The organism is Micromonospora sp. LOL_023 (assembly GCF_048060115.1).
In the GTDB taxonomy this organism is placed as follows: domain Bacteria; phylum Actinomycetota; class Actinomycetes; order Mycobacteriales; family Micromonosporaceae; genus Micromonospora_E.
Map to the genome: position 1 here is coordinate 1 of NZ_JBHMIM010000027.1, position 89,365 is coordinate 89,365.

The 89,365-nt window shown below is 70.7% G+C and carries 89 protein-coding genes; 59 read left to right on the forward strand and 30 right to left on the reverse strand.

Going from position 1 to position 89,365, the window contains the following annotated elements; genetic code table 11:
• Positions 1-438: 438 nt before the first annotated feature.
• Together ACFHVL_RS16125 and ACFHVL_RS16130 are read right to left on the reverse strand one after the other, a co-directional pair.
• Complete coding sequence (locus ACFHVL_RS16125; protein WP_416628726.1) at positions 439-627, reverse strand: DUF397 domain-containing protein; 189 nt, start codon at positions 625-627, stop codon at positions 439-441.
• Positions 618-1,430 (reverse strand): helix-turn-helix domain-containing protein, encoded by an 813-nt coding sequence (locus ACFHVL_RS16130; protein WP_416628728.1) that lies wholly within the window; start codon positions 1,428-1,430, stop codon positions 618-620. Before ACFHVL_RS16130 ends, ACFHVL_RS16125 begins: the two co-directional genes overlap by 10 nt.
• Positions 1,431-1,553: 123 nt before the next feature.
• On the opposite strand from ACFHVL_RS16130, the gene ACFHVL_RS16135 reads away from it, so the two are divergent.
• Positions 1,554-2,081 (forward strand): hypothetical protein, encoded by a 528-nt coding sequence (locus ACFHVL_RS16135; protein WP_416628729.1) that lies wholly within the window; start codon positions 1,554-1,556, stop codon positions 2,079-2,081.
• Entirely contained in the window at positions 2,074-2,433 is a 360-nt protein-coding gene (locus ACFHVL_RS16140) for a hypothetical protein (RefSeq protein ID WP_416628730.1), read from the forward strand. The genes ACFHVL_RS16135 and ACFHVL_RS16140 overlap by 8 nt, the downstream gene beginning before the upstream one ends.
• Before the next feature lie 296 nt (positions 2,434-2,729).
• On the opposite strand, the gene ACFHVL_RS16145 is transcribed toward ACFHVL_RS16140, so the two are convergent.
• Positions 2,730-3,488 (reverse strand): hypothetical protein, encoded by a 759-nt coding sequence (locus ACFHVL_RS16145; RefSeq protein WP_416628731.1) that lies wholly within the window; start codon positions 3,486-3,488, stop codon positions 2,730-2,732.
• A gap of 37 nt (positions 3,489-3,525) precedes the next feature.
• Here ACFHVL_RS16145 and ACFHVL_RS16150 point away from each other — a divergent pair, with 37 nt between their 5' ends.
• The 10 genes from ACFHVL_RS16150 to ACFHVL_RS16195 all read left to right on the forward strand — a co-directional run bounded on the left by ACFHVL_RS16150 (position 3,526) and on the right by ACFHVL_RS16195 (position 13,987).
• Positions 3,526-3,708, forward strand: a complete 183-nt coding sequence (locus ACFHVL_RS16150) for a hypothetical protein (protein WP_416628733.1) — start codon at positions 3,526-3,528, stop codon at positions 3,706-3,708.
• A gap of 169 nt (positions 3,709-3,877) precedes the next feature.
• Positions 3,878-4,450: a DUF4352 domain-containing protein gene (locus ACFHVL_RS16155; protein ID WP_416628734.1), complete on the forward strand. Its 573-nt coding sequence runs from the start codon at positions 3,878-3,880 to the stop codon at positions 4,448-4,450.
• Between the two features lie 113 nt (positions 4,451-4,563).
• A complete protein-coding gene (ruvC, locus tag ACFHVL_RS16160) occupies positions 4,564-5,091 on the forward strand; it encodes a crossover junction endodeoxyribonuclease RuvC (protein ID WP_416628735.1) in 528 nt (175 codons plus the stop codon).
• Positions 5,088-5,690 (forward strand): Holliday junction branch migration protein RuvA, encoded by a 603-nt coding sequence (gene ruvA, locus ACFHVL_RS16165; RefSeq protein ID WP_416628737.1) that lies wholly within the window; start codon positions 5,088-5,090, stop codon positions 5,688-5,690. Before ruvC ends, ruvA begins: the two co-directional genes overlap by 4 nt.
• Positions 5,687-6,778 carry a Holliday junction branch migration DNA helicase RuvB gene (gene ruvB / locus ACFHVL_RS16170; RefSeq protein ID WP_416628738.1) on the forward strand — a complete coding sequence of 364 codons (1,092 nt, stop codon included), beginning with the start codon at positions 5,687-5,689 and terminating at the stop codon, positions 6,776-6,778. The genes ruvA and ruvB overlap by 4 nt, the downstream gene beginning before the upstream one ends.
• A 146-nt stretch (positions 6,779-6,924) precedes the next feature.
• Positions 6,925-7,272 carry a preprotein translocase subunit YajC gene (gene yajC, locus ACFHVL_RS16175; protein WP_416628841.1) on the forward strand — a complete coding sequence of 116 codons (348 nt, stop codon included), beginning with the start codon at positions 6,925-6,927 and terminating at the stop codon, positions 7,270-7,272.
• Between the two features lie 182 nt (positions 7,273-7,454).
• A complete protein-coding gene (gene secD / locus ACFHVL_RS16180; RefSeq protein ID WP_416628739.1) occupies positions 7,455-9,329 on the forward strand; it encodes a protein translocase subunit SecD in 1,875 nt (624 codons plus the stop codon).
• A gap of 1 nt (position 9,330) precedes the next feature.
• A complete protein-coding gene (secF, locus tag ACFHVL_RS16185; RefSeq protein WP_416628741.1) occupies positions 9,331-10,533 on the forward strand; it encodes a protein translocase subunit SecF in 1,203 nt (400 codons plus the stop codon).
• A 105-nt stretch (positions 10,534-10,638) separates the two neighbouring features.
• On the forward strand, positions 10,639-11,193 hold the full coding sequence (locus ACFHVL_RS16190) for an adenine phosphoribosyltransferase (RefSeq protein ID WP_416628742.1): 555 nt from the start codon (positions 10,639-10,641) through the stop codon (positions 11,191-11,193).
• 394 nt (positions 11,194-11,587) lie between these two features.
• Positions 11,588-13,987: a RelA/SpoT family protein gene (locus ACFHVL_RS16195; protein ID WP_416628744.1), complete on the forward strand. Its 2,400-nt coding sequence runs from the start codon at positions 11,588-11,590 to the stop codon at positions 13,985-13,987.
• 78 nt (positions 13,988-14,065) lie between these two features.
• On the opposite strand, the gene ACFHVL_RS16200 is transcribed toward ACFHVL_RS16195, so the two are convergent.
• Positions 14,066-14,896 carry a peptidylprolyl isomerase gene (locus tag ACFHVL_RS16200; RefSeq protein ID WP_416628746.1) on the reverse strand — a complete coding sequence of 277 codons (831 nt, stop codon included), beginning with the start codon at positions 14,894-14,896 and terminating at the stop codon, positions 14,066-14,068.
• Between the two features lie 77 nt (positions 14,897-14,973).
• The gene (locus ACFHVL_RS16205; RefSeq protein WP_416628747.1) at positions 14,974-15,915 is read right to left on the reverse strand and encodes a peptidylprolyl isomerase; all 942 of its coding nucleotides are present in this window, start codon (positions 15,913-15,915) and stop codon (positions 14,974-14,976) included.
• A 293-nt stretch (positions 15,916-16,208) separates the two neighbouring features.
• Between ACFHVL_RS16205 and ACFHVL_RS16210 the strand changes: the two genes are divergently transcribed.
• The 8 genes from ACFHVL_RS16210 to urtE all read left to right on the forward strand — a co-directional run bounded on the left by ACFHVL_RS16210 (position 16,209) and on the right by urtE (position 24,364).
• On the forward strand, positions 16,209-16,925 hold the full coding sequence (locus tag ACFHVL_RS16210; protein ID WP_416628749.1) for an MBL fold metallo-hydrolase: 717 nt from the start codon (positions 16,209-16,211) through the stop codon (positions 16,923-16,925).
• A gap of 11 nt (positions 16,926-16,936) precedes the next feature.
• Positions 16,937-18,322: a histidine--tRNA ligase gene (gene hisS, locus ACFHVL_RS16215; protein WP_416628750.1), complete on the forward strand. Its 1,386-nt coding sequence runs from the start codon at positions 16,937-16,939 to the stop codon at positions 18,320-18,322.
• A 122-nt stretch (positions 18,323-18,444) separates the two neighbouring features.
• Positions 18,445-19,362, forward strand: a complete 918-nt coding sequence (locus ACFHVL_RS16220) for an acyl-ACP desaturase (RefSeq protein ID WP_416628843.1) — start codon at positions 18,445-18,447, stop codon at positions 19,360-19,362.
• Positions 19,363-19,573: 211 nt separating this feature from the next.
• Positions 19,574-20,758, forward strand: coding sequence for an urea ABC transporter substrate-binding protein (gene urtA / locus ACFHVL_RS16225; RefSeq protein ID WP_416628751.1), 1,185 nt, complete (start codon positions 19,574-19,576; stop codon positions 20,756-20,758).
• A gap of 33 nt (positions 20,759-20,791) precedes the next feature.
• On the forward strand, positions 20,792-21,667 hold the full coding sequence (urtB, locus tag ACFHVL_RS16230) for an urea ABC transporter permease subunit UrtB (protein ID WP_416628752.1): 876 nt from the start codon (positions 20,792-20,794) through the stop codon (positions 21,665-21,667).
• Positions 21,664-22,863 (forward strand): urea ABC transporter permease subunit UrtC, encoded by a 1,200-nt coding sequence (gene urtC, locus ACFHVL_RS16235; RefSeq protein ID WP_416628753.1) that lies wholly within the window; start codon positions 21,664-21,666, stop codon positions 22,861-22,863. Before urtB ends, urtC begins: the two co-directional genes overlap by 4 nt.
• A complete protein-coding gene (gene urtD, locus ACFHVL_RS16240) occupies positions 22,860-23,666 on the forward strand; it encodes an urea ABC transporter ATP-binding protein UrtD (protein ID WP_416628754.1) in 807 nt (268 codons plus the stop codon). The genes urtC and urtD overlap by 4 nt, the downstream gene beginning before the upstream one ends.
• A 5-nt stretch (positions 23,667-23,671) precedes the next feature.
• Positions 23,672-24,364, forward strand: a complete 693-nt coding sequence (gene urtE / locus ACFHVL_RS16245) for an urea ABC transporter ATP-binding subunit UrtE (protein ID WP_416590095.1) — start codon at positions 23,672-23,674, stop codon at positions 24,362-24,364.
• A gap of 1 nt (position 24,365) precedes the next feature.
• Here the strand turns inward: urtE and ACFHVL_RS16250 are convergent, their stop codons facing one another.
• Positions 24,366-25,634, reverse strand: coding sequence for an MFS transporter (locus tag ACFHVL_RS16250; protein ID WP_416628755.1), 1,269 nt, complete (start codon positions 25,632-25,634; stop codon positions 24,366-24,368).
• Positions 25,635-25,657: 23 nt separating this feature from the next.
• Positions 25,658-26,191, reverse strand: coding sequence for a PaaI family thioesterase (locus ACFHVL_RS16255; protein ID WP_416628757.1), 534 nt, complete (start codon positions 26,189-26,191; stop codon positions 25,658-25,660).
• 56 nt (positions 26,192-26,247) lie between these two features.
• Here ACFHVL_RS16255 and ACFHVL_RS16260 point away from each other — a divergent pair, with 56 nt between their 5' ends.
• Positions 26,248-26,730, forward strand: a complete 483-nt coding sequence (locus ACFHVL_RS16260; protein WP_416628759.1) for a winged helix-turn-helix transcriptional regulator — start codon at positions 26,248-26,250, stop codon at positions 26,728-26,730.
• 17 nt (positions 26,731-26,747) lie between these two features.
• Positions 26,748-27,164 (forward strand): VOC family protein, encoded by a 417-nt coding sequence (locus ACFHVL_RS16265; protein WP_416628761.1) that lies wholly within the window; start codon positions 26,748-26,750, stop codon positions 27,162-27,164.
• On the opposite strand, the gene ACFHVL_RS16270 is transcribed toward ACFHVL_RS16265, so the two are convergent.
• From ACFHVL_RS16270 to ACFHVL_RS16290, 5 genes are all read right to left on the reverse strand, one after another.
• Entirely contained in the window at positions 27,161-27,985 is an 825-nt protein-coding gene (locus ACFHVL_RS16270; RefSeq protein WP_416628763.1) for an ABC transporter ATP-binding protein, read from the reverse strand. The two genes, ACFHVL_RS16265 and ACFHVL_RS16270, sit on opposite strands and share 4 nt — an antisense overlap.
• The gene (locus ACFHVL_RS16275; RefSeq protein ID WP_416628765.1) at positions 27,982-28,887 is read right to left on the reverse strand and encodes an ABC transporter permease; all 906 of its coding nucleotides are present in this window, start codon (positions 28,885-28,887) and stop codon (positions 27,982-27,984) included. The genes ACFHVL_RS16270 and ACFHVL_RS16275 overlap by 4 nt, the downstream gene beginning before the upstream one ends.
• A complete protein-coding gene (locus ACFHVL_RS16280; protein WP_416628767.1) occupies positions 28,884-29,915 on the reverse strand; it encodes an aliphatic sulfonate ABC transporter substrate-binding protein in 1,032 nt (343 codons plus the stop codon). Before ACFHVL_RS16280 ends, ACFHVL_RS16275 begins: the two co-directional genes overlap by 4 nt.
• A 47-nt stretch (positions 29,916-29,962) precedes the next feature.
• Positions 29,963-31,123, reverse strand: a complete 1,161-nt coding sequence (locus ACFHVL_RS16285; protein ID WP_416628768.1) for an agmatinase family protein — start codon at positions 31,121-31,123, stop codon at positions 29,963-29,965.
• Between the two features lie 232 nt (positions 31,124-31,355).
• Entirely contained in the window at positions 31,356-32,333 is a 978-nt protein-coding gene (locus ACFHVL_RS16290) for a helix-turn-helix domain-containing protein (protein WP_416628769.1), read from the reverse strand.
• 67 nt (positions 32,334-32,400) lie between these two features.
• Between ACFHVL_RS16290 and ACFHVL_RS16295 the strand changes: the two genes are divergently transcribed.
• From ACFHVL_RS16295 to ACFHVL_RS16315, 5 genes are all read left to right on the forward strand, one after another.
• Complete coding sequence (locus ACFHVL_RS16295) at positions 32,401-32,598, forward strand: hypothetical protein (RefSeq protein ID WP_278168638.1); 198 nt, start codon at positions 32,401-32,403, stop codon at positions 32,596-32,598.
• A gap of 52 nt (positions 32,599-32,650) precedes the next feature.
• A complete protein-coding gene (locus ACFHVL_RS16300; protein WP_416628771.1) occupies positions 32,651-33,397 on the forward strand; it encodes a hypothetical protein in 747 nt (248 codons plus the stop codon).
• Between the two features lie 254 nt (positions 33,398-33,651).
• Positions 33,652-34,452 carry a class I SAM-dependent methyltransferase gene (locus ACFHVL_RS16305; RefSeq protein ID WP_416628772.1) on the forward strand — a complete coding sequence of 267 codons (801 nt, stop codon included), beginning with the start codon at positions 33,652-33,654 and terminating at the stop codon, positions 34,450-34,452.
• 59 nt (positions 34,453-34,511) lie between these two features.
• Positions 34,512-35,594 (forward strand): enolase C-terminal domain-like protein, encoded by a 1,083-nt coding sequence (locus tag ACFHVL_RS16310; RefSeq protein WP_416628774.1) that lies wholly within the window; start codon positions 34,512-34,514, stop codon positions 35,592-35,594.
• Positions 35,594-36,823: an MFS transporter gene (locus tag ACFHVL_RS16315; RefSeq protein ID WP_416628775.1), complete on the forward strand. Its 1,230-nt coding sequence runs from the start codon at positions 35,594-35,596 to the stop codon at positions 36,821-36,823. Before ACFHVL_RS16310 ends, ACFHVL_RS16315 begins: the two co-directional genes overlap by 1 nt.
• Before the next feature lie 6 nt (positions 36,824-36,829).
• On the opposite strand, the gene ACFHVL_RS16320 is transcribed toward ACFHVL_RS16315, so the two are convergent.
• The gene (locus tag ACFHVL_RS16320) at positions 36,830-37,951 is read right to left on the reverse strand and encodes a pyridoxal-phosphate dependent enzyme (RefSeq protein ID WP_416628776.1); all 1,122 of its coding nucleotides are present in this window, start codon (positions 37,949-37,951) and stop codon (positions 36,830-36,832) included.
• 299 nt (positions 37,952-38,250) lie between these two features.
• On the opposite strand from ACFHVL_RS16320, the gene ACFHVL_RS16325 reads away from it, so the two are divergent.
• The 3 genes from ACFHVL_RS16325 to ACFHVL_RS16335 are packed head-to-tail and all read left to right on the forward strand — an operon-like array spanning position 38,251 to position 41,001.
• The gene (locus ACFHVL_RS16325; protein WP_416628778.1) at positions 38,251-39,012 is read left to right on the forward strand and encodes a class I SAM-dependent methyltransferase; all 762 of its coding nucleotides are present in this window, start codon (positions 38,251-38,253) and stop codon (positions 39,010-39,012) included.
• Positions 39,009-40,283, forward strand: coding sequence for an ATP-grasp domain-containing protein (locus ACFHVL_RS16330; RefSeq protein WP_416628780.1), 1,275 nt, complete (start codon positions 39,009-39,011; stop codon positions 40,281-40,283). The genes ACFHVL_RS16325 and ACFHVL_RS16330 overlap by 4 nt, the downstream gene beginning before the upstream one ends.
• Entirely contained in the window at positions 40,252-41,001 is a 750-nt protein-coding gene (locus ACFHVL_RS16335; RefSeq protein WP_416628781.1) for a class I SAM-dependent DNA methyltransferase, read from the forward strand. The genes ACFHVL_RS16330 and ACFHVL_RS16335 overlap by 32 nt, the downstream gene beginning before the upstream one ends.
• On the opposite strand, the gene ACFHVL_RS16340 is transcribed toward ACFHVL_RS16335, so the two are convergent.
• The 5 genes from ACFHVL_RS16340 to ACFHVL_RS16360 all read right to left on the reverse strand — a co-directional run bounded on the left by ACFHVL_RS16340 (position 40,900) and on the right by ACFHVL_RS16360 (position 47,024).
• Positions 40,900-41,802 (reverse strand): ATP-binding cassette domain-containing protein, encoded by a 903-nt coding sequence (locus ACFHVL_RS16340; RefSeq protein ID WP_416628783.1) that lies wholly within the window; start codon positions 41,800-41,802, stop codon positions 40,900-40,902. The two genes, ACFHVL_RS16335 and ACFHVL_RS16340, sit on opposite strands and share 102 nt — an antisense overlap.
• Positions 41,803-41,805: 3 nt before the next feature.
• Positions 41,806-43,782, reverse strand: a complete 1,977-nt coding sequence (locus ACFHVL_RS16345; protein ID WP_416628784.1) for a dipeptide/oligopeptide/nickel ABC transporter permease/ATP-binding protein — start codon at positions 43,780-43,782, stop codon at positions 41,806-41,808.
• A complete protein-coding gene (locus tag ACFHVL_RS16350) occupies positions 43,779-44,825 on the reverse strand; it encodes an ABC transporter permease (RefSeq protein ID WP_416628786.1) in 1,047 nt (348 codons plus the stop codon). The genes ACFHVL_RS16345 and ACFHVL_RS16350 overlap by 4 nt, the downstream gene beginning before the upstream one ends.
• Positions 44,741-46,297, reverse strand: coding sequence for an ABC transporter substrate-binding protein (locus tag ACFHVL_RS16355; RefSeq protein ID WP_416628787.1), 1,557 nt, complete (start codon positions 46,295-46,297; stop codon positions 44,741-44,743). Before ACFHVL_RS16355 ends, ACFHVL_RS16350 begins: the two co-directional genes overlap by 85 nt.
• 172 nt (positions 46,298-46,469) lie before the next feature.
• Positions 46,470-47,024 carry a TetR/AcrR family transcriptional regulator gene (locus ACFHVL_RS16360; protein WP_416628789.1) on the reverse strand — a complete coding sequence of 185 codons (555 nt, stop codon included), beginning with the start codon at positions 47,022-47,024 and terminating at the stop codon, positions 46,470-46,472.
• 93 nt (positions 47,025-47,117) lie between these two features.
• On the opposite strand from ACFHVL_RS16360, the gene ACFHVL_RS16365 reads away from it, so the two are divergent.
• Positions 47,118-47,996, forward strand: a complete 879-nt coding sequence (locus tag ACFHVL_RS16365) for an oxidoreductase (protein ID WP_416628791.1) — start codon at positions 47,118-47,120, stop codon at positions 47,994-47,996.
• 227 nt (positions 47,997-48,223) lie between these two features.
• Here the strand turns inward: ACFHVL_RS16365 and ACFHVL_RS16370 are convergent, their stop codons facing one another.
• From ACFHVL_RS16370 to ACFHVL_RS16400, 7 genes are all read right to left on the reverse strand, one after another.
• Positions 48,224-49,033, reverse strand: a complete 810-nt coding sequence (locus tag ACFHVL_RS16370) for an urease accessory protein UreD (protein ID WP_416628793.1) — start codon at positions 49,031-49,033, stop codon at positions 48,224-48,226.
• Positions 49,033-49,740 (reverse strand): urease accessory protein UreG, encoded by a 708-nt coding sequence (gene ureG, locus ACFHVL_RS16375; RefSeq protein WP_416628845.1) that lies wholly within the window; start codon positions 49,738-49,740, stop codon positions 49,033-49,035. The genes ACFHVL_RS16370 and ureG overlap by 1 nt, the downstream gene beginning before the upstream one ends.
• A 67-nt stretch (positions 49,741-49,807) precedes the next feature.
• Entirely contained in the window at positions 49,808-50,488 is a 681-nt protein-coding gene (locus tag ACFHVL_RS16380; RefSeq protein ID WP_416628794.1) for an urease accessory protein UreF, read from the reverse strand.
• A 31-nt stretch (positions 50,489-50,519) separates the two neighbouring features.
• Entirely contained in the window at positions 50,520-52,256 is a 1,737-nt protein-coding gene (locus tag ACFHVL_RS16385; protein ID WP_416628796.1) for an urease subunit alpha, read from the reverse strand.
• On the reverse strand, positions 52,253-52,636 hold the full coding sequence (locus tag ACFHVL_RS16390; RefSeq protein ID WP_416628846.1) for an urease subunit beta: 384 nt from the start codon (positions 52,634-52,636) through the stop codon (positions 52,253-52,255). Before ACFHVL_RS16390 ends, ACFHVL_RS16385 begins: the two co-directional genes overlap by 4 nt.
• Before the next feature lie 26 nt (positions 52,637-52,662).
• A complete protein-coding gene (locus ACFHVL_RS16395) occupies positions 52,663-52,965 on the reverse strand; it encodes an urease subunit gamma (protein WP_326554098.1) in 303 nt (100 codons plus the stop codon).
• 132 nt (positions 52,966-53,097) lie between these two features.
• On the reverse strand, positions 53,098-53,727 hold the full coding sequence (locus ACFHVL_RS16400) for a hypothetical protein (RefSeq protein WP_416628797.1): 630 nt from the start codon (positions 53,725-53,727) through the stop codon (positions 53,098-53,100).
• A 323-nt stretch (positions 53,728-54,050) separates the two neighbouring features.
• On the opposite strand from ACFHVL_RS16400, the gene ACFHVL_RS16405 reads away from it, so the two are divergent.
• Positions 54,051-54,710 (forward strand): hypothetical protein, encoded by a 660-nt coding sequence (locus ACFHVL_RS16405; RefSeq protein WP_416628798.1) that lies wholly within the window; start codon positions 54,051-54,053, stop codon positions 54,708-54,710.
• 25 nt (positions 54,711-54,735) lie between these two features.
• Here the strand turns inward: ACFHVL_RS16405 and ACFHVL_RS16410 are convergent, their stop codons facing one another.
• Entirely contained in the window at positions 54,736-55,989 is a 1,254-nt protein-coding gene (locus tag ACFHVL_RS16410; protein WP_416628799.1) for a cation:proton antiporter, read from the reverse strand.
• A 151-nt stretch (positions 55,990-56,140) separates the two neighbouring features.
• Here ACFHVL_RS16410 and aspS point away from each other — a divergent pair, with 151 nt between their 5' ends.
• From aspS to ACFHVL_RS16475, 13 genes are all read left to right on the forward strand, one after another.
• Positions 56,141-57,961 (forward strand): aspartate--tRNA ligase, encoded by a 1,821-nt coding sequence (aspS, locus tag ACFHVL_RS16415; RefSeq protein WP_416628800.1) that lies wholly within the window; start codon positions 56,141-56,143, stop codon positions 57,959-57,961.
• 140 nt (positions 57,962-58,101) lie between these two features.
• Positions 58,102-58,734 carry a helix-turn-helix domain-containing protein gene (locus ACFHVL_RS16420; RefSeq protein WP_416628801.1) on the forward strand — a complete coding sequence of 211 codons (633 nt, stop codon included), beginning with the start codon at positions 58,102-58,104 and terminating at the stop codon, positions 58,732-58,734.
• Entirely contained in the window at positions 58,731-60,071 is a 1,341-nt protein-coding gene (locus ACFHVL_RS16425) for an MFS transporter (protein WP_416628803.1), read from the forward strand. The genes ACFHVL_RS16420 and ACFHVL_RS16425 overlap by 4 nt, the downstream gene beginning before the upstream one ends.
• An 18-nt stretch (positions 60,072-60,089) precedes the next feature.
• Entirely contained in the window at positions 60,090-60,275 is a 186-nt protein-coding gene (locus tag ACFHVL_RS16430) for a hypothetical protein (RefSeq protein ID WP_416628804.1), read from the forward strand.
• A gap of 111 nt (positions 60,276-60,386) precedes the next feature.
• Positions 60,387-61,892, forward strand: a complete 1,506-nt coding sequence (locus tag ACFHVL_RS16435) for a replication-associated recombination protein A (RefSeq protein ID WP_416628805.1) — start codon at positions 60,387-60,389, stop codon at positions 61,890-61,892.
• 1,269 nt (positions 61,893-63,161) lie between these two features.
• Positions 63,162-63,590: a hypothetical protein gene (locus ACFHVL_RS16440; RefSeq protein WP_416628807.1), complete on the forward strand. Its 429-nt coding sequence runs from the start codon at positions 63,162-63,164 to the stop codon at positions 63,588-63,590.
• A gap of 269 nt (positions 63,591-63,859) precedes the next feature.
• Positions 63,860-64,690 carry a hypothetical protein gene (locus ACFHVL_RS16445; RefSeq protein WP_416628847.1) on the forward strand — a complete coding sequence of 277 codons (831 nt, stop codon included), beginning with the start codon at positions 63,860-63,862 and terminating at the stop codon, positions 64,688-64,690.
• A 161-nt stretch (positions 64,691-64,851) separates the two neighbouring features.
• The gene (locus tag ACFHVL_RS16450; protein WP_416628808.1) at positions 64,852-65,313 is read left to right on the forward strand and encodes a DUF948 domain-containing protein; all 462 of its coding nucleotides are present in this window, start codon (positions 64,852-64,854) and stop codon (positions 65,311-65,313) included.
• Positions 65,314-65,329: 16 nt separating this feature from the next.
• Positions 65,330-65,635 (forward strand): hypothetical protein, encoded by a 306-nt coding sequence (locus ACFHVL_RS16455; RefSeq protein ID WP_416628809.1) that lies wholly within the window; start codon positions 65,330-65,332, stop codon positions 65,633-65,635.
• Positions 65,632-68,316 (forward strand): alanine--tRNA ligase, encoded by a 2,685-nt coding sequence (gene alaS / locus ACFHVL_RS16460; RefSeq protein WP_416628811.1) that lies wholly within the window; start codon positions 65,632-65,634, stop codon positions 68,314-68,316. The genes ACFHVL_RS16455 and alaS overlap by 4 nt, the downstream gene beginning before the upstream one ends.
• A 63-nt stretch (positions 68,317-68,379) precedes the next feature.
• Complete coding sequence (gene ruvX / locus ACFHVL_RS16465; RefSeq protein WP_416628849.1) at positions 68,380-68,865, forward strand: Holliday junction resolvase RuvX; 486 nt, start codon at positions 68,380-68,382, stop codon at positions 68,863-68,865.
• Complete coding sequence (mltG, locus tag ACFHVL_RS16470) at positions 68,865-70,061, forward strand: endolytic transglycosylase MltG (RefSeq protein WP_416628812.1); 1,197 nt, start codon at positions 68,865-68,867, stop codon at positions 70,059-70,061. Before ruvX ends, mltG begins: the two co-directional genes overlap by 1 nt.
• 1 nt (position 70,062) lies before the next feature.
• A complete protein-coding gene (locus ACFHVL_RS16475; protein ID WP_416628813.1) occupies positions 70,063-70,971 on the forward strand; it encodes a shikimate dehydrogenase in 909 nt (302 codons plus the stop codon).
• Here ACFHVL_RS16475 and ACFHVL_RS16480 read toward each other — a convergent pair.
• From ACFHVL_RS16480 to ACFHVL_RS16490, 3 genes are read right to left on the reverse strand one after another with little or no spacing between them, the layout of a single operon-like run.
• Complete coding sequence (locus ACFHVL_RS16480) at positions 70,927-72,123, reverse strand: multidrug effflux MFS transporter (protein ID WP_416628815.1); 1,197 nt, start codon at positions 72,121-72,123, stop codon at positions 70,927-70,929. The genes ACFHVL_RS16475 and ACFHVL_RS16480 overlap by 45 nt on opposite strands.
• 11 nt (positions 72,124-72,134) lie before the next feature.
• On the reverse strand, positions 72,135-72,347 hold the full coding sequence (locus ACFHVL_RS16485; protein WP_416628816.1) for a hypothetical protein: 213 nt from the start codon (positions 72,345-72,347) through the stop codon (positions 72,135-72,137).
• A complete protein-coding gene (locus tag ACFHVL_RS16490; RefSeq protein ID WP_416628818.1) occupies positions 72,344-72,922 on the reverse strand; it encodes an IS607 family transposase in 579 nt (192 codons plus the stop codon). The genes ACFHVL_RS16485 and ACFHVL_RS16490 overlap by 4 nt, the downstream gene beginning before the upstream one ends.
• A gap of 203 nt (positions 72,923-73,125) precedes the next feature.
• On the opposite strand from ACFHVL_RS16490, the gene aroC reads away from it, so the two are divergent.
• Genes aroC through nusB form a run of 6 tightly spaced genes read left to right on the forward strand, consistent with a single transcriptional unit; the run spans position 73,126 to position 77,421 of the window.
• On the forward strand, positions 73,126-74,304 hold the full coding sequence (gene aroC / locus ACFHVL_RS16495) for a chorismate synthase (RefSeq protein ID WP_416628819.1): 1,179 nt from the start codon (positions 73,126-73,128) through the stop codon (positions 74,302-74,304).
• The gene (locus ACFHVL_RS16500; RefSeq protein ID WP_416628821.1) at positions 74,304-74,843 is read left to right on the forward strand and encodes a shikimate kinase; all 540 of its coding nucleotides are present in this window, start codon (positions 74,304-74,306) and stop codon (positions 74,841-74,843) included. The genes aroC and ACFHVL_RS16500 overlap by 1 nt, the downstream gene beginning before the upstream one ends.
• 11 nt (positions 74,844-74,854) lie before the next feature.
• Positions 74,855-75,934 (forward strand): 3-dehydroquinate synthase, encoded by a 1,080-nt coding sequence (gene aroB, locus ACFHVL_RS16505; protein ID WP_416628822.1) that lies wholly within the window; start codon positions 74,855-74,857, stop codon positions 75,932-75,934.
• A complete protein-coding gene (gene aroQ, locus ACFHVL_RS16510) occupies positions 75,931-76,374 on the forward strand; it encodes a type II 3-dehydroquinate dehydratase (protein WP_416628824.1) in 444 nt (147 codons plus the stop codon). Before aroB ends, aroQ begins: the two co-directional genes overlap by 4 nt.
• A 58-nt stretch (positions 76,375-76,432) precedes the next feature.
• Positions 76,433-76,990 (forward strand): elongation factor P, encoded by a 558-nt coding sequence (gene efp, locus ACFHVL_RS16515; RefSeq protein ID WP_416628825.1) that lies wholly within the window; start codon positions 76,433-76,435, stop codon positions 76,988-76,990.
• A gap of 23 nt (positions 76,991-77,013) precedes the next feature.
• On the forward strand, positions 77,014-77,421 hold the full coding sequence (nusB, locus tag ACFHVL_RS16520; RefSeq protein ID WP_416628850.1) for a transcription antitermination factor NusB: 408 nt from the start codon (positions 77,014-77,016) through the stop codon (positions 77,419-77,421).
• Between the two features lie 163 nt (positions 77,422-77,584).
• On the opposite strand, the gene ACFHVL_RS16525 is transcribed toward nusB, so the two are convergent.
• On the reverse strand, positions 77,585-78,073 hold the full coding sequence (locus ACFHVL_RS16525; protein WP_326554083.1) for a transcriptional regulator: 489 nt from the start codon (positions 78,071-78,073) through the stop codon (positions 77,585-77,587).
• A 288-nt stretch (positions 78,074-78,361) separates the two neighbouring features.
• On the opposite strand from ACFHVL_RS16525, the gene pyrR reads away from it, so the two are divergent.
• The 8 genes from pyrR to pyrF all read left to right on the forward strand — a co-directional run bounded on the left by pyrR (position 78,362) and on the right by pyrF (position 89,103).
• A complete protein-coding gene (gene pyrR, locus ACFHVL_RS16530) occupies positions 78,362-78,979 on the forward strand; it encodes a bifunctional pyr operon transcriptional regulator/uracil phosphoribosyltransferase PyrR (RefSeq protein WP_416628827.1) in 618 nt (205 codons plus the stop codon).
• A complete protein-coding gene (locus tag ACFHVL_RS16535) occupies positions 78,979-79,905 on the forward strand; it encodes an aspartate carbamoyltransferase catalytic subunit (protein ID WP_416628829.1) in 927 nt (308 codons plus the stop codon). The genes pyrR and ACFHVL_RS16535 overlap by 1 nt, the downstream gene beginning before the upstream one ends.
• Before the next feature lie 77 nt (positions 79,906-79,982).
• Positions 79,983-81,281 (forward strand): dihydroorotase, encoded by a 1,299-nt coding sequence (locus tag ACFHVL_RS16540; RefSeq protein WP_326554081.1) that lies wholly within the window; start codon positions 79,983-79,985, stop codon positions 81,279-81,281.
• A complete protein-coding gene (gene carA, locus ACFHVL_RS16545) occupies positions 81,278-82,441 on the forward strand; it encodes a glutamine-hydrolyzing carbamoyl-phosphate synthase small subunit (protein WP_416628831.1) in 1,164 nt (387 codons plus the stop codon). The genes ACFHVL_RS16540 and carA overlap by 4 nt, the downstream gene beginning before the upstream one ends.
• Positions 82,434-85,775 (forward strand): carbamoyl-phosphate synthase large subunit, encoded by a 3,342-nt coding sequence (gene carB / locus ACFHVL_RS16550; protein WP_416628833.1) that lies wholly within the window; start codon positions 82,434-82,436, stop codon positions 85,773-85,775. Before carA ends, carB begins: the two co-directional genes overlap by 8 nt.
• Positions 85,772-86,842, forward strand: coding sequence for a quinone-dependent dihydroorotate dehydrogenase (locus ACFHVL_RS16555; protein ID WP_416628835.1), 1,071 nt, complete (start codon positions 85,772-85,774; stop codon positions 86,840-86,842). Before carB ends, ACFHVL_RS16555 begins: the two co-directional genes overlap by 4 nt.
• Complete coding sequence (bioA, locus tag ACFHVL_RS16560) at positions 86,839-88,224, forward strand: adenosylmethionine--8-amino-7-oxononanoate transaminase (protein ID WP_416628837.1); 1,386 nt, start codon at positions 86,839-86,841, stop codon at positions 88,222-88,224. Before ACFHVL_RS16555 ends, bioA begins: the two co-directional genes overlap by 4 nt.
• 39 nt (positions 88,225-88,263) lie before the next feature.
• Complete coding sequence (gene pyrF, locus ACFHVL_RS16565) at positions 88,264-89,103, forward strand: orotidine-5'-phosphate decarboxylase (protein ID WP_416628839.1); 840 nt, start codon at positions 88,264-88,266, stop codon at positions 89,101-89,103.
• The last annotated feature ends 262 nt before the right edge of the window (positions 89,104-89,365 follow it).

Below are 89,365 nucleotides of genomic sequence, written 5' to 3' on the forward strand. Positions count from 1 at the left end.
ACCGAGGCAGCAATTTAGCCATCGCAACTCCTTGATCAACTCAGGTGTTGCGACGACCCCCTGAACCCAAGCGCGAAATTACGTACCCCAGCCCTCCCCTCGCTGATTCCGCTGGGCTCAGTTGGGTGCCCTTGGTCAGGCCGGGAAGGTCGTCGGCGACCTCGACACACTCGGTCAACCGCTACTCGTTGATCGATCCGAGTCTGCGCCCTGCCAGGTGTAGCAACACGAGGGTGCAAAAGTGCGTGCCGCGCAAGAATGCGGTTCACGCACTTTTGACTGTTGTGACTCAACAGTGTGGTCCCAGACGCTGGCGGGGTCACCCCGCCCGGTGGTTCTGTCGTTGCTCGGCTGCGCGTTTGTGGTCCGGCCGAGAACGGCGAAGCCCCGGACCCACCCAGGTGGGCCGGGGCTTCCGCCGTACGTGCGTACGCGGGGTCAGCCGTGCGTCCTCGCCATCCCGACGAAGTTCGACCAGGCGGTCGGGGCGAAGGTCAGGGTGCCGCCGTCGCGGTCCTTAGAGTCCCGGACGTGGACGCGGCCGGGAAGGTTGTCGGCGACCTCGACACAGTTGCTCCCGCCGTTGCTGCGGGTCGACTTGCGCCAGCTCGGCGTGGTCACGTCCATGTATCCACTGCTTTCATGATCAGGTCAAGGCTCTGGTCTTGCGGCAGAGCATACTCCCGGATCGCTTCCCACTGATGTTCCAGCAGTTCCACCCTGGCGGGGTCCTCCACCACGTCGCCAGCACCAGGCGCGTCGCGCAGCCCCACAGTGCGCCCATGAGCTGTCGCGAGCGCCACGGGACCGTCCAATCCGGCATACGCCCCGACATGGGCTGGGACGATGAATACGCTGATGTTGGGCCGCTCGATCGCGTCGACCAGTGTGGTCAACTGCTCGTGCATGACTGCCATGCCGCCGACCGGCCTGCGCAGTGCAGAGTCATCCAGGATGGCGACGACTCGGGGCGGGTTGTCGTCGCGGGTGACGACCCTCCCACGAGCCAACCGGGCCGCGACCGCATCGTCTGCTGCGGCACCTGATCGCGTGGTGCCGATGATCGCGCGGGCGTATGCCTCCGTCTGGAGCACGCCGGTGATGACCGCCAGCTCGAAGTAGCGAAGCGTCGTCGCCTCGCGTTCGTGGTCGAGCCATGGCCGCAACCAGATCGGTGAGGATTCCCCCACCACGTACTCCCGGTAGAAGTGAGAGAAGTTCGTCCCGAACGCTCGATCCACGGCTTGTACGTAGTCGGGCAGCACCGCCCTGATCCCGCGCTCGATGGAACTGACGTGCTGCGCGGAGAACCGGATACGCGCGCCCCATGCCTCCTGCGTGAGGCCCAGCATCTCGCGCGTGCGGCGTAAATCCAATATCAGATACTCGCTGGCAAACACAAGCCCCTCACGTTCCTCAATCGTCGCCACGGACTGATCAGGGCCGTCCTGCGCTATGCGGCCCCGGCAACCATCTTCCGCTGGACACCGCCCACAGTCCAGGGTGGAAATCGACGAAGCGCAACCCGGTCGACTCCAATCGAGGGGGTACGGATGCTCAGGAACGACGGAATCGGTGGTGAACCCCGCCTGGCCCGATATCGATCTTTCCAACACGGCCCGGACAACACATCGAGCGAGGAGAGCGGAGACAACCTCCCGCCCGGTCCGACGCCGGGTCGGCCACCGCTGGCGAAGCGGACCCCCGGGGAGACCAACCCGGATGAGGGCTGGCCGTTTCGGCTGGCCGGTGCCCGGGGTGTCACGCCCGCTCCGGCCGAGGCCGGCGACGCACCCGGGGCTGCCCGGTCCCCGGAGCTGTCCCGGGCGATCCACGACGCGAACTCGACGGCCCGCACCCACCTGCCGAACCGGACCACCGGGGAGTGCCACCGCTGCGGAGGCGTCCCCGGCCCCTGCCGTCCACTGCTGCGGGCGATCACCATCCTGGACCGGTGGGAGCCGGGGAGCGCCCGGCGCATCCGGGCCGTGCTCCAGCTCTCCGGGATGATGCCAGCCGGCTACCCGCACGACGACCTTGACGAGTCCGCTGAGTCGTACGGAGCCCTCGACGATGTCTGACACTGAACCTCCGGTGTGTCCCGGCGATCTCGTGGCGCTGCGTCAGTGTGACCACGTGGACGGCGACCGCCCGGTCCGGCTCCGGGTTGAGGAGATTTGGCCATCCCCGGAGTGGCTGTCGTGGGTGACGCTCTACGGCCGGGAGATCAGCGACGACCCGCAGCGGCACGGCAACATCACCAGCGTGCGCGCGTACCGCGACGCGCTGCGCCGACCCGGGATCGTCACCAGGACGACGGCCAACAACCAGGGGTGCCCGGTGCGCCCCGTCGAAAGCTCCCCCGGGGCGGGCAACCCCATCGTCGCCCCCGCCTCGGGGGACCCGACCGGGACCCAGTTGGGTCCCTGCTGAACGGCCCCGGGGCGTCGCGCCTCACCGCTCCCCACGGCTCACCGGTCCGCCGGGTCCCCGGCAAACCTCATTCGGGCGCTTCCCCGTTGCCTGGAAGGGGTCGACCCGGCCCGGTTGAGCTTGCGTGGTCCCGCTGGACCGCATCCCCACTCGGGGAACTGGATGGGAGATCCGGGCGGACGCCCCGGGGTCCAAACCGCGCTCGAACCTCAGCGCACGGTCAACCGAGTCGACATCCCCGGCCACCGGACACAACCGTCACGCTCCTGGTGGGGCGGCACCTGCCGCACCACCAGTCACCGGTGATCCGAGATGGGAGCGGCGACCGATGCCGCACCCAGGCGCGCGTGGTCGAGCCCAACCCGTACCGGTTGCCGGCCGTTGTGCTGAAACCGCAGCAGATCCGCCCGGTCGATCGTGGCCTCGCCCAGCTGCAGCTTCCGTCGCCTGGCGACCCAGTCCACCAACCCCTGACCGTCGCGAACCTCATCGGTGAAGTGCACCAGCGTCGCGTACCAGATGTCACGGTGGTAGCTGTCCTCGAACCAGCCGTCGGACCCCAACTCCGCGCCGAGCCGATCAGCGAACTCGTCGGCAGCGCCGTCAATGGGAAAAGCGCACACCATCACGCCGGACGGCGTCAGCGTCATCCCAGCCAGCCTGAACCGGACTGGCCGACACTCCGTAGCCGCCCGGCCCAGCGCAGCCGCACACCGAGCCGCCAACGGATCACCTGCAGGAACATCGCGGCGATGGTCTTCGACGGCCCGGACCGTGAAGTGCACCGCCTCCGGGGCACCGGTCGGCCAATGGCCCGGCCCGGCGAAGCCCAGTACCTCGGCGGTCACCGCAGCAAGCCTCGACACACTGTCCGGGTCGGGAATGAACACCACCGACATTCCCCACCGGCCACCGTCAACCGGCGGCGTGTCCCGGTAGTGCGTCCCAGACAGGACCGCGTCCCGGCCCTGAACGAACAATCGGTCGAACGCCGCCGCGTAGGCGGCGTCCGCCGCCGTCCGGTCCGAACCCCAGGACCGTTTCGTCCTTGTCACCCGGCGCAGCCTACGCCGGCACCAACGTCATACCCAGATGGATGGGATCTGGGCGGCGGCTGATGGGCTCGATCCGCACCGGGTCGCCACGCTGATCGCGCAGCGGATCGCCGACGAGTGTGTCGTCGCGACCTGGCAGCGGATCTGTCTGCCGCTGCTGGCCGGGCTGCGGGGCGAGTCCGGCGGAAACAGCACAGTCTTGCGCTGCACGCCCTCGTAGCCGGGGTACGCCAACGTGGCCTCGACTGGCTCCTGCTCGGTGCCGCGCGGTTTGACAACCTCCTCTAGCGTCACGGGAGCGCCGAAGATCACCTGAACCAGCGGTTCCTCCGCTGGCGCTGATCCGGGTGCGCAGACCAAGTCGCAACGTATCCGTGAATGAGGACACGATGGCCAACAGGAAACTCGGTACCGTAGTTGCCCAGATCGCCGTGCTCGGCGTACTCGGGCTCATCGCCACAGGCTGTTCGTCGACGGAGGGGACGCCGTCGTCGAGCGTCGAGGAAACAGCGGCGCCATCGCAGGCCGACGAACCGGCCGACGGCGCGGATGCTGGCGGTGACACCAGCACTGCGGCGGACCCACTTCCGTTCACAGAGGAACTCAACGGCCGCAGGCTCACCGTCGAATCGTTCGGCGCGTCGGCCGCCGCCTCCCCACTGTGGGAGGTCGGCGAGGGCAACGAGGTGCTGTACCTCCAGGTGAAGATCGAGAACGTCGACGCCGACCCCTGGGAGTCGAACGTCGTGCAGTTCTTCCTTCTCGACGAGTCGGACGAGACCTACGCACCGTCCTTCTACGACGCCGAGGTCGGGGAAGCCCCGGACGCGGTCACCCTCGCCCCCGGTGACTCGGTCGAGGGGTACGTCCCGTTCGAGGTCCCGGCCGACACCACCGGCCTGCGCCTCGAGTACGCGGTTGACCTGAGTCAGAACGCGGTCATCGACGTACAGCTGAACTGACGTCCCGGCCGGGTGGCTCCGACGCGTGTCGGCTGTCCCGGCCCGCTGTCGGTTGGCTAGGGTGTCGAACACACGTACGTGTGGCTGTGGTGTCGGCTGGGGGAGGAGCGGCGGTGCGGGTGCTCGGGGTCGACCCTGGCCTGACCCGGTGCGGGGTGGGCGTCGTGGAGGGCGTGCCGGGCCGGCCGTGCCGGCTGGTCGCCTACCACGTGGTGCAGACCAATCCGGGTGCCGAACTGCCGGAGCGGCTGCTGCTGCTCGACCAGCGGCTGACCGCGTTGGTCGCCGAGCACCAGCCGGACAGCGTGGCGGTCGAGCGGGTGTTCAGCCAGCACAACGTGCGTACCGTGATGGGCACCGCGCAGGCGAGCGCGGTGGCGATCCTGGCCGGCGCGCGGGCCGGGCTGCCGGTGCGGACCTACACCCCGAGTGAGGTGAAGGCGGCGGTGACCGGGTCTGGCCAGGCGGACAAAGCGCAGATGACGGCGATGGTCACCCGGCTGCTGCGGCTGGACAGCCCGCCTCGCCCGGCCGATGCCGCCGACGCGCTGGCCCTGGCCATCTGCCACGTCTGGCGAGGTGGTACCCAGGACCGGTTGACCGCCGCGCGGCGGGCGGCCTGGACCGGAGGAGAACGATGATCGCGAGTCTGCGCGGAGTGGTGTTGGCGGTCGCGCCGGACAGCACGGTGATTGAGGTCGGCGGGGTGGGGATGGCGGTGCACTGCACGCCCGGCACTCTGGCGAATCTGCGGCTGGGCGAGCAGGCCCGGCTAGCGACCAGCCTGGTGGTGCGGGAGGATTCGCTCACCCTGTACGGCTTCGCCGACGACGCCGAGAAGCAGCTGTTCGAGCTGCTGCAGACCGCCAGTGGGGTCGGTCCCCGGCTGGCGCAGGCGGTGTTGTCGGTGCTCACCCCGGACGCGGTGCGTAAGGCGATCGCGAGCGCCGACACGGCGACGCTGACCCGGGTTCCCGGGGTCGGCAAGAAGGGGGCGGAGCGGCTGGTGCTGGAGCTGCGGGACCGGATCGGGCCGGTGTCGGTCGGTGCCGACGGCGCCGCCGGGGTGACCGGGGGTGCCTGGCCGGAGCAGGTACGTCAGGCGCTGGTCGGGCTGGGTTGGACCGCCGGCCAGGCCGATCAGGCGGTCGCGGCGGTCGCGGAGAGCCTGGACGGTCCGCCGCCGCCGGTGCCGGTGCTGCTCAAGCAGGCGATCCGGCTGCTGGGTAGGACCAGGTGAGCGAGGAGGTCGACGGTCTGGTCTCGGCGTACGCCAGCGACGCCGAACGCGACGTCGAGGTCAGCGTCCGACCGCGCCGGCTGGCCGAGTTCATCGCCCAGCATCGGGTACGCGACCAGTTGGAGCTGCTGCTGCACGGCGCGATGGGCCGGGGCACGCCGCCGGATCACATTCTGCTCAGCGGCCCGCCGGGGCTGGGCAAGACGACCCTGGCGAACATCGTCGCCGCCGAGTTGGGCGCGGGCATCCGGGTGACCAGCGGTCCGGCGATCGAACGCTCCGGTGACCTCGCGGCGATCCTGACCAGTTTGGCCGAGGGCGACGTGCTGTTCATCGACGAAATCCACCGGATCGCCAAGCCGGCCGAGGAGCTGCTGTACAGCGCGATGGAGGACTTCCGGGTCGACGTGATCGTCGGCAAGGGGCCGGGGGCGACCGCGATCCCGCTCGACGTGGAGCCGTTCACCCTGGTCGGGGCGACCACCCGGGCCGGGTTGCTGACCGGCCCGATGCGGGACCGGTTCGGCTTCGTGGCGCATCTGGACTTCTACGAGCCGGCCGAGCTGGAGGTGCTGCTGCGCCGGTCCGCCGGGATTCTGTCGGTGCCGATCACCCCGGACGGCGCAGTGGAGATCGCCGGCCGGTCGCGGGGGACGCCGCGGATCGCGAACCGGCTGCTGCGCCGGGTGCGCGACTACGCAGAGGTGCGGGCGGCCGGGGTGGTCGACCGAGAGACGGCGCGGGCGGCGTTGACCGTGTACGACGTCGACGAGCTGGGCCTGGACCGGCTGGACCGGGCGGTGCTGACCGCGCTGATCTCCTCGTTCGGCGGCGGTCCGGTCGGGCTCTCCACCTTGGCGGTCGCGGTGGGGGAGCAGCCGGACACGGTCGAAGAGGTGTGCGAGCCGTTCCTGGTGCGGGCTGGGCTGCTGGCGCGTACCCCTCGGGGCCGGGTGGCGACGGAGGCGGCCTGGCTTCATCTCGGCCGGGTGCCGCCGCCGGGGGCGCTCGGCGGTGGGTCGTACCGGTCGCCGCAGTCGGGCGGTACGGTGTCCGGACAGTCAGATTTGTTCGGAGATGATACTTAGATTGTCCCGTGATCTGAATGTGATCTGTGCCGCCCGCAGGGTTCTCAGTCACACCGACTAGACTCGCCGCGGTCTGTACGGCATGTGGGATCTTGCCTCCGCAGAGCGTAACGGCCTCGTGGACGGCTTACCGGAAGGTTGTTGTTGTGATTTTGGCGCAAGACGGCGGCGCTGGTGGCGCCAGCTTCATGCCCATCCTGATGATCGGTCTGCTCTTCGGTGTCATGTACTTCATGATGATCCGGCCGCAGCAGAAGCGGCGTAAGGAGGCCGAGCAGATGCAGTCTTCGATCGGCCCGGGCGATGAGGTGGTCACCATCGGCGGCCTGTACGGCACCGTAGCCAGCATCGACGACGAAACCGTCATGCTCGAGGTGTCGCCCGGCGTGCACGAACGCTACGCCCGGCCGGCGATCGCCCGAGTCGTGCCGAAGACCGACGACACCATCGCCGCCGAGTCCACGGTGCCCGACGAGGTGCCGACCAAGGACTGACCCACCCCGGGTCACCACGTTCGTGTTACATCGACGATACTAATCGTCGTGTTGCCGGTCACGATCGTCCGTCCAGGCGGTCGCGGCAGGTAGGACGACCATCCCACTGCCGCTCGCACCGGTGGCATCAACCGCTGCCGCCCCGGTCGCCAGCGGCCGAACCGCAGGGAGACAGGACCGCCGTGGCACCACCTCAGGGACAGATGCGCCCCGGGCGGCAGCTTGCCGCACTCGGGCTCATCTTCGCCGTCCTCTACCTCATGGTGTTCTTCGCCGGAGCGAGCGGCAGTTGGCAGGAACGGCTGGAGCCCAAGCTGGGCCTAGACCTGATCGGCGGCACCCGGGTCACCCTGGAGGCCACCACCGAGGACGGCAGCCCACCGCCGGCCGCCTCGTTGGACCGGGCCCGCGGCATCATCGAGAACCGGGTGAACAGCCTCGGTGTCTCCGAGGCCGAGGTGGTGACCGAGGGCGACCGCAACATCGTCGTGTCGCTGCCCGGGCAGAACCGCGACCTGACCGAGATCGGTAACGCCGCCGAGCTGCGCTTCCGCAAGGTGCTCAAGGCCACCGACGGCGGGGAGCCGATCCAGCCGCAGGCCAGCCCGAGCCCGGATGCCTCACCGGCTCCGGACGCCTCGCCCGACGCGGAGACTTCGCCGGACGCCGAGGTCGATGCCAGCCCGGGCGCCGAGGCGGGCGGCGAGGGCGGCATGGCCCAGCCCGACCCGAGCGACCCGGCCACCGACCCCAGCGCCAGCCCCGAGGCCAGCCCGGCCGCGGCCCCGGACACCGAAGGGCCGGTCGAGCTCGCGGCCGTGCAGGCCAAGGTCGGCGAGGCGGCCTGGGCCGCGGCGACCGGCCTGCAGGCACCGGCGGACTTCAGCGCCGATCCGACCCTGTTCGAGACGCTGAGCCCGTTCGGCGAGCTGACGCCGGCGGAGGTCCGGGTGCTGCCGGCCACGGTCCAGTACAACGTGCCGTACGTGACCTGCGACAAGCTCATGCTGCGTCAGGCTGGTTCGATCCGCGACGAGTCCCAGCAGGTCGTCGCCTGTGAGGGCCTGATCAAGTACTTCCTCGACGAGGCCAAGGTGCTCGGCACCGACGTCAGTGACGCCAGTGGCGTGATGGACCAGACGACCAGCCAGTGGGTGGTCAGCCTGAACTTCACCGGTTCGGGCCAGCGGGCCTGGACCGAGCTCACCCGCGAGGCGTTCAACAACACCGACCAGCAGTGCGAGGCCAGCGCACTCGGCCAGGACGGCAAGTGCCGGGTCGCGGTGGTCCTCGACAACGAGGTGATCTCCTCACCGGAGATCCAGGGCGTGCTCACCGGCGACTCGCAGATCACCGGTGACTTCACCAGCGCCACCGCGAACGAGCTCGCCAGCAACCTGCGCTTCGGCGCCCTGCCGCTGACCTTCGAGCAGCAGGAGGAGCAGAGCATCTCCGCCACGCTCGGCACCGAGCACCTGCGCGCTGGCCTGCTGGCCGCCGGGATCGGCATGCTGCTGGTGGCGGTCTACTCGTTCTTCTACTACCGGATGCTCGGCATCGTCATCTTCCTCAGCCTGATCCTGTCGGCGCTGCTGGTCTTCGGTGCGATGGTGGTCCTCGGCCGGCAGATCGGCTTCACCCTCACCCTCGCCGGGATCGCCGGTCTGATCGTTTCGCTGGGTGTGGCCGCCGACTCGTTCGTGCTCTACTTCGAACGACTCAAGGACGAGATCCGCGAGGGTCGAAGTCCGCGTAGCGCCGTACCTCGGGCCTGGCTGCGGGCCCGGCGGACGATCATCTCCGCCAACGCGATCACCCTGATGGCCGCGGTCGTGCTCTACATCGTCTCGGTCGGCACGGTGAAGGGCTTCGCCTTCGCCCTCGGCCTGGCGACCGTGCTCGACCTGGTCGTGGTGTTCCTGTTCCGGCATCCGATCATGTCGATGCTGGCCCGGACCAAGGCGTTCCTGTCACCCCGGGTCAGTGGGCTCGGCCGTGCGGTGAAGACCGCCGACGACGAGACCCCGATCCGCAACCCGCGCGTCAAGGAGGCCTGACATGAGCGGTTTCGCTGGACGCCTGTACCGCGGTGAGGCGAACCTCCCGATCGTAGGGCGCCGCAAGGTCTGGTTCAGCGTCGCGGCGGCCATCGTCGTGACCGCGATCGCCGCCGTCATCATCGCCGGGTTCAACCTCGGCATCGAGTTCCGCGGCGGCAACGAGTTCCAGGTGCCAGCCAGCGTCGGCACCCTGCAGCAGGCCGAGGACGCGGTCGTCGCCGAACTCGGCGACCTCGGCACCGAGGAGCCGGCCCGGGTGGTGTCCGGGCAGGAGGTGGGCGGCACCACCTACCTGTTCCGGACCACTGAGCTGAGCTCCGAGCAGTCCGCCGCGTTCAAGCAGGCGCTGGCGCAGCGACTCGGCATCGAGGAGCAGGCGATCAGCGGCAGCCGGGTCAGCGCGGCATGGGGTGGCCAGGTCACCCAGCGCGCGTTGCTCGGTCTGGCAGTCTTCATGGTGGTCGTCACGATCTATCTGGTGCTCCGCTTCGAGGCCCGGATGGCGATCGCGGCGGTGGCCGGTCTGGTCCTCGACCTCGTCCTTACCGCCGGCATCTACTCGATCTCCAACTTCGAGGTCACCCCGTCGACCGTGATCGGCTTCCTGACGATCCTCGGCTTCGCGCTCTACGACGTCGTCGTGGTGTTCGACAAGATCCAGGAGAACACCCGGGGGATCACCGGTAGCAGCAGCCAGACGTACGGTGAGGCGGCCAACCTCGCCATCAACCAGACCCTGATGCGGTCGATCAACACGTCGATCGTGGCGTTGCTGCCGGTCGGTGGCCTGCTGTTCATCGGTGCGGGTCTGCTCGGTGCCGGTACGCTCAAGGACCTCGGCCTGGTGCTCTTCGTCGGTATGGCCGGCGCGTTCTTCACCTCGATCTTCTTCTCCGCGCCGTTGGTGACCTTCCTCAAGGGGCAGGAGCCGAAGTACAAGATGCACGCCCAGCGGGTGCAGGCCAAGCGGGCCTCGCTGGCGGAGCGCGCCGGGGCGGCGGCCAAGCGGCCGGCGCCGTCGACCGTGGACGGCGGCGACACCGGGGCGGAGCCGGCTGAGGAAGAGTCCGACGCGGCCCTGGCCGGTGCCGCGCCCAAGACCGGTGCCCGACCGGCCGGCAAGCGTCAGCCCAGTGGTCGTGGCGGTCGCCCTGGTAGTGGCGGCAACCGTAAGCGGCCCAGTGGGGCGAAGCGTCGTTGACCGCGTTGCGTCGTCCCCGTCGGTGACCGTGGTCCGCGCAAGCAGGCTTGTCGGATCACCGACGGGGGCGGTGGCACCCGCACGGGAAGGACCAGAGTGACGCAGATGCCGACAGCGGCCATCGGGGACAGCGGGCCCGAAATGGCCGCGTTGGTCGCCAGCCGGGTTCTCGACGTACCCGATTTTCCCAAGCCGGGCATCGTCTTCAAGGACCTGATGCCGCTGTTCGCCGATGGCGCGGTGTTCCGCGCGGTGATCGACGGCATCATCGCCCACCACGGGGCAGAGTCGTTCGACGTGGTGGCCGGCATCGAGGCCCGGGGCTTCGTGCTGGCCGCGGCGATCGCGTACGCCACCGGCACCGGGGTGGTACCGGTCCGTAAGGCAGGCAAGCTGCCCCGGGCATCGTTCTCTGCCTCCTACGCGTTGGAGTACGGCGAGGCGGTCCTGGAGGTGCATCAGGATGCCTTCACCGCAGGCCAGCGGGTGCTGGTGGTGGATGATGTGCTGGCCACCGGAGGCACCGCCGCCGCGACTCTCGAGCTGGTCGAACGGGCCGGCGGCAGCGTTTCCGGTCTCACCGTCCTGCTGGAGCTGAGTTTCCTCGCCGGCCGGGACCGACTAGCCCCCCGCGAGGTGCACGCTCTGTGGCGAGTCTGATGCCGTAAGTGTCGACGGAGAGACAAGCTCGCCGCGGTGAGCGCCACGGCATATCCCCCGCCGATGGAGCGGGGTACGGTCCGGTTGGGTAATATTGCGGTCCCTGTCAGTCAGGGGCACATCGTCCTGGCTAGCGCGGCAGCGGTTCGGCCGGATACGGTCGGCTGAGTTCCGGCGGATTCGAGGGAGGCCGGTGTCCTACAACGTCACCCCTTCCGTGGAGGGCACTGTGCACCCGACTGGCGAGGTCGACCCGACAGCGGGTCCGACCAATGGCGAGGCATCCGGACCAGCTGTCGATCCCACTGTCGCGCTCCGCAACGGGGACGCGGGGGTATCGTCGGGGACCGCCGCCAACGGTCCGGCCGCTGATCCGGCGACAAACGGCACGCCCATGTCCGTCGATCCTGGGACAAACGGCGCGTCCGTGCCCGACCATCCGCCCGTCAATGGATCGCACACCAACGGATCGCACGCCAACGGTACGGCCGGGACCGGGTCGGTCGATCCTGCGGTCGGAAACGGATTCGGGTTCTCCGGCGCACCAACCGGGCGGCGGGTGCGGGCCCGGCTGGCCCGGTTCAACGCGCCATGGCAGACGCCGCACATCCCCGAGGTGCTGGAACCACTGATCGCGACCCACCGGCAGAGCCACCCGAAGGTGGATCCACGGGTCCTGCAACGTGCCTTCGACCTCGCCGCCAAGTGGCACTCCGGGCAGTTCCGCAAGTCGGGTGACCCGTACATCACCCACCCGCTGGCGGTCGCGACGATTTTGGCGAACCTCGGCATGGACACCACGACGCTGGTGGCGGCTCTGCTGCACGACACGATCGAGGACACCGACTACACCCTCGACGAGATGCGGGTCGACTTCGGTGGTGAGGTGGCCCTGCTGGTGGACGGGGTGACCAAGCTCGACCGGGTCAAACTGGGCGACGCGGCCAAGGCCGAGACGATCCGCAAGATGGTCGTGGCGATGGCCAAGGACCCCCGGGTGCTGGTGATCAAGCTCGCCGACCGGCTGCACAACATGCGTACCCTGACCTTCCTGCCCAAGGCGAAGCAGGAGCAGAAGGCCAAGGAGACGCTGGAGATCCTGGCTCCGTTGGCGCACCGGCTGGGGATGAACACCGTCAAGTGGGAGCTGGAGGACCTCGCCTTCGGCACGCTGTTCCCGAAACGGTACGAGGAGATCAATCGGCTGATCGGGGAGCACCAGCCCCAGCGGGACACCCAGCTGCGCAAGGTCACCCAGAAGGTGCAGGTCGACCTGCGCGCCGCCAAGATCAAGGCGGAGGTGACCGGCCGGCCGAAGCACCTCTACTCGATCTACCAGAAGATGATCGTGCGGGGGCGGGACTTCAACGACATCTACGACCTGGTCGGCGTCCGCATCCTGGTCGACACGGTGCGCGACTGCTACGCGGCGCTCGGGGTGATCCACGCGAACTGGCAGCCGGTTCCCGGCCGGTTCAAGGACTACATCGCGATGCCGAAGTTCAACATGTACCAGTCGCTGCACACCACCGTGATCGGGCCGACCGGCAAGCCGGTGGAGATGCAGATTCGTACCTTCGCGATGCACCGCACCGCGGAGTTCGGTATCGCCGCCCACTGGAAGTACAAGGAGCACAAGGGCACCACCGTCGTCGGCCCACCGGCCCACATCGACGAGATGACCTGGCTACGGCAGTTGCTCGACTGGCAGCGCGAGGCGAGCGACCCGAGCGAGTTCCTCGACGCGCTGCGCTTCGACCTGTCCAGCCAGGAGGTGTACGTCTTCACCCCCAAGGGCGACGTCATCCCGTTGCCGACCGGGTCGACCCCGGTCGACTTCGCCTACGCGGTGCACACCGAGGTCGGCCACAAGTGCATCGGAGCGCGGGTCAACGGCAAGCTCGTGCCGCTGGAGTCGACGCTGTCCAACGGCGACGTCATCGAGATCTTCACCTCGAAGTCAGCCACCGCCGGTCCCACCCAGGACTGGCTCGGTTTCGTCAAGAGCCCCCGGGCCAGGACCAAGATCCGGCAGTACTTCAACAAGGAACGCCGTGAAGAGGCGATCGAGACCGGCAAGGACGCGATCGCCAAGGCGATGCGCAAGCAGGGCATGCCGCTGCAGCGGATGCTCACCACCGACTCGCTGATGACGATCGCCCGCGACCTGCACCTGACCGACGTCGCATCGCTCTACGCGGCGGTCGGCGACAGCCAGGTCTCGGCGCAGTCGGTCGTGCAGCGGCTGATGGCGAGCTTCGGTGGCGAAGAAGGCGCGGCCGAGGACATCGCCGAATCGGCGATGGCGACCCAGCCGTCGCGGATCCGGCACGCCGGCACCGACCCCGGGGTGGTCGTCCGTGGGGTGACCGACGTCTGGATCAAGCTGGCCCGCTGCTGCACCCCGGTCCCGCCGGACACCGTGTTCGGGTTCGTCACCCGCTCCGGCGGGGTCAGCGTGCACCGTGACGACTGCCTGAACGCCGCCGACCTCAAGGTGCAGGAGGAACGGATGGTCGAGGTCAGCTGGAAGCTGACCTCGGCGTCGACGTTCCTGGTGGCCATCCAGGTGGAGGCGCTGGACCGGCACAAGTTGCTCGCCGACGTGACCCGGGTGCTCTCCGAGGAACGGGTCAACATCCTGTCGGCGACGGTCACCACCACCCGGGACCGGGTGGCGGTGAGCAGGTTCTCCTTCGAGATGGCCGACCCCAAGCACCTGGGTCACCTGCTCAACGCCGTCCGCAAGGTCGACGGGGTGTTCGACGCGTACCGGGTGACCTCCGGCAACTAAAGACGGGTCCGGGTCGGCACGGCGGTCAGACCGCCGTGCCGACCCGGACCCGAATCGTCGTCCGTGGTCGATTCTGCTCTACTGCGGTTCGCTGACCGTCAACGAGTTGATCACGATGTCGCTGTTCGGGTGGCCGCCACCGGGCGACGGGTCGAACGCACCGTCGTGACCCTCGGCCGTGGCCTCCTGGATCACGTCGAGTCCCTCGGTGACCTGACCGAGCACCGTGTAGTCGGGGCTGAGCTCGACGTCCTCGTAGATGAAGAAGAACTGGCTGCCGTTGGTGTCCGGTCCGCTGTTGGCCATGGCCACGACCCCGGCAGGGTACGCGGGTCGGTCGTCGACCGGCAGGTTCTCGTTGGCGAACTGGTAGCTGGGACCACCAGTGCCGTCACTGTCGCGGTAGCCCTCACCGGTGGCGCTCGGGTCGCCACACTGCAGCATGCCCGGGAACATCCGGTGGCACTTGGTGTTGTCCCAGAAGCCCTGGCTGGCCAGGTGGCTGAAGCTGGCCGCGGTGCACGGCACGTCGGCCAGGTTCATCGTCACCTGGATCTCACCGAAGCTGGTGTCCAGGGTCATCAGCTGGGTGCCGGTGCTCGGCGGGGTCGTCGTCGGTGGCACCCCGACGTCCTTCACGGTGGGGCTGCGCTGCTCGGCGGGGACCTCGTTCCACACACAGCCGGCGCCGGCCTGTCCGTCATCGGTCGCCTGCGGGGTCTCGGTCTCGTCGTCGCCGAGGCTGGTGACCCCCCACACCGTCAGGACCACCACCAGCAGCAGGCCGGCTCCGGCACCGATGCTGGCCTGCAACTGGCGGCGTTTCTTGGCGGCCGCGGCGCGCTGGGCCATCTCCTTTTCGAGGCGGGCCCGAGCCGCGGCACGTTGCCGCTCCCTGGTCGACGTCACGGTGGATCCTCCTGAATCGGGTACCTGGTGCACTCTGTCATCGCTGTGGGGCCCGTGCCGGTGGCTGCCGGATCAAGTCAGGACTGGCCGTCCGTGGCGTCGGCGTCAAGGGATGCCGACGCTGACGGGTCGGCCGACGGCTCCGTCGCCCCCGGGCTGGTCGATGGGCTCGGGTCTGCCACGGGGGACTCCACCGGATCGCCGACGGTCAGACTCTGGATGATCACGTCGGTCTCCGGCTTGACCTGGGCTCCGGCACCATTGTCCACCCGGGGCAGGGCGCCGATCGCTTCGACCGTGGCCATCCCCGAGGTGACCCGACCGATGATCGGGTACTCGGGGAACTCGGTGGTGAAATCCTCGAAGAAGATCTTGAACTGGCTGCCGTTGTTGCCCTGCGGCACGCCGACCGCCACGACCGTGCCGGCCGGGTACAGCGGCGGGTTGTCCGCCGGGTCCGCCGCCGGATCGGCAGACGGGTCCGGCTGCGGCGCAACCGGCACGTTCTCGCTGTAGTACGAATAGGTCGGGCCGCCCTGGCCGGTGCCGCCGGGGTCGCCGCAGAGGACCGCGCCTTCGTCGGTGATCTCGTGGCAGTTCGTGTCGTCGAAGAAGTTGCGGCTGGCCAGGTGGGCGAAGCTGGCCGCGGCGCAGGGTGCGCCGGCCAGGTCGAGCTCGACGGTGATCGGCTCACCCTGGTTGGTGGTGATCGTCATCGGCCGTACGCCACTGTTGGGCGGATCGGTCGTCTCGGGGACGGCGACCTCGGTGAGGTTGCTGTTGGCCGCCGTGTCCTGCGGCGTCCAGGTGCACGGACCGGCTGCCTCGCTGATCTCCGGCTCCCGGTCGAAGGCACCGAGCGCCCAGGCCGATACGCCAGCGATCATCACCACCGCGAGCCCGGCGCCGAGCCCGGCCCGGATTCGTCGTCGACGGCGCGTCGTGGCGGCACGCCGGGCCATCTGCCGGTCGAGCTTCGCGCGCGCCAACTTGCGCTGCCGGTCCCTGCTGGAAGCCACCCGTGCTCCCCTTTCCTGATCATCCCTGCGCCTTGCGGCGGGCGTGCCGGATCCGGGCGCCTTTGTGGTGCGCCACGCCACATGCCCGCCAGAGTGTACGGGTAACCGCTGGGAAATTGTTGTATGAGGTCGGCTCCGTATCCAATCGGAGATCATCATTATGGCGGATGGGTCGGTCAGGCCCCGTGTCGGGTAGGTGGTGTGCCATGGGTGAGCCGTGTGGCGGCGGCGGATAGGCTCGACGGCGGTTCGTCCCGCCCGCAGGTGCGGACGGGACGCGAGGAGGGAGAGGCGTGCTCATCACCGGGTTCCCGGCGCAGGCGTTCGGCACCAACTGCTATGTGGTGGCGACCGGCCCGGGCGAGCAGTGCGTGATCGTCGACCCAGGCATCGGGGTGCTGGACCAGTTGGAACAGGTGCTGGCGCAGCACCGCCTGCAACCGGCCGCAGTGCTGCTGACCCACGGGCACCTCGACCACACCTTCTCGGTCGCTCCGGTCTGCGGTGCCCGGGGCATCACCGCGTACGTCCATCCGGGCGACCGCGAGCTGCTGGCCGATCCGGCGAAGGGCCTGTCGGCAGACCTGACCGCGATGTTCGGCGGCCGGCTGCCGTACAGCGAACCCGACGACGTGGCCGAGCTGACCGACGGCGCCACGCTGGTGCTCGCCGGGTTGGAACTCGCCGTCGACCACGCCCCCGGACACACCGGCGGATCGGTGCTGTTCCGGCTGCCCGGCGCCGACTCCCCCTGGGAGACCGAGCAGGTCTGCCTCTCCGGTGACGTGCTGTTCGCCGGCTCCATCGGCCGCACCGACCTGCCCGGCGGCAGCCTGCCGACGATGATGACCAGCCTGCGCGACAAGGTCCTGCCGTTGGCCGACGACACCGTCGTGCTCCCCGGCCACGGCCCGGCGACCACCATCGGCCGGGAGCGGGCCACCAACCCTTACCTGCGCGAGGCCACCGGCAGCGATAGCGCGCCGCCGGCTCGCCGTACCGGACTGTGACGAGGACCCTGATGAGCAAGCCCAGGCCGATCTCCGGTTTTCCGGAGTGGCTGCCCCCGCAACGCATGATCGAGCAGTACGTGATCGACCGGCTGCGCCGCACCTTCGAGCTGTACGGGTTCGCACCGCTGGAGACCCGCGCGGTCGAGCCGCTGGATCAGCTGCTGCGTAAGGGGGAGACCTCGAAGGAGGTCTACCTGCTGCGTCGACTGCAGGCCGATCCGGACGCGCAGACCGGCGACGACGCCCTCGGGCTGCACTTCGACCTGACCGTGCCGTTCGCCCGTTACGTGCTGGAGAACGCCGGCAAACTGCAGTTCCCGTTCCGCCGCTACCAGATCCAGAAGGTGTGGCGCGGTGAGCGGCCACAGGAGGGCCGCTACCGCGAGTTCCTACAGGCCGACATCGACATCGTCGACCGCGACGAGCTGGCCCCGCACCACGAGGCCGAGCTTCCGTTGATCATCGGCGACGCGCTGGCCAGTCTGCCGATCCCGCCGGTGCGGATCCAGGTCAACAACCGCAAGGTCTGCGAAGGTTTCTACCGGGGGATCGGATTGACCGATCCGGACGCCGCGCTGCGGGCGATCGACCGGCTGGACCGGTTCGGCCCCCAGCGGGTGGCCGAGCTGCTGATGAGCACGGCCGGTGCCAGTGAGAGCCAGGCGAAGGCCTGCCTGTCGCTGGCGGAGATCTCCGCGCCGGACGCCTCGATCGACGACGCGGTGCGCGGCCTCGGTGTCGAGCACCCGCTACTCGACGAAGGGCTGGCCGAGCTGGTCGCGGTGCTGCAGACCGCGGCCGCGCACTCGCCCGGCCTGTGCGTCGCCGATCTGCGCATCGCCCGTGGCCTGGACTACTACACCGGTACGGTCTACGAGACCCAGCTGCAGGGGTACGAGCGGTTCGGCTCGATCTGCTCGGGTGGCCGCTACGACGATCTCGCTTCCGCCGGGGCGGACCGCTTCCCAGGGGTGGGCATCTCGATCGGCGTGTCCCGGCTACTGGGCCTGCTGTTCGGTGCCGACGCGTTGTCGATCTCCCGCCCGGTGCCGACCTGCGTGCTGGTGGCGTTGCCGGCCGAGTCCGACCGGCCGGCCGGCAACCGGGTGGCCGACACGCTGCGCCGGCGGGGGATCGCCACCGAGGTGTCACCGTCGGCGGCCAAGTTCGGCAAGCAGATCCGGTACGCGCAGCGGCGTGGCATTCCGTACGTCTGGTTCCTGGGGGTGGACGGTGAGCCGGACGGGGTGAAGGACATCCGCTCGGGTGACCAGGTGTCGGCGCAGGCCGGCTCGTGGCAGCCGGCGGCGGCTGACCTGCTGCCGACGGTCTCCGATCAGCCGGCACCGGCTGCGGGTCGACCACCAGAAAATCTGGATAATATGCCGCGATAGGTGCAAGGTTCGCGAGAGAAGTGGCGGTGATGGCACCGCATAACCTACGGTTGCGTAAGTTACGTAGTCGTAAGTTGTTGCCGTGTTGGGAGATGTCGTTGACCGCCGCCGCCACTGCCCCGATGTCCCAGACCGCGTTGCTCATCGAGCTCGAACCGGTGGTCGCCGATAACCTGAACCGGCATCTCGGACTGGCCAAGGAGTGGTTTCCGCACGAGTACGTGCCGTGGAGCGACGGGCGCACCTTCGACGGCCCGCTCGGCGGTGAGGCCTGGTCGCCGGAGGATTCCCAGCTCTCCGACGTGGCCCGCACCGCCCTGATCGTCAACCTGCTGACCGAGGACAACCTGCCCTCCTACCATCACGAGATCGCCACCCGGTTCGGTCGTGACGGGGCCTGGGGCACCTGGGTACACCGGTGGACGGCGGAGGAGGGGCGACACGGCATCGCGATCCGGGACTACCTGACCGTCACCCGGGCGGTGGACCCGGTGGAGTTGGAGCGGGCCCGGATGGTGCACATGTCCACCGGTTACTCCAACGTGCACAGCTACGAGGTGCTGCATTCACTGGCGTACGTCTCGTTCCAGGAGCTGGCCACCCGGATCTCGCACCGCAACACCGGCAAGGCCACCGGCGATCCGCTCTGCGAGCGCCTGCTGGCCCGGGTGGCCGCCGACGAGAACCTGCACATGATGTTCTACCGCAACCTGCTCGCCGCGTCGTTCGAGCTGGCGCCGAGTCAGGCGATGCGGGCGGTGGCCGATGTGGTGGCCGACTTCCAGATGCCGGGTGCCGGCATCGAGGGCTTCGTCCGCAAGTCGGTGGCTATCGCCATGGCCGGCATCTACGACCTGCGTCAGCACCACGACGAGGTGCTCTCGCCGGTGTTGCGGCAGTGGGACATCTGGAACGTCACCGGGCTCGACGCCGACGGCGAAGCGGCCCGGGAGCAGTTGGCCACGCAGATGTCCCAGTTGGACACCGCCGCCGCCCGGTTCGAGGCCCGCCGCGAGGAGCGCCGCGCCCGCAACCGGTGACCACCGCCGCGCCATCGGCCTCTCGATAACCCGTCGTCAAGCCCGCCTCACTGACCGTTCAGGTCGACTGTGAGGCGGGCTTAACGCGTTGGAAATCGATGTGTCGAGATGCGTGAAACTCCACGTCCCTACGTTTCGTGGCACCACGCTTCGGCTGAAGGGAAGTTGGATGCCACTGCGTCTCCGGGGCGGCCTAGCCGCACTCTGTATATTGTCGACACTGGTTGCCGCGACCGCCTGTGCCCAGGACCCCACGTCCTCGGCCGGTGGCGGCGGTGACTCCGACACCATCAAGGTCGGTATCCTGCACTCGCTGAGCGGCACCATGGCGATCAGCGAGGTCACCGTACGCGACGCAGAGTTGCTCGCGATCGAGGAAATCAACACCGCCGGTGGTGTGCTGGGCAAGCAGATCGAGCCCGTCGTCGAGGACGGTGCGTCGGACTGGCCCACGTTCGCCGAGAAGGCGCAGAAGCTCATATCCCAGGACGAGGTCGCCACCGTCTTCGGTGGCTGGACATCGGCCAGTCGCAAGGCGATGCTGCCGGTCTTCGAGCGCAACAAGGCCCTGTTGTGGTACCCGGTGCAGTACGAAGGGCTGGAGAGCTCGCCGTACATCTTCTACACCGGAGCCACCACCAACCAGCAGATCGTCCCCGGCCTGGACTACCTGAAGGAGCAGGGTCACAAAACGATCTTCCTGGTCGGCAGCGACTACGTCTTCCCGCGGACCGCAAACAAGATCATCAAGGCGTACGCCGAGGCCAACGGCATGCAGGTGGTCGGCGAGGAATACACCCCGCTGGGCCACACCGAATACAGCACAGTGGTCAACAAACTCCAGCAGGCCAGCCCCGACGCGGTCTTCAACACCCTCAACGGCGACAGCAACGTCGCCTTCTTCAAGCAGCTGACCAGCGCCGGCGTCACCGCCGACGCGATGCCGACCGTGTCGGTCAGCGTCGCCGAGGAGGAGGTTGTCGGCATCGGACCGGAGAACGTCGCCGGCCACCTGGTCGCCTGGAACTACTACCAGACCACCGAAGGCGACCGGAACACCGCCTTCGTCGAGGCGTTCAAGGCCAAGTACGGGGCCGAGAAGGTCACCTCCGACCCGATGGAGGCCGGCTACAACGCCGTCTACCTGTGGGCCGCGGCCGTCGAAGCCGCCGGCACCACTGAGGTCGAGGCGGTCAAGGAGGCCGCCGGCGGAATCAGCATCGAGGCCCCGGAGGGCACGGTCACCATCGACGGCGACAACCAGCACGTCTTCAAGACGGCCAGGATCGGCGTGGTGCAGCCCGACGGCCAGATCCAGGAGGTGTGGAACTCCGGCGAACCCATCAAGCCGGACCCGTACCTGACCGGTTACGACTGGGCCGAAGGCCTGTCGTAGCGCGCCGGTAGCTAGCGGAGGGAGGCGCCCGCCATGGCGGTACTCAACCAACTGGTCATCGGCGCGAGCATCGGAGCGGTGCTGCTCCTGATCGCGCTCGGACTGACCTTCACCTTTGGACAAATGGGCGTCATCAACATGGCCCATGGGGAGTTCATCCTGGCGGGCGCCTATACCGCGTACCTGATGCAGGGGTTGGTCGGGGCGCAGGCCGTCCCGGCCGCCCTGCCGGTGGCGTTCCTGATCGCCGGCACCATGGGCGTGATCCTCGAACGTCTGGTGATCCGTCGGTTCTACGGCCGTCCACTGGACACCCTGCTGCTCACCTTCGGCGTCAGCCTGATCCTGCAGCAGCTCGCCCGGGACATCTTCGGCGCGCCGAACGTGCAGGTCACCGCGCCCGGCTGGCTCACCGGCGGGGTCGACGTGGCCGGCGTACGGCTGCCGTACAACCGGATCTTCATCATGGCCCTCGCGATCGCCTGCGTGGTGGCGATCTCGCTCTACCTGAGCAAGCTGCCCCACGGCCGGCGGATGCGGGCGGTGATGCAGAACCGGCAACTCGCGGCCGTGACCGGGGTGGCCACCCAACGGGTCGACCAGCTCACCTTCTTCATCGGCTCCGGCCTGGCCGGCGTCGCCGGGGTGGCACTCACCCTGATCGGCCCGGTCGGTCCGTCGCTGGGCACCTACTACATCGTGGACGCGTTCCTCGTCGTCGTCGCCGGGGGACTCGGGCAGTTGCGCGGTGCGGTGATCGCCGCGATCGCCCTCGGTGTGGTCAACAGTTTCGTCGAATTCTGGACCGATGCCAGCCTCGCCAAGGTGGTGGTGTTCGCGGTGATCGTGGCCTTCCTCCAGTTCCGCCCGCAGGGAATGTTCGTCCTCCGTTCCCGGGCACTGACATGAGCGCCGCCCGGACGACCCGGTCCGCGGCGCGACCGGCGGCTCGCTGGCCCGGACCGGCGGTCTTCGTCACGGTCGGCGTGCTGCTACTGGTCGTCGCACCGCTGGTGCTCAGCCCGTTCCGGCTGGACCTGCTGGCCAAGTACCTCTGCTACGCCATCGTCGCCGTCGGCATCTACCTGGCCTGGGGTCGCGGCGGAATGCTGACCCTCGGCCAGGGCGTCTTCTTCGGCCTCGGCGGCTACGCCATGGGCATGTACCTCAAACTCGCCGACGCCGGTGAGGGCAACCTGCCCGACTTCATGGTGTGGAGCGGCGTGGAGACCCTGCCGGCCGTCTGGGCACCCTTTCGCAACCCGCTCTTCGCCCTGGCCATGGTGGTGGTGCTGCCCACCGCTGTCGCCCTGATCCTCGGCACGCTGGTGTTCCGCCAGCGGGTGCGTGGCGCCTATTTCGCCGTACTCTCCCAGGCCCTGGCGGCCGCGTTCGTGATCCTGCTGGTCGGCCAGCAGGGCCTCACCGGCGGCACCAACGGACTGACCAACGTCCAGTTCTTCTTCGGCCTGGACCTGTACGACCCGGCACAGAAACGGATCGTCTACTACGTCGCCGTCGGCGCACTCGGCCTGGTCTTCCTGGCCGCCTGGCAGCTCACCCACAGCCGGTTCGGCAAACTGCTGGTCGCCATCCGCGACGGCGAGGACCGGGTCCGCTTCCTCGGCTACGACCCGGCCGTGGTGAAGACCCTGGTGTACGCCCTCTCGGCGGCCATGGCCGGGATCGCCGGCGCGTTGTTCGTGCCGGTCGTCGGAATCCTCGGCCCAGCCGATCTGGGCGTGATCCCGTCGATCGAGATGCTGGTCGCTGTCGCGATCGGTGGCCGGTTCTCGCTGGCCGGTGCGGTCGGCGGCGCGATCCTGTTCAACTACGGCAGCACCGTGCTCAGCGAGCAGTGGCCCTCGGGCTGGCTCTACCTGCTCGGCGGCCTGTTCATCGCGGTGATGATGTGGGCACCCCGCGGCCTCGCCGGGCTGCTCGCCGACGGCTGGGTGGTGTTGCGGCACCGCTGGCCGGACCGGTCGTCCGGCGGCCCACCAGGAGCGGCTGCGCCAGTATCGCCGGCAGCGGGCGGCACCGCGGAGCCCACCGGAGCACAACCTGCGGCGGCGACCGCCTCGGTTGGCGGTGAGCAACGATGAGCGGCAAACTGGAGATACGCGACCTCAACGTCGTCTTCGACGGATTCCGGGCGGTCACCGACCTGAGCCTGACCGTCGAGCCGGGCGAGTTGCGGTTCCTGATCGGACCCAACGGTGCCGGCAAGACCACCCTGATCGACGTGGTGACCGGCAGGACCAGGCCGGCGTCCGGGTCGGTGCGGTTCAACGGCAAGGAACTCGTCGGCCAGCGGGAACACCGGATCGTCCGGCTCGGCATCGGCCGGACCTTCCAGACCTCGGTGGTGTTCGAGCAGCTCACCGTGTTGGACAATCTCGACCTGGCGGCGTCCTTCCGCCGGCGGATGGTCGGCCTGCTGCGCCGCCGTCGCGGTGTCTCCGACCAGGTGTCGCGGGCGCTGGACACCACCGGCCTGTCCGACCTGGCGTACCGGCCGGCCGGAGTGCTCTCCCACGGACAGCGGCAGTGGCTGGAGATCGGCATGCTGATCGTGCAGCAGCCCAGCCTGCTGCTGCTCGACGAGCCGGTGGCCGGAATGAGCCGCAGCGAGCGGGAACGCACCGGTGAGCTGCTGCGCGAGGTCGCCAAGGACCACACCGTGATGGTCATCGAGCACGACATGGAGTTCCTGCGTCGCTTCGCCAGCACCGTCACCGTGCTACACGAGGGCAAACTGCTCTGCGAGGGCACCGTCGCGCAGGTGCAGGCCGACCCCCGGGTGCAGCAGGTCTACCTCGGGCGCAGCCGGGACGAGACCGACGAACCCGCCGGGTCGCCGGCCGCCGCGCAGGGATCCCCGATCGTCCAGGAGGCGTCGTCGTGAGTGCCATGTTGACCGTCGAGTCACTCGACGTCGCGTACGGCCGGGCCCAGGTGCTCTTCGAGGTCGACCTGCAGGCCCCGGCCGGTGCGTTGGTCTGTGTGATGGGGCGCAACGGGGTCGGCAAGACCACGCTGCTGAAGGCGATCACCGGGGTGCTGCCGGTGCGCGCCGGCCGGGTCACCTTCGAGGGGCGCGACATCACCAAACTACGCACGCACGAGCGGGTTCGCCTCGGGCTGGGCTACGTGCCGCAGGGCCACGAGACCTTTCCACAGTTGACCGTCGCGGAGAACCTGCAGGTCGCGGTCGAGGCGGCGCGGACCGACAAGTCCAGCGTCGACGAGGCCCTCGACCTGTTCCCGGCGCTACGCGGGCTGCTGCGCCGCCGGGCCGGTTTCCTCTCCGGCGGCCAGCAGCAACAGTTGGCGATCGCCCGCGCACTGGTCACCCGGCCGAAGATGCTGCTGCTCGACGAGCCGACCGAAGGCATCCAGCCGTCCATCATCGTCGAAATCGAGGAGGCGATCGAACGGCTGCACTCCGAGGCCGGGCTGGCGATCCTGCTGGTCGAGCAGTACCTCGAACTGGCGCTGCGGCTGGCCGACCAGTTCGTCATCCTCGACGCCGGCGAGGTGGTCCGGGCCGGCGACAAGGAGGACCTGCGCGACGAGTCGGTCCGCCAACTGCTGTCGGTCTGACCTACGTTTTCCAGGTCGCCGCGTCGCGTTCGGCGGCGTCGATAGCGGCGTCGGTGACCCAGAACATGCCGACCAGCAGGCTGAGCGCCAACCCGCCCATGATCGCGAACACCGCGCGGAGACCGAACACCTCGGCCAGCAGCCCACCGGTGCCGGCACCCAGCGGGATACTGCCCCAGGCAAGCATCCGGTAGCCGCTGTTGACCCGGCCCAGCAGCCGGTCCGGGGTGATCCGCTGGCGCAGCGACACCGTGATCACGTTCCAGGCGGCGACCAGGACGCCGCCGCCGAAGAAGACCGCGCCGAGCAGGACCGCGTTGGTGCTCAGCGCGGGCGCGCCGACCAGACCGGCACACGCGACCACTGACACCCAGAGAGCCCGAGCCCGGCCGAGCCGGCGCTCGATCCGAGCGGCGACCAGCGAGCCGACCACGATACCGGCGGCCACCGTGGTCAGCAGCAACCCGTAGGTGGGCTCGGTCAGCCCCATCGCCGACCCGGGGCCGACCGCGTACAGCACCAGCACCCCGAAGACGGCGTTGGTGGTGAAGTTGCTGACGCCGACCATCACCGCGAGGGTGCGTAGCAGCCGGTGCCGCCAGAGGAAGCCCAGCCCTTCGGCGATCTCGGCGCGCATCGTGGTGGAGGTGGCTCGTTCGATCCGGAAGCGGCCACCCACCAGCAGCAGCGTCGCGATGGCAGCGGCCCACAGTCCGGCCGGCCCGGCAACGGCGACGGCTGCGCTGGCGGCGACCAGGAACCCGGCCAGTGGCGGGCCGATGAACTGGTTGGCGGTCATCTCGGCGGCGTGCAGTCGCCCGTTCGCCCGGGGCAGCAGGGTGCGCGGCACCAACTGCGGCAGGATCGACTGGGCCGAGGTGTCGTAGAGGGTCTCGGCGACGCCGACGCTGAACGCCATGAGATAGAGCAGCCAGATCGAGCCGAGGCCGAGCACCATGGTCAGGGCCAGCGCGCCGGCCATCCCGGCGCGGAAGGCGTTGGCGGCGAGCATCACCCGGCGCCGGTCGAACCGGTCGACGAGCGCGCCGGCCGGCAGCGCGAAGAGCAACCAAGGCAGGGAGAACGCCACCGCGACCCCGGCCACCAGCGCGGGCGAGCTGGTGTAGCCGATCGCGACCAGCGGCAGCCCGATCTTCACGATCCCGTCGGCGAGGTTGGAGACCACCGATGCCGACCACAGCTGCCAGAAGCGCACCCCGAGGCGCTGCGGTTCGGCACTCACCGGGTCGATGATGGCAGCGGTGGGCAAGGAGCCGGCCGGCCGGGCGGGTGTCAGGTCGTCGGTGGTAGCTCGAACAGCAGGCAGGACGAGGTGGCGTGGGCGGCCAGCCGGCCGGCGGCGTCGGTCAGCTTCGCCTCGGCGTACGCGGTGCGCCGCCCGCGCTGCACAACGGTGCCCTCGCAGCGCAGCGTGCCCGAGGCGAGCGTCACCGGGCGCAGGAACTTCACGTTCAGGTCGATCGAGGTGTAGCTCGTCCCGGCTGGCAGCACCGAGTGCACCGCGCAGCCGGCCGCGGTGTCCAGTAGCGTCGAGATGATGCCGCCGTGCACCGTGCCCAGGGCGTTGTAGTGGAACTCCTGTGGGGTCAGCACAGTGACCACTCGGCCGTGCTCGGGTTCCAACCCTTCGAGGCCCAGCATCACCATGACCGGCGGGGCGGGGATCTCCCCGGAGGCCATCGCCCGCAGCTGGCCCAGTCCGTCGAGGCCGTTCAAGGCCGCCAGCCGCACCGTGGCGGGGTCGGTCCACGAAAAGGTGCGACTGCGCTGCGCGGCGTCCGGCGTCGGCTGCTGAGTCTGTGTCATGGACGCAGCCTGGCAGCCGGTTGCTAGGTCTGTCAACAAGACCTAGCCTGGTCGGGGTGAGACCTACCGCACTCGACTGGTCCATCGACAACTGCACCATCGCCCGCACCATGGAGATCATCGGCGAGCGGTGGACCGTCGTCGTGCTCCGCGAGGTCTTCAACGGCGTACGGCGCTTCGACCAGATGCGTGACCGCACCGGCGTCCCCCGTCAGGTGCTGACCAACCGGCTCACCATGCTGGTCGACCAGGGCCTGCTGCGCCGGCACCCGTACCAGGAACCGGGGGAGCGGCAACGCTACGAGTACCGGCTCACCGACAAAGGGCTCGACCTGTGGCCGGTGCTGGTCGCCATGCTGCAGTGGGGCGACCGGTACTGCGCCGACCCGGACGGCTCCGCGCTCGCCGTCACCCACCGCGACTGCGGCGCCGAGGTCGGCGTGACGATGCGCTGCACCGCCGGCCACGACGTCGCCGACCCCCGCGACGTGCTGCCTCGCCCCGGCCCCGGTGCCCGCCGCCGCGAACCGACCGGCTGAGGACCTACGCTGCGGGCGTGCACATCTCGCTCACCGCCATCGTCGTCGACGACTACGACCCGGCGATCGACTTCTTCACCACCGTCCTCGGCTTCGAGTTGGTCGAGGACTCCCCGTCGACGACCAACGACGGCCGCCCCAAACGGTGGGTGGTGGTGCGGCCACCCGGTGCCGAGACCGGCATCCTGCTGGCCCGCGCCGACGGCGACGCCCAGCGGGCGGCGATCGGCAACCAGGCCGCCGGCCGGGTCGGCTTCTTCCTGCGGGTGGACGACTTCGAGGCCGCGTACCAGCGGATGGTCGACCACGGCGTTCGGTTCGTGACCGCGCCGCGCACCGAACCGTACGGCCGGGTGGTGGTCTTCGCCGACATCGCCGGCAACCGGTGGGACCTGATCGGCCCCGCCCGCGGTGACAGTACGGGCAGCGGCTAACCGCCCGGCTGGGCGGCGGCGTGCCGTTGGTGGTAGGCGCGGACCTGGTCCTCCACCTCGGCGCGCAGTGCCAGGAACTCCGGCAGCCGCTTGACCGCCAGGTCCCGTGGCACGCCGGCGCGGTCCGGCGGCAACTCCACCGCCAGGTCGGCGGCGACCCGCCCGGGGTCGCTGGCCAGCACGACCACCCGCTGGCCGAGGAAAACCGCCTCCTCGACGTCGTGGGTCACCATCACCACGGTGGTGCCGGTGTCGGCCCACACCCGGCGGACGAACAGCTGCATGTCCTCCTTCGTCTGCACGTCCAGGGCGCCGAACGGCTCGTCGAGCAGCAGCACCTGCGGCTCACAGGCCAACGCGCGGGCGATCGCCACCCTCTGGAGCTGCCCGCCGGAGAGCTGTTTCGGCAGCGCGTGCCGCAGCCCGGTCAGCCCGGTCTCCGCCAGGTACCAGGCGACCCGGCGGACCCGTTCGGCCCGGCTGATCGGCAGCAGCTCCAGCCCGAACGCGACGTTGCGTTGCACCGTGCGCCACGGATACACCGCGCCGCTCTGCAACACCAGGCCCCGGTCCGGTCCGGGGCCGGTGACCGGCGCCCCGTCGAGCAGCACGGTGCCCCGGCCCGGCGCGGCCAGCCCGGCGATCAACGACAGCAGGGTCGACTTGCCGGATCCGGAGGCGCCGACCATGCAGACGAACTCGCCTCGGCGTACCGCCAGATCCACGCCGTCGAGCGCGCGCAGTGACCCGCCTGCGGCGGTCCGGAAGTCCCTGCCGACGGCGTCGAGGCGCACCAACGGCGCGGGTTGGGTCGCGGTCACGTCGTCCACCTGCCGATCCGGTCGCGGGTGGTCCGTAACGTCAGGTCGATCGCCACCCCGATCAGCGCGATCACGATCAGTACGGCGAAGATGTTGTCGAGCTGGTTGAAGCGTTGCGACCGGACGATCCGGTAGCCCAGCCCGGACTGGGCGTTGATCAGCTCGGCGACGACGACGAAGTTCCACGCGGCGGCGGCGTTGACCCGGATCGAGTCGATCATGCCGGGCAGCGAGTGCGGCACGATCACCTTGCGCAGCACCTCGAAGCGCCGGGCACCGAGGGTGTACGACACGTCGATCAACCCGGCCGGCACGGTCCGAACCACGTTGGCGGTCATCAGGGTGTTGAAGAAGACCGTCGCGATGAAGATCAACGCCACCTTGGACGGCTCGCCCAACCCCAACCAGATGATCAGCAGCGGGATGAACGCGCTGGCCGGCAGGTAGCGCAGCAGGCCGATCATCGGTTCCAACGCCGCCCGCCCGGCCTGGAAGCTGCCCATCAGCAGACCCAGCGGCACCGACACCGCCACGGCCAGGCCGAAGCCGCGCAGCACCCGACCCACGGTCGCGGCGGTGTCGGTCCAGAGCTGACCCGAGCGGGCCATCTCCGCGCCGGCCGTCACCGACTCCCACGGCGACGGCAAGAAGTCCGGTTGCCCGTCGACCAGCATGCTGCCGACCTGCCAGGCAGCCAGTGGCACCACGATCGAGGCGACCGTCAACATCCGCCGTCCAGTTGCCGGGATCGGTGTACGGATGGCCAGCAGTGCCGGCACCCGGCGGGCCGGGCGACGCCGGGGCAGCGGCCCCCACGTCGCCCGGCCGATACTGTCGTCGGCGGGCCTGCCGGTGTCGTCCGGGCCGCCGTTCGTAGTCGCTGGCGCCGGCGCGACGGTCACGGTGACACCGCCGCCACGAACTGCCCGTCGAGCAGGCCGTCGGTCGACGGCGCCTCGTCCACCAGCCCGGTCTCGACAAGGAACTCGGCGATCGACCGGGCCTGGAAGTCCAGGTTCGCCGGGGTGTCACCCGGCTCGAACGCGGCCTGATTCTCGGCCAGGCTGAAGATCGTCGTGCCGGCGTCGTACGTGCGGTAGTCCTCGACACTGACCCCGGCCTGCGCAGCCATGATGTCGATCGCCTCGTCCGGGTTGTCGGCGATCCACTCCAGGGTGTCGAACCAGGTGTCCACCACCGCCTGCACCTGCTCCGGTTGCCCGGCCACGAACTCCGAGTCGAACACCAGATGGTCCGGGATTGCCCCGGGGAAGTCGGCCGAGGTGGCGATCGCCCTGCTGCCGTCGAGGCCCAAGGCGGTGGTGGTGAACGGGGCGAACACGCCGACGGCGTCGACCTGGCCGGCGAGGAACGCGGCGGCGGCCGCGTCGGTCAGCAACGGGCTGATCTCTACGTCGTCGGCGGACAACCCGGCTTCGGCGAGCGCCAGCAGCAGCAGGTAGTGATCGACGGTGCCCTCCTCGATCGCCACCCGCTTGCCGGCCAGGTCCGCCACCGAGTCGATCCCCGGCGCGGCGATGATCTGGTCGTTGCCGGTCGAGTTGTCGTTGACCAGCACCACGGTCTGGCTGGCACCGCCGCTGACCGACGACAGGGTGTCGTTGAGGGTCTGGCTGTTGGCATCGAGGTTGCCGGTGGCGAGCGCGGTCAGGCTGTCGGTGTAGCTGTCGAAGTAGGTCAGCTCGACGTCGACCCCGTTGGCCTCGAACAACCCCTGCTCCTGCGCGACCTGCCAGGGGAACCAGCCGGGCCAGGCGCTGAACCCCAACCGTACGGTCTGTGAACCGGACCCGGCGTCGTCGCTGTCGTCGCCGCAGCCGGCGGCGGTGACCAGCAGCGTCGCCGCACAGGCGGCGGCGATGACCGCCCGGGTGGGCCAGCGGCGGGAAAATATGGCGGTACGTCGCATCTATGTCCTCCGTTGGATAAGGGGATCCGCGTCCCTGCGGGTGCAGGTCAGCGGCGCGGCAGGTGCCCGGCCCGGACCAGGCAGCCGAGGGTGTCGCAGATGACCCGGGTGGCGATCAGCGAGGTGATGTCGGCGTTGTCGTACGGCGGCGAGCACTCCACCACCTCGATGCCGGCGAGCGGCTTCTCGGCGATCAACTGGATGAACTTGAGCACCTCGCGGGGCAGGAAGCCGCCCGGCTCGGGCCAGCCGGTGCCGGGCACGAACGCGGCGTCCAGACAGTCCACGTCGAACGACAACCAGACCGCCTCTGCACCGTCCCAGGCCACTTCGAGGGCCTTGGCGGCGGCGGCCTCGATGCCCATCTCGACGCAGTCGGTGACCGTCATGATCGTGGTGCCGCGCTCCCGGCCGACCTTGACCCCGGGGCGGGGTGCCTGCCAGCCGCCGATGCCGATCTGCACCAGGTTCTTCGCTGGCACGTTCGGGATGTCGGTGGCGTGGAACCACGGGGTGGTGTGCATCCGCTCGTCGAGGTCGGTCTCCTGGGTGTCGACGTGCCGGTCGAAGTGGATGATGCCCAGGTTGCCGTTGAGATGCTCGGCGACGCCGCGCACCGTCGGGTAGCCGATCGAGTGGTCGCCGCCGAGCACCACCGGGAACGCCCCGGAGGAGTAGACGTGGCTGACCGCCTTGGAGATCTGGTCGAAGGTCTTCTCGATGTTCGCCGGGATGGTGAAGATGTCCCCCAGGTCGGCGATCGTGATCGACTCCCGTAGGTCGACGCCGAGTTCGAACGAGTACGGCCCGTACAGCGCGGAGATCTTGCGGATGCCCTGCGGCCCGAACCGGGTCCCGGGGCGGTACGTCGTACCGCCGTCGAACGGCGCGCCGAGGACCGCGACGTCGTACTCGCCGCAACGGCGTACGTCTTCGACGTACGGTGCCTTCAGGAAGGTGTTGATCCCGGCGAAGTGCGGCAGCTCGCCACGGGAGAACGTCGGGATCCGTTTGTCGACGATCGAGTCCGCGCCGGGCAGGCCGTACTCCAGGCCGCGGGCGATCTCCTCTTCCCACTTGGTGGTGGGCAGCTCGGCTTCGCGGGCGACCGCGTACGCCGCCTCCGGGCCGTAGTTGCCGTGCAGCTCGGGCTGGTCGGCGGGCTGCTCGTCGCGGTGCGGGTGATTGTGATGGTGGTGGAAGCCCACGGGGCACCTCCGAATGAGGGCCTGGCTGAGGCACAGCCAGACATTCGGCTGCCTCCCGGGCTTTTGTCCCGCCGTGGAACGCCATGCCCGCCCGTGTCGGCGGTCCGGCGCCTGCACCTCTTGGACCAGCCCCGCCCCCGGTTGCCCGTCTCTGGCTGCCCGGCGGCGGCGGAACCCTAGGTGCGCCTCACCGTTGGTGAGTCACCCGGAGTAGACGCCTCTGTGGTTTCAGTCACTTTGCTGACCCGTTGCCTTTCCGTATCGGCTGTTCGGGCCCGCGCATGATCGCCTCGTCGACGGCGTGGGTAGCCAGGTCGGACCAGACCCGTTCGTACGCGGAGACGTGCGCCGGCTGGTCCAGGTACATCGTCCCGGTCAGGGTGCCGAGCCGGACCAGCCCCGACCCGGCAACCGGCCGTCCGGGAGTGACAGTGGTCGCGGCGAAGCGCAGCAAGGTGAACGAGTTGGTCATGCCGGCGTGCGCGCCGCCGGCCAGCGGCAGCACCCGGACCGAGATCCCCGGCCGGGTGGCCAGCGCGCGCAGGTGGTCGAGTTGCGCCCGCATCGCAGCCGGGCCGCCGACGGTACGCCGCAGCGCGCTTTCGTTGACGATCACCTGCACCGCCGGTGGGTACGGATGGGTCAGCAGGTGCCGCTGTCGGGTGGCCAACTGGTCGAGGCGGGCGGCGATCTCGTCGTCGCTGCGGTGACCGGCCGGGCAGCTCAGCACCGCCTCGGCGTACCCGGGGATCTGCAGCAGGTCCGGGATCATCGCCTGGTCGTAGCAGCGGATCAGCGTCGCGGACTGCTCGAACACCGGGTACGGGTCGGCATCGGCCGGCGGCCCGGTCAGCTCGTCGTGCCACCAGCGACCCCCGGTTGGGCGGTCGAGCTCCGCCGCCAGGGCGAGCAGGCGTTCGGTGGTCCCGTCGTCGGCCCCGTACAGCTGGCAGAGCGCCGACATGTCCGCCACGTTCCACCGGATCCGCAGGTCGCCGGCCTCGATCCGCCAGAGGGTGCCGCTGCCCCGGTGCAGCTTGTCGGCGGCGGTGTCCTGGGACAGCCCGGCTTCGTGGCGCAGCGCCGCCAACCAGCGCCCCACCTGGCGCCGCAGCAGCGCCGTCCCGCCCGCCTGCGCGTTGGTGCCCGCCGCGCGGACACCACGTCCGTTGTACGTCGCGGCCCCTCGGCCGCCGCCCTTGCCAGCCATACCCGATAGCGTGAAGCATCAGTTGCCCAAAGGCAATGCCCTAAGGCAACTCCGTAACGTCGGTTGGGTGGACCTGGTCGGGACTTCGGAGCTGCGCGCGATGCTGGGCACGCCGGAGAAGCCGGTGAGCAAGCAGCGGGCATACGTGGTCAGCCGGTCCAAGGGCTTCCCTGACCCGGTAGCCCGGCTGGCGCAGGGTCCGGTGTGGTTGAAGGCTGATGTCGAGCGGTGGATTCAGGAGAACCGACCGCCCAGGGCGAGCTGAACTAGCGGGAATCAGGCTGGCGAGGGTGGCAGCCTGCGGCTAGCTTTCCGCCGTGAGCTTCGCCAGTGACGCGCGAGCCGTACGGGACCCCTCGAAGCCGCTGCACCTGCGGGTGGCCGCCTGGCGGCGCTGCCTGTGCCGGTACGCCCCGTACGGCTTCGGGTCGACCCTGCGCCACCTGCGGGAGCGCTTCGGCTCGCTGGACGATCCGGCGGCGCTCGAATCGGCGATGTCCGCGTTGAAGGCCAGTCGGCGGGTGTGGCTCGCTCAGGTAGCCCGGTTCCAGCAGGGCCGCCGGGCGGCGAAGGCGCAGGGTCGGCGTCGGGTGCACGCGGTCGACCTGGCTCCGTACCGGGATCAGGGTTGGCCCGGCGGTGTAGCGGCCGGCGGCCCGCTCCCGGGCAGCCGCACCGACCAGTGGGTCGTCGACGAGTTCCTGGCCAGGTACGGGATGGCGTTGTGGACTCCGCAGCCGGTCAACCACCGGAGGAGGCTGCGCCGGCTGCCACCAGTAGATTCCGCAGCGGCCACGTTCTTCGGCAGCGTGGGGTGCGGTGGCTTCCTGCTGGGTGTCATCGCACTTGTCGCCGTGTTGTGCGCGGATCCACCGGCGATCGCGTGGTGGTCCCTTGCGGTGGCCGGGGTGTTGACGCTGCTCGTGGTCGCTCGGCGTGAAGTGGTCAGCGGCGCGGACCAGCGCCGTAGCGCCCATGCCGAACGCGTCCGGATCGTCATGCTGGCCGAGGCGGCCGAGCGACGCTGCCGTGCCGACCGGTTGCGCTCGTTCAATCCACGCTGAGCAGTTGTGGCGAAGTCACCCGGACCGGTTCACCGGTTTGGTCTGCGGGGCGGCTCTTGCGCTGCGCGGTGTCGGTCCATGTCGCGCACGGGCTTGATCCCGTAGCGGGATCAAAATCCCCTAACGGGATCACGTTTGAAGAGACATGGTGGTGCCGCCGAAAGATGCGGGGATGCCGCCCCGGCCAGTGCCGGCGATCGGCCATTATGTGGGAAATCTTTCCCGAAATACGAGAAGCTAGATAGCGTCGGGGCATGTCAGCCGTATACACGCACGGTCATCACGAGTCGGTGCTGCGCTCCCACCGCTGGCGTACCGCCGAGAACTCGGCCGCGTACCTGTTGCCGCACCTGCGGCCCGGCCAGACGTTGCTCGACATCGGCGCCGGTCCCGGCACCATCACCATGGACCTCGCCGCACTCGTCGCCCCGGGCCGGGTCACCGCCACCGAGGTCACCGACGAAGCGCTGTCGCTGTCGCGCGCCGAGGCGCAGGCCCGGGGCGTCACGACTGTCGACTTCACCACGGCCGACGTACACGAACTGCCGTTCCCCGACGACGCGTTCGACGTGGTCCACGCCCACCAGGTCCTCCAGCACGTCGGCGACCCGGTCCGCGCGCTCGCCGAGATGCGCCGGGTCTGCCGGCCCGGGGGAGTGGTCGCGGCCCGTGACAGCGACTACGACCGCTTCGCCTGGTATCCCGCCGTACCCGAACTCGACGAATGGCTCGCGCTCTACCAGGCGACCGCCCGCGCCAACGGCGGCGAACCGGACGCCGGCCGCCGCCTGCTCTCCTGGGCGTTTGCCGCCGGCTTGCGCGACATCACCCCCGGCGCTTCCGCCTGGTGCTACGCCACCGACGAGGACCGCCGCTGGTGGGGGACCATGTGGTCCGAGCGCATCGTCGCCTCCGAGATGGCCCGGCAGATCCTCGCCGCCGGCGCCGCCACCCCCGCCGACCTGCAACGACTCTCCGCCGGCTGGCTCCGCTGGGCCGACGCGCCCGACGGCTGGTTCGCCATTCTGCACGGCGAGATCCTCTGCCGTCCCTGACTCAGACGGTCGATCGATCAGCGTGGATTGTCGGCGGGGGGCGTGACAAGCTGATCCGCATGGAGCTCGACGTCGGTCGGATGACCCTGCGCCTGTTGACGGTGTTCCGGAGTTCACAGCACTCCTACGACTCGACGGACACCTGCCTCGTCACCCTCGCCCACGACGGCGTCACCGGCCTGGGTGAGGGCACACCGGCCTGGGCGCACGGCGAAACCGTCGAGCAGGTCGTCGCGGCGGTCGCCGAACACGGCAGAGACGTCCTCGGCCCGGACCTGTCCGATCCGGACCAGGTCCTGGACCGGGTGGCCGACTGGGACGGACCGGTCGGCGCGCGGATGGCGCTCGACGGCGCGGTGCACGACTGGCTGGGCCGGTCCGCCGGCGTACCGACGTGGCAGCTGTACGGCGTACCGCGCACCCTGCCCGAGCCGACCGGCTTCACCATCGGGCTCGGCAGTGTCGCGCAGACCCTGGAGCTGGTGGCGAACGCGCCACCAGTCGGCGCGTTCAAGATGAAGGTACGCGGCGCCGAAGACCTCGACCGGCTGGCCGCCGTTCGCGCGGTCACCGACCTGCCGGTACGGATCGACCCCAACGAGGCGTGGGACCTGCGGACCGCGCTGGAACTGACCCCGGCCCTGCGCGCCCTCGACATCCAGCTCGTCGAGCAGCCGTTCGCGAGAGATGCGGTCGACGCGTACCGCCGCTACCGCAAGCTGCCCGACCGGTTGCCGTTCTTCCTGGACGAGGGCTGCACGGGCGTGGACAGTGTCCGGGCGGCCGCCGGCCTGGCCGACGGGGTGGTGGTCAAGCTGGCCAAGTCCGGTGGAGTGCGGGCCACCCGCCGGGTGATGGAGGCCGCGCGGCAGGTGGGCCTGTCGGTGATGCTCAGCTGCAACTGCGAGTCGGAGCTCGCGCTGAGCCAGGCCGCCCTACTGGCCCCGCTGGCCGACCGCATCGACATCGACAGCCAGTTCCTCCTGCGTGATCCCCCGTTCCGAGGGCTGGGCCTCGACCAGGGGCGGATCGTTCTCGGCGACGCCGCAGGGTTGGGGGTGGTGCCGTCCGACCAGCACACCTTCGGCGGTGCTGAGCCGACCGGAGCCGGCGTCCGGTCCGGCGGCGGGCCGGACGACTGATGGCCGCCCCGGCCACCCCCCGCGCGGCCGCGGGCACCCGCCCCTGGCCGGCACCGCGCAGGGGTGCCTTCACCCGCGCCCAGTGGGCCGTGCTGGCCGGCGGATTCCTGGTCAACGTCGGCTCGTTCTCGATCTATCCGTACCTGGCGGTGCTGCTGCGCGAACGCATGGGCGTAGGCATGGCGCAGGTCGGGATGGTGCTCGGAGCGGCGACCCTGGTGCAGTTCGCCAGCGCCCCGGCGACCGCCGCGGTGGCCGAGCGGATCGGTCTGAAGCGGTCCCTGGTGGCGGCCCTGACGCTGTACAGCCTCGGTGGGGCGGCGTTCCTCGCGGGACAGCGGGTCCCGGTGCTGACCGTCGCCGGCCTGTTGCTCATCTCCGGCGGCGGGTCACTGTACTCGCCGGCGTACCGTAGCTATCTGGTGCACGACGTGGGCGACGAGCAGCGGCCCCGGCTGGTGTCGGCGGGTAACGCCGCAGGCAACCTCGGTATAGCGGTGGGGCCGGTGGTGGGGGCGTTGTTCGTGCACCGGCCGACCGTGATGTTCGCGGCCGTGACGACGGTGTACGCCAGTGTGGCGCTCGGCCATGTCTTTCTCCGCCGGGAGCGGCGGGTCGCCGACGCGCCACCGGTGGAGCCGTTCCGGCGGATGCTGCACGGAGTGGCGGTGCTGCCGTTCGTCGTCACTGCCGTGTCGTTCTACGTGCACATGCAGTTCTACCAGTACCTCTCCAGTTACGCGCAGGGCCGGATGGCGACCCTGCTGTTCGGTGCGGCGATGATGGGCTACTCGCTCGGCCTGGTGGTGGTGCAGCCGCTGGTAGCCGACCGGGTGGGGAGGATGAGCTACCCGGCGGCGATGACGATCGGATTCGGTGCCCTGGCGACCGGGATGGTCGCGTTCGCCGGTGGGAACGGTCCGGCGGTGGTCTGCGGGGTCGCCGCGATCAGCCTCGGCAGCGCGGTGTTGTTCCTCAAGAACGACCTCGAAGCGTTGGCGGGGTCGGAAAGATCCGCGACGGTTGCCTTCGGCCAGCAGCGGCTCGCGGTCGGGGTCGGCTCGTTCCTCAGCGGAGTCGCCGGGGGCAGCGTGTACGGAGCGTTCGAACAAGGCGGGTTCCTGCCCGGATTCTGGCTGGTCGTCGCGGCCCAGTGTGTCGTCCTTCCGGTGCTGGTGCTCACGGTGGGGCGATGGCTGGGACGCCGCGTACCGACCCGGGGCGCGTAACCGCGCTCAGCCGGCCGACGCGGGCCGGCTGGTTCCCGGGCAGCTGGTTCCCCGAGGGCCGGCGACGGCGGCGGGGTGCAGGTCCTGGCCGGTTGACGGCGGGTGGGCGCGTCGCGCCCACGGCAAGGTCGACCAGGGCGGGGCCAACTCGTCGAGGGAGGCGATCTCCACCGGCTCCAAGGTGTCCATGTCGAGGGCTTCGCGGTGGCGGGCGAAGACCTTGTCGACGTACCGGTGGCCGGTGTCGGCTCCGATCAGCAGGTGCATCCGTTCCGGGCGGCGTCCGGCCTCCCACCGGGCCGCGAGGTACGCCGCGCCGGTGGAGAGGCCGGCGAAGACCGCATGAGCGCGCATCAATGCGATGGTGCCGGCCATGGCATGGCGGAAGCCGATCCAGTGCACCTGGTCGTACAGTTCGTGGCGGACGTTGTCGAAGGGGATGGCGCTGCCGATCCCGGCGATGATCGCGTCCGGATCCGGGAACCGTTCACTGCCGAAGCTGACGCTGCCGAACGGCTGGACCCCCACGAGCCGGGTCGACGGCTCGTGGGTGCGGATCGACTGGATCAGCCCGGCGCTGGACGCGCCAGTGCCGACGCTGGCGACCGCGGTCAGCGGTACCTGCGGCACGGCGGCCCGGACGAGTGTCGCCAGTTCGGCGTAGCCGAGTCGGTGCACCGGGTCGTGGTACTGGCGCATCCAGTGCATGCCAGGGTTGGCACGCAGGAGCTCCTGTACCCGCGCCACGCGTCGGTGCTGGTCCAGTCGCAGGTCGCTCTCGACGGGCATCTGGTGCACGGTGGCGCCGAGGATTTCCAGCTGCGACCGGATGGTCGGGGTCACCGTGGTCGAGGCGACGATGTGGCAGCGCAGTCCGTACCGGTGACAGGCCATGGCCAGCGCGAGGGCGTAGATGCCGCTGGAGCTGTCGACGAGGGTGTCGCCGGGGCGGACGGTCCCTGCCGCCAGCAGCGCCCGTACCGCGCCGAGGGCGGCGTAGACCTTCAGAGTTTCGAACCGGGCCAGGACCATGGTGTCCGACAGGCGGATGAGGCTCGGTGCCTTGATGGCGTCGGTGACGTGCGAGTGCACCGGTGGCGGGGTCGTCGACGGGCCCGTGGACGGCATGGCCTGATCGCTCCTTTGATTGACAACACATTGTCGTTCACAAATGTGAATCCTCGGCGTGGATGTGTTCTGGTGACATGTTGGTCGCTCCTGGTAGTGGATTGGTTCCTGCTGTCGTATGCCATCGCGGTGCCAGTAGCTGATCGAAGCAGAATGTCCGACATCGAGATGGTGATCCGGAATCTTCTGGCTTCGCCAGCTTCTGAGGCTGATCAATCTTCTTCGATCGACGAGGGAACTTCCGCGCCTCGACGAGCGACCTGTAAGACGTCAGTCGTCGGGCGAGTACGGAGCTGCCGATGGAGTGGTTTGCAGACGACGGGTTCTGGGTGGACTTCGCCGCCGCGTTGTTCGCCCCGCACCGTCAGCAGGAGGCCCGGAGTCGGGTGGCGACCTCGCCACTGCTGGAGGTCACAGCCGGGACCAGAGTGCTGGACCTCGGCTGCGGTCCGGGTACCTACGCCGTCCCGCTCGCCGCGCGCGGTGCCCAGGTCACCGGGGTCGACCTGAGCGCGACCATGCTGGACCGAGCCGACCGGGCCGGCGAGCAGGCCGGACTATCGGTACGCCTGGTCCAAGCCGACATGCGGGAGTTCGTCGAGCGGGACAGCTATGACCTGATCATCAGCATGTACACCTCGTTCGGATACTTCACCGACCCGGCCCAGAACCAGCTGGTGCTACACAACGCCTGGCAGAGCCTGGTGCCAGGCGGGCGACTGCTGATGGACCTGTTCAGCAAGGAGATTTTCGCCCGGTGGGCGGGCACCCCGAAAGTGGTTCAGCTGGACGGCGGACACCTGGTCATGCGGGACACCATCCTGGACGACTGGACCCGGTTCCGCAGCGATTGGACCTTGATCCGGGGCGACACCGCCCGGCACGGGTACTTAGAACAGTTCGTCTACAGCGCAGCCGAGATCCGCAGCATGCTGAGCGCCGCCGGGTTCACCGACGTCACCTGCTTCGGCGGCTTCGCCGGTGAACCGTACGACAATCACGCGCAGCGGCTGCTCGTGCGGGCGAGCCGTCCCGCGCAGGCCGAGGAGGCGGGGACGTGACCATCGCGTCGCTGGAGTCGCTGACGTTCGGCCTTGCCCGGCTGCGCGAGGCCGCCGCCGAAAGCGGACACCGGCTGTGCCTGCTCACCGGGGACCGGTCGGTATACGCGTACGAACTCGACCGGCTCGGACCCGACGACGTGACCGTGATCGACGTCGACACCACCGACGTGGCCGCCTGCGCCGCCGCCCTCGACCAACTGCCCGACCTCGCCGGGCTGGTCAACTCCACCGACACGTGGATGATGCCCGGGGCGACGTTGGCGGCCAGGTACGGACTGGCAACGCTCGGCCCGCAGGTGGCCCACATTCTGCGGGACAAGGCGCAGGTCCGTACCCTGCTGCACCGGGCCGGACTCAGTCGCGCCGACGCACGCCGCGCGGAGCCCACCGGCGAGGCGGTCACCGAGGCGGTCGCGGCCGTCGGCTACCCGGTGATCGTCAAGGACTCGGCGGGTACCTCCTCCCGGTCGGTGTGGCTGGTCCGCGACGACGCCGAACGCGACCGGGCCGCCCGCCAGGTCGCCGATGCCACCTTGCTGGGCCGGCACCTGGTGGTCGAACCGTACTTCCCGGGCCCCGTGTACAGCGCCGAGACGGTCAGTTGGCGCGGGCACACCCGGTTGCTCGGGATCGCGGTGCACATCCACACCCCCGAGCCGGTCCGTCGGGAGGAGGCCGTCGCCTTTCCGGTCGCGCTCCCGCCGGCCGAATCAGGTCGGCTGGCGACCTGGATCGGGGAGGTCCTCGCCGCGGTCGGGTTCACCGACGGGGTGGCACACACCGAGTTCGCCCACACCCCGGCCGGCCCGGAGGTCGTGGAGATCAACGGCCGGATCGCCGGAGCGGTCATCGGGGAGATGATGTGCCGGTCGCTCGGGTCGAACGTGTACTCGGCGGTGACCGACACCGCGCTCGGCCGCCGGCCGCGACTTCTCGACGCCCCGCTGACCCCCGACCGTGGCTTCGGGATGACGTTCCTGCATCCCCCGGCGGCGGGCCGACTCGCCGGCTGGCGCGGGCTCGAACGGCTACCGCAGTTCCCCGGCGGCCCCGAGTTCTTCCCGACCGCCCAGGTCGGTGACCGGATCGTTCACCTTGCCGATCAACGCGGCTGCACCGCTCTGGTGATGGCCGAGGGGCCCACCGCCGAGATCGGCCTCTACCACTCGCTGGCCGCCGCCGGCACCGTCACCCACGACATGCGACCGCTGGACTGGAATCTCGGACAGGAGCCCCATGACCACGTACGGGCCGGAAGCCTACGGTGAGCGCAACGCCGACGTCTACGACGAGTGGCACGCCGACCTCGATCCGACCGATGCCGTCGACTGCCTGGCCGACCTGATCGAGCACGGCCCGGCCGGGCCGGTCCTCGAACTGGCCGTCGGCACCGGCCGGGTGACCATTCCGTTGGCGGGTCGCGGGATCGATCTGCGGGGCATCGACGCATCCGAGGCGATGGTGGCCCGGATGCGGGCCAAGGCCGGCGGCGACCGAATCCCCGTCACCATCGGCGACATGGCCGACGTCGATCCAGGCACCGACGACCGGTTCGCCATGGTGTTCGTCGTATTCACCACCTTCTTTTTCCTGCTGACCCAGGAGGAGCAGGTACGGTGCTTCGCGAACGTCGCCCGGCGACTGCTGCCGGGCGGGCTGTTCGTGCTGGAGTGTCTGGTGCCCGACCTCGCCCGCTACCAGCGGCAGCAGAGCGTCGACGCCCACCGCGTCGACCACGACCACGTCCGCCTGGTCGCGGTCCGCCACGACCCCGTCGACCAGCGTTTCGACGGCCAGCACATCCTGATCAGCAACGACGGCATGCGGCTGGCCCCGGTGTCGATGCGCTACGCCTGGCCCGCCGAACTCGACCTGATGGCCCGCCTAGCCGGCCTGCGCCGTCGGCACCGGTGGGGCGGCTGGCACCGGGAGCCCTATCTCGGCACCGGCACCCACGTCACCGTCTACGACAACCCGGCCGCGTGACGTCGTAGCCGTTGAGCGACGTTCCGGCCGTTCAGCGACGTCGACGGTGGGAGTCGCCGCGAGCAACGCCCGAGTGTACGGATGCCGCGGGTCGCCGGTGACCTGTCCGGTCGGGCCCTGTTCGACGATGCGCCCGTACCGCATGACCGCGACGCGGTTGGCGAGTTGCCGGACGACGGCAAGGTCGTGGGAGATGAACAGGCAGGCCAGACCGAGCCGGTCGCGCAGATCGCACAGCAGGTTGAGAATCTTCGCCTGCACCGAGACGTCGAGCGCGGTGACGGGTTCGTCGCACACCAACAGGCGTGGCCCCAGCGCCAGCGCGCGGGCGATCGCCACCCGCTGCTGCTGACCGCCGGACAGCTGTCGGGGGCGGCATCCACCGACCGCCGGTCCGAGCCCGACGAGGTCGAGCAACTCGTCCACCCGGGCGGCGCGGGACCGGCCGTTGCCGACCCGGTGGATCCGCAGCGGCTCGGTGAGGGCCTGGCGCACCGTCTGAGCGGGGCTGAGAGTCAGGTACGGGTCCTGGAACACCATCTGGACCTGTCGTCGGTGTGCCCGCAGCGCGCGACCGCGCAGGGCGTGGACGTCGGCACCGTCGAACCGCACCGAGCCGGCCCGGGGCCGGTGCAGTCCGGTGACCACGCGGGCGAGGGTCGTCTTGCCGCAGCCCGACTCGCCGACAAGCCCGACGATCTCACTGGCGGCGACCTGGAGCGTGACGTCCTCGAGCACACCAAGCCGGCCCCGGCCGTGCCGTCGGAGGTGGTCGGCGGTGAGCTGTTCGACTTCCAGCATCGGTCAGTCTCCGTCTCCGTCTCGGTCACCGGCGGTCACCGGCCGCAGCGAGGTGCCGGCCGTGCTGGTCCGGGGGCAGGCCGACCGGTGCGCCGGATCCGTTCCCACCGCCAGCAGCATCGGCTGCTCATGCACACACTCCGCGGCGGCGATCGGACACCGGGGTGCGAACGCGCAACCGGACGCGTCGTCCGGTCCGGTGCCGGAGCGTCCCGGCATGGTGCGGAACCGGGTGCCGGGTGCCGCGCCGGGCCGCGGCACGGCATCGAGTAGACCCCGGGTGTACGGATGCCCGGGTTGCCGTATCACGGCGTCGAGCGGTCCGTACTCGACGATCCGGCCGCTGTACATGACGGCAACGACGTCGGCCAGCCGGGTGACCACCGCCAGGTCGTGACTGACCACGACCATGGCCATCTGCAGCTCGTCGCGGAGCTGTCCGAGCAGGTCGAGCAGCCGCGCCTGGACGGTGACGTCGAGCGCGGAGGTCGGTTCGTCGGCGACGAGCAGCTCCGGCTCGCCCGCGATCGCGATGGCGATCTGCGCCCGTTGCCGCATCCCGCCGGAGAGCTGGTGAGGGTACTGGCCGGCGACCGCCGCCGGGTCGGGCAGACCCGCCATACGCAGCAGGTCCTCGCTGATCCGGCGGACCGTCGCCCGCCGGCCCCGGCTGCCCGCGTTGCGGACCGCCTCGTCGACGTGCGAGCCAATGCAGCGCAGCGGATCGAACGCGGCGAAAGTGTCCTGGAAGACCACCCCCACCCGACGGCCGTTGACCTGGCGGCTTCGCCGAAGGGAAAGTCCGATCAGTTCACCTGCCGTGGCTCCGGTGCGCAGCCGCGCGGAACCGGTGACCAGCGCACCCGGGTCCAGCAGCCCGAAGGGCGCCAACGCGGAGGTGGTCTTGCCGCTGCCGGACTCGCCGACGATCGCCAGGGTCTCGCCACGGCGTACCGCGTAGGAGACGTCGGCGACGGCGCGCCGGATGCCGCCGTCGCGGGGATAGGCCACAGACAGGTCGCGTACCCGCAGCAGTACGTCGTTGTCGTCGGGCGTCCCCGACGTGCCGGCGACCGCGGCCGCCGTGCTGCCGGTCGCCGGCCGCCCGGAGCGCGGCACCTGCGGCCGGGTCGGAAGGAGCCAACGCAGGACCGACGGGCGCTCGTCACCGACCGCCAGCCGTTCGCCGAGCAGGTTGCTCGCGAACACGACGGCGGTGATCGCGATGCCGGGCGGGTAGGCCAGCCACCAGGCCGAGGCCAGGTAGGGGCGGCCTTCGACGAGCAGCTGGCCCCACTCCGCCTGCGGTGGTGGGATGCCGAGGCCGAGGAAGCTCAGCGTGGCGACGCCGAGCACGATGGACCCGACGTCGGTGCTGGCGTAGACCAGGCATGGGGCGAGGGCGGGCGGCAGCAGATGACGACCGATGACGCGCACCGGGCCGGCACCGAGCAGCCGTAGCGCGTCCAGGTGCGGGCTGGCCCGCAGGCCCGCGACGCGGGCGCGGGCGATCCGCGCGTACGGGGCCCACGCCCACAGCGACATCGCGACGACGAGATTCTCCACACCGGGGCCGCGTACGCCGATGACCGCCAGCGCCACCAGCATTCCCGGCAGCGCGACGGCCATGTCGACGACCCGGGCGACGACCCGGTCGACCCAGCCCCCCAGGTATCCGGCTACGGTGCCGGCGAGCACCCCGACGGTCACCGAGACCGCCAGGACCGTCGCGGTGACGGCAAGTGAGATTCGTGCGCCGTACAGGAGCCGGCTGAGCTGGTCGCGGCCGAGCTGATCGGTGCCGAGCAGATGGTCCGCCGATGGTGGTAGCAGGCTAGCCGCCAGATCGTTGGCCGCCGGGTCGGCCGGTGCCAGCACCGGTGCCAGCAGCCCCACGACCGCGAACCCGGCCAACGGCAGGCCGACCAGCGCCGTCCGTACCGGCGCGGGGATCTTCCGCCTACCGCCTCCGGCCGTCATCCGGTCTCCGACCGGGACCGGGGATCGATGAGGACCTGCGCGACGTCGGCGAGCCGGTTGGCCAGGATGAAGCCTCCGCCGAGCACGAGCGCGCTGGCCTGCAGGGCAGGGACGTCCCGGGCAGCGGCCGCGTGGACGAAGTACGCCCCGAGTCCTGGCCAGCCGAAGATCTGCTCCACCACGACCGTGCCGACCAGCAGACCGCCGACGATCACCCCGGAGACGGACAGGATCGGCCCGGCCGCGTTCGGCAGCCCGTCGCGGAGCACGATCGAGATCGGCCCGCTGCCCCGGGCCAACGCCGCCAGGACGTAGGGCCGATCGATCGCTTCCCGTAACGTGACCGCCACCACCCGACTGAGCACACCAGCCGCCGGCAGCCCGAGCACCGCCATCGGCATCACCCAGGTGGCGGGACCGGCCATGCCGGACGTCGGCACCAGCTGCCACCGTAGGGCCAGCAGCAGAACCAGGAGGTAGCTCAGCCAGAATGCCGGCACCGACGTCGCCAGCAGGGCCCCGATCCGCAGGACGCCGCGTAGCGGTCCCCGCCCGGCCACCGCCCCGGCGATGCCGGCGGCCATCCCCACAACGACGGCCACCACGACCGAGCCCGCCACCAATCCGGCCGTCACGGCCAACCGGTCGGCGATCTCGGGGCCGATCGGCAGGTTCGTCCGCAGTGACAGTCCGAAGTCGCCGGTGCTCGCGTCGGTGAGCCAGCGTATGTACCGCACCGGTGCGGGGGCGTCCAGCCCCAGCTCGGACCGGACGGCCTCGACCTGCTCCGGCGTCGCCGGTCGGCCGGCCCGGCTGGCTGCCAGCAGTGCGGCGGCGTCGCCGCGAGCCAGCAGCGCCAGCGCGAACGTTCCGGCTGACAGTGCGAGCAGCACACCGACAGTGTCGATGGTCCACCGCAGGAGGTGGTCACCGACGGACCGTGGCCGCCCGGGAGCGCTCACCCGACGGTGACTCCGCCCAGTTCGAGATCCACGTCGGTGGGCGGCACCCCGAAGCCGTTGACCTCGTCGCGTACCGCCCACAGCCGCGGCCGGTACATCAACGGGACGAACCCGGTGTCGGCGGCAACGGTTTCGTAGAGGTTTCGGTAGGCCTCGGCGCGGGCGGCGGGGTCGGGGGCGAGCAAGGCCTTGTCAACCAGGTCCTCGGTGGTCGGCGTCACCCACAGCGGTGCCCGGGCCCCGTCGGTGAACAGGGACACGATCGAACTGGACGGGTCGTACGGGGCGCCGAGCGTTTCGAAGAAGGTCAGGTCGTACCGGCCCTCGGCTCGCTCGTCGTAGTAGGCGGCGGCGTCGACCGGAACAAGTTCCACTCCGATTCCCACCTCCTGCAGGGCAGCGGCGATCGCGGCGGCCATGGTGCGCGGATCGAGCTGCCCCTCGGCCGGTTTGGCCGGGATGAGCAGCCGCAGGGACAGCGGCTCCCCGTCGCGGGTCCGGATCTCCCCGTCGCGGAGGTAACCGGCGGCGTCGAGCACCTGTTCTGCGGCGGCCCGATCAAACTCGACCGGCAGGTCCGTCCCGGAGTTCGGCACGTTCGGTGGGAACACCCGGCGGGCCGGCTCCGCGTGGCCAAGGAACAACGCCGTCGCCAGCGCCTCGGTGTCGATCGCCCGGCTGACGGCCTCCCGGACCGCTCGGTCGCCGGCGGGACCGTCGGGGTTGAACCCGAGCAGGATCGAGACGTCCGCCGTGCCGGTGAGCAGCCGTACGCCGGCCCGCTCGCCCAACGACTGCGCCTCCACCGGCGTGATCGGGGCCAGGTAGGCGCCGCCGATCAGATCGATCTCCCCGTTGGTGAGCGCGTCGACGCGGGCCTGCGAATCCGGGATCACCTTGAACTCGAGCCGCTCCAGACTCGGCTTCGGCCCCCAGTAGTCGTCGTTGCGCTCCAACACGGTGCCGGTGGCGCCGTTGGACACCAGCTTCCACGCCCCGGTACCCACCGGGTCCTGGAAGGTGCCGTCGGCGTCGGCGGACTCCGGGCTGAGCAGCCGGACAGGACGGACGATCGACAACTCCTGTAGCAGCGGCTCGTACGGTTCGGACAGGGTGAGCACGACGGTGTCCGGATCCGGGGCGTCCACAGCGGAGACGACCTGCGAGGCCCGGAAGAACGAGAAGCGTTCGTTGCCCACCCACCGGTCGAAGTTCCACTTGACGGCTGTGGCGTCGACCGGCGTCCCGTCGGTGAAGTGCACGTCGTCGCGTAGGTCGAAACTCACCTGCCGTCCGTCCGGTGCCACCGTCCAGGCCTCGGCCAGGCCCGGCTCCAGTTGCCCGTCCTCGCCGTAGCTGACCAGCGGCTCGTAGATGGCGTCGAGGAGCAGGAAGTTGCCGGTGAACGCGTGCGGGTCCAGTGCGCCCGACTCGGTGCCCAACCCGATCCGCAACGTCGTCGAGGCGGCGCCACCACCGGAGTCCGCGCTGCAGGCTGTGGTGAGTCCGAACGACGCGGCGAGGACGGCGGCAAGCATGCGGGGTCGCGGCACGGAGCACTCCAGATAGGCGGCAGTCAATAATATGTCCCGGGGTCCGATAGGAGTAGTCGGTGCAACGGCATCGCTGGTTCCCGGCACAACCGTTTCGATGTCGCGGATCGGCGGCGCGCGCCGGACCCGGGTTGCCGGATTCTACGGTCGCAGGTGGAGCGACGAGCTGGCGCTACGGGCGCGGGCCGGGGGTGACGAGCCGGCGTACTGCGGTGGTCACGCTGGCCCGGCGCGCGGCCACCGACGTCGGTGCCGGATCGTCGTAGGCCCGGGCGACGGCGAGGACGACGGCGAGCAGTTCGGCGGGCGGGAGCGTGTCGTCGACCAGGCCGGCGGCCTGGGCCTCGGCCAGGGCGGCCAGTTTGCGTCGGGTCGAGTGGTGGTTCTGCTCCATCTGGGCGAGCTCGCCGGGGCGTTCGAGGGTGTGCCACTGCAGCAGTCGGAGCAGGTCCGGGTGCGTGACGCCGAAGTCGAACATCGCGGTGGCGTAGCCGGGTATGTCGTCTGCGTCGAACGGCACCGCTTCCATGAAGCGCTCCAGGTGGGTGGCGAGGGTGGTGTCGAAGAGCCGTTCCTTGCTGCCGAAGTACGCGTAGATCAGCTGCTTGTTGGCGCCGGCGCGCTCGGCCACCCGGTCGACCCGGGCGCCGGCCAGGCCGTGGGCGGCGAACTCGACGGTGGCGGCGTCGAGGATCCGGTGCTTGGTGGCAGTGGAGTCGCGGACCATACCGCCAGCCTACCCAAAACCAACTGGTTGGTTGACAACTGTGCGGGTAGCGCGGATGATGTAACCATCTGGTTGGTTACTAAAGGAGAGATCATGAGCGACAAGGTCGCCGTCGTCACCGGCGCCTCCTCCGGCATTGGCGAGGCCACCGCGCGCAAACTGCGCGCCATCGGCTACCGCGTCTACGCCGTCGCTCGCCGGCTCGACCGGATCACCCCGCTGGCCGACATCGGTATCCGGCCTGTCCAGGCCGACGTCACCGACGACGCCGCGCTGGTCAGCCTCGTCGAGCAGGTACTGGCCGAATCCGGCCGGATCGACGTGCTGGTCAACAACGCCGGCTACGGCTCGTACGGCGCGGTCGAGGAGGTGCCGATGGACGAGGCCCGCCGCCAGTTCGACGTCAACGTGTTCGGTCTGGCCCGGCTGGCGCAACTGGTGCTGCCACAGATGCGCCGGCAGGGCAGCGGGCGCATCGTCAACATCTCGTCGATCGGTGGGAAAATCCACGAGCCGCTCGGCGGCTGGTACCACGCCACCAAGTTCGCCGTCGAAGGACTCAGCGACTCGATGCGGATGGAACTCGCCCCGCTCGGCATCGACGTGGTCGTCATCCAGCCCGGTGCGATCGCCACCGAGTGGTCCGCCATCGCCGGCCAGCACCTCCTCGCCACCTCAGGGCGCGGCCCGTACGCCGATCAGGCGGCCCGTGGCGCGGCGATCTTCGCCGTCGAGGACAGCCCGGCGTCGCCGCCCTCGGTGGTCGCCGACGCTGTCGCCAAGGCGGTCCGTGCCCGCCGGCCACGGACCCGCTACGTCGTCGGGCGTGGCGCGAAGGTGATTCTGGCGGCCCGGCGGATGCTGCCCGACCGTGGCTTCGACTGGTTCATGCGCACCATGCTGCGTACCGTGGCCCACGCCGCCGCCAGAAAGGACACCAGTCAGGACCGGCTTGCTGGCAACCGCGCCTGAATCGCGCAACTGCAAGGAACACTGTCGACGCTTCCGGTGCGACGATCACCGGATGAGTTTCGTTGTGCCCGTCGACCGCTGGACCCTCGCCCGGACGGCGTTGAATGTCCTCACTGACCGATTCCAGTCACTGCTGACAGTCGACAGTCAGCCGAAGGCGATGGCGACCCGCGACTGGACGGTGTCCGACACCGCCGCGCACGTGGTGAGCATCGCGATGCTGTATGTCACCCTCGTCGAGGGCGACGAGCCGCCGCAGCGCTGTCGAGGTGTGCGCGCCCGGGTCGGGCGTGCTCGGCGGTTGCGCGGTCGAGGTTGGCGCGGAGCTGGTGGGCGGTCGGCCCGGTCGCGGTGACCAGCGCCGCCGGGCCACCGGCCAGCGGCAGCAGCGCCGCACCCGGCCCCAGCGGGGTTGCCGTCGGGGCCCCACCGTCGGCCCAGTCGGGCCGGACCATCAGCACCGAACCGGTCGCCTTCGCCCCGGCGAGCACCGCCGGCCCGGCCCAGCCGGCGGCGCGCGGCCCCACCGCCAGGTCGGTGCGCAGCAGGGTCCGGCCGGCGTACCGCACGAGCGTGTCGATCCGGGCGTCGCCGGGTGCCTCGCCGGCCCGGCCGCAGACCAGCTCCTCGCGCCAGACCATGGACGCGCCGTCGGCCAGCTCCACCACCGACCGGGAGACGTGATCGCAGCCGGTGGCGGCGATCAGCGGCTCCGGCAGCCAACGCAGTTCGCCGCCGGCCGCGACCCGGACCCGCATCTGCAGCACCGACCGTCCGCCGCCGGCTCCGGGCAGCGCCAGCGACGCCGCGACCGTACGCAGACACACCCGCGCCCCCGGCCCGACCTCGACGTCCAGCCGCAGGTCATCCCCGCCGAGTGGGCCGGCCGCCGCCCCGACCAGATGCACCTGGACCTCGCCGGCGGCGGCTGCCGGGCCGGTGCGGCGCAGCACCAGCGGCGGCTCGCCGCGCAGGCAGACCAGCCGGGTACGCCCGGTGGCGTCGACCTCGGCGACCAGGCGGGCGTGGGCCCGCATCAGCCGGCAACCTCCGCCGGGGTCTGGGCGCGGGCCCGCAGCAGCCCCCGGATCCAGTCCGCCACCGGTGTCGCCATCCGGTCCTGCACCAGCGACAGGAACACCGTCGGTAGCTCGCCCCGGCGGGCGGCGGCGTCGCGTTGCATCACCGACAGGTCGGCGTTGACCAGCGGTGCCAGGTCCGTTTTGTTGATCACCAGGAGGTCGGCGGTGCTGACTCCGGGGCCGCCCTTGCGCGGCACCTTGTCGCCGCCGGCGACGTCGACCACGAAGATCTGCTGGTCGACCAGGCCCCGGCTGAACGTGGCGGTCAGGTTGTCACCGCCGCTTTCCACCAGCACCAGATCGAGGGTGCCCAACTGCTCGGACAGATCCTCGATCGCGTCGAGATTGGCGGAGATGTCGTCGCGGATCGCGGTGTGCGGGCAGCAGCCGGTCTCCACCGCCCGGACCCGTTCGGCCGGCAGCACCCCGTTGCGCAGCAGGAAGTCGGCGTCCTCGGTGGTGTAGATGTCGTTGGTGACCACGGCGAGCCGCAGCTCGTCGGCGAGTGCCCGGCACAACGCGGCGACCAGCGCGGTCTTGCCGGACCCGACCGGTCCGCCGATGCCGATGCGCAGCGCGGGGGAGCCGCCGGGCACCCTCGGCGGGTGCGGGTCGACCCCCGGCTCCGGGTGGGTGTGCGGCGGCTCGCCTTCGTCGTGCAGGTGCGGGACGGTCCCGCCAGCATGCGCGTGCGGGTCGGCGGCACCGCCGGTGGCGTGGACGTGTGGTTCAGGACGCAAAGAGACGCACCTCCCAGGTGGCGTGGTGTTCGGCGTCGACCTCGGGGACCGGTGCCGACCCGGCGGGCAGGTCGTCGACCGGCCAGTCGGCCATCGTCGCCGCCTCGGCGGCGACCGCGTCGATCTGTGGGGCCAGCCGGGCCAGCAGCCCGTGCACCGCGTACGGGTCGAGCCCGAGCAGGCGCACGGCGGCGCTGGCCGGCCCGGTGACCGCGCCGTACGCGGCGGCCAGGGCTGCGTCGGCCGGGCCGAGCCCGGCGGCGGCGGCCACCGCGCCGAGCGCGACCGGCTGGTGTCGCTCCCGTCGGCCGTCGGCCGGCATCGACCAGATGCCACGGCCGGCGCGCAGCAGCGCCCGGCCCTGGGTCCGCGACGCGCGGCGCAGCGCGGGGGAGGGGGTACGGGCGTCGAGCCCGTCGTCGAGCGCGTCCAGCCTGGCCGGGGCGTCGCCAGGGGCAGCGTCGGACGCCGTCGTGCCTGCCGCCGCGGCCGCGAACGCGGCGGCGGTGCGCCCGCCGGTGGCCAGCCGCCCGGTCAGGAACCCGGCGAGTGCGTCCAGGTCGCCGACCCGGCCGGCCACCACCGCCGCCTCCAGCCCGGCCGAGTGGGCGTGCCCGCCGGACGGCAGCCGGCCGTCGGCGAGCACCAGCAGGGTGGCGAGCCCACTCACGGGTTACCGGTCATCACAAGTCGACTGGTCATCAGAACAGGAAGTACCGCTGCGCCATCGGTAGCTCGGTGGCCGGTGCCGGCTCCACCACCTCACCGTCGATGCGCACGGTGAACGTGTCCGCGTCGATCTCGATGCGCGGCATGGCGTCGTTGAGCGGCATGTCGGCCTTGCCTCGCCGCCGGGTGTCGGCGACCGGGACGAGCCGGCGGCGGATGCCGAGCCGGTCGCCGAGCAGCGCGTCGATCGCCGCCGGTGCGACGAATGCCAGGCTGGTTGCGGCCGGCACGGTGCCGTAGGCGCCGAACATCGGCCTCGGCAGCATCGGCTGCGGGGTCGGGATCGAGGCGTTCGCGTCGCCCATCTGCGCCCACGCGATCATGCCGCCCTTGATCACCAGGTGTGGCCGTACGCCGAAGAAGACCGGATCCCACAGCACCAGGTCGGCCAGCTTGCCCGGCTCCACCGAGCCGACCTCGCCCTCGACGCCGTGCGCCACCGCCGGGCAGATCGTGTACTTGGCGACATACCGCCGGGCCCGGTTGTTGTCGGCTGGGCCGTCGCCGGGCAGCGACCCACGTCGCGCCTTCATCACATGCGCGGTCTGCCAGGTCCGCATGATCACCTCGCCGACCCGGCCCATCGCCTGCGAGTCCGAACCGATCATCGAGATCGCACCGAGGTCGTGCAGGATGTCCTCACCGGCCATCGTGCTGGGGCGGATCCGGCTCTCGGCGAACGCCAGATCCTCCGGCACGCTCGGGTTGAGATGGTGGCAGACCATCAGCATGTCGAGGTGCTCGTCGAGGGTGTTGACGGTGTGTGGCCGGGTCGGGTTGGTCGACGACGGCAGCACGTTCGGCTCGGCCGCCACCCGCATGATGTCCGGCGCGTGCCCGCCGCCGGCCCCTTCGGTGTGGTACGCGTGGATCGACCGGCCGGCGATCGCCGCCAGGGTCGACTCCACGTACCCGGCCTCGTTGAGGGTGTCGGTGTGGATCGCGACCTGCACGCCGGAGGCGTCAGCCACCCGCAGGCAGGCGTCGATCGCCGCCGGGGTGGTGCCCCAGTCCTCGTGCAGCTTGAATCCGCCGGCGCCGCCGCGCAGCTGCTCCCACATCGAGTCTTCACTGACCGTGTTGCCCTTGCCGAGCAGCAGCACGTTGACCGGCCACGGATCGAGCGCGGCGAGCATCATGCCCAGATGCCACGGGCCGGGGGTGACGGTGGTGGCCTTGGTGCCCTCGGCCGGCCCGGTGCCGCCACCCATGATCGTGGTGACGCCGCTGGCCAGTGCGGTTTCCAGGATCTGCGGGCAGATCAGGTGGACGTGACTGTCGATCGCCCCGGCGGTGAGGATCTTGCCGTTGCCGGCGATGATCTCAGTGGCCGGGCCGATGACCAGATCGGGGTGCACGCCGTCCATGGTGTCCGGGTTGCCGGCCTTGCCGAGGGCCACGATCCGACCGGCGCGGATGCCGACGTCGGCCTTGACGATGCCCCAGTGGTCCAGCACCACGACGCCGGTGATGACCGTGTCGGGTGCCCCTTCGGCCCGGGTGGCCAGCGACTGGCCCATCGATTCGCGGATCACCTTGCCGCCGCCGAAGACAACCTCGTCGCCGTACGCCGGTCTCCCGTCGGGGCCGGGCGGCGCGCACCGGTCCTCCTCGACCTCGATCAGCAGGTTGGTGTCGGCCAGCCGGATCCGGTCACCGGTGGTCGGCCCGAGCAGGGCGGCATACCGCCGCCGGTCGAGGGTGCTCACGCCGTGCCTCCCGTGTCGTCGGTGCCCACCGCGCCGGTCGGGCCGCGGCCGTCCAACTCGCCGGCGCACTCGCCGCGTAGCCCGGCGACGATCCGCCGGCCGCGCAACGGCACCAGGTCGACCTCGCGGTCCACCCCGGGCTCGAACCGCACCGAGGTGCCGGCCGGCACCGCCAGCCGGTGCCCCCACGCGGCGGACCGGTCGAAGTCCAGCGCCGGGTTGGCCTCGGCGAAGTGGTAGTGCGAACCCACCTGTACCGGCCGGTCACCGGTGTTGACCACCGCCAGGGTCAGCACCGGACGGCCCGGGTTGAGGACGATCGGCCCGTCGCCGGGGATCAGTTCACCGGGAACGACTGTGCCGCCGTCGGCGCCCGACAGCGTGGATGGTGCGCTCAATCTCGCTCCTAGGAGATCGGCTCGTGTACGGTCACCAGCTTGGTCCCGTCGGGGAAGGTGGCCTCCACCTGCACCTCGGGGAGCATCTCCGGCACTCCGTCGAGCACGTCCTCGCGGCCGAGCACGTTGCGCCCGGCCTCCATCAGCTCCGCCACGCTGCGGCCGTCCCGGGCACCTTCCATCAGGAAGGCGGTGATCACCGCGGTCGCCTCCGGGTGGTTGAGCCGGATGCCCCTCTCACGGCGCTTCCAGGCCACGTCCGCTGCGACGTGGATGAGCAGTCGTTCCTGCTCGTGCCGGGTGAGAAACAAAACCGGACCTCCATGAGCGATCGAGACCTGGGTCGTGCCAGATGCTGGCATTCTGACATTTCAATCACGTTACGTACACGTATCCGACTCACTGGGTCGGCGACCCCACCTGCGCAGCTGGTGCAGGGGCGATCACTCGTACAGGGCGGCGTCGACCAGGATCGCCACCCCGTCCGGCAGCTGGCACCGCACCTGGATCTCCAGCTCCTGCATCCCGTCGACGACCGCGCTGAGCGGTTTGGGCTCTTCGGCGGTCGCCTCGTACTGTCCGCCGCCGACTGCCCATGCCAGGCCGCCGTCGCGAGTGCGTTCGCCGACCAGGACCTCGACGTGCATCCGGGCATCCGGTTGGCTCTCGAAATGTGGCCGAACGGACGCCTGGAACGTGTCGAATCGGCCAAGGAGCTGATAGGTGACCTTGCTGACCTTGTCGATGCTCTGGTTGCTCGGGCATTTGATCACGATGGTGCGATCGAATCCGGTGGTCTCCTGTAGCTCCCGTGGAAGTTCCGTCAGATTGGTGGTGCCGGCATGAGCCGGAAGCGCTGAAAGGTATTCGACCCTGGTTGTGGCCGGTGAGTCACCCTGGGGGACGTCGTGCGACGTGACCGCCGGCACCGTCACCGACGGATCGCTCGACGTCGTCGGCGTTGGTGTCGCCTGCTGCCCGACCGGATAGCGCCAGGCGAACACCGCGACGATCACCCCCAGTGCGGTGACCGCCAGGCCGGCCAGCGCCAGCCGTTCGGATACTTTCCGCACCGGCCGGCGCGGTCGATCGGTCTCGTGACCTGCAGATTTGCCATTGTCGGGCATGGTTCGTCCATTGGGGTAGCAGAAAAATGATTGTGGCGGCGTGCCACCATTACTTTACTCGATCAATCAAGTGGATCGGTGACCTTGCCCAGTGTGCCTACATTGGATCGCACACGCGGGCTCGCGGGTCTCCGAGCGATTGTCGTTCGTCCCTGGCCGAGGACATATGGAGGAGCCAGATGTCGATTCCCGGAGATGGCCCGTCGACGATTCCCGGTGCTGGTCGACCGGGCCGACCGGCTGGCAGGCTTCAGCGGTTGGTGGTCGGTGTGTCGATGTTCCTTGCGCTGGCCGCGTTCGTGCTCGCCGCAACGTCGACCGTGATCGCCCTGCGGACGGCGGGCCGGGTCAACGCGATGACCACCCCGGTGGTCCCCACCGCGTCGGCGGCCCCTACACCGACGATCGAGGCCTCCGCGACGCCGGGCGGGCCGGAGTCCACCTCGCCGCCCGACGATGCGCCGTCGGTCAATCCGACCGCACAGCCGACGCTCGACGCGCAGACCCAGTACGCGGTCCACTACCCGCAGCAGCCACTGACGCTGCGGGTATTCGGCAACAACAGCAGCATGCACGCCGACCTGGACGAGCCGCGGGCCGACGTGCCGTCGTCCGAGGCGGACATCACGCTGCGGGCCGGCTACAGCAACGCGCCGGCCAACCTGGTGCTCGGCCGGGACGTACGCGGCAGCAAGGTCGACGGACCAGGGCTCACTCCGCACGACTGCTCGGAACGGATCCGCATCGCCCCGCTCGGTGCCGAGGCGCAGGTGCCGGTCCAGCAAGGTGTGGTGCTCTGCCTCTGGACGAGCCGTGCCGCAGCTGTCAACTCGGGCAGAGCGCAGCTTGTCGTGCAGTTGGAGATCATCGGAGTCTCCCCTGACGGGGAGGTCAGCCTGCGGATGGACGCCTGGAAGATCCCGGGGTGAGGGCCCGCGACGAGGCCATCCGACGTCAGCCCGGATGGCCCCCGTCCGGCTGGGTGCCCTCAGCCGCAGGCGGACCGGGAGCGGTTCGGGCACGCCGGAAGCGGTCGTGCCAGGCCGGCGTTTCCCGTTCGTCGTCGAAGGCGTTGGCGATCACCACGTCGGTCGACGAATGCAGCAGGATCGAGATCACGATGGTCAGGGCGACCAGGTGGAACACCTCGTCGGCGGCGTCGATGCCGGACTTGAGCACGATCAGGCCGTACACCACCGACGCGAAGCCCTTCGGGCCGAACCACATCGCCGCCGCCTGCTCCCGGGGCGCCAACCCGGAGCGGACGAACGCGATCGCCAGCGCCACCGGCCGGGCGACGAAGATGGCCAGCACCGCGAAGACCCATCCCGGCCAGGAGATCTCGCCGAGGAACTCGATCGAGATGAGCGCGCCGAAGACCAGCAGCGCGGCCAACTTCAGCAGCTCGGAGACGCTTTCGCCGAAGTGCGCGAAGGCGGCCCGCTGCCGGGGGCCGAAGGTGGCGATGGTGCTGCCGGCGGCGAACGCGGCCAGGAACAGGTTGCCGTGCGTTGCCTGTCCGAGAGCCAGCACCAGCAGCCCGATCGCCACCCCGTTGAGCGGTGCGTACAGGGCTGACGCAGAGAACCACCGGGTCCGTTCCAGGGCGATCGCCAGTGCGGGGACGGCGACCCCGATGACCAGGCCGACGGCGAGTTCGGTGGCCAGCTCGCCGAGGTGCAGGTCGCCGGAGCCGGTGGCGATCGCCAGGAACAGGATCACGAACGGCAACGCGAGGCCGTCGTTGATCCCGGACTCGACGTTGAGTAGATGCCGCAGCCGGTACGGCACCTTCTCGTTGCCGACCAGCGCGGCGGCGAAGACCGGGTCGGTCGGGGCCAGCACCGCGCCGATCAGCAGCGATTCCGCCCAGCCCAGCCCGGCCACGTAGTGGGCCAGCACCGCGGTGATCAACAGGGTGAGCGGCAGCCCCCAACCCAGCGCCCGACCGGGCAGCCGCCAGGCGGAGCGCAGGTCCTGCCAGCCGACCCGCATCCCGTCGGTGAACAGCACGGCGAACAGCGCCAGCTCGGCGAGGGTGTTGACGATCGACGAGTCGGCCTGCACGTCCAGCACGCCGGTGGTCTGCGGCCCGAGCAGGAAGCCGGCCACCAGGAACAACGCCGCCGTGGACAGGATGGTGCGGTGGGCCAGCGCCGACACCAGCACGGCGAGCAGCAGGACGGCGGCGAAACTCAGCAGCAGCATGTGAACTCCGAAACCCGGCGGCGAGCGGCGGTGACGATGTCGGGCCCGGTGATGGTACGCCGCGGCGGCGTCGGGATCGGCGCGGATAGGCACCGGCCGGGCTGTCACAATGCGAGGTGCAGCCCGTACCCGTGATGAGGAGACCCGTTCCGTGATTCGTACCCATGACGCCGGCAGCCTGCGCGCGACGCAGGCCGGCACGACGGTGACGCTCGCCGGCTGGGTGGCCCGCCGGCGCGACCACGGCGGCGTCATCTTCGTCGACCTGCGCGACGCCTCGGGCGTGGTGCAGGTGGTGTTCCGCGAGGAGATGCAGCTTGCCCACGCGCTGCGCAACGAGTTCTGCGTACGGGTGACCGGCACCGTCGACCGCCGGCCCGACGGCAACGACAACCCGGAGCTGGCCACCGGCGAGGTCGAGGTCACCGCGACCGAGCTGACGGTGCTGTCCGAGGCCGCGCCACTGCCGCTGCCGATCGACGACCAGGTCGACGCCGGTGACGACGTCCGGCTGCGGTACCGCTACCTGGACCTGCGGCGCAGCGGGCCTTCGGGGGCGCTGCGGCTGCGGTCGCGGGCCAACCAGATCGCCCGTACGGTGCTGCACGACCGTGACTTCGTGGAGATCGAGACGCCGACGCTGACCCGGTCCACCCCGGAGGGAGCCCGTGACTTCCTGGTGCCGGTGCGGCTGCAGCCCGGCACCTGGTACGCGCTTCCGCAGTCGCCGCAGCTGTTCAAGCAGCTGCTGATGGTGGCCGGGATGGAGCGGTACTACCAGATCGCCCGCTGCTACCGCGACGAGGACTTCCGGGCCGACCGGCAGCCGGAGTTCACCCAGCTGGACATCGAGATGTCGTTCGTCACCCAGGACGACGTGATCGAGTTGGGCGAGTCGATCGTCGGCGCGCTCTGGCGGGAGCTGGCCGGGCACGAGATCGCCGGCCCGGTGCCGCGGATCACCTGGCACGAGGCGATGGACCGGTACGGCTCGGACAAGCCGGACCTGCGCTACGGCGTGGAGTTGACCGAGTTGACCGGGTTCCTGCGCGGCACCGCGTTCCGGGTGTTCGCCGGGGCGATCGACGCGGGCGGCTACGTCGGTGCGGTGGTGATGCCCGGTGGTGCCACCCAGACCCGTAAGGAGCTTGACGGCTGGCAGGACTGGGCCAAGGCGCGCGGCGCGCGGGGGCTGGCGTACGTGGTGCTGGACGCCGAGACCGGCGAGCCGCGCGGCCCGGTGGCGAAGAACCTGTCGGCCGAGCACCTGGGCGGGCTGGCCGACGCGGTCGGCGCCAAGCCCGGCGACGCGATCTTCTTCGCCGCCTCGACCAACCGGCGGGAGGCGCAGGAACTGCTCGGCGCGGCCCGGATCGAGATCGCCCGTCGGTCCGGCCTGATCGACTCCAGCGCCTGGGCGTTCTGCTGGGTGGTGGACGCGCCGATGTTCGAGCCGACCGAGGAGGGCGGCTGGACGGCGGTGCACCACCCGTTCACCTCGCCGACCGACGAGTGGCTGGACCGCTTCGACGGCGCCCCTGGCGAGGCGCTCGCGTACGCGTACGACATCGTCTGCAACGGCAACGAGATCGGCGGCGGCTCGGTCCGTATTCACCGCGCCGACGTGCAGCGTCGGGTCTTCGACCTGCTGGGCGTCAGTGAGCAGGAGGCGTCGGACAAGTTCGGCTTCCTACTGGAGGCGTTCAAGTACGGCCCGCCGCCGCACGGCGGTATCGCGTTCGGCTGGGACCGGATCTGCATGCTGCTGGCCGGCGTGGACTCGATCCGTGAGGTGATCGCGTTCCCGAAGACCCGGGGCGGCTTCGACCCGTTGACCCAGGCGCCGACGCCGATCACCGCCCAGCAGCGGGCCGAGGCAGGGGTGGACGCCAAGCCGAAGCCGCCGGCCGGTGTCGCGCCGACCCCGGTGGCCGGTACGGCTGGGGTAGCGGCCCCGGTGGAGCCGTCCTGATCTGCTGACCGGTTGTCGACGCTGAGCCCGGGTGCGCGAACGCGCCCGGGCTCAGGTGCGTCTGGAGCGCGTCGGACGGTTGCAGAAAAGCTGTGCACAAACGTTGTGCATGGTTTCTGTGCAGAGCTATTGTGCAGAGCATGGACGAGCAACTCTCGACGGTCTGGCTCACCGGGGACCAGGTCCGCACCTTGGCCCACCCGCTGCGGTTGCGGCTGCTCGGCGCGCTGCGCCTGGACGGGCCGGCGACCGCCACCAGCCTCGCCCACGAGCTGGGCACCAACACCGGCGCCACCAGCTACCACCTGCGAAAACTCGCCGACGCCGGGCTGGTCCGCGAGGAGCCTGCCCGGGGCACCGGCCGGGAGCGGTGGTGGCGGGCGGTCCACCAGGTCACCTCGTGGCGCAACACCTCCTTCGACGACGATCCGGATGCCCGCGCCGCCGCCGACTGGCTCAACAGCTACTTCGTGCAGCAGTTCGTCCGTCGGGCGGAGGACTGGCACACCGCTCGGGACGGCTACTCCACCGAATGGCGCGACGCCGCCGAGTACTCCGACGCCCGGTTGACCCTCACCGTCGACCAGCTGCGGCGGCTCAACGCCGACCTCGATGAGGTCGTCGAGCGGTACCGCACCGATCCCGGCCCCGGCGACGGGCCGGCCGAGCAGGTGATGTTGTACATGTACGCCTTCCCCCGTGTCGGCAGCGGCGGCGGTGGCGCGGACCGGCACGGGCCGACCGGAGACGAGCCGACCGGAGACGCGCCGTGACCGCGTTGGCCGCCCGCCAGGTGCACCGGCGCTACCTGATCCTGCACGGTCTGCGCTGGGCACCGACCGGACTGCTGATCCCCGTCACGGTGCTGCTGATGCTGGAGCGTGGGCTCGCCCTGCCGCAGATCGGCCTGGTCGTCGCCGCGCAGGGGCTCGCCGTACTGCTGCTGGAGCTGCCGACCGGCGGCCTGGCCGACGCGGTCGGTCGCAAGCCGGTGCTGCTCGGCGCGGCGGTGGCGAACCTGCTGGCGCTGGCGCTGCTCACCGTCGCCGACTCCTTCGTCCTGTTCGTCGTCGTGATGCTGCTACAAGGCGTCTACCGGGCGTTGGAGAGCGGGCCGCTGGAGTCCTGGTACGTCGACGCGACGCTCGCCGTCGACCCGGACGCGCGGTACGAGCATGGCCTGAGCCATGGTGCAGTGGTGGGCGGTCTGGCGATCGCCGCCGGCGCCCTGGCCTCAGGTGCGCTGGTGGCGCTCGGACCGGTCGGTCCGGTGAGCGCGTTGACCGGACCGGTCGTGGTCGCCGGGGTGCTGCAGGTCGTCGGCCTGGTCGGCCTGGCGCTGCTGCTGGTCGAGGTGCGGCCGGCGGGCAGGGCACCGACTCTCACTGCTTCGGTCCGGCAGGTGCCGTCCGTGGTGCTCGGCGCGCTGGGGCTGCTGCGGCGGTCCCGGATTCTGCTCGCCCTGATCTCGGTCGAGCTGTTCTGGGGTTTCGGCATGGTCTCCTTCGAGACGCTGCTGCCGGTGCGCCTGGCGGAGGTGGCCGGCGACGCCGACCGGGCGGCGGCGTTGCTCGGCCCGGTCGGCGCGGTCGCCTGGCTGGCGTCGGCCGCTGGCGCGGCTCTGGTGCCGGCGCTCAGCCGGCGGCTCGGCGTGCCGGTGACCGCCGCCGCGTTGCGCGTTCTGCAGGGGGCGACGGTGGTCGCAATGGCAATGCTCGCCGGGCCGGTCGGGGTGATCGTGGCCTACCTGGCCTGCTACGCCATCCACGGTGCGTCGAACCCGGTGCACATGGGTTTGCTGCACCGGCAGGTGGACGGCCCGCACCGGACCAGCGTCGTCTCGCTCAACTCGATGGTCGCCCAACCGGCGGGAGCGCTCGGCGGGGTGGTGCTGCTGGGTATCGCCGGCGCTGCGACGGTCAGCCTGGCGATGCTGGTCGGCGCGGCCGTGCTGGCCGCAGCCGCACCGCTCTACCTGGTGGCGCGGCGCAACCTACGCCAGCCGGTCGACCCGGCGCAGGCCGAGCCACCGTCGGCTGGCCAGGCGCAGATCGGGTCCAAGCTGGATTGGCGGCCGGCGCCGGTGGGTACGGAGGGAACGACCCACTGAACCCCCCAGGAGGACCATATGTTCGCCATCGTCGCGGCGGCCGTTTTCGGCTTCGCCTTGCTGCTCGACCTGATCAACAGCGATCTGGGCGCGCCGGACCTGTTCAACTGGAACACCCTGGTGCTGATCGGGCTGCTCTGCGTGGCCCTGCATCTTGCCGGTATCGGTGGTAGCGCCGGCCGCTGGTCCCGTCGGCGCCGGTAGGGCTGCGGCTGGCCGGGACGACCACCCGGCCCTGATCCCGACCGGGACGACCACCCGGCCCGATCTCGGTGCATTTCCGGCGTACGAGATCGGGCCGGTACTGTCTTGTTGATGGAGTCCGACACTCTCTTCTCCTACCCCGCGTCCGGCCGGCTGCACGACACGCAGCCGGCCGGACGCGGCGTGGCGGCGGGTCGCGGACTCGGCGACGCCGGGACGGCTGGCGACGCGGGGTCGCCGCTGCCGGTACGGATGCGTCCGGCGAGCATCGACGAGCTGGTCGGCCAGGAGCATCTACTCGCTCCCGGGGCGCCGTTGCGGCAGCTGGTGAGCGGTACCGCACCGATGTCGGTGATCCTGTGGGGGCCACCCGGTTGTGGCAAGACCACTGTCGCTCACCTGGTGGCCCGGGCCACCGACCGCCGGTTCGTGGCGATGTCGGCGCTGTCGGCCGGCGTCAAGGATGTCCGCGCGGTGATCGACGAAGCCCGTCGGCAACGGCGTACCGGCGGGTTGCCGACCGTGCTGTTCATCGACGAGGTGCACCGCTTCAGCAAGACGCAGCAGGATTCGCTGCTGGCGGCAGTCGAGGATCGGACAGTGACGCTGCTGGCGGCGACCACCGAGAATCCCCACTTTTCGGTCATCTCGCCGTTACTGTCGCGATGTGTCCTGCTCACCCTGCGACCACTCACCGAGGACGCGGTCCGTGACCTGCTCCGGCGCGCGGTGACCGACGAGCGCGGGCTCGGTAGCTCGCTCCGGCTGGCACCATCGGCAGAGGATCACCTCGTCCGGCTCGCCGGCGGCGACGTACGTAAGGCACTCACAGCGTTGGAGGCCGCCGCCGCCGCGGCGGCCGCCCTGTCCGCCGACGAGATCGACCTGGGCATCGCCGAACAGGCGATCGACGTCGCGGCCGTCCGCTACGACCGTGACGGAGACGTCCACTACGACGTCACCAGCGCCTTCATCAAGAGCATGCGCGGCTCCGACGTCGACGCCGCCCTGCACTGGCTGGCCCGGATGCTGGTCGCTGGCGAGGACGCCCGGTTCATCGCCCGGCGGATGGTGATCTTCGCGAGCGAGGATGTGGGGATGGCCGATCCGACCGCACTGTCGGTGGCGACCGCCGCCGCGCACGCGGTGGAGTACGTCGGCCTGCCCGAGGTGCAGCTGAACCTCGCCCAGGCGGTGATCCACCTGGCCAGCGCCCCGAAGTCGAACTCCACCACCACCGCGCTCGCGGCGGCCGTCGCGGACGTACGCGCCGGCAAGGGCGGTGGCGTGCCGGCCCATCTGCGCGACGGCCACTACTCCGGTGCGCAGCGACTCGGCCACGGGCAGGGCTACCGTTACCCCCACGACGACCAGCGCGGCGTGGTGACCCAGCAGTACCCACCGGACGAACTCGCCGGTGTTGACTACTACCGTCCAACCGAGCATGGTGCGGAGCGCGCGGTTGCCGCGCGGATGCCGGTGCTACGGCGGATCGTGCGCGGCGGCTCGGGCACCACGGCCGAGGCCGGTCGCACGGCCGAGACTGGTCCGTTGCCCGGAACCGCCGCGGCGTCCGACGACAGCGGCAGCGTGACTGCCGGGGAGGTACAGCAGTGAGAGCGCGCGGATCCGAGCGCCCGGAAAGCCCCGACGAGCGTCGCGACAGCCAGGCCGAGGGCAAGGCCAAGGGGCGCCGGTGGGGCAGGACAGCGCCGGTCGAGGAAGAAGTCAGCGGCGAAGAGACCGGCTGGCTCGACGACCTGCGTACCGCCAAGGAACAGCGGGTCGACATCGGACCCGGCGGGGTCGGCGGCGAGGCACCACCAGCGGGCCGGATGCCCCCACCCGGTCGGGGTGAGCCGGCGCCCGGCCTGGGCCGGCCCGCACCCTCGGATCCGAGCGAGCCGTCGGGCCGATCCGGTGGTGCCGCGTCGGGGGCCGCGGTACGTCCACCGACCGCCCAGCCACGCCCCGCCGCCGTGCCGGACCAGCCACGGCAGCCTGGCCCACGCGCCACACCGAACCACACCGGGCAGCCGGATCCGCGTGCGGGTCGGGCGCCGAACGGCCCGGTGACCGGCGAGCAGTCACAACATGGACCTGACCGGTACGACCGGCCGCCTCGCCAGGCCGGCTCGGCAAGCTCGGTGGTGCCACTGTCGGGCAACGCTCCGCCGCTGCCATCGTCCGGCCCGGCCCGGCCACCGGCACCGACCTCCGCCGCTGGCCGTTCCGGCCCCGGGCAGGCAACGGGCCCGGTTGCCGGTCGTTTCGGACCGGAGACCGCACCCGCTCCGATGGCTGGACCTGCTGGCCGGCCGGGCCCGGTGTCGCGCAACGGTACGGGACACGGCGACCCGGATCGTGACCCGTCCGGCCCACCGACCAGGTCCGCCGGTGGCCGTCGTCGTGCGCCCGATCCCGAGGAGTCGACGTCCGACTGGCCGCAGCGTCCGGCCGCGTTCGGCCGGGGTCCGGCCGCCGAGCCGCCGCGCGGCCCGGCCCCCCGTCCGTTGGGTCCCGACGTGTCCCGTCCACTCGGTCACGAGGTGCCTCGCCCGGTGGTAGGTCCGGCCTCGCGTGCGGAAACGGGTGCACCGCGCCCGGCGGGTCGGCACGCCTCGGGACCCGTGGACGGCCCGGCCGGTCCGACTCACGGTGAGCGGCCTGGGCCCGACCAGTCCTACGACCGTGGCGGCCCGTCCGGCGCGGCCCGTCCCGCGCAGCGGTCCGTACCCGACGCCGGACCGCGCCCCCGGGTCGGCCCCGGTCCGATGCCTGGACCAGGCTCGCCGGTCGGTCCGGTCTCACCAGCCGGCGGCCGTCCGGTCTCGCCTGCTGCCGGCGGTCCCACGCCAGCGGCTGGACCGGTGTCACCGGCTGGCGGTGCTCCCGGTCACGGTCGACCGGTTCATGGCCCGGCCCGCGCCGCGATGGCCGCCCCGGTGGTGCCCGGACCGGGTGGCGCGCTGCCGCCGACCCGCGATCCTCGGCGCGGCCCGGCAGCGGATCCGTCCGGTCGTCCGGGGGCCCGTCCGGCCGGTCCGCCGCCGGCTGGCCTGGCCGGTCCACCCGGGACCAGCCAGCCGCCGCCGGGGCCAGGCCGGGCCACGGTGCCGGCCGGCCCAGGGCCGGCCGCTGCCGTCGCGGCAGTACGGGCTCGGTCGGGCGCGCCAGTCGGCCCCCCTGTCGGTACCGGTCGAGAGCCTGCACCGGGCCAGCCACCCTCGCGGAGCCAGCCGGGCCCCCACCCGACCGGGCCGCTGCCGCCGGGGCGGGCCGCCGCCGGTCTGGCACCCGGCCGTCCGGCTGTAGACGGCCCGCCCCGGCCGGTATCCGGTGGTGCCGGCGGCAACGGTCCGGTGGCCCGGGCAGCCGCGGCGGCACCTGTGCGGCCCATCGGCCCCTACCCGGCCCCTGGCCCGGCTGGTCCGCATCCGATTCCTGGATCAGCTGCCCCGCATTCGACACCTGGATCCGCCGGTCCGCATCCGGGCGGCGGCCTCGGCCGAGCGCCGGCCGGTGGTGAGCCTGGCCGTGGACCGGCCCGCCCGGCGCGGGCCGGCGTGGCGGTGGACGATCGTATCGACGTGGCTCCCCGCAGCCCGGCCGCACCCCGGATGCCCGGCGGTGACGGACGGGCGGTGGCGGTGGCGGTGGCCCAGCCCCGGCCCCCGGCTGCCCCGGCCGCCGACGACCCGAGCGGTGGCGACTCCGACCCGGTGGCCCAGGGTTCCGGTGACGACACGGCGACGCTGCAGCAGCGGCGGCTGCGGGCGATCGCGTTGATCATGGTCGCGGTGGTGGTCCTCGCCGCGCTGCCGCTCTATTTCGGCATCCGGACGGCGACCCGGGACCCGGTGTTCAACGCTCTCGACCGGCTCGACGTGCCCGGATGGGCCGCGCAGGAGACCACCGACGCGGTCAGCGGCAGCCGGTGGTGCCTGATCGACTGCCGGTTCCGCGAGCGGACCCTCACCTCCGAGCGCGGCGCGGAGGAGACCGCCCAGGTCTACACCGCGGCGCTGACCGGCGCGGGCTGGCTGCCCTGGGAGGTGGACCTCTGCCCGTCCCAGCCCGTCGAGGACGGCCAGTACACCTGCTGGACCCGTGACGAGCTCACCCTCGACCTGTGGGTCCGGCCGCCGGCCTGCTCGGACGATCTGCTCGCGCAACGGCCGCCGGTGGAACCGCCGGCCGGCGAGGCACCCGCCGACGGCGACCCCGCAGGCGAACAGCCGGTCACCGAGGCGGACAGCTGCACCGGGTCAGTGGTCTCGATCAAGGTCCGCAACGCCATCGGCGATGATCGGACCAAACCCCAGCCGAGCCTCGACCCCTCGCTCACCGGTGAGGATCCGGATCCGGTCTTCACCGACGACCCGTTGCTCGACCTGGACCTCGAACCGTCGTGAGCGGACGACCATCACGGACGGTAGGGTCTGCACCGGTGGTGCCGCGTCCGCTGGCCACGGCGGTGTAGTGGGCCGGGTCGGCGTGGTGTGCCCGCAGGGGACGACCTGCGTACCGGGTCGCGGTCGGGGCAGGCGGTTCGTATAGAGGAGGACAGGCAGGCATGGATGGTGGAGAAATCGCGGCGCTGGTGGCCGCCGGGGCGTTCCTGATGCTGGTGCTCGTGCTCGCGGTGCCGATCCTGCGGTTGCGGCACACCGTGGACGCCGCGACCCGGGCGATCAACGATCTCAACGACCGGAGTGGTCCGCTACTCGGCCAGGTCAACACGTCCGTCGAGAACGTGAACACCGCGCTGAGCCAGGTGCACACGACCCTGGACGGCGTCAACATTCAGCTTGCCAAGATCGACACGATGACCGGTCACGCGCAGAACGTCACCGCCAACGTGGCGAACCTGGCCACTGTGGTCTCGGCCGCTGCGGCCAACCCGCTGGTGAAGGTCGCCGCGTTCGGGTACGGGGTACGCCGGGCCGCTTCCGCCCGGCGCAACGCCGAGCAGGAGCGCGACGTGCGGACCGAACTCAAGCAGCGCCGCCGGGCAGCCCGGCGTAACGCCGGATGAGTGGGAGGACGCTGTCATGAAACGCCTGCTCTGGCTCGGTGTGGGTCTCGCCGTCGGTGCCCTGGTGGTGCGCAAGCTGACCCGGACCGCGCAGTCCTACACGCCGTCGGGCGTCGCCGCGTCGCTGTCGGAATCCGCTGGTGGTCTGGTGGAATCGGTCCGTACCTTCGTAGAGGATGTCCGCGAGGGCATGGCAGAGCGCGAGCAGCAGATCCAGGCCGCGTTCGCCGAGGGCGTGGCGTTCGACGACCAGTTCGCCGAGTTGCGAGGCGATCCGACCGTCGGTGACAACGAGATTTTCCCCCAGGAGGACGTGCGGTGAAGACAGCGGAGATCAAGCGGCGGTTCCTCGCGCATTTCGAGGACAACGGTCACGCCGTGGTGCCGTCCGCTCCGCTGCCCGCGATCGACGACCCGAACCTGCTGTTCATCAACGCGGGCATGGTGCAGTTCGTGCCGTTCTTCCTCGGCCAGCGCACCCCGCCGTACCAGCGGGCGACGAGCGTGCAGAAGTGCATCCGTACCCCGGACATCGACGAGGTCGGCAAGACCTCGCGGCACGGCACCTTCTTCCAGATGAACGGCAACTTCTCCTTCGGCGACTACTTCAAGGAAGATGCCATCCCGCTCGCCTGGGACCTGTCCACGAAGCCGGCCGCCGCTGGCGGTTTCGGCATGGACCCGGAGCGGATCTGGGTGACGGTCTACCTCGACGACGACGAGGCGGCCGACATCTGGCGGCGGACCGGGGTGCCGGCGGAGCGGATCGTCCGCCGGGGCAACAAGGACAACTTCTGGTCGATGGGCATCCCCGGGCCGGCCGGTCCGTGCTCGGAGTTGTACTACGACCGCGGTCCGGCCTACGGGCCCGACGGCGGTCCGGAGGTCGACGAGGACCGGTTCCTGGAGTTCTGGAATCTCGTCTTCATGCAGTACGAGATCACCGAGGTGCTTGACAAGGAGCGGTTCAGCATCGTCGGCGACCTGCCGAAGAAGAACATCGACACCGGCATGGGCCTGGAGCGGATCGCGTCGATCCTGCAGGGAGTGGACAACCTCTACGAGATCGACGAGGTGCGTCCGGTGCTGGACCGGGCGGCCGAGCTGACCGGTAAGCGCTACGGCGTCCAGTCCGGTCCGTCGGCGACGGAGTCGCATCCCGACGACGTACGGCTGCGGGTGATCGCCGACCACGTGCGGACCGCGCTGATGCTGATCGGCGACGGGGTGACCCCGGGCAATGAGGGCCGGGGATACGTGCTGCGGCGGATCATGCGGCGGGCGATCCGGTCGGTACGGTTGCTGGGCTGGCAGGAACGAGCGTTGCCGGAGCTGCTTCCGGTGGCCCGCGACTGCATGGCACCGTCGTACCCCGAGCTGGCCGCCGACTTCGAGCGGATCTCGACGTACGCGTACGCCGAGGAGGACGCCTTCCTGGCGACATTGCGTTCCGGTACCACGATTCTCGACCTGGCGATCTCCGAGACGAAGGCCGCCGGCGGCGCGAAGCTCGCCGGCGACAAGGCGTTCCAGCTGCACGACACCTACGGCTTTCCGATCGACCTGACCCTGGAGATCGCCGCCGAGCAGGGCCTGTCGGTGGATTCAGACGGCTTCCGCCGGCTGATGTCCGAGCAGCGGACGCGGGCGAAGGCGGACGCGCGGGCGCGCAAGACCGGCCATGTCGACATGTCGGCCTACCGGGGAGTGCTCGACGCGGGTGGCCCGGTGGAGTTCACCGGGTACGCGGAGGTGGCCCGTGAGTCGCGGGTGCGCGCCGTGCTCGGCACCGACGGGGCCGTGCTGCCGGTGGCCGGTGAGGGTGACGTCATCGAGTTGGTGCTCGACAGCACGCCTTTCTACGCCGAGGGCGGTGGCCAGCAGCCGGACACGGGTCTGCTCACCGTCGGCGACGGCCGGGTCGAGATCTTCGACGTGCAGTCGCCGGTGCCGGGGTTGGTTGTGCACAAGGCCCGGGTGGTCCACGGCGAGGTGCGCTCCGGCGAGACCGGGTACGCCGAGATCGACGTCGCCCGGCGGCGGGCGATCTCCCGTTCGCACACCGCGACCCACCTGGTGCACCAGACCATGCGGAACTTCCTCGGTGAGTCGGCGACGCAGGCGGGTTCGTTGAATGCGCCGGGCCGGCTGCGGTTCGACTTCAACACCCCGGGGGCCGTCTCCCCGTCGGTGCTGGTCGACATCGAACAGCAGGTCAACGAGGTGCTGCTGCGGGATCTGGAGGTGAACGCGTTCATCACCTCCCAGGAGGAGGCGCGTCGGCTCGGCGCGATGGCGCTGTTCGGTGAGAAGTACGGCGACGAGGTGCGGGTCATCGAGGTCGGTGACTACGCGCGCGAACTGTGCGGCGGGACCCACGTGACCCGCTCCGGCCAGCTCGGTCTGGTCAAGATTCTCTCGGAGTCGTCGATCGGTTCCGGGGTGCGCCGGGTGGAGGCGCTGGTCGGCATCGACGCGTTCAACTTCCTGGCCCGTGAGCACCTGCTGGTGGCCCGGCTCGCGGAGCTGTACCGGGTGCCGGCCGATCAGGTCGCCGACCGGGTACAGCAGACCGTGACCCAGTTGCGGGACGCGGAGAAGGAGCTGGAGAAGCTGCGGGCGCAGCTGGTGCTGGGTGGCGCGGCGGCGCTCGTCGCCCAGGCCCGGGACCTGGGCGGGGTGGCGTACGTCGGGACGGAGGCGCCGGAGGGCGCGGTCGGCAACGATGTGCGGACGCTCGCCCAGGAGATCCGCGGCAGGATCGACCCGTCCCGTCCCGGGGTGGTCGCGGTCGCCGCGCGGTCGAACGGCAAGGCGTCGCTGGTGGTGGCGGTGAACGCGGCCGGCAAGGGGCGCGGTATCTCGGCGGCCGATCTGGTCAAGGGGGCGTTGCGCGGTCGGGGCGGCGGGAACGCCGATCTGGCGCAGGGCGGCGGTCTACCGGCGGCGGAGGCATCGAATCTGCTGGCCGCAGTGGAGAAGGCGATCGTCGAGTCGGCGTGACTGACGACTGACGACTGACGGCGTGACTGACGACTGACGGCAGGTGCGGCAGTGAGCGACGCGATGGCAGACGGCTTCGTCCGTGGTCGTCGGCTCGGCGTCGATGTGGGACAGGTCCGGATCGGTCTGGCGATCAGCGACCCGGACGGCATCCTCGCCACTCCGCTGCTGACGGTGCAGCGTGACAGGTCGACCGGCACCGGATCTGCGCCGAATATCGCTTCTACCGCTACTCCGTCAGATATTGCGAAAATTGTCCAAATAGCGGACGAATACGAGGTGCATGAGGTTATTGTCGGCTTGCCGGTGAACCTCGCCGGGCGCCACGGACCGGCGGCCGACGCCGTCACCGCCTACATCAGGTCACTGAGCGTGGCAGTTGCGCCGATTCCGGTCCTGATGACAGACGAAAGGATGTCGACGGTGGTCGCTAGCCGTAGGCTGTCCGAGCGGGGTGTCCGGGGACGGCGTCAGCGCGCGGTGGTCGATCAGGCGGCTGCCGTGGAGATCCTGCAGAGCTGGCTGGATGCGCAGCGGAGGCGGATGTGATGATCGACGAACTTGACCTTGCCTTTGAGGACCGGGCGGACAAGGGCCGGCACCGTCGCGGTGCCCGGCGCAAGAAATCGTCCGGCGGCAGCGGCAGAGGAAAGACCGTCGCCGCGCTGCTGGTCACCCTGCTGATGCTCGGGCTGCTCGGTGGCGGCGTCTGGTACGGCTTCGACCGGGTACAGAACCTGCTCGTCACCCCCGACTACGAGGGTGGCGGCACCGGTGAGGTGGTCGTGCAGGTCAGTTCCGGCGAGACCGCCACCGACATCGGCAACACCCTCGTCGAGGCCGGTGTGATCAAGAGCACCAAGGCCTTCACCAACGAAGCCCGCAACAACTCTCGGAGCCAGAACATCCAGCCGGGCTTCTACCGCCTGCGCTCGGAGATGAGCGCCGCAACCGCGCTGAGCCTGCTGCTCGACCTGGAGAACAAGATCTCGAACCGGGTGACCATCCCGGAGGGCCGTACCGCCAAGCAGATCTACCAGACGCTCGCCGAGGCGACCGACATCCCGGCCGAGGAGTTCGCCGCGGCCGCGCAGGACCCGCTCGCGTTGGGGGTGCCGGACTGGTGGCTCACCCGCACCGACGGCCAGCAGGTCACCCCGTCGGCCGAGGGTTTTCTCTTCCCGGACACCTACGACCTCGACCCCGACAGCACCGCCCCGGAGATCGTCCGGCTGATGGTGGACCGCTTCCTCACCGTGACCGGCGAGATGCAGTACGCCGAGCGGGTGCAGGCCGAGCGGGGCGGGATCAGCCCGTACGAGGCGCTGATCGTGGCCTCGCTGGCCCAGGCCGAGGCCGGCATCGCCGAGGACCTCGCCAAGGTCGCCCGGGTCGCCTACAACCGGGTCTACAGCGACGACTTTCCCTGCAGCTGCCTGCAGTTCGACGTCACGGTCAACTACTACTGGGAGCTGACCGGCGTGCCGACCAAGGCGTCCAAGGACATGACCAGGGAAGAGCTGTACGACGAGAGTAATCCGTACAGCACCCACGCGCGCGCCGGGTTGCCGCCGACGCCGATCAACAACCCGGGCAAGGCCGCACTGGAAGGGTCGGTCGACCCACCGGACGAGGACTGGGTCTTCTTCGTCGCGATCGACAAGGAAGGCCGCTCGGCGTTCGCGACGACCGTCGAAGAACATGACGCCAACATCGCGATCGCCCGGCAGAACGGCGTGCTCTGAGGTGACCGGTGCCACCCCGCAGGGCAGCGGCCCGGCCGGCGCCGGCCGCACCGGTGCCCGTCGGGTGGCGGTCGTCGGCAAGCCGATCGCGCACTCGCTCTCCCCGGTCATCCACGACGCCGGCTACCGGGCCGCCGGGCTGACCGGCTGGACCTACACCGCGATCGAATGCGCCGAGGCGGAGCTGCCAGACCTGTTCGCCGGTCTCGGTCCCGACTGGGCCGGCCTGTCGGTCACCATGCCGTTGAAGGAGACGGCGCTCGCGCTGGCCGAGGAGGTCTCGCCGGTCGCGGCCGCCGTCGGCGCCGCCAACACCCTGGTACGCCGGCCGACCGGCCGCTGGTACGCCGACAACACCGACGTGCCCGGCATGGTCGAGGTGCTGCGTGCCGCCGGAGTCGGCGCCGGTGCCCGGTTCACCGTGCTCGGTGCCGGTGGCACCGCCCGGGCGGCGTTGGCCGCCGCAGCGGCGTTGGCCGCCGATTCCGTGACGGTGCTGGCCCGGCGCGCCGAGGCGGTCGGTGAGCTGGAGCCGGTCGCGGCGGCACTCGGTCTCGGTATCACCGCCGCCGACTGGGCGGACCGTGCGGCGGGAGCGACCGGTGCCGACGTCCTGGTGTCCACGCTGCCCAAAGGCGTCGCCGACGAGTTCGCCGGTCGGTTGCGGTTGACCCCGGCCACGGTCTGCTTCGACGCGATCTACGATCCCTGGCCGACCCCGTTGGCCTCGGCCGCCGCAGCGGCCGGTTCCCGGGTGGTGTCCGGACTGGACCTGCTGCTCGCCCAGGCGATCGGCCAGTTCGAGCAGTTCACCGGGGTCGCCGCGCCGGTGTCGGCGATGCGGGCGGCGTTGCGCGACGCCTGGTCAGGACGTTCGGCCCCGGGCCAGCGTCAGCACGACGGTCAGTGATGATCCGGCGGCACCGAGGATGATCAGCGCCATCGGCAGGGCGCTCGTGGCCCCGGCCAACCCGACCAGCGGCGCGGCCAGCGCTCCGATGCCGGAACCGACCGCGCCGAGCAGGGCGGCGGCGGTGCCGGCGTGCCGGCCGTGGTTCTCCAGCGCCAGGGCGGTGCCGTTGGGCAGCACCATCCCGATGGTGCCGACGTACACCGCGAGCGGGATCAGCACCAGCCACAGCTGACCGCTGCCCGCGCCGATCACCAGCGCCGCCGCGGCGAGCACCCCGGCGACCAGCGCCCCGACGAACAGTGACCGCGGCCGGTGCCGGCCGACCAGCCGGGCGTTGAGCTGCCCGAGTGCGATCAGGCCCACCGAGTTGACCCCGAACACCAGGCTGAACATGGTCGGGGAGAGCCCGAAGCCGTCCTGCAGCACGTACGGCGACCCGGCGAGGTAGGCGAACAGTCCGGCGAACGCGAACCCCTGGGTCAACGCGTACCCGACGAAGGTCCGGTCGGTGAGCACGGTGCGGGCCGCCCGCGCGGTGCCGGCCAGCCCATCGGGGTTGCGGCGCCCGGCCGGGAGGGTCTCCGGCAGCCAGCGGGCCAGGACCATGGCGAGCAGGGCCGCGATCACCGCGAGGACCACGAAGATGCCCCGCCAGGAGGTGACCGACAGCACCAGCGCGCCGAGCGCCGGGGCGGCGATCGGCGCGACCCCGAAGATGATCAGCAGCCGGGAGAAGAACCGCACCGCGTCGTCGCCGGAGAAGAGATCGCGCACCACCGCCCGGGCCACGACCACCCCGACGCCACCCGCGACGCCCTGCAGCAGTCGTAGCCCGACCAACGCCTCGGCGGTCGGCGCCGCCGCGCAGGCCAGGGCGATGAGCCCGTAGCCGATGGTGCCGGCCAGCACCGGGCGGCGTCGGCCCCAGCGGTCGCTGAGCGGGCCGCCGACCAGCTGCCCGAGCGCCACGCCGATCAGGCAGGCGGTCAGCGACAACTGCACCCGGGCCGGTGTTGCGCCGAGGTCGTCGCTGATCGCCGGGAACGCCGGCAGGTACATGTCGATCGACAGCGGCCCGATGGCGGTGACCGCGCCGAGCAGGATGAGCAGCGCCGCCGGCCGGCGGCGGACATCGTCGTCGTTCGGCACGCGGACCGCCGTTACCTCTCAGTGCGCTTCAGTGAGCACCCGGTTGGTAGCCCTGCCTTGCGGCGGGACGGTCCCGGTCTGACCGGCGGGTGCCGTGCCGGGTTGTACGCCACCCGGGCAGCCCCGGCGTGAGCGAGGACGTCGCGTTCCTGACCGGGGTTGGCGTCGCGTTCCTGACCGGGGTTGAGGTCGAGGGCGAACCGGTGTGCCTGGATCGTCTTCACGCCGGGTCCTCGATGGCGGCCTCGACCGCGCGGCGGGCACGGTCCGCCGCCGCTCGACGGCCGTACAGCCGGGCACACAACGACGTCAGGATCTCGGTCACGTCGCGGACCAGGTCGTCATCGACCTGGTCCGGGTCGACGACGAGCAGGCGCCGGCCCTGGGCGGTCAGCGCGGCCTCGACGTATTCGGCGCCGAAGCGCGCGAACCGGTCCCGATGCTCGACCACGATCGTGGACACCGACGGGTCGCTCAGCAGGGCGAGCAACTCCTTACAGTGCCCGTTGAGCGCGGACCCGACCTCGGTCACCACCCGGTCCACGCCGAGCTTCTGCCCGGTGGCCCACACGGCCAACCGTGCGACCTGCCGGTCCAGGTCCGCCTGCTGACCGGCCGATGACACCCGTGCGTACACCACGGTCTGCCCGGTCCCGGCCGGCGTGCCGGTGACCGGTTCCCCGACCATGATCAGGCGGCCGATCCGGTAGGTGGGAACGGGCAGCGTCCCGGACTCGTAACGCCGACGTGCCGTCGCGTACGAGATTCCGGTGACCGCTGCCCATTCCTTCAAATTCACGACGCAACTATAGCCGACTAATGAGCGCTATCGAAGACCGCCAAGCCAACAGGTGTCAGCCCTCGAGATCACCCCACCGCGGCCGAGGACGTGCGAAGCCGGGTGATCGGGCTACGCGAGCGACGGGCCGCCGGTGTCCGGAGGGCGGGACGCGGGTGCCGTGCCGATCCGGCGGCCGACCGGGCCGTGTCACACTTTCGGACGTGTTGCGCTGGCTGACTGCAGGTGAATCCCACGGCCCCGCCCTGGTCGCTCTTCTCGAAGGCGTCCCCGCCGGGGTGGAGGTGACCAGCGCCGAGATCGGTCGTGAGCTGCGGCGACGCCGACTCGGCTACGGCCGGGGCGCGCGGATGAGCTTCGAGCAGGACGAGATCGAGATCATCGGCGGGTTGCGGCACGGCGTGACGCTGGGCAGCCCGGTGGCGATCCGGGTGGGCAATTCCGAGTGGCCGAAGTGGCGCACGGTGATGGCCGCCGACCCGGTCGACCCGGCGGAGCTCGCCAGCCAGGCCCGCAACGCACCGTTGACCCGGCCGCGGCCGGGTCACGCCGACCTGGCCGGCATGCAGAAGTACGGCCACACCGACGCCCGGCCGATCCTGGAGCGGGCCAGTGCCCGGGAGACCGCGGCCCGGGTCGCGGTCGGCACCGTCGCCAGGGCACTGTGCCGCCAGTCGCTCGGCATCGAGATCGTGTCGCACGTCGTCGAGTTGGGCTCGGTCGCCGCCAAGCCCGGGGTGCAGCCGCGCCCGGAGGACGCCGAACGGGTCGACGCCGACCCGCTGCGCTGCCTCGACCCGCAGGCGAGTGCCCAGATGGTCGCCGAGGTCGACGCCGCGAAGCGGGACGCGGACACCCTCGGCGGGATCGTCGAGGTCCTCGCCTACGGGGTACCGCCGGGTCTGGGCAGCCACGTGCAGTGGGACCGCAAGCTCGACGCCCGGCTGGCCACCGCGGTGATGTCGATCCAGGCGATCAAGGGTGTGGAGATCGGCGACGCCTGGCAGCAGGCCCGGTCCCGAGGCTCGGTCGCACACGACGAGATCATCCCGACCGCGTCGGGGGTGCGTCGGGTCACCGACCGGGCCGGCGGGCTGGAGGGTGGCATCAGCACCGGGGAGCCACTGCGGGTACGCGCGGCGATGAAGCCGATCTCGTCGCTGAACCGGGCGCTGTCGACGGTCGACGTGACCACCGGCGAGGCGGCGACGGCGATCAACCAGCGGTCCGACGTGTGCGCGGTGCCGGCGGCGGCGGTGGTGGCCGAATCGATGGTGGCGCTGGTGCTGGCCGAGGCGCTGACCGAGAAGTTCGGCGGCGACTCGGTGGCCGAGATCCGGCGTAACCTGGCGGGGTACCTTGACCACCTGGTGATCCGCTGATGGCACCGGTCTGCGTGCTGGTCGGCGCGCCCGGCTCAGGCAAGACGAGCACCGGTGAGGCACTGGCCGCGCTGCTCGGCTGCGAGTTCCGTGACACCGACGCGGACATCGTCGCGGCGGCCGGCAAACCGATCCCGGACATCTTCGTCGACGACGGCGAGGAGCATTTCCGGGCGCTGGAACGGGCTGCGGTACGGGCGGCGCTGCGGAGCTTCCCCGGGGTGCTCGCCCTCGGCGGTGGGGCCGTCCTCGCCGAGGAGAACCGCGTCGCGCTCGCCGGGCAGACCGTGGTCTATCTGATCGTCGAGCTCCCCGATGCGGTACGCCGGGTCGGTCTGAGCAGCGGCCGGCCGCTGCTGGCGATCAACCCACGGGCCACCCTCAAACATCTGCTGGAGCAGCGGCGGCCGCTGTACGAGCAGATCGCCACGCACCGGGTGGATACCGACGGCCGCACACCGCAGCAGGTCGCCGCCGACGTCGCGGCACTGCTGCGCACGACCGGGCCGGGAGCTTCGTCGGCCGAGCCGGCGTACTAGGCTCGGTGCCGATGGACTCGACGACCCGCATCCCGGTGCCCGGTGACCGCCCGTACGACGTCCTGGTCGGTCGGGGCCTGCTCGACACGTTGCCGACGCTGCTGCCCGGCGCGGACCGGGTGGCGGTGCTGCACGCGCCGCCGCTGAAGGCACACGCCGACCGGATCGCGGCCGCGTGCGCGTCCGCCGGTGCCCGACCCCTGCTGATCGAGGTGCCCGACGCCGAGGCCGGCAAGTCCATCGACGTCGCCGCGCGGAGCTGGGCGGCGCTGGGCTCGGTGGGTTTCACCCGTACCGATGCGGTGGTGGGTGTCGGTGGTGGCGCGGTGACCGACCTGGCCGGGTTCGTCGCCGCCTGTTGGCTGCGTGGGGTGCGGTGGGTGCCGGTCGCGACCAGCCTGCTGGGCATGGTCGACGCGGCGGTGGGCGGCAAGACCGGGATCAACACCGAGGCCGGAAAGAACCTGGTCGGGGCGTTCCATCCGCCGGCCGGGGTGCTCTGCGACCTCGACCTGCTGGCCGGTCTGCCGCCGGTGGATCTGGTGGCCGGGTTGGCCGAGGTGGTCAAGTGCGGCTTCATCGCCGATCCGGCGATCCTGGAGCTGATCGAGGCCCGTCCGGCGGCTGCCTCCGACGCGGTCGGCCCGCAGGTGCGGGAGTTGATCGAGCGCGCGATCGCGGTCAAGGCCGACGTGGTCGGCAGCGACCTGCGGGAGTCCGGGCTGCGGGAGGTGCTCAACTACGGGCACACCCTGGCGCATGCGATCGAGAAGGTCGAGGGGTTTCGCTGGCGGCACGGCCACGCGGTGTCGGTCGGCCTGGTGTACGCCGCGACGCTGGCCCGGCTGGCCGGGCGGCTGGACGCCAGCGTCGCCGACCGGCACACAGCGGTGCTGGCCGCGCTGGGGTTGCCGACCGGCTACCGGGCCGACGCCTGGCCGGAGTTGCTGGCCACCATGCGGGTGGACAAGAAGGCGCGGGGCTCTCGGCTGCGGTTCGTGGTGCTTGACGGGCTCGCTCGTCCCGGCATACTCGACGGCCCCGACGACGCGTTGCTCGCCGAGGCGTACCAGCAGCTGACGACGGCATGAAGACCTACGTGTTGAACGGTCCGAATCTCGGGCGGCTGGGCAGCCGCCAGGTCGACGTCTACGGGGCCACCAGCTACGCCGACCTGGTGGCGATGTGTGAGCAGGTGGGCCGGGACGCCGGGCTCGACGTCGAGGTGCGCCAGACCGACGCCGAGCACGAGATGCTGGGCTGGCTGCACGCCGCCGCTGACGCCGAGGCCGCCGTGGTGCTGAATCCGGCGGCCTGGTCGCACTACTCGTACGCTGTCCGCGACGCCTGCGCGCTGCTGCGCGGCCCGCTGGTCGAGGTGCACATCTCCAACATCCACGCCCGGGAGCAGTTCCGGCACCATTCGGTGGTGTCGGCGGTGGCGACCGGGGTCATCTGCGGGCTCGGCGTCGACGGCTACCGGCTGGCGCTGCTGCACATCGCCCAGCTCGCGGCGGCCCGTCCCAGCTGATCCGCGTCGGCCCGATAGACTTGCCGGGTCCGTCGCCAATTGAAGATCAAGGCAGGAAATGGCCACCACCAACGACCTGAAGAACGGGCTGGTTCTCAACCTCGACGGCGAGCTGTGGTCCGTCGTGGAGTTCCAGCACGTCAAGCCCGGCAAGGGCGGCGCTTTCGTGCGTACCACCCTGAAGAACGTGCTCTCCGGCAAGGTGGTCGACAAGACCTTCAACGCGGGCACCAAGGTCGACACCGCCACCGTCGACAAGCGGACCATGCAGTACCTGTACGCCGACGGCGAAGACTACGTCTTCATGGATCTGGAGACCTTCGACCAGATCACCGTCCCTGGCGGTACGGTCGGTGAGGCCGCGAACTACCTGCTTCCGGAGGCCGAGGCGACCGTCGCCACCCACGAGGGCGTGCCGCTGTACATCGAGCTGCCGACCAGCGTGATCCTCGAGGTCACCTACACGGAGCCGGGTCTGCAGGGCGACCGGTCCACCGGCGGCACCAAGCCGGCGACGGTCGAGACCGGTGCCACGGTGCCGGTGCCGCTGTTCATCACCACCGGTGAGAAGATCAAGGTCGACACCCGCGACGGCCGCTACCTCGGCCGGGCCTGATGGCCGAGGGTCCCAAGACCTCGATGCCGGCACGCCGCAAGGCGCGTAAGCGGGCCCTCGACGTGCTCTACGAGGCGGACCTGCGGGACCTGCCGCCGCCGCAGGTGCTTGTCGGCTACATCGCCCGGCTCTCGCCGCGTCCGGAACACCTCGACTACGCGATCGGCCTGGTGGAGGGGGTCGCGGCCTACCGCGCCAGGATCGACGAGCTGATCGGCAGCTACGCCGAGGGCTGGACGCTGGACCGGATGCCGGTGGTGGATCGCAACCTTGCCCGGATCGCCGTCTACGAGTTGCTGTACGTCGACGAGATCGACGATGCGGTGGCGATCACCGAGGCGGTGGAGTTGGCCCGGCAGATGTCGACCGACGACTCGCCCCGGTTCCTCAACGGCCTACTGGACCGGATCGCGGAGTACACGCCGCACTAGCTTCCATCCGCCGGCCGGCCAGCCGCGGCGACGGCCAGCCGCGTCGGCCGGCCCGGCGACGGCCCGGTGCCCTGCTGCAACGGCTACAGCGCTGGCGGGGCCCGATTCACCGATCGGGTCCCGCCAGCGCTGTGTGTCGCCGTCAGGAGGTGGAAATCCCCCGTCAGGAGGCGAAGAACGCCCGCGGGTCGGCGACCAGTACGCCGTGCTCGTTCAGCCGTTCGATCAGGCCGGACGGCGACGAGTCGTACACGATGGCCAGGGCCCGCAGGTCGTCGGCACGGATGGACAGCACCCGGCCGTTGTAGTCGCCACGCTGCTGCTGGATCGCCCGTGCGTACCGGGCGACGTAGGCGAGGTCCTCGCCGGCTTCGTCGTACAGCCGTTCCAGATCCAGGACGATCTTGCTGGTGGGTTCGTGGCGGACGCCACTGCCGTCCGGCAGTAGTTCCGACACGGGTACCCGGTAGAAGTCGGCCAGTTCAGCGAGGCGGGAGACGGTGACAGCCCGGTCCCCACGCTCGTAGGAACCGACGACGACAGCCTTCCAGCGCCCGTTCGACTTCTCCTCCACCCCCTGCAGGGACAGCCCCTGCTGCTGACGGATGGAGCGCAGGCGGGCGCCCAACGACTTGGCGTACTCAGAGGGCATTCGGACTCTCCCAGTGCTTTGCCCGGGGCTTTCCCCAGCGATCGCTACGGAGCGTGACGGTACGGCGGTTCGCAAGCGCGGTCAAGTGGTGAATAGTAATGAGTGAGCAAGATCGTAACGACTTGCCCGGAATTTCGTCTTACTGATGCGACACTCAGCGCCCCTGCGCTGCCCGGCAACGGGACACTGGTAACGTTCTCCGTGACCGCTGACCAGCCGGTGCCCGGCTGGCGGTGCCCCCGACATCCTTTAACGACCCGTCCCGTGAGGCGGGGAAGGAGGTCCGCTGTGGCCTACCCATCGGCCACCCAATCATCGACGACGATGCCACAGTCGGTTAAGTGCATCTTGACCAGCGCAGACATTCAACGCGTCGTCGACCGGATCGCCCATCAGGTGCTTGAAAAGACCAACGGGGCACAACGCACCGTACTCTTGGGCATCCCCACCAGGGGCATTCCGCTCGCCCGCCGTCTCGCCGCCCGAATTCGGACATTCGAGGGCGTCAGTGTGCCGGTCGGTGTGTTGGACATCACTCTTTTCCGGGACGATCTGCGGCTCAAGGCCACCCGGGCGGTCGGCCCGACCGATCTGCCGCCGGGCGGGATCGACGGCCAGCGGGTGATCCTGGTCGACGACGTGCTCTACTCCGGCCGCACGGTACGGGCCGCGCTGGACGCCATCAGCAATCTCGGCCGGCCGAGTTCGGTGCAGTTGGGGGTCCTGGTCGACCGGGGCCACCGGGAGCTGCCGATCCGGGCCGACTACGTCGGCAAGAACATCCCCACCGCGCTCAGCGAGAACGTGAAGGTGCTGCTCGCCGAGACCGACGGCCTCGACGAGGTGCGGCTGTTCAGCTCCGTCGGTGTCGCACCGCAGGACCCGCAGCCGGGGAGGGCACAGTGATGATCAAGCACTTGCTGTCCGGTGCCGACCTCGACGCGGCCACCGCCACCCAGATCCTGGACACCGCGGTGGAGCTCGCCTCGTTGGCCGGCCGCGAGGTCAAGAAGCTCCCCACGCTGCGCGGCCGGACCGTGGTCAACCTCTTCTACGAGGACTCCACCCGGACCCGGATCTCGTTCGAGGCCGCCGCGAAGCGGCTCTCCGCCGACGTCATCAACTTCTCGGCGAAGGGGTCCAGCGTCTCCAAGGGCGAGAGCCTCAAGGACACCGCGCTGACACTGCAGGCGATGGGTGCCGACGCGGTGGTCATCCGCCACCCCGCCTCCGGGGCGCCCCACCGGCTCGCCAACTGGGTCGACGGGTCGGTGGTCAACGCCGGTGACGGCACCCACGAGCACCCCACCCAGGCACTGCTCGACGCGTACACCATCCGGGCCCGGCTGGGCCGCCTCGCCGGCCTGCACGTGGTGATCGTCGGCGACGTGCTGCACAGCAGGGTCGCCCGGTCCAACGTGTTGCTGCTGGCGACCCTCGGGGCGAAGGTCACCCTGGTCGGACCACCACCGTTGATCCCGGTCGACATCGTCGCCGCGCTCGCCCCCGGCGTGCAGGTCGGCTACGACCTCGACGCCGCGCTGCCCACCGCCGACGTGGTGATGATGCTGCGGGTCCAGCACGAGCGGATGGCCGACTCGTACTTCCCGTCCGCCCGCGAGTACGCCCGCCGCTACGGACTGGACGGCGCCCGACTGCGTCGGATGCCCGAACACGCGATCGTCATGCATCCCGGCCCGATGAACCGCGGCATGGAGATCTCCGCCGACGTCGCCGACTCGCCCCGCTCCACCATCGTGGAACAGGTCGCCAACGGGGTAAGCGTCCGGATGGCCGTGCTCTACCTGCTGCTGGGCGGACGCGGCGCGTGAGGCGCAGCGGTAACCGCCCACCTCGAACACCTCGCGTCTCCCACGGACCCCACGCTGACCACGGAAAGGATCTCGCTGTGCGCCCGTACCTGATCAAGGGGGTCCGCGTCCTCGGCCGGGACCGCGCCGACCTGCTGTTGCGCGACGGCGTCGTCGCCGAGGCCGGTCCCGGGCTGACCGCCGCCGACGCCCAGGTGATCGACGCCGACGGTCTCGTCGCGTTGCCCGGCCTGGTCGACCTGCACACCCACCTGCGCGAGCCGGGTCGCGAGGACGCCGAGACGGTCGAGACCGGGTCGCGGGCCGCCGCGCTCGGCGGCTACACCGCGGTCTGTGCGATGGCCAACACCTCGCCGGTGGCCGACACCGCCGGCGTCGTCGAGCAGGTCTGGCGGCTGGGCCGGCAGGCCGGCCTGGTCGACGTGCAGCCGATCGGCGCGGTCACCGTCGGACTGGCCGGTGAGCACCTCGCCGAACTGGGCGCGATGGCCGATTCCGCGGCCACTGTCCGGATCTTCTCCGACGACGGGCACTGCGTCGCCGACCCCCGGCTGATGCGCCGGGCCCTGGAGTACGTCAAGGCGTTCGACGGCATCATCGCCCAGCACGCCGAGGAGCCACGGCTGACCGAAGGCGCCCAGATGCACGAGGGTGAGGTCTCCACCCGGCTCGGGCTCACCGGCTGGCCGGCGGTGGCCGAGGAGGCGATCATCGCCCGCGACGCGCTGCTCGCCGAGCACGTCGGCAGCCGGTTGCACGTCTGCCACCTGTCCACCGCCGGCAGCGTGGAGATCGTCCGCCAGGCCAAGGCCCGCGGGGTGCGGATCACCGCCGAGGTCACCCCGCACCACCTGCTGCTCACCCACGAGGCCCCGGCGGGCTACGACCCGGTGTTCAAGGTCAACCCGCCGCTGCGCACCGGTACGGACGTGGCGGCGCTGCGCGCCGCGCTCGCCGAGGGCGTCATCGACATCGTCGCGACCGACCACGCACCACACGCGGTCGAGGACAAAGAGTGCGAATGGGCGTACGCCCGACCCGGCATGCTCGGGTTGGAGACCGCGCTGTCGGTGGTGCTGCTCACGACCGCGCTGCACGACGCCGACGGTGAACCAGACTGGGATCTGATTGCCGAGCGGATGTCCCGGGCCCCGGCCCGGATCGCCGGGCTGACCGCGCACGGGCACACCCCCGCGCCGGGCGTCCCGGCGAACCTCACCCTGGTCGACCCGGCCGCCAGCCGGACCGTCGATCCGGGTGAGTCGGCCAGCCGTAGCCGCAACACCCCGTACGCACGGATGGTGCTGCCCGGCCAGGTGGTCGCCACCTTCCTGCACGGCCAGGCGACCGTGCTCGACGGAAAGGCCGTGCGATGAGCGACCCGACCACGACCCCCACCGACCCCGCCGCGAACGGCAGCCGGCCGCGTCGGCCGGCGCTGCTGGTACTCGAGGACGGTCGGATCTTCCCCGGCGAGAGCTACGGCGCGATCGGGGAGACCTTCGGCGAGGCGGTCTTCACCACCGCGATGACCGGCTACCAGGAGACGTTGACCGACCCGTCGTACCACCGGCAGGTGGTGGTGCAGACCGCACCGCACATCGGCAACACCGGAGTCAACAGCGCCGACGACGAGTCCGACCGGATCTGGGTCGCCGGGTACGTGGTGCGCGACCCGGCCCGCCGGCCGTCGAACTGGCGGTCCACCGGCGACCTGGAGCAGCGGCTGGCCGACGAGGGCGTCGTCGGTATCTGCGGGGTCGACACCCGGGCGCTCACCCGCCACCTGCGCGACAAGGGCGCGATGCGGGTCGGTGTGTCCAGCCGCACCGACGACCCGCAGGAGCTGCTGGCCCGGGTCCGGTCCGCCCCGCAGATGGTCGGTGCCGACCTGTCCGCCGAGGTGACCACCGCCGAGCCGTACACGGTCACCGCCCGGGGCGAGCACCGCTACACCGTCACCGCACTGGACCTGGGCATCAAGCGCAACGTGCCGCGCCGGCTGGCCCAGCGTGGGGTGACCACCCACGTGTTGCCGGCCGCCTCGACGCTGGACGAGATCCTGGCCACCGGCCCGGACGCGGTGTTCTTCTCACCCGGCCCCGGCGACCCGGCCACCGCACACCACGCGGTCGAACTGGCCCGGCAGGTGATGGCCCGGGGTACGCCGCTGTTCGGCATCTGCTTCGGCTCGCAGATCCTCGGCCGGGCACTGGGCTTCGACACCTACAAGCTCGGCTACGGCCACCGCGGCATCAACCAGCCGGTGCTCGACCGCATCACCGGCAAGGTCGAGGTGACCAGCCACAACCACGGGTTCGCCGTGGACGCTCCGCTGAACACGGTGATCGACACCGATTTCGGCGGCGTCGAGGTGAGCCACGTGTGCCTCAACGACGACGTGGTCGAGGGGCTGCGGGCACGCGACGTGCCGGCGTTCACCGTCCAGTACCACCCGGAAGCGGCGGCCGGCCCGCACGACGCGGACTACCTGTTCGACCGGTTCGTCGAGCTGATCGAGGGAAAGCATGCCTAAGCGGACAGATCTGCAGCATGTCATGGTGATCGGCTCTGGGCCGATCATCATCGGCCAGGCCTGCGAGTTCGACTACTCCGGCACCCAGGCGTGCCGGGTGCTGCGCGCCGAAGGGCTGCGCGTGTCGCTGGTCAACTCCAACCCGGCGACCATCATGACCGACCCCGAGTTCGCCGACGCCACCTACGTCGAGCCGATCACCCCCGAGTTCGTCGAGCTGGTCATCGCCCGTGAGCGCCCCGACGCGCTGCTGCCCACCCTCGGCGGGCAGACCGCGCTGAACACCGCGGTCGCCCTGCACTCCGCGGGCGTGCTCGACAAGTACGGCGTGGAGCTGATCGGTGCCAACATCGACGCGATCCGCCGCGGCGAGGACCGGCAGCTGTTCAAGGACATCGTGGCCACCGCCGGCGGCGAGACCCCGCGCAGCCGGGTCTGCCACAGCATGGCCGAGGTCCGCGACACCGCCACCGAGCTGGGTCTGCCGGTGGTCATCCGGCCGTCGTTCACCATGGGCGGGCTCGGCTCGGGCATGGCGCACACCCCGGCCGACCTGGAGCGTATCGCCGGTGCCGGGCTGGCCGCCTCCCCGGTGCACGAGGTACTCATCGAGGAGAGCGTGCTCGGCTGGAAGGAGTACGAGCTTGAGCTGATGCGCGACCGCAACGACAACGTGGTGGTGGTCTGCTCGATCGAGAACATCGACCCGATGGGGGTGCACACCGGCGACAGCGTCACCGTCGCCCCGGCGATGACCCTCACCGACCGCGAGTACCAGCAGATGCGCGACATGGGAATCGCGGTGCTGCGCGAGGTCGGCGTCGACACCGGCGGTTGCAACATCCAGTTCGCGGTGCACCCGCAGACCGGCCGACTCGTCGTGATCGAGATGAACCCCCGGGTGTCGCGCTCGTCGGCACTGGCCAGCAAGGCGACCGGCTTCCCGATCGCCAAGATCGCCGCCAAGCTGGCCATCGGCTACACCCTCGACGAGATCCCCAACGACATCACCAAGCAGACCCCGGCGGCGTTCGAGCCGGTGCTCGACTACGTGGTGGTCAAGATTCCCCGGTTCGCGTTCGAGAAGTTCCCCGGCGCCGACCCGGAGCTCACCACCACGATGAAGTCCGTCGGCGAGGCGATGAGCCTGGGCCGCAACTTCACCGAGGCGCTGAACAAGGCGATGCGCTCGATGGAGACCAAGGCCGCCGGATTCTGGACGGTGCCCGACCCGGCCGGCGCCACCGTCGAGTCCACGCTGGCCGAGCTGGGCGTGCCACACGACGGCCGGCTCTACACCGTCGAGCGGGCGCTGCGGCTGGGCGCGAGCGTCGCCCAGGTCAGCGAGGCCTCCGGCGGTATCGACCCCTGGTTCCTGGAGGAGATCGCCGGCCTGGTCGGGCTGCGCGCCGAGATCGAGGCCGCGCCGGTGCTCGACGCCGCGCTGCTGCGCCGGGCCAAGCGGGCCGGGCTGTCCGACCGGCAGATCGCCGCGCTGCGCCCAGAGCTGGCCGGCGAGGACGGGGTACGCACCCTGCGGCACCGGCTCGGCCTGCGCCCGGTCTTCAAGACCGTCGACACCTGCGCGGCCGAGTTCGCCGCCCGCACGCCGTACCACTACTCCAGCTACGACGCCGAGACCGAGGTCGCCCCGTCGGACCGGCCGAAGGTGCTGATCCTCGGCTCCGGGCCGAACCGCATCGGGCAGGGGATCGAGTTCGACTACTCCTGCGTGCACGCGGTGATGGCGCTCGCCGACTTCGAGACCGTGATGGTCAACTGCAACCCGGAGACGGTCTCCACCGACTACGACACCGCCGATCGGCTCTACTTCGAGCCACTCACCTTCGAGGACGTGCTGGAGGTCTGGCAGGCCGAGAACACCGCCGGTACGGCGGCCGGCGGTCCCGGCGTGGTCGGGGTGATCGTGCAACTGGGCGGGCAGACACCGCTCGGGCTGGCGCAGCGGCTCGCCGACGCCGGAATGCCGATCGTCGGCACCCCGCCGGAGTCGATCCACCTGGCCGAGGAGCGTGGCGCGTTCGGCCAGGTGCTGGCCCGGGCGGGGCTGCGCGCCCCGGCGCACGGCACCGCCGTCTCCTTCGATCAGGCCAAGGCGATCGCCGACGAGATCGGCTACCCGGTGCTGGTCCGCCCGTCGTACGTGCTCGGCGGCCGCGGCATGGAGATCGTCTACGACGACGCGACGCTGCACGACTACATCGGCCGGGCCACCGACATCTCCCCGGAGCATCCGGTGCTGGTCGACCGGTTCCTCGACGACGCCATCGAGATCGACGTGGACGCGCTCTGCGACGCCACCGGTGAGGTCTACCTCGGCGGGGTGATGGAACACATCGAGGAGGCCGGCATTCACTCCGGCGACTCGTCCTGCGCGTTGCCGCCGATCACCCTGGCCGCGTCGCATCTGGCCACGATCCGGCACTACACCGAGCGGATCGCCCGGGGCGTCGGGGTGCGCGGCCTGCTCAACGTGCAGTACGCGCTCAAGGACGACGTGCTGTACGTCCTGGAGGCCAACCCGCGCGCCTCGCGTACCGTGCCGTTCGTCTCCAAGGCCACCGCGGTGCCGCTGGCGAAGGCGGCGGCCCGGATCATGCTCGGCGCCACCGTCGCCGAGTTGCGCGCCGAGGGGATGTTGCCGGCCACCGGGGACGGCGGCACCCTGCCGCCGGACGCGCCGATCGCGGTCAAGGAGGCGGTGCTGCCGTTCAAGCGCTTCCGCACCCGCGCCGGGCACGGCGTCGACTCGCTGCTCGGCCCGGAGATGAAGTCCACCGGTGAGGTGATGGGCATCGACCCGGCGTACGGCAACGCGTTCGCCAAGTCGCAGGCCGCCGCGTACGGGTCGTTGCCGACCAGCGGAAAGATCTTCGTGTCGGTGGCCAACCGGGACAAACGATCGATGATCTTCCCAGTGAAGCGGCTGGCCGACCTCGGATTCGAGATCGTCGCCACCGCCGGCACCGCCGAGGTGCTGCGCCGCCACGGCATCGCCTGTGAGTTGGCCCGCAAACACTGGGAGGAGGCTGTCGACGGCCAACCGGACGCGGTGTCGCTGATCGCCGCCGGGGAGATCGCCCTGGTGATCAACACGCCGCAGGGCTCCGGGGCCAGCGCCCGCTCCGACGGGTACGAGATTCGTAGCGCGGCGGTCAGCGCGGACACCCCCTGTGTCACCACCGTGCCCGGGGTCGCCGCAGCGGTGATGGGCATCGAGGCCGTGATCAACGGTGAGATGGCGGTCCGGCCACTGCAGGAGTTGCACGCCGCGCTGCGTCCGGAGATCGCCGCCCGGCAGGCCGGGCGGTGAGCGGCGCCGGCGGCTACCGGCTGGCCCGGTCGGCGCTGTTCCGGCTCGGCGGCGGTGACGCCGAGACCGCCCACGAGTGGACACTGCGCCGGCTGGCCGCCCTCGCCCGCCAGCCGGTGGCGCTGGCCGTGCTGCGCGCCCGGTACGCGGTCGCCGCGCCGCGTACCGTCTTCGGGGTCGACTTTCCCAACCCGGTCGGGCTCGCCGCCGGGATGGACAAGGACGGTCGGGCGCTGCCCGCCTGGCCGGCACTCGGCTTCGGCTTCGTCGAGGTCGGCACGGTGACCGCCCATGCACAGCCGGGCAACGCCCGACCCCGGCTGTTCCGGCTGCCGGCCAGCGGAGCGGTGATCAACCGGATGGGGTTCAACAACGCCGGTGCCGAGGCACTCGCCGACCGGCTGGCGGTCCTCGGCCCGCTGTCCGACCGGCCCGGGTTCGGCCGGTCCCATCCGGCGCACGCCGACCGCCCGGTGCCGCTGGGTATCTCGCTCGGCAAGTCGAAGATCGCCCCGATCGAGGAGGCGGTCGACGACTACCTGGCCGCGTACAAGGCGCTCAGCGCGTACGGCCAGTACTTCGCGATCAACGTCTCGTCGCCGAACACCTCCGGACTGCGCCAGCTGCAGGACCGGGCCCACCTGGACACCCTGCTGGCCACCCTGGTGGGGGAGCGACCCATCCTGGTCAAGATCGCGCCGGACCTGTCCGAGCCGGCCATCGCCGAATTGCTGGAGGTCTGCCTGGCCCGAGGTGCCGCCGGGGTGATCGCCACCAACACGACCCTGGCGCGCACCGGCCTGGCCGCCGCCGACACCGCTCGCGCGAGGGAGGCCGGCGGTCTGTCCGGCCGCCCGTTGACCGGGCGGTCCCGCGAGGTGGTCTCCTTCGTACACCGGGAGACCAACGGTCGGCTGCCGGTCATCGGCGTCGGCGGCATCCTCGACCCGGACGACGCGGCCCGGATGTTCGACGCCGGGGCCAGCCTGGTGCAGCTCTACACCGGCTTCATCTATCGCGGCCCGGCGCTGGTGCGGGCGATCGCCCGGCAGGCACAGGGACGATGAACACCGCGTCGCCGGTTGCGGGTGGGCCGGATCCGGCGACGTTGCTGGAGTTGGACGGTCGGCACGTCTGGCACCCGTACGCGGCCCTGCCGCCGGCCGTGGCACCTCTGCTGGTCGACAGCGCGGCCGGGGTACGGCTGCGGCTGGCCGACGGCCGCGAGCTGATCGACGGCATGTCGTCGTGGTGGGCCGCCGTGCACGGCTACCGCCATCCGGTGCTCGACGCCGCGGTCACCGACCAGCTGGGCCGGATGGCGCACGTGATGTTCGGCGGGCTGACCCACGAACCAGCGGTACGGCTCGCCCGCACCCTGGTCGAGGTCACCCCGCCCGGTCTGGAGCACGTCTTCCTCTGCGACTCGGGTTCGGTCAGCGTCGAGGTCGCGATCAAGATGTGCCTGCAGTACCAGTTGGCCCGGGGCCGGCCCGGCAAGCGGCGGTTGGCCACCTGGCGGGGCGGCTATCACGGCGACACCTTCCATCCGATGAGCGTGTGCGACCCCGAGGGCGGAATGCACCACCTGTGGCGTGGGGTGCTGCCGGCGCAGGTGTTCGTCGGCGCACCACCGGACGGTTTCGGCGGGCCACCCGACGAGCACTACCTTGCCGAGTTGGTCGACGGCATCGCCCGGCACGCCGACGAACTCGCGGCGGTGATCGTGGAGCCCGTCGTGCAGGGCACCGGCGGGATGCGCTTTCATCACCCGGCGTACCTGCGCGCGCTGCGCGAGGTCACCGCGGCCCACGACGTGCTACTGATCTTCGACGAGATCGCCACCGGGTTCGGCCGGACCGGGGCGTTCTTCGCCGCCGAGCATGCCGGGGTCACGCCGGACGTGCTCTGTCTGGGCAAGGCGCTGACCGGTGGCTACCTGACGCTGGCCGCCGCCCTGTGTACGCCTGAGGTGGCCGCTGGGATCTCCGCCGGCGGGGTCCTGGCGCACGGCCCGACCTTCATGGGCAATCCGCTGGCCTGCGCGGTCGCCAATGCCTCGATCGAGCTGCTGCGGGCACCGGCCACGCTGCCGGCCGACCCGGGCCGTCCCGCCGGTCCTGACAGGGCTGACGGGCCTGACGGCCCGGTCCGGCCGTACTGGCAGGAGTCGGTGCGCCGGGTCGAGGCCGCGCTGCGGGCCGGGCTCGCCCCGGTTGCCGGTCTGCCCGGGGTACGCGACGTCCGCGTCCTCGGCGCCATCGGCGTGGTGCAGCTCGACCGTCCGGTCGACCTGTCGGCGGCCACCGCCGCCGCGGTGGCCGCCGGGGTGTGGCTGCGGCCGTTCCGGGACCTGATCTACACAATGCCGCCCTATCTGGCGGAGGACGACGACGTCGCGCGGATCGTCCGCGCGATGGCGGCTGCGGCCGTCGCGGTACCGCGCTGAGCTTGGCCCGGCGGTACCGCCCGGGTGGAGGGAATGCCGATGGAGACATTTGGTCAGCGACTGCACCGGGCGATGGCCGTCCGGGGGCCGCTCTGTGTGGGCATCGACCCGCACCCCGAACTGCTGGCCCGATGGGGGCTGCCGGACGACGTCGAGGGCCTGTCGAGGTTCGCCGCGACGGTGGTGGAGGCACTTGGTGACGTGGTCGCGGTGGCGAAGCCGCAGTCGGCCTTCTTCGAGCGTTTCGGCTCGGCAGGCATCGCAGTCCTTGAGTCAACTATCCGACAGTTGCGTGCGGCCGGAGTCCTGGTGCTGCTCGATGTGAAACGCGGCGACATCGGTTCGACCGCCGCCGCCTACGCTGCGGCGTACCTCGATCCGGCGAGCCCGTTGGCCGTCGATGCGGTCACCGCCAGCCCGTACCTGGGCGTCGGCGCACTGGCGCCGATGTTCGATCTGGCGGCCAAGCACGGCGGTGGAGTTTTCGTGCTCGCACTCACCTCGAATCCCGAGGGACGCGCGGTGCAACATGCACGAGTGTCCGATGGGCGCACGGTCGCGCAGATGGTGATCGATGAGATTTCGCAGCTCAACGTGGGTGCGGAGCCAATCGGGAGTTTCGGTCTGGTGGTCGGTGCGACCGTTGGTGACACCGGCCACGAACTGTCCCGTGTCAATGGATCTCTGCTAGCGCCGGGGCTGGGTGTGCAGGGTGGGCGACCCGAGGACCTGCGCTCCGTGTTCGGGCAAGCCCTTTCCGCAGTGCTTCCCTCGTACTCCAGAGAGGTTCTGAACAGCGGCCCGGAACTGTCCGGACTGCGGGCGTCAGCCGAACGGACGCTTGCTAAGTGTCGGGCCGTTCTGAGCGGTCCGATCTGAGTAAGTGGGCCATCACCACAAGGTGATGGCCGTGTGCCCACGTTGCCGAAAACGTCGCTGACCGCTAGTTTTCCCGGCGCTGGGAACCACATGCCCCTTTGGTTCCCAGCCACACCACGTTTCACAGATGCGGCGGTGCGATCCGCCCGTCGCGATAGGGACCTGAGGAGAACTGGTGCCGCTCCCGTCACTGAGCCTTTCCGGGTAAGGCTCTGATCACCGGGCGCGGTGTCCGGAACGGTCAAGATGTGTGGGAATCGCC

Coding starts and splice junctions, on each gene's coding strand:
- ACFHVL_RS16365 (WP_416628791.1), top strand. CDS start 47,118: ATGAGCGACAAGGTCGCCGTCGTCACCGGCGCCTCCTCCGGCATTGGC.
- pyrF (WP_416628839.1), top strand. CDS start 88,264: ATGGAGACATTTGGTCAGCGACTGCACCGGGCGATGGCCGTCCGGGGG.
- ACFHVL_RS16140 (WP_416628730.1), top strand. CDS start 2,074: ATGTCTGACACTGAACCTCCGGTGTGTCCCGGCGATCTCGTGGCGCTG.
- ACFHVL_RS16435 (WP_416628805.1), top strand. CDS start 60,387: ATGGAGTCCGACACTCTCTTCTCCTACCCCGCGTCCGGCCGGCTGCAC.
- ACFHVL_RS16310 (WP_416628774.1), top strand. CDS start 34,512: ATGGAGCTCGACGTCGGTCGGATGACCCTGCGCCTGTTGACGGTGTTC.
- ACFHVL_RS16340 (WP_416628783.1), bottom strand. CDS start 41,802: ATGCTGGAAGTCGAACAGCTCACCGCCGACCACCTCCGACGGCACGGC.
- ACFHVL_RS16220 (WP_416628843.1), top strand. CDS start 18,445: ATGTCCCAGACCGCGTTGCTCATCGAGCTCGAACCGGTGGTCGCCGAT.
- bioA (WP_416628837.1), top strand. CDS start 86,839: ATGAACACCGCGTCGCCGGTTGCGGGTGGGCCGGATCCGGCGACGTTG.
- ACFHVL_RS16255 (WP_416628757.1), bottom strand. CDS start 26,191: ATGACACAGACTCAGCAGCCGACGCCGGACGCCGCGCAGCGCAGTCGC.
- secF (WP_416628741.1), top strand. CDS start 9,331: ATGAGCGGTTTCGCTGGACGCCTGTACCGCGGTGAGGCGAACCTCCCG.
- ACFHVL_RS16335 (WP_416628781.1), top strand. CDS start 40,252: ATGACCACGTACGGGCCGGAAGCCTACGGTGAGCGCAACGCCGACGTC.
- ACFHVL_RS16280 (WP_416628767.1), bottom strand. CDS start 29,915: ATGCGACGTACCGCCATATTTTCCCGCCGCTGGCCCACCCGGGCGGTC.
- ACFHVL_RS16150 (WP_416628733.1), top strand. CDS start 3,526: ATGGATGGGATCTGGGCGGCGGCTGATGGGCTCGATCCGCACCGGGTC.
- carB (WP_416628833.1), top strand. CDS start 82,434: ATGCCTAAGCGGACAGATCTGCAGCATGTCATGGTGATCGGCTCTGGG.
- carA (WP_416628831.1), top strand. CDS start 81,278: ATGAGCGACCCGACCACGACCCCCACCGACCCCGCCGCGAACGGCAGC.
- aroB (WP_416628822.1), top strand. CDS start 74,855: ATGGACTCGACGACCCGCATCCCGGTGCCCGGTGACCGCCCGTACGAC.
- ACFHVL_RS16125 (WP_416628726.1), bottom strand. CDS start 627: ATGGACGTGACCACGCCGAGCTGGCGCAAGTCGACCCGCAGCAACGGC.
- ACFHVL_RS16370 (WP_416628793.1), bottom strand. CDS start 49,033: ATGCGGGCCCACGCCCGCCTGGTCGCCGAGGTCGACGCCACCGGGCGT.
- efp (WP_416628825.1), top strand. CDS start 76,433: ATGGCCACCACCAACGACCTGAAGAACGGGCTGGTTCTCAACCTCGAC.
- ACFHVL_RS16135 (WP_416628729.1), top strand. CDS start 1,554: ATGCTCAGGAACGACGGAATCGGTGGTGAACCCCGCCTGGCCCGATAT.
- urtD (WP_416628754.1), top strand. CDS start 22,860: ATGAGCGGCAAACTGGAGATACGCGACCTCAACGTCGTCTTCGACGGA.
- ACFHVL_RS16535 (WP_416628829.1), top strand. CDS start 78,979: ATGATCAAGCACTTGCTGTCCGGTGCCGACCTCGACGCGGCCACCGCC.
- ACFHVL_RS16320 (WP_416628776.1), bottom strand. CDS start 37,951: ATGCCGTCCACGGGCCCGTCGACGACCCCGCCACCGGTGCACTCGCAC.
- ACFHVL_RS16315 (WP_416628775.1), top strand. CDS start 35,594: ATGGCCGCCCCGGCCACCCCCCGCGCGGCCGCGGGCACCCGCCCCTGG.
- ACFHVL_RS16455 (WP_416628809.1), top strand. CDS start 65,330: ATGAAACGCCTGCTCTGGCTCGGTGTGGGTCTCGCCGTCGGTGCCCTG.
- ACFHVL_RS16190 (WP_416628742.1), top strand. CDS start 10,639: ATGCCGACAGCGGCCATCGGGGACAGCGGGCCCGAAATGGCCGCGTTG.
- ACFHVL_RS16345 (WP_416628784.1), bottom strand. CDS start 43,782: ATGACGGCCGGAGGCGGTAGGCGGAAGATCCCCGCGCCGGTACGGACG.
- urtC (WP_416628753.1), top strand. CDS start 21,664: ATGAGCGCCGCCCGGACGACCCGGTCCGCGGCGCGACCGGCGGCTCGC.
- ACFHVL_RS16360 (WP_416628789.1), bottom strand. CDS start 47,024: ATGGTCCGCGACTCCACTGCCACCAAGCACCGGATCCTCGACGCCGCC.
- ACFHVL_RS16500 (WP_416628821.1), top strand. CDS start 74,304: ATGGCACCGGTCTGCGTGCTGGTCGGCGCGCCCGGCTCAGGCAAGACG.
- ACFHVL_RS16430 (WP_416628804.1), top strand. CDS start 60,090: ATGTTCGCCATCGTCGCGGCGGCCGTTTTCGGCTTCGCCTTGCTGCTC.
- ACFHVL_RS16305 (WP_416628772.1), top strand. CDS start 33,652: ATGTCAGCCGTATACACGCACGGTCATCACGAGTCGGTGCTGCGCTCC.
- mltG (WP_416628812.1), top strand. CDS start 68,865: ATGATCGACGAACTTGACCTTGCCTTTGAGGACCGGGCGGACAAGGGC.
- ruvX (WP_416628849.1), top strand. CDS start 68,380: ATGGCAGACGGCTTCGTCCGTGGTCGTCGGCTCGGCGTCGATGTGGGA.
- ACFHVL_RS16420 (WP_416628801.1), top strand. CDS start 58,102: ATGGACGAGCAACTCTCGACGGTCTGGCTCACCGGGGACCAGGTCCGC.
- ACFHVL_RS16290 (WP_416628769.1), bottom strand. CDS start 32,333: ATGGCTGGCAAGGGCGGCGGCCGAGGGGCCGCGACGTACAACGGACGT.
- nusB (WP_416628850.1), top strand. CDS start 77,014: ATGCCGGCACGCCGCAAGGCGCGTAAGCGGGCCCTCGACGTGCTCTAC.
- ruvA (WP_416628737.1), top strand. CDS start 5,088: ATGATCGCGAGTCTGCGCGGAGTGGTGTTGGCGGTCGCGCCGGACAGC.
- ACFHVL_RS16325 (WP_416628778.1), top strand. CDS start 38,251: ATGGAGTGGTTTGCAGACGACGGGTTCTGGGTGGACTTCGCCGCCGCG.
- urtE (WP_416590095.1), top strand. CDS start 23,672: ATGTTGACCGTCGAGTCACTCGACGTCGCGTACGGCCGGGCCCAGGTG.
- ACFHVL_RS16195 (WP_416628744.1), top strand. CDS start 11,588: ATGTCCGTCGATCCTGGGACAAACGGCGCGTCCGTGCCCGACCATCCG.
- ACFHVL_RS16410 (WP_416628799.1), bottom strand. CDS start 55,989: ATGCTGCTGCTGAGTTTCGCCGCCGTCCTGCTGCTCGCCGTGCTGGTG.
- ACFHVL_RS16155 (WP_416628734.1), top strand. CDS start 3,878: ATGGCCAACAGGAAACTCGGTACCGTAGTTGCCCAGATCGCCGTGCTC.
- ACFHVL_RS16450 (WP_416628808.1), top strand. CDS start 64,852: ATGGATGGTGGAGAAATCGCGGCGCTGGTGGCCGCCGGGGCGTTCCTG.
- hisS (WP_416628750.1), top strand. CDS start 16,937: ATGAGCAAGCCCAGGCCGATCTCCGGTTTTCCGGAGTGGCTGCCCCCG.
- ACFHVL_RS16525 (WP_326554083.1), bottom strand. CDS start 78,073: ATGCCCTCTGAGTACGCCAAGTCGTTGGGCGCCCGCCTGCGCTCCATC.
- urtB (WP_416628752.1), top strand. CDS start 20,792: ATGGCGGTACTCAACCAACTGGTCATCGGCGCGAGCATCGGAGCGGTG.
- aroQ (WP_416628824.1), top strand. CDS start 75,931: ATGAAGACCTACGTGTTGAACGGTCCGAATCTCGGGCGGCTGGGCAGC.